This window comes from Bacillus sp. 11C, from assembly GCF_055486375.1.
In genome coordinates this window covers 53,826-167,588 of the sequence record NZ_JBUPVZ010000003.1, presented here as the reverse complement: position 1 = coordinate 167,588, position 113,763 = coordinate 53,826, and the positions used below count along the sequence as shown (strand labels likewise).

The window sequence follows — 113,763 nt, the reverse complement described above, 5'->3', positions numbered from 1 at the left end:
ATGTCGAAACGAAAAGCATTACCGGACTTACAGTCAGAAAGGATCTGACACTTTGGGTGCTTGCCGTCGGCGGAGCTATTTTTATGATCGGTGTCATTCAAGGAATGTATTGGCAGCACCGAAGAATCTGGCTGCGCTCACAGGACGGGTCAGTTATGGTGGCGGCGCATACCAATAAAAACTGGTATGGCCTGAAGAAGGATTTAGCATTTGTATTGGCTGATTCCGGACTGACTGAACCGGCGGACCAAAAAGAATGAATCAAAACACAGAAATAGGCGAAAAGGGAGTGATGACATGGCAGAGCTGAGCGGAAATTTTCTTTATGCGGCCTTTCTTGTGTATTTAATCGCTGTCCCGATTTTCGGCGGGGCCATACGAGGAAATAAAGATCAAAAGGGCAAGCCAAACCGATGGGCCAACATTGGAATCACTCTTTCTATTATCGGTTTTCTTTGCCACCTTGGATATTTCAGCACAAGGTGGGCTGCCAGCGGCCATGCGCCTGTCAGCAATATGTTTGAATTCACCACCGCGTTTGGCATGATGCTCGTTTTAGCGTTTATTATTCTTTATTTTATCTACAGATTGCCTTCATTAGGCTTGTTTACGCTGTCAATCGCTTTATTGCTGATTGCATACGCCAGCATGTTTCCGACGGATATCTCGCCATTAATTCCGTCCCTGCAGAGCAATTGGCTGTATATTCACGTAACAACGGCCGCGCTTGGGCAAGCTATACTTGCCATCAGCTTTGTCGCAGGTGTCATCTTTCTTTTGAAGCATGTAGACCAGACAAAACGCAGCAAAAAAACCTTCTGGCTTGAAGCGATTATGTTTATCCTTGTCACAACCGTCGCTTTTATTTTGATCACATCAGCATTTCGTCTTGCAGGCTATGAGGCGGAGTTCAACTGGGTGGATAAAAATAAGGAAAAAAGCGTGATGGTGTACGAAATGCCTGCGCTTGTCGGCCCGCATCAGGGAGAGCTTTTGACCGAGGAGAAAATGGAGCCGCTTGTTGAGCTTCCTGCTCTTTTCTCAGGCAGAAAGGTGAACACTGTCATTTGGTCATTTGTCGCAGGGCTGGTTTTGTACGGCGCGCTTCGTCTGATTATCAGACAAAGAATCAGTGCCCTTTTACATCCGCTTGTGAAAAACGTCAATCTTGATCTGGTGGATGAGGTTGGGTACAGGGCCGTATCAATCGGGTTTCCGATCTTTACGCTCGGCGCGCTGATCTTTGCAATGATTTGGGCTCAGCTCGCGTGGACCAGATTTTGGGGCTGGGACCCGAAGGAAGTATGGGCGCTGATCACCTTTTTGTTTTATGCCGCGTATTTGCATTTAAGACTGTCAAGAGGCTGGCACGGTGAGAAGTCAGCATGGCTGGCCGTAATCGGTTTTGCTATTATTATGTTTAATTTAATATTCGTAAATCTAGTGCTTGCCGGACTTCATTCTTATGCTTAGTCCTAAGAAAGCGACACAGTTCTCAAACTTTCTCACGATTTGAAAAATGAAAGTAACAGAAGGAAAGCAGGGGGAAAACGATGGACCAAACGAACGAAACCAAAATATTAGTAGTTGATGACGAAGCCAGAATTCGCCGCCTTTTAAGAATGTATCTGGAACGTGAAAATTATGTCATAGACGAAGCGGAAAATGGTGATGAAGCCATTGCCAAAGGACTTGAAGCCAATTATGACTTGATTTTGCTTGATCTGATGATGCCGGGGACTGATGGAATTGAAGTGTGCCGGCAACTTCGGGAAAAAAAAGCGACACCAATCATCATGCTGACCGCAAAAGGAGAAGAAACAAATCGGGTGCAGGGGTTTGAAGCGGGAACAGATGATTATATTGTCAAGCCGTTCAGCCCTAGAGAAGTCGTGCTGCGGGTAAAGGCCCTTTTGAGAAGAGCATCCCAAACCTCTTATATCAACGCCAATACACCGACGAAAAATGTGCTCGTGTTTTCACATCTGTCCATTGACCATGATGCCCACCGCGTAACGGCTGATGGAACAGAAGTAAGCCTGACGCCGAAAGAGTATGAGCTCCTACACTTCTTAGCGAAAACTCCTGACAAAGTGTATGATCGGGAAAAGCTTCTCAAAGAAGTGTGGCAATATGAGTTTTTTGGTGATCTGCGGACAGTGGACACTCATGTTAAACGCCTGAGAGAGAAGCTGAACAAGGTATCCCCGGAAGCTGCGAAAAAAATTGTCACCGTATGGGGTGTAGGCTATAAATTTGAGGTAGGCGCTGAATGAAATTTTGGAAAAGCGTAGTAGGCAAGCTGTGGTTTACGATCCTTTCACTCGTTTTGATCGTATTATTTATTTTAACGGTTCTTTTGTTGGAGTTTATTGAAAATTACCATGTGGAAGAAGCCGAGAATGATTTAACACAGCTTGCGAATAAAGTTGCTGTCATCTTAGAAAATCACGAGGACCAGGCGCTGGCAAGATCAATCACTTGGGAGCTCGCTGATAACTTAACAAGCATTGCAATCATTCAAGATGAGAAACAGTATTGGTATTCTCCGAATGATAAAAATCGCCTGTCGTCTATTACGGTTGAGCAAATACAGCATGACAATGACTTAAATGAAGCTCTCCAAGATCATAAAAAAGTAAGCAAACGAACGGGGCTGAGCGACACAGACACGGATAATGAGCGTCTGATTGTAGGTGTCCCGTATGAAAAAGACGGAAAGAAAGGCATGGTCTTTTTATCCCAGTCTTTGCTTGCCGTTAAAGATACAACAAAACACACGACCCGCTATATTTTTCTGGCCGCGGGGATTGCGATTGTACTGACCACGTTTTTTGCTTTCTTCTTATCAAGCAGGGTCACGTATCCGCTTCGAAAAATGAGAGAGGGCGCACAGGACTTGGCAAAGGGCAAGTTCGATACAAAAATCCCAATTTTAACTCAGGATGAAATCGGTGAACTGGCAACTGCTTTTAATCAAATGGGGCGGCAGCTTAACTTTCATATTAATGCGCTCAATCAAGAAAAAGAACAGCTTTCTAATATTTTGAGCAGTATGGCTGATGGGGTTATTACCATTAATATTGACGGTACGATTCTTGTGACAAACCCGCCGGCTGAACGTTTTCTTCAAGCTTGGTATTATGAGCAGAACATGAATATTAAAGAAGGGGATAACCTTCCGCCTGAAGCAAAAGAGCTGTTCCAAAACGCTGTCAGCACTGAAAAAGAACAAATGATAGAAATGACGCTGCAGGGCAGATCATGGGTGCTTTTGATGTCGCCGCTTTATGCGGAAGCGCATGTCAGAGGAGCGGTTGCCGTGCTGCGCGATATGACGGAAGAACGCCGCCTTGATAAACTGCGTGAGGATTTTATCGCAAATGTCAGTCATGAGTTGAGAACACCGATTTCCATGCTTCAGGGATACAGTGAAGCGATTGTCGATGACATTGCAAGCTCTGAAGAAGACCGAAAAGAAATTGCTCAAATCATTTATGACGAATCGCTGCGAATGGGCCGCTTAGTCAACGATCTGCTTGATTTAGCCCGAATGGAATCAGGCCATACAGGCTTGCATTATGAAAAAATCAATGTTAATGAATTTTTAGACAAGATCATCCGGAAATTTTCCGGCGTTGCTAAAGAAAAAAATATTGCTTTACATCAAGACGTTTCTCTCATAGAAGAGGAATTTATGTTTGATGAAGACAAGATGGAGCAGGTATTTACCAATTTGGTCGATAACGCGCTGCGGCATACTTCATCCGGCGGCAGTGTTTCTATTGAAGTCCATTCTGTGAAGGATGGATTGAAAATCGATATCAAAGACTCTGGATCCGGTATACCGGAAGAAGATCTCCCTTTTATCTTTGAGCGGTTCTATAAGGCAGATAAAGCGAGGACAAGAGGCAGAGCAGGAACCGGACTAGGGCTGGCTATTGTTAAAAATATCGTGGAGGCCCACAACGGGTCAATTACGGTGCACAGCCGAATGGATAAAGGAACGACATTTACATTTTATATTCCGACAAAACCACAAAATCGAGTCTGAATTTGCCGAAGAATCTTGTTCCATAAGAAACACCCGCTGACCTTAGCGGGTGTTTTTTTAAAAGCCAATATTAATAAAATTTAAGGATATGTTAATATAAATTCCCTTCCAAATTCCAGTTTCTCGTAATATAGTTGTAATGTAACTTTTCAAGCTATTAATACGACAAAAAAGTGAACGGAGGGGTTTCAAATGGAAGAAACCTTTCAATTGTTATATGATACTTATCATCAAGATTTGTACCAGTTTTTATTTTATATGGTAAAGGATAAAAATCAGGCTGAAGATCTTCTTCAGGAGGTTTATATCCGGGTATTACATTCTTATCATACGTTTGAAGGAAGAAGCAGTGAAAAAACATGGCTTTTGTCTGTCGCGCGCCATGTTGCGATAGACTGGTTCCGTAAACAGCAGACGATCAGACAGCGTATACTCGGCACATTTGATTGGGATACACAGGATGTCAGAGATCAGCAATTGCTTCCGGATGAACTTGCGGTTCAACATGAAAACGTCCGGGAGATTTATGCTGCGCTTGATCAATGTACGATCGATCAAAGAGCTGTGATTATCTTGCGGTTTATTCAGGGATATTCAATACAGGAAACAGCCAATGCTCTGCGCTTCTCGGAAAGCAAAGTCAAAACGACCCAACACAGAGGGCTCAAAGTACTTCGGAAACATATGGAGCTTTTGAGGGAGGAGCTAATGGATGATGAAGTCAGATTGGAACGAAGAGCAGATAAAGGAGTTGTTAAGTCAACTTCCGGCAGTTAAAGACCATCGTTCGCCCCAAGATATTTACAAGCGGCTGACGATGGCAAAAATCAAAAAAAAGCCAGCTGTTAGGTGGATTGGCCCCGCGTGTGCCACTGCAATTGCGGTTTATATCGCCTTCATTATTTCTCCTCAATTCTTTGATCAGGCACAACCTCAACAAAAAGAAGCGTCCCAAGAGAACGCTGTGACGAAAACTGAGACAGCAGACAGCCCAAAGGCTGCATCATCCCTGGATCAGACATCGTATGTTGTTTCTGAAAAGGAACAGAACAATTACATCACTGTAGCGATTGCTGATGCCGAAACATCCGCAATTATACCTCTCAGCATCAAAAAAACAAACGAAGACCAAACGATACAGGAGATGTTGTTTGAAAGCAGTGAACTGGGTATTTTGGATCATGCCATTACGATCCCATCCTTCATAGATGAAATAGAGGTAAAGGAAAAACCAAACCAGAAGGAATTAAGTATACGAGTCCATCAGCCGGTTCAGGCTTTTTCTGTAAAAGATGATACACTGTTAAAAAAATTGCTGAAAGAATCTTTAAAATGGAGTCCTTATGAAAAAATCAAATTTTTATCGGATCAAAACGATAGTGGCATCCGTATTGGCTCATATGGCACTTTTACGGAAATTTCGATTCCCAAACAGTCGAAAAGAGCCTACTACTTGTACCGAAATAAACAAGGACAAGACTTTCTCGTACCATCAGAAAAAACATTTGATACGGTAAAAGAAGCGATTAAGGAAATGGAATCGAGCAACCAACAAGAAACAACACCTCTTTTTCAAGCGGGAGCTGTCAAATCTGTAACGAAGAAAAAGAAACACTTATATATCCACTTCTCAAAAGACTCAGAAGTTGACGATTCTATTGCTGGTATCTTAATGCTTGAAGGACTTCTTTTAACAGCAAAGGAATTTGGTTTTACAAAGGTGACCTTTACGGAAACCAGAACAAAAAAAATCGGCAGGTATGACGTATCAGGTGCTATTCCGGTACCTGCTGCTCCAAACCCGATCTCTTTAAACTAAAAGTGGCCCTCAGGGTCTTTTTTAGTTGCCTTTCATATAATAGAAATTTTCAAAAAATAGTTGTGCGTGTATAATAAAACAAGGTAACGATTGAAAGGATTTGAGATGAGTGAACGTGTTAACAATCAAAGGAGTTTCCATCGGAGAAGGGATGCCGAAAATCATCATTCCGTTGATGGGAAAAACAGAAAAACAAATTTTGAACGAAGCAGAAGCTGTAAAATTACTGGATCCGGACATTGTGGAGTGGCGAGTCGACGTATTTGAAAAAGCAAACGACAGAGAAGCTGTCACACAGATGATTTCTAAGCTTCGGGAGTCTTTAGCTGACAAGCTGTTTCTATTCACCTTCAGAACCCATAAAGAAGGCGGCAGCATGGAAATGGATGAAAGCTCATATATTGCCTTGCTGGAAGCGGCAGTCAAGACAAAAGACATCGATCTTATTGACATTGAATTATTTTCAGAAGATGCAAATGTGAAAGCGTTAGTATCGCTGGCAGAAGAACATAATGTCTATGTGGTGATGTCAAATCATGATTTTGAGAAAACGCCTGCGAAAGATGAAATTCTTTCGAGACTTCGAAAAATGCAGGATTTAGGGGCGCATATTCCAAAAATGGCTGTCATGCCGAATGATACAGGAGATCTCTTAACGCTGCTTGATGCAACGTATACAATGAAAACAAAATATGCAAACGGTCCAATCATTACAATGTCCATGGCTGCAACAGGACTGATCAGCAGACTGAGCGGCGAGGTTTTTGGATCAGCTTGTACTTTTGGCGCCGGAGAAGAGGCCTCGGCACCTGGTCAAATACCTGTTTCTGAGCTGAGGAGTGTCTTAGACATTTTGCACAAAAACATACGAAAATAAAACAATAAAAAACTCAAGCTATACAGCTTGAGTTTTTTTGATTTATGGAAGATCAATGAGCTTAACAGATACAATATCGGGAACTTCTGTTAGTTCTTTCACGATTTTATCTTCCAAATGTCTGTCAAAGGAAAGCATCATGATGGCTTCTCCGCCTTTTTCTTTACGGCCAACCTGCATGGTTGCAATGTTAATATCGTTATCTCCGAGAATACGTCCTACTCGGCCGATGACACCTGTTGTATCCTGATGCTGGATATATACCAAGTGACCTGTCGGATAAAAATCGATATTAAAGCCGTTGATCTCGACAATACGTTCTCCGAAATGAGGGATATACGTAGCCGTCACAGTAAAGGTGCTGCGGTCTCCCGTTACTTTTACGCTGATGCAGTTATCGTATCCAGATTCAGAAGAGGAAATTTTTTCACTGAAGCTGATGCCGCGTTCTTTTGCGACACCGCCGGCATTGACTTCGTTAACAGTTGAGTCAACGCGCGGTTTTAAAAAGCCTGACAGAAGGCTTTTTGTAATGAACGATGTTTCAAGTTTAGCAATTGTGCCTTCATACTGAATGGCAACATCCTGTACCGGCTCTTTCATGCATTGGGATACTAGGCTGCCAATTTTTCCTGCGATTTGATGGTAAGGCTTAATCTTAGCGAATTCATCTTTTGTCATGGCTGGCAGGTTGATAGCTGACATGACAGGAAGACCTTTTGCGAACTGCAGAACTTCTTCTGACACTTGAGCCGCGACATTCAGCTGTGCTTCTTTAGTCGATGCTCCCAAGTGAGGAGTTGCAATGACTAATGGATGATCAACGAGTTTATTGTCAACAGGCGGTTCAACTTCAAAAACGTCAAGCGCCGCTCCGGCAACATGCCCGCTTTCCAAAGCTTCGAGAAGTGCAGCTTCATCGATAATACCGCCTCGCGCGCAGTTAATTAAGCGAACACCTTTTTTCGTTTTTGCAATCGTTTCTTTATTCAACAAGCCTTTTGTTTCTTTTGTTAAAGGCGTGTGAACAGTAATAATATCCGCGCTTTCAAGCACTTCTTCAAATGTACGGCTGTTTACACCGATTTTTTTCGCTCTATCTTCAGTTAAGAAAGGATCAAAAACGTGAACGGTCATACCGAACGCTCTCGCACGTTGTGCGATTTCGCTTCCAATTCGGCCTAATCCAACAATCCCAAGCGTTTTCCCGTAAAGCTCTGAACCGACATAAGCCGTGCGGTTCCACTCTCTGGATTTCACGGAGATATTAGCCTGAGGAATGTGTCTCATTAAAGAAGAGATCATCGCAAATGTATGCTCAGCTGTCGAAATGGTGTTGCCGTTTGGAGCGTTAATTACGATGACGCCGTGTTTAGTCGCCTCGTCAATATCGATATTATCTACACCGACACCGGCTCTTCCGACAATTTTTAAAGAAGTCATTTTGTTGAAAAGGTCTTCTGTTACTTTTGTTGCGCTTCGCACCAAAAGAGCATCAAAAGTATGTAACTCATCCTCTGCATCTGCTGCGTTTTTTTGAACGATTTCAATAAAGTCTGATTCAATAAGTGGCTGTAAGCCGTCGTTGCTCATTTTGTCTGAGACCAATACTCGAAACATCGTTAGATTTCCTCCTAAATTGACAAACTAAATATCTGATAATTTAACATATTCTCAATAGAGTGTCAACGTGTATTGACGCAGTAAAGGGTAAAAGGAAAGCTTGAAAATCAATGTTTTCACAGCTTTTGGGTATTATTTATAATTTGAAGCAATTCTCTATACAGGCAACAAGTTATCGTTTATAATGGAACTAAATTCATATGATCAATCTTCGGGGCAGGGTGAAATTCCCTACCGGCGGTGATGAGCCGATGGCTCTAAGCCCGCGAGCTGTTTTTTACAGCAGGATTCGGTGAGATTCCGGAGCCGACAGTACAGTCTGGATGGGAGAAGATGGAGGTTCATAAGCGTTTTGAAATTTATTTCTCAAACGTTTCTTTGCCTAGCCTAATTTTCGAAACCCCGCTTTTTTTAGATGAAGCGGTTTTTTGATTGGCTGGAAAAGAACCTTTCCGTTTTCGAGTAAGATGTGATCGAAAAGGAGAGAGTGAAGTGAAAGTGAAAAAATTAGTTGTGATCAGTATGCTGAGCAGCATTGCATTTGTTTTGATGCTGTTAAATTTCCCGTTTCCGGGACTTCCGGATTATTTGAAAATTGATTTTAGCGACGTGCCCGCTATTATTGCCATTCTGATTTACGGTCCTTTGGCGGGAATTGCCGTCGAAGCGATAAAAAACGTTCTTCAATATATCATTCAGGGAAGCATGGCCGGAGTTCCTGTCGGGCAGACTGCGAATTTTATCGCAGGAACACTCTTTATCTTGCCGACTGCTTTCTTATTTAAAAAGCTGAGCTCAGCAAAGGGGATTGCTGTCAGTCTGCTTCTGGGAACTGCAGCGATGACCGTTTTGATGAGTATTTTAAATTATGTACTGTTTCTTCCGGCTTACACGTGGTTTTTACATTCGCCGGCATTATCCGACAGCGCGCTGAAAACAGCGGTCGTCGCTGGTATTCTGCCGTTTAACATCATAAAAGGCATTGTGATTACGATTGTTTTCTCACTTATTTTCGTCAAGTTGAAGCCATGGATTGAACAGCAGCGAAGCGCTCATATCCATTAAAATATAAAAAGCTCCCGCAGGGGAGCTTTTTCCATACTTCTATTCAAATTTAAGCGGGTCGCCTTCAAATGGCTCATCCGCCACTTTGATGGAATCAGTAGGACATCCTTCAAATGCGTCAATCATATCTTCTTCCAGTACCTCAGGAACTTCAACAACGCCTTTGTTTTCATCAAGCGTTACGAACGCGATGCCTTCATCATCGTAATCGTAAATGTCTGGTGCAGCAGCTCCGCAAGCGCCGCATGCAATACATGTATCTTTGTCTACGATTGTGTACTTTGCCATGAATAAAACCTCCCAGATTGTTCTTGGTGGAACAAATGGATCAATCTTTATATTTAATCAATTTAACACCTATTCCTCTTACTTATTGTAATGATGTTGCTGCCACATTTCAACAGAAAAATGATTGAGAATGCTTATCACATAAGGGGTTATCTACATAACATCCCCCCTAACGATGACTTTAAACGTCGATTTCTGTTTAAAATCTGTTAAAATAAAAAGAGCAAATCAACGATTTTTGTCAGGAAGAATGTGGGTGGATAGGTTGTCATTAAATTACTTCGATATTATGGTTCTCGATTGCCTTTGCAAAATAAACGGAGAACGTTCGGGAAGCGCTGTTTTTCACCTATTCAAAGGCAAAAGATCGTCACAAACCATTCAAGACGCCGGCTTGTTTCAGACTGCAAAATATTTTGGAATGGCGCCGAAATGTTCGAGAAGCGATATTTTAGCGTCAATCACCAAGCTCGAACAGCATTCATATCTCGAACCAATGGCTGAAACAGATACATATAAAGTGACAGCCAGCGGCGCAGCGGCATTGAGTTATGCTCTCAATGAATGGCCTTGGCCTGTTCATTGCCACGGCGCTTATTACCAGCAGGCTGCCGGTGTGCTTTGGAAAAGGCTTTCCCTGCTTGTGCAGGTCTTATCTAATAAACTGCAAGGGAGCAGGCGGTATATCCCTGTCACAAAGGATTATAAGACGCTTCACTGGGTAAAGAAATACCTTTCCCGCCATACGGATCATATAGAGATGGCACGCAGCTTTTTTGCCATGCTGGAGGAGCATTTGTATAAGATTGATGACAAAGAAGCGAAAATTTTTGTCTACTCTTTAACCTCGCACGATAGGATCGGCTATACGAGCAGACAGCTTGCTGACACGCTGAAAGAAGATGAATGGTATGTTTATATCATGTTTTGGGCTTCCGTACATTATTTTATACATTCTCTTCCGGAATGTGAACATTCTCTGTTAAAGGACCTCCTCTCTGATGTGCATGTTGAGAATGCCCTGACAGAGTCAACGAGAAAAACATGGCAGATGGTCAAACAAGGGATCCCGATACAGCGAATTGCAGAAATCAGAAAGCTGAAAACAGCGACGATCGAAGACCATATTGTCGAGATTTCTCTCCACGAGCCTGCGTTTAAGATAGATGACTATGTATCAGCGGAAGACCAGCTCAAAATTGCAGAGTTTGCCAAACGGATGAGAACGAACAAAATCAAACAAATTCGCGACGGGATGGAACAGCGGTTCAGCTATTTTCAAATCAGATTGGCATTGACAAAGCAGGTGCAGCAATATGACTAAATTACAGCAAACGTTATATCAGTTTTTTGGTTTTACTTCCTTTAAAAAAGGGCAGGAGGACATTATTAGAAGCATACTTAGCGGGAAGGATACCATTGCGATGCTCCCGACTGGGGGAGGAAAATCGCTTTGCTACCAGCTGCCTGGCTATATGCATGACGGCATGGTATTAATCGTTTCTCCATTGCTTTCCTTAATGGAGGATCAGGTACAGCAGCTGAAGGCGCGGGGCGAAAAGCGTGCGGCAGCTTTGAACAGCATGCTAAGCATGCAGCAGAGACAATTCGTTTTAGATCATATTCATCGCTATAAATTTTTATACTTGTCTCCTGAGGCTTTGCAGTCCCCATATGTATTGGAGAAATTGAAAAGCGTCTCGATCAGCCTATTTGTTATTGATGAGGCGCATTGTATATCTGAATGGGGGCATGACTTCAGGCCTGACTATTCAAAGCTAGGACAGCTGAGAAAAAAACTTGGGCACCCGCCGGTTCTGGCATTGACCGCTACAGCTACAAAGGCTACGCTGCAAGATGTCACGGACCTGCTTGAGCTGCAGCATGCCGAACGGCATCTCAACTCAGTCAATCGTCCAAATATCGCGCTCAGGGTTGAACATGCGGCTGATACTGTCGGAAAAATAGATAGGGTCATTCAGCTGGTTGAAAACCTGCAAGGTCCGGGAATTGTTTATTGTCCGACAAGGAAATGGGCTGAGGAATTAGCGGGTGAAATTAAAAGCAAAACGAGCAGCAGAGCCGACTTTTACCATGGCGGTATGGAATCTGGCGACAGGATTTTAATTCAGCAGCAGTTTATTCATAACCAGCTTGATGTGATATGTTGTACGAATGCGTTTGGAATGGGTGTCGATAAACCTGATATTAGATATGTGATCCATTTTCACCTCCCGCAAACGGCTGAAGCTTTTATGCAGGAAATCGGCAGAGCGGGACGCGATGGAAAACCGAGTGTCAGCATTTTGCTGCGGGCGCCAGGGGATTTTGAACTTCAGGAGCAGATTATCCAAATGGAGAGTGTTACAGCTGAAGAAATCGCCAATGTGATCCGTGTGCTTGAGGAGACGGAGGAGCGGGATGAGAGAAGGTTGCGTGACTTATTAATGCAATATGATATCGGAGAGACCCAAGGCCGTATGATGATACATCTCTTTATGCAGGGCAAAACATCAATTGAACTGGTGAAGCGGGAGATTTCTTATCGCATGGAACTTAAGCTGGAAAAAGTTCGCCGTGTATCTTTGCTGCTTCAGCGTGATGGCTGTATAAGACAATCGCTGTTAACCTATTTTGATGAATCATACGATCCTGAGGACGGAAACCTCCCGTGCTGTTCTCATTGCGGTTTCGATCTATCCTTGTATGAACAAAAAGAAGAACGGAATAAAAAGGCTTCATTAGACAGCTGGAGTTCGGAATTGCACCGAATATTCAGCTTGCAGACTGTAGGTGAACTGGACTGAAACAGCAAAAGGATTTCATTCAGCAAATGTCAGACCGTGATATGCTGAAGCAGTTATATTTGACGCAGCTTCTGATCCTCATCGCCGCAGCTGCAGCAGGATTGTTCTTTTTTAAGGATGTCAGAGACGTACTAAAACTCTGGGATATTAGCGATATGCGAATCATATGGTACGGTGTTTCTATTGCTGTTATTGTGATTTTAGCCGATATGGCAGTGATGAAATGGTGCCCGCCCCATCTATATGATGACGGGGGAATCAATAAAAAAATATTCAGTAAGAGGTCAATCCCTCATATTATATTTTTAACGCTTCTGATTGCTTTCGCGGAAGAAATGTTATTCAGAGGAGTGCTGCAGACTCATATCGGTTTATGGGCGGCCAGCCTTGTATTTGCCGTTCTTCATTTTCGGTATTTGTCAAAATGGCTGTTATTTATCATGGTGACAGCAATCAGCTTTTTGCTCGGACTGATGTATGAATGGACCGGTAACTTATTTGTTCCGATGACGGCGCATTTTATCATTGATGCCGTGTTTGCCTGTCAGATTCGTTTTGAACATGTGAGGAGGGATAAACATGACGAACATGTCGAGAGTAGAGCGAAGAAAAAACCAGAATCTTTATGAAGATCAAAACGCCGCCTTGGCGGACGAATATTTCGATGATGATGGAGAAAGCCTTCGGACAAGACAATCTGTAAAAAATCAAAGAGAACAGAAAAAAAAGCAAGGTAAAACAAAAACGCCATTATTCACTGTGCTCGCTGTATTATTTGTATTTGTGCCGGTTATCGTTTTAGTCAGTTTATTTTATCTAAAAAACCACCCGGATCACCGTGACGATTATGAAGATGTTTTTATCGACAGCAGCCAAAGCAAATATGAGGTTGTACCGAAATCAGAGGGTAAAAAAGACACCAAAGAAGACACCAAAGAGACTGCACTGCAGCAAGCGTCCAAAAAAAAGTCTGAGGATACAAAGGCGAAAGAGCCGGCAAAAACAACAACTGATAAAAAACAGCCTGCTTTAGCGGAAACAGAAGACTCAGAAAATAAGGAGGAAGCAACCGCCGCGGCTGCTTCCTCTTCCCAACAAACAGCAGCCCAAAAAGAACAGCAGCCGGCAGAACCAGTTCAATCTAAGGCGAAACGAGTAGTTAAGCACACCGTCCAAAAGAAAGAAACGTTGTACCGCATTTCCATGAAATATTATAAAAGCCGGTCGGGAGAAGAAAAAATCCGTGCGTATAATCATTTGAATGGAAATGAAGTATACACCGGACAAGTTTTGGACATCCCCCTTGATGGATGAATAGGGCATTTTTTTTAATTCACGCTCATATATTGTAGCAATGAAAATGGACAAGGTGTGAAGCGTATGGAATCCTTATGGAATCAGCTCGATCAGTTTACAGATGCGCCGACCAAACAGATGCTCCAAGCGCTGGTGAAACGAAAACAAAAATTTGAAAATTATGCAGCGCAATGCCGCAGATGGCGATGGGCTTCACTCATTTGCTTGGGTTTATTATGTCTTATGATCATGATCAAAAGCCCGGCGCCTCAGCTCGTTCTTCAAGAAATGCTAAGCCGTACCTTTTATTTATTTTGGATGATGGCCACCGCTTTTGCATACTGCACTTCATTTTATTTTAAGAAAAAGGAAGATAAAGCTGAGGGCGATTTCCATAAACTGAGATGCGAAATTATTCAGAAAAGCACTGATCTTTGGCCGCAGCCGGATAAATGGAAGGCGAGAGAGTCTGTTTTTCAAATGATGAAGCACAAATATGATATTAATCTATATTTTGAAAGTAAATAAAATGGGGCGTTTTCTCAAACGATAGAAACGTCTTTTTTTTATTGTCCGTCTTATTGGTAAGTTCTAAAAAGAATGGAGAGTTTTTATGAAGCTATCAGTGAAAATTGCCGGTGTGCTAACTGTTGCCGCAGCGGCTATGACGGCAAAAATGTATTCAACAGCAAAAGGCAACCATTTGAAAACACATACGTTTCTTTTATCAAAAATGAAGGGCAAATTGCCTCTTACAATCTTTTTTATTTCGGACATTCATAAACGTTCCATCGATCAAGACCTTTTACAAAAAGCGCGTAGTCATGCCCCTCACCTGGTTATTATCGGCGGTGATTTAGCCGAGGGCGGGGTGCCCAGTACGAGAATCGAGGAAAACATCAAACGGCTCTCAAATATTGGGGTCCCTGTCGTGTTTGTGTGGGGAAATAATGATTATGAAGTCAGACAGCATCAGCTGTATTCCATATTCAAAGCGTACGGTGTCATCAGCCTGAGGAATGAATCAATTTCGTTTTCGCACAATGGGCATACGATTGCGATTGCGGGAGTTGATGATATCAAGATGGAGATGGATCATTATGAGGAAGCCATTAAAGAGCTCGACAAAAGCCAGCTGAATATTCTGGTTTGCCATAACCCGGAAATCCACGAACAAATCAATGAAACCGACGGTATTGATGCGATATTCAGCGGACATACCCATGGCGGTCAGATCAGGTTTGGGAAATTCGGCCCATATGAGCTTGGAAAAACAGGTATTGTTAAACATGCGGCGTATCTGATCAGCAACGGATATGGCACGACAAAAGTGCCTCTTCGTTTAGGTGCTGAGCCGGAAACACATATTGTAACTCTTTGCGCGCCAGAATAACTTCTCAAAAGCAAAAATCAATAAGGCAATAAAAACTGCATTGTGCTTGTCTTACTAGTGAACTCAGTGTAAACTGATAACAATTAAGAACCTATGACTCATCATCTCATATAATGTGTTATATGATTTGTGTGCAAGTAGAGGCAGGAGGGAACGTTATGCGGCTTGAGCGTCTGAATTATAATAAGATTAAAATCTTTTTAACCCTCGATGATTTGACAGACCGGGGATTGACAAAAGAAGACCTCTGGAAGGACTCATTTAAAGTCCACCAGTTATTTAAAGATATGATGAATGAAGCTAATACAGAGCTCGGCTTTGAAGCGAATGGACCGATTGCAGTGGAAGTGTATTCTCTCCAAGCACAAGGGATGGTTGTGATCGTAACAAAGAACCAAGAAGCAGATTCCGAAGACGATGAGTATGATGATGATTACATCGAAATGCAAGTCAAGCTTGATGAAAGCGCGGATATCATTTATCAATTCCATTCCTTTGAAGATATCATTCAGCTTTCAGAAAGCTTACAGCGAATCGGTATCACAGGGGGGACTGTCTACCACTATGAGGGACAGTACTTTTTAAGCCTTGAAGACCTGGGGTCACATACGGCTGAGGGAGTTGTGTCGGTTCTGGCTGAATACGGCAATCCGACAACTTTAACGATTTATCGCTTGCAAGAGTATGGTAAGCTTATTATGGACGATAATGCTGTTGAGACGATACAGACTCATTTTTTATAAAAATGCAACGGAAAACTGCTGATTTCACAGCAGTTTTTTTTGAGTTAAAAAACATGGAAAAACATAACGTTTATTCTATGCATAGATCATATGAAGGTGTATACTATTCTCTGAAAGGGAGCATGTGAGAAACAGAAGATTCTAGGAGGTTAACTCAAATGGCAGCCGATCGAAACACCGGTCATACAGAAGAGGACAAACTTGATGTATTAAAATCAACCCAAACCGTAATACATAAGGCTCTGGAAAAATTAGGATATCCCGAAGAAGTCTACGAACTGTTAAAGGAGCCGATGAGATTATTAACGGTAAAAATACCTGTTCGTATGGACGACGGTTCAGTACAGATTTTCACAGGTTATCGTGCGCAGCACAATGACTCTGTCGGTCCGACGAAGGGCGGGATACGTTTTCACCCGAACGTAACAGAAAAAGAGGTGAAGGCGCTTTCTATTTGGATGAGTTTAAAATGCGGCATAATTGATCTTCCATATGGCGGTGGTAAAGGCGGAATTGTTTGTGATCCAAGGGATATGTCGTTTAGAGAGCTGGAGCGTCTGAGCAGAGGGTATGTCAGAGCAATCAGCCAAATTGTCGGCCCGACAAAAGACGTGCCGGCACCGGATGTATTTACAAACTCACAAATCATGGCTTGGATGATGGATGAGTATTCAAGAATTGATGAATTTAATTCGCCTGGATTTATTACGGGCAAGCCGCTTGTGCTTGGCGGATCTCACGGGAGAGAATCTGCGACAGCAAAAGGCGTAACGATCTGTATTAAAGAAGCGGCAAAGAAAAAAGGCATTGATATTAATGGTGCGCGTGTCGTTGTTCAAGGCTTCGGAAACGCGGGAAGCTATTTAGCTAAATTTATGCATGATGCGGGAGCAAAGGTTGTCGGCATCTCAGATGCGTATGGCGGACTTTATGATCCGGAAGGCCTCGATATCGATTACTTACTCGACCGCCGCGACAGCTTCGGTACCGTAACAAAGCTTTTCAACGATACTATTACGAACCAGGAGCTGCTGGAGCTGGATTGTGATATCCTTGTTCCTGCCGCAATTGAAAATCAAATTACAGAAGAAAATGCCCATAATATCCGGGCTGGAATTGTCGTTGAAGCGGCAAACGGGCCAACAACGCTTGAAGGAACAAAAATTCTTTCAGACCGGGACATTCTGCTTGTGCCAGACGTACTGGCAAGCGCCGGTGGCGTAACGGTTTCATATTTTGAATGGGTTCAGAATAACCAAGGCTTCTACTGGAGTGAAGAAGAGGTAGAAGAAAAATTAGAAAAAATGATGATCAAATCATTTAACAATATTTATGAAATGGCTAAAAACCGAAGAATTGACATGAGGCTCGCTGCTTATATGGTCGGTGTTCGCAAAATGGCTGAAGCTTCGCGCTTTAGAGGCTGGATATAAGTTGATAATTTGCATAAAAATAAAAAATCTCCTATGATAAAATAGGAGATTTTTTTATTCGGAAATATAAAAATATGAAGTGAAATGCCAATCGCAGGAGTTGACGGAAATGATTCAAGAAAAAGCAATAATTATTGGCGGAGGACCTTGTGGACTATCTGCTGCCATTCACCTAAAACAAATTGGCATTGATGCCCTCGTCATCGAAAAAGGCAATGTCGTTAACAGCATTTACAATTATCCGACGCATCAAACCTTCTTCAGCTCAAGTGAAAAGCTTGAAATTGGAGACGTGGCATTTATTACGGAAAACAGAAAACCTGTCAGAATTCAGGCTTTGTCGTATTACCGGGAAGTTGTCAAACGGAAAAACATCCGTGTCAATGCGTTTGAAATGGTGCATAGAGTCACGAAAGCGGAAAACAATTCTTTTGTTATAGAGACGTCAAAAGGGACTTACACGACACCGTATTGTATTATTGCAACAGGCTATTATGATCACCCAAACTATATGAACGTACCCGGTGAGGATTTGCCAAAAGTATTCCATTATTTTAAAGAAGGCCATCCGTACTTTGATAAAGATGTCGTCGTCATAGGCGGCAAAAATTCAAGCGTAGACGCTGCGCTTGAACTCGTGAAATCTGGAGCGCGTGTCACAGTCTTATACAGGGGCAATGAGTATTCGCCAAGCATTAAGCCGTGGATCCTGCCTGAATTTGAGTCGCTCGTCAGAAACGGAACCATCCGCATGGAATTTGGGGCTTGTGTCGAAAAAATCACCGAGGATGAAGTGGTATTCCGCTCCGGCGAGAAGGAACTCATTACCATTAAAAATGATTTTGTATTTGCCATGACAGGCTATCATCCCGATCATCAATTTCTTGAAAAAATGGGTGTTAAAATTGATCAAGAAACAGGACGTCCATTTTTTAATGAAGAAACGATGGAAACAAACGTTGAAGGCATTTTTATTGCCGGGGTCATTGTTGCCGGGAACAATGCAAATGAAATATTTATTGAAAACGGCAGATTTCACGGGGGACATATCGCAGCGGAAATCGCCAAAAGAGAAAATTATTAAAGAAGGGGAGCATATGAAGAATTCGTATGCTCTTTTTGTTTTTTTTAAGTTCAGACAGATGTAAAATCATAAACAACATGGTAGGATAGACTTAGGAATATAAAGGAAAGAGGTTGCCTGATGTTTGCAATCATCTCTGCAGGAATCGCTCCCGGCATCGCGCTGTTAAGTTATTTTTATTTAAAAGATCAGTATGATAATGAACCTGTACATATGGTGCTTCGTTCGTTTTTTCTGGGAGTTGTTCTTGTATTTCCCACAATGTTTATCCAGTACGTGCTTGAAAAAGAAAATGTGGGAGGCGGAAGCTTTTTCGTTTCTTTTTTGACTTCGGGGTTTTTGGAGGAATCACTGAAATGGTTTATTCTGATGGTCAGTGTATACCCGCACGCCCACTTTGATGAGCATTATGACGGGATTGTGTACGGGGCCAGTGTATCGCTCGGTTTTGCAACTCTCGAAAATATTCTTTACTTAATCGGCCACGGTGTGGAGCATGCGTTTGTTAGGGCGCTGCTGCCAGTTTCATGCCATGCCTTGATAGGTGTTATTATGGGATTTTACCTTGGGAAAGCCCGTTTTTCCGCTCATAAGGCGCGTGTGAAGTGGCTTATTCTTTCTTTAGCTGTTCCGTCACTTTTGCATGGATCGTATGATTTTATTCTGACAGCACTCAGCAATTGGATTTATTATATGTTTCCATTTATGTTGTTTTTATGGTGGTTTGGTTTGCGTAAAGCGAAAAAAGCCCGTTCCGTCAATATGATGCAAGTATAGAAGCCGCACAGAACCGTGCGGCTTTTTGTGTGCCGATTTATCAAATGAGATTTATGTTCTGAGGGATAACAAGGAAAGAGTGTATAAAAATAACCTCGTTACAGAAAATACGATTACACTCAAAAATTTGCTGTAGGAGGCTTGAAAAGATGAAGTCCAAAGGAACGATTATGGCATGTCTCATCCTTTTTTCCTTTACAATAACGACGTTTATCAATACTGAAACCATCTCTGCCTTTTCCAATCAGGTCATTCAAAGAGGGGCTACAGGAGACGATGTGATCGAACTCCAAGCGCGCCTTCAATATAATGGATACTATAACGGAAAAATTGACGGGGTTTATGGATGGGGAACGTACTGGGCAGTTCGAAATTTTCAGGATCAATTCGGGTTAAAAGAGGTTGACGGCCTTGTAGGGGCTAAAACAAAGCAAACCTTAATATCTAAATCTAAATACTATCGTGAATACGTCATGGAACAGCTTCAAAAAGGGAATACGTTCACGCATTACGGAAAAATTCCGCTGAAGTATCAGACGAAACCGTCAAAAGCAGCAACACAAAAAGCAAGACAGCAAGCAGAAGCGCGGCAGAAACAGCCTGCGGAAAAAACAACGCAGCAGCCTAAAGCGGATAAACAGCAAAACAACACACCTGCAAAAACAAGAAAACAGGACGCGGTCGCAGCTAACATGCCTGGCGGATTTTCCAACAATGATATTCGGCTGCTTTCTCAAGCGGTTTACGGGGAAGCACGGGGAGAACCGTACGAGGGTCAGGTTGCCGTCGCGGCAGTTATTTTGAACCGTTTGAACAGTCCGTTATTTCCCAATTCAGTAGCTGGTATTATTTTTGAACCGCTTGCGTTTACAGCGGTGGCTGACGGGCAAATTTATATGCAGCCGAATGAAACGGCAAGAGAAGCAGTGCTGGATGCCATTAATGGCTGGGATCCAACCGAGGAAGCACTGTACTACTTTAATCCGGATACAGCGACCAGCGCATGGATTTGGGGACGCCCGCAGATCAAGAGAATCGGAAAACACGTTTTCTGTGAGTAGCAGGACATAAGAAAGCATAAAAATGAGGTGTGATAAATGATCAGAGGTATTTTAATCGCGTTGCTCGGTATTGCAATTGTCGGTACAAGCTACTGGGGATACAAAGAACACCAGGAAAAAGACGCAGTTCTTCTTCATGCTGAAAATAACTACCAGCGGGCGTTCCATGAACTTACCTATCAGATGGATCAGCTTCACGATAAAATCGGAACAACACTCGCCATGAATAGCCAAAAATCACTGTCACCTGCATTGGTAGATGTGTGGAGGATTACATCTGAAGCCCATAACAGTGTCAGTCAGCTGCCGCTTACATTAATGCCGTTTAACAAAACAGAAGAGTTATTATCAAAGATCGGCGATTTCAGTTATAAAACGTCAGTCAGAGATTTGGAGCAAAAGCCGCTAGATAAAAAAGAGTATACATCACTAAATAAGCTATATCAGCAATCCGAAGATATACAAAATGAATTGCGTCATGTTCAGCACCTTGTTATGAGCAAAAACCTTCGCTGGATGGACGTAGAGATGGCACTGGCTTCTGACGAAAAACAAAGCGATAATACGATTATCAACAGCTTTAAAACCGTCGAAAAAAATGTCGGTGCATTCTCCACCGGAACAGACCTTGGCCCAAGTTTCACCAGCACCAAAAAAGAAGAGAAGGGCTTCAGCCATCTTAAAGGAAAACAAATTTCCGAACAGGAAGCAAAACAAATTGCTGAGCGTTTTGCTCCGGATGACAATTATTCAATTAAAGTGGTGAAAAGCGGAAAAAAAACAAACCGTGACGTATATAGCGTCAGCATGAAAGACCCAGACCATAAAGCAGCGATTTATATGGATATTACGAGAAAGGGCGGGCATCCGGTATATTTGATCCAAAACAGAAAAGTGAAGAATCAGAAATTCAGTTTGAATGACGGGTCGAACCGCGCGCTCGCCTTTTTAAAGAAAAACGGATTTGAAACAGATGATTTGGAAATTGATGAAAGTGCCCAATATGATAAAATCGGCGTATTTTCATATGTTCCTGTTGAAAATAAAATCCGGATGTACCCGGAAGCAATTCGCATGAAAGTGGCTTTGGATGACGGTGAGGTTGTCGGCTTTTCAGCAAGGGACTTCCTAACATCCCACAGAAAAAGAAATATACCTAAGCCGGCCATTACTGAGGCAGAAGCGAAATCGAAATTAAATAAAAATGTACAAGTAAGAGAAACAAGACTTGCTTTGATTACAAATGAACTTGGCCAAGAAGTGTTATGCTATGAAATGCTGGGGACAATTGAAAATGACACATTCAGAATGTATATAAATGCCAGTGATGGTTCGGAAGAAAAGGTTGAAAAATTAAAAAATGCCGAACCTATATATAAAGACCTATAAAAAACAGGAGGAAAGGACTAAATGTCTTTTCCTTTTTTTCATAACGTGCTTTAATAAAAATGTGAGCATATTGAATACGAAAGAGTGAAGTTAATGATCGGGATTGGGGAAAATGTACATTTAGAATATATAGAAGAAAATGAATTGAAAAAAGCGAAGAGTAAAGCTGTAAGCACCGAAAACAATGAGCTTTTGATCGCGTACCCGGTGGATGTAGCTACAGGGCGAACTGTAATTTTGCATAACGATATGGAAGTAACGGTAGAGTTTGTGGGCAAAGACGAAGTTCCTTACCGCTTTACAAGCCGTATAAAAGGTAAAGTGAAGGACAAACTTCAAATGATCTGTCTTGAAGTGCCTCCCCGTGAAAAGGTGAAACGGATCCAGCGCCGCCAGTATGTGAGAACTGATGCGGTATTGGATGTGCGAATGCAGCCCGCAGCTGAGGAAGAGTTCAGCACACTTTCCTATAATATCAGCGCGGGCGGCATCGCCTTAATTTTAGCGGATGGCCATTCCTTTCAATCCGGGGAATCATTGCGCCTGATTATCAGTCTTTCTGAAAATGAAAACATACGTCAAATAGAAACAGAAGCCGTTGTCAGACGAGTCTTTGACGATCCGAAAACAGGGAAGCATAAAATGACCCTTGAGTATACGGGAATCTCATCGAGTGACCAGCAGTTTCTGCTTCAATATTGCATCCGGCGCCAGTTAAATAAGAGAAGAAAGGCACGGATGGAATAAACATCGGCAAACACTTCCATACTATTTGTTGATGGAGGTGCTCCGATGAAAACATTTGAACGGCTGCTAATCAAATTATTGTTTATTCAGGCCATCATTTTACTTGGTGTCCAGATTCTTTTTCACTATGAGCATATTGAACCTTATGTATCAAAAGTGATTCAATATGAAGGGGTGGATAAAATGGAGGAGAACAATAGGATTGAAACCTTCAAACGTTAATTATTCATCAATTTTCCACCCTTTTTCATAAAGTTCGTGATACAATCCATAGAGGAGAAAAGAGCAAGGAGAGGAATTATGGAAAAGAAATTATCGATTGCAATTGACGGCCCGGCAGCTGCGGGGAAAAGCACCGTTGCCAAAATTGTGGCTGAGAAGAAATCGTACATATATATTGATACAGGAGCGATGTATCGGGCGATAACGTACACGGCTTTGCAAGAAAACATTGATCTGGCAAATGAAGAAAAACTGGCTGAGCTGCTAAAGCGGACAAACATTGAACTGATGACAACAGAAGTAGGACAAAAAGTGCTCGTTAACGGCACCGATGTAACTGAGGCGATCCGAACAGACGAAGTCAGCAACCAAGTTTCAATAGCAGCAAAGCACAGAAGCGTCAGGGGAGAAATGGTGAAACGCCAGCAGCAGCTTGGGGAAAAAGGCGGCGTCGTCATGGATGGACGTGATATCGGGACTCACGTGCTGCCGAATGCTGAAGTGAAAATCTTTCTTTTGGCTTCTGTTGAGGAAAGAGCGAAACGCCGTTATGAAGAAAACGTGAAAAAAGGCTACGATGTCAACTATGAGACATTGATTGAGGAAATTGCAAGAAGAGACAAGCTTGATTCAGAGCGCGAAGTATCACCGTTGCGCAAAGCAGAAGACGCTCTTGAAATCGATACGACATCTCTTTCCATTCAAGAGGTAGCTGATAAAATCCTCAAGGCAGTGGAGCAAAAGTCCCGCTGATTATAGCGAATGCCACTTTTTTGGATTTTTTCAGCCAAGAAAGAATGTTATTGCTTGACAAACCTGTCCTTTTATTAGAAGTTAATACTAATAAAACTTTTTATTGATCATTCAAAAAACTTTTTTGGATGATTCTTTAATACATATTCGGCTAAAAGCGGGCATGTTATATGTCCAGCTTTTAAACCGTTTTAATTAAGCTGTGTAGGTTTGGACCAAGGAGGTTATTCAAATGACAGAGGAAATGAATCAAATTGATGTTCAAGTGCCAGAGGTTGGAGATGTAGTTAAAGGGATTGTGACAAAGGTAGAAGATAAGCATGTGGATGTTGAAATTTTCAATGTCAAACAGTCCGGCATTATTCCAATCAGTGAATTATCAAGTCTTCATGTAGAGAAAGCATCGGATGTTGTAAAAGTAGACGACGAGCTTGACCTGAAAGTAACAAAAGTGGAAGACGATGCTTTGATTTTATCTAAACGTGCTGTTGATGCAGACCGCGCTTGGGAAGACCTTGAGAAAAAATTTGAAACAAAAGAAGTGTTTGAAGCTGAAGTTAAAGATGTCGTGAAAGGCGGACTTGTCGTTGATATCGGCGTTCGCGGTTTTATTCCGGCATCACTTGTTGAAGCGCATTTCGTTGAAGATTTTACTGATTATAAAGGAAAAACACTGTCTCTGCTCGTTGTAGAGCTTGACCGTGATAAAAACCGCGTGATCCTTTCACACCGTGCCGTTGTTGAAAGTGAGCAAGTAAATAAAAAACAAGAACTTCTTCAGTCTCTCGAAGTTGGAAGTGTACTTGATGGCAAAGTGCAGCGCCTGACTGATTTTGGTGCGTTTGTTGATATCGGCGGTATCGATGGACTTGTACACATTTCGCAGCTTTCCCACTCCCATGTGGAGAAGCCGTCTGACGTTGTTGAAGAAGGACAAGAAGTAAAAGTGAAAGTATTATCGGTTGACCGTGATAATGAACGTATTTCTTTATCTATCAAAGACACACTGCCTGGACCGTGGAGCCAAATCGGCGAGAAAGTGAAACCAGGCGATGTGCTTGAAGGAACTGTGCAACGTCTTGTAAGCTTCGGAGCCTTTGTTGAAATTTTTCCGGGTGTTGAAGGTCTCGTTCATATTTCTCAAATTTCCAACAAACACATCGGCACGCCGCATGAAGTCCTTGAAGAAGGACAGACTGTAAAAGTGAAGGTTCTTGATGTGAATGAAAATGAGGAGCGCATTTCATTAAGTATGCGTGAACTTGAAGAAGCGCCTAAAGCCGATCAGGAAGATTACCGTCAATATCAGGCGAAGGAAGAAACAAGCACTGGCTTCCAGCTTGGTGATCTGATCGGAGATAAGCTGAATAAACTAAAATAATTGGTGATAAACGTGACTCGAGCAGAACGGAAAAAACAACACATCAATCATGCCCTGTCCACTGGACAAAAGCGGGACACGGGTCTTGATGATATTACGTTTGTTCATGCCAGTCTGCCCGATCTTGCATTAGAACAAGTAGATATTTCCACAAAAATCGGCGAACTTTCAAGCAGTTCGCCGATTTTTATCAATGCAATGACTGGCGGCGGCGGACAACTTACATATGATATTAATCAATCACTTGCACGAGTGGCTCGTCAGACCGGTATACCTCTTGCTGTCGGATCCCAAATGTCAGCATTAAAAGATCCCTCAGAGCGTTTTTCGTATGAAATCGTTCGAAAAGAAAACCCAAACGGACTGATTTTTGCCAACTTGGGAAGCGAGGCGACAGCTGATCAGGCAAAGGAAGCAGTGGAAATGATTGGAGCAGACGCGCTGCAGATTCACTTGAATGTGATTCAGGAAATTGTGATGCCTGAAGGAGACAGAAGCTTCAGCGGAGCTCTGGACCGTATTGAACAAATTTGCAGTCAGGTCAGTGTGCCGGTCATTGTGAAAGAGGTCGGCTTCGGTATGAGCAAAGAATCAGCAGGGAAGCTTTATGAAGCTGGTGCTGCAGCTGTTGATATCGGCGGTTACGGGGGCACGAATTTCTCGAAAATCGAAAATCTCCGAAGACATCGGCAAATCACCTTTTTTAACTCGTGGGGCATTTCGACAGCAGCAAGTTTGGCGGAAATCCGCTCTGCGTTTCCCGCAAGCACAATGATGGCGTCCGGAGGCCTGCAGGATGCGCTTGATGTGGCAAAGGCAATAGCGCTGGGGGCCTCTTGCACCGGAATGGCAGGACACTTTTTAAAAGCGCTGACTGAAAGCGGAGAGGCAGGACTGCTTGAGGAGGTTCAGCTGATCCTTGACGAATTAAAAATGATTATGACCGTACTGGGCGCCAGAACGATTACTGATTTGCAAAAGACACCTCTTGTGATCAAAGGTGAAACCCATCACTGGCTCACAGAGAGAGGGATTGATACGTCCAGCTATAGTGTGCGATGAATGATAAAAAGCCCAAAACCTTATGAGTTTTGGGCTTTTGCATTATGATTTTCGTTTTTTGAATTTTCCATTTTGTTCAAGGCTTGTTGCTCCGTCATAGTGAATGGACTGGTCGCGATCTGATTCGACTCTGCCAGAAGCTTTGAGTTTTTTTTCCTGTCTGTCTTTTCCCATGATCATACTCCTTATTGTGAGGTGGATTGTTTAAAAAAAGCGCTCGGGCTCCATACTGGGAGTATGGAGGAAGCAAAATGGAACAATTTTATTACCATTGGTCAATGTGGTTTCTATGGGTCCTGACGACCTTTATTTTTGAAAAGACGAAAAGGCGATTTGCCGTCTCTGTCTTTATTTTGACTAATATGATTCTAAGCATACATGACATCACTTTATATTTTTCCCTAAATACTGCTTATATGATGTTTTTTTTCTGCGGGTGTGTCTATGCAGGGTATTTGAGAATGTATCGTTTTCGTTATCTCATGGTCTATCTGATGCTTATTGCCGGGTATGCGTTTGTTTATCTTTTTGCATTATATGATCCAGTTTGGTTTATCATAAAACCTGAGTGGGCTGCCGTAATATTACTAGTGCTTTTGACAGCTTCGGTTGAAAGGGAGTTCCCGAAACAGCTTACATTATTTGTGCTAGGGATGTGCCAAGGCGAACTGGTGTATTCGTTTGTGATTCAGAAGCTGGCCGGGGCTTTGGCTGTCGGTGGCTTTCAATGGCTGAATACGTGTTCCGCGGGTATTATATTGCTGTTTGGCATATCGAAATACGAACAGCTGGCAAGCCAGATTGGTCAAAAGAGCAAAAGATCAAACAAAGGAGCTACCAAAATGTCATGAGTGATTACATTTATCCAATTATTGCTGGGGTCATTGCCGGGGTCGCGACACGGCTTTATATGCTGAAAACGGATTACCGCCAGTATCCGACCTATGTTCATGGGAAAGTCATTCACATTGCGCTAGGGCTGATTGCGGCTGGTTTAGGGGCCATTATTATGCCGGCGCTTTTGCAGGAGGAATTTACGGCTATCACGTTTTTAACATTGGCAGCGACGCAATTTAGAGATGTTCGAAACATGGAGCGTAACACACTGACGCAAATGGATTCGTATGAACTTGTCTCAAGGGGAAGCACATATATTGAGGGAATTGCGATTGCGTTTGAAAGCAGAAATTATATCGTGATCTTTACAGCTCTTTTGACAACCTCTGCGTATGTGCTTTTATCCATTTGGGCTGCGGTCATAGCGGCTATTGTTTGTTTCTTGCTGGCAATGAAATTTATGTCGGGCAGTGTGTTGAAGGATATTGTAGATATCGAGTACATAAAGCCGTACTTTGACGGTCCGGGACTGTTTGTTGATAATATTTATATGATGAATATTGGGCTTCCGGAAAAACAGGAGCTGATTTTAAAGCACGGCATGGGATTTATTTTAACGCCAAAAAACTTTAATTCAGCAGCGACGATTGCCAACTTAGGGCAGCGCCAGGCCATTTTATTTGATGTTTCGAATGTACTCGGGGTTTATCGGGATTCGGGCGAGCCGTCTCTCACTCCAATTGCAAAACGCGATTTAAATGACGGGAGAGTGGCAGTTTTTGTTCTTCCGCAAATTAACCACCCCGAAACAGCTGTTCAGATTATCAGCAATGTTCCAACTTTGGAAAACGCGATCAGAATGCCGACGGAATTTATCAAGAACCAGAATAAGGTGATAGAATGAGCGAATCTCTTACGAAAATGATTTTGTCTGTGATTACGACGAACCGAAACCGGGCTGCGGGGGGAGCTCCTGTCTTTTTTTGCAATGACAAAAAGGAGATGGAGCTTTTCGCTAAAAATCTTGAGGCGATCCTTGATGGAATAGCGCACAGAATTGGAGATGACGTGTATTTGATCGTAAAACATTTTTAAGAATAGTTGTGATCCCAGTAAAAACTGATATAATAAATGAGTTAAGCCCTTCCTCTGAAGGGTTTCTTTTCATAAAAGTGAATGAATTGATTTTAATAACCGGTTGAAAATTTATGTAAAAATGAAAGCGGCTGGATCGAAAGGAAGGGTACTATGGGTAAACCTGTCGTAGCCATTGTCGGGAGACCAAATGTAGGAAAATCCACAATCTTTAACCGGATTGCGGGAGAAAGAATTTCAATAGTAGAAGATACCCCTGGTGTGACAAGGGATCGGATATACAGCTCGGCTGAGTGGCTGAATTATGATTTTAATTTAATTGATACTGGCGGTATTGATATCGGTGATGAGCCGTTCTTAGCGCAGATTCGCCAGCAGGCTGAAATCGCCATGGATGAAGCGGATGTCATTATCTTTATGGTGAACGGCCGTGAAGGCGTGACTGCTGCTGATGAAGAAGTAGCGAAAATTTTGTACCGCACGAAAAAGCCAGTTGTTTTGGCAGTTAATAAACTGGATAACACAGAAATGAGAGCGGATATTTACGATTTTTATTCGCTTGGCTTTGGCGAGCCGTATCCAATTTCGGGAACACACGGACTCGGATTAGGTGATTTGCTGGATGCCGTTGCAGAGCATTTTAAAAACATTCCTGAAACGAAATACGATGAAGAAGTGGTTCAATTCTGCCTGATCGGACGCCCGAACGTCGGAAAGTCCTCGCTAGTGAACGCGATGCTCGGCGAAGAGCGCGTCATTGTGAGCAACGTGGCAGGAACGACACGAGATGCTGTTGATACGGCATTTACGTACAACCAGCAGGAGTTTGTCATTGTTGATACTGCCGGCATGCGAAAAAAAGGAAAAGTCTATGAAACGACTGAAAAGTACAGTGTACTGCGGGCGCTGAAAGCAATCGACCGCTCAGAAGTCGTTGCGGTTGTGCTGGACGGCGAAGAAGGCATTATTGAACAGGATAAGCGCATCGCCGGTTATGCACACGAAGCGGGCAAAGCTGTCGTGATCGTCGTAAACAAATGGGATGCTGTTGACAAAGATGAAAGCACGATGAAAGAATTTGAAGAAAATATCCGTGACCATTTTCAATTTCTTAATTATGCGCCAATCTTATTCATGTCAGCCTTAACGAAAAAACGGATTCATACGCTGATGCCTGCGATTATCAAAGCGAGTGAAAATCATTCACTGCGGGTTCAAACGAATGTCTTAAATGATGTCATCATGGACGCTGTGGCAATGAACCCGACGCCGACTCATAACGGTTCTCGTTTGAAGATTTATTATGCGACTCAAGTGGCGGTAAAACCGCCGAGTTTCGTTGTGTTTGTAAACGATCCGGAATTAATGCATTTCTCGTACGAACGCTTTTTAGAAAACCGAATCAGAGACGCGTTCGATTTTGAAGGGACACCAATCAAAATATTTGCGAGAGCTAGAAAATAAAAAGGTGTGAAGCAAATATGAAAAAAGTCACTATGCTCGGAGCGGGAAGCTGGGGGACGGCACTGGCTTTAGTGTTAGCCGATAATCATCACAATGTAACCATGTGGGGGCACCGTGCAGATCTGATTGATCAAATCAATGATCAGCATGAAAATAAGGATTATTTGCCGAACGTCAAGTTGCCGGAATCAATAGAGGCTACAACGGATATCGAGAAAGCTGTTTCGAACGCAGATTTCATTATTGTTGCGATTCCGACAAAAGCGATTCGGGAAGTGCTGAGACAGGCTGTGCCTTTTATCACGAAAAAGGCAGTCTTTGTTCATGTCAGCAAGGGAATAGAGCCTGATTCGCTCCTTCGCATTTCTGAGATTATGGAAGACGAGCTCCCAAGCGATGTCAGAAAAGATGTTGTTGTCCTTTCCGGCCCGAGCCATGCGGAAGAAGTGGGGCTGCGCCATCCGACGACCGTTACTTCATCTTCAAAAAGCATGCGGGCAGCAGAAGAGGTGCAGGATTTATTTATTAATCACAATTTCCGGGTGTACACAAACCCTGACATTATCGGAGTTGAAATCGGCGGGGCATTAAAAAATATCATTGCACTTGCCGCAGGAATTACAGACGGTTTAGGGTATGGCGACAATGCCAAAGCTGCTTTGATTACACGCGGACTTGCCGAAATCGCGAGACTCGGAACGAAAATGGGCGGGAATCCCCTGACGTTTTCTGGATTGACAGGAGTGGGCGATCTGATTGTGACATGCACAAGTGTTCATTCTAGAAACTGGCGTGCCGGCAATTTGCTCGGAAAAGGGTATAAGCTGAAAGACGTGCTTGAAGAGATGGGAATGGTAGTCGAAGGCGTCCGTACGACAAAAGCGGCTTACCAGCTTTCGGAGAAATATGATGTGAAAATGCCGATTACAGAAGCACTCCATCAAGTTCTATTTAACGGACAAAAAGTGGAAACTGCTGTTGAATCTTTAATGGCGAGAGGGAAAACCCACGAGATGGAGGATCTGGTAAATACGTTTGAAAATCAAGTGAAGTAAAAGTGTCAATTGTATTGACGGCCGCATATCTTAATTGAACGAAAGCCCGAAAAACAGTAGAACACCCAAGTCTTGGGATCTCCTGAAACATTTTGCTGATTTAGGCAATAGAGGATGCATCTGTATGCCAAGTCGCATACTATAGCATCGAAGTCCAAGAGAGTGTTTCTTAAACGTGCAGGTGAATATAGTCAATTTGACTGAAGCGAAGGTCCCCCTCTTTGCTTCAGTTTTTTATTCTATCAAAGGATGGAAAATCTGGTTGATCTTTACCGGCGCTGTATATTAAAATGAAATATAACGCTTACATCATACATATTAGGGAGGCGCAGGTCATTGAGTCTGGCATTGATGAAAATGTGGTTTGCACTGGGGTCCATGGGTCTGATGTTTCTGGCTGTAGCGTCCATCTATTTAAGCCGGTTTAAGTTTCGGAATCGTTTTCTGAAGATTGCGGTTTCATCGTTTGCTTACATGTGTATGCTCATATCGGGAATTATTGTGTTTGTCGTGGTATTCAGCGGTCCTGTCAATGAATAAAGCTGTAAAAGGAAGTGCTGTATGGGTAAACTGAAGTGCGCTATGATTTTTGCGGCAGTCGTGTTTTTATCAGGCTGTTTATATCCAAATGAGCGGAAAAGCAGTGTACATGCCATTCCTTATCAGGACCAGTTAGAGCAGGTCCAGTCTGCTGTTGATGAATTCCAAAAGGCAAATGGAGGACTGCTTCCCATTCAAACAAAAGATATGTCGACACCGCTGTATCAAAAATATCCGATAGACTTTAACCGTTTAGCGCCGAGGTATATGGCCGAACCTCCAAGCACGGCATATGAAAGCGGAGGAGACTATCAATACGTGCTTGTTGACGTAGAGAACGATCCGACTGTTAAATTGATTGATCTAAAGATGGCTGAAAAAATCCGCGATGTGAAATTGCGTGTCCAAATGTACCGCCAGGAGCATCAATATCCGCCTTATCAGGATGTGCTGTCACGTGATTTATTTACTCTCGATGAGAAGAAGCTGGGGGTTGGAAGCTCTCTTACAGTGACAAGCCCAATCTCAGGGAATTCCTTGCCGCTTATGATTGACGGAGACGGAGAAATATATGCCGATTACCGGACTGAGTTGGCTTCTTGGCTCAAAAAAAGCAAAAAAACGTTTAAGCCCGGATCTGAAATTCAGGATATGATTTGGCAAGAAACGCCTTTCGTCCCGGCGTTTTCTGTGAAATATACGGTAAATGACAAACAGGAACCTGTTTTTTTAGAAAATGATATGAAAAAGGAATGAACCTTTCTCCCTTGCATACAAATAGGGAGAAAGGTTTTTTTATACTTTAATAGATTGAGGATGGGAAATTTTCTAAAGATGTCATATTGAAATAGGACAACGTCATACACATATAGTGTCCTGTGTTTGATTGAAAGAGCTTAATAAAATTGATAAGGATAGGAAGTCCGGGAGGGATTCACTTGGAAAAGGTCGATATTTTCAAGGATATCGCTGAACGAACAGGAGGCGATATATACTTAGGAGTCGTAGGTGCTGTCCGTACAGGAAAATCCACGTTCATTAAAAAATTCATGGAGCTTGTGGTGCTCCCGAATATCGGTAACGAAGCAGACCGGGCCCGTGCGCAGGATGAGTTGCCGCAGAGCGCGGCCGGCAAAACGATTATGACTACAGAGCCTAAATTTGTTCCGAATCAGGCGATGTCTGTTCACGTGTCAGACGGACTCGATGTCAATATAAGATTAGTAGATTGTGTAGGCTACACAGTACCCGGCGCTAAAGGATATGAAGATGAAAACGGGCCGCGGATGATTAACACGCCTTGGTACGAAGAACCGATCCCATTTCATGAGGCTGCTGAAATTGGCACGCGAAAAGTCATTCAAGAACACTCGACCATCGGAGTTGTCATTACAACAGACGGCACCATTGGTGATATCGCCAGAAGTGACTATATAGAGGCTGAAGAAAGAGTCATTGAAGAGCTGAAAGAGGTTGGCAAACCCTTTATTATGGTCATCAACTCAGTCAGGCCGTATCATCCGGAAACAGAAGCCATGCGCCAGGATTTAAGCGAAAAATATGATATCCCGGTTTTGGCAATGAGCGTGGAAAGCATGCGGGAATCAGATGTACTGAGTGTGCTCAGAGAAGCCCTCTACGAGTTTCCGGTGCTTGAGGTAAATGTCAACCTCCCAAGCTGGGTAATGGTGCTAAAAGAAAACCATTGGCTGCGTGAAAGCTACCAGGAATCCGTGAAGGAAACTGTTAAGGATATTAAGCGGCTTCGGGACGTAGACAGGGTTGTCGGCCAATTCAGCGAGTTTGAATTTATTGAAAGTGCCGGATTAGCCGGAATTGAGCTGGGTCAAGGGGTCGCAGAAATCGATTTGTACGCGCCGGACCACTTATATGATCAAATCTTGAAAGAAGTGGTGGGTGTTGAAATCAGAGGAAGAGACCATCTGCTTGAACTCATGCAAGACTTTGCCCATGCGAAAACAGAATATGATCAAGTGTCTGATGCCTTAAAAATGGTCAAACAGACGGGATACGGCATTGCAGCGCCTGCTTTAACTGATATGAGTCTCGATGAGCCGGAAATTATAAGGCAGGGCTCACGATTCGGTGTGAGGCTAAAAGCTGTCGCACCATCGATCCATATGATCAAAGTAGACGTCGAAAGCGAATTCGCGCCGATTATCGGAACGGAAAAACAAAGCGAAGAGCTTGTACGCTATTTAATGCAGGACTTTGAGGATGATCCGCTCTCCATCTGGAACTCCGATATCTTCGGAAGATCACTGAGCTCAATTGTGAGAGAAGGGATTCAGGCAAAGCTGTCATTAATGCCTGAAAACGCGCGGTATAAATTAAAAGAAACGTTAGAAAGAATTATAAACGAAGGCTCTGGCGGCTTAATCGCCATCATCCTGTAATACCGGAAGACCTCTTTATAGAATGGGAGGTCTTTTTTCTTTGCTCTTAATAATGGAAAAGGATCAAAGAATAGGATGAAAAAAGCAAAAAAAGGAATATTTGTTCGGTAAATCACGTTAAATCCTTGACGAGCAAGGGATTGACGCTTTAAAATGCTTGATATGGCTTTTTATATGTGTTACTCTACATACAGAAATTCTTCACTTTGTTGGACAAACATTCCTCAGAGTGCAGTTTTTCTTAAAAAGCCGTTTAATTGTCTTTCTCTTGCCTGCTCTGATTTTTTTCTGGGCCAGGTTTAGAATCAGACTGAACTGTGAAGAAATGATAATAAACGAACTGAATGTATTCCTTTTGGGAGGAGGTGAAAGGCATGAACAAAACAGAACTTATCAATGCGGTTGCAGAAGCAAGCGAATTGTCTAAAAAAGACGCTACAAAAGCAGTTGACTCTGTTTTTGATACGATCTTAGATGCACTTAAAAACGGTGATAAAATTCAACTGATCGGTTTTGGTAACTTCGAGGTGCGTGAACGTTCTGCACGTAAAGGACGCAACCCTCAAACAGGTGAAGAAATCGAAATTCCAGCGAGCAAAGTACCTGCTTTCAAACCAGGTAAAGCGCTTAAAGACGCAGTTGCCGGAAAATAATTGTGAATATAGATCGTGTATGCATCTAGCTTACATACACTTTATTTCTTCACAGAAAAGCCCCTTTCCAAGGGGCTTTTCATATTTCAAGGGCATGGGTTTCCTGACAGGGCATTCACTTTGCTTTTAGCGGGGCATGTGTGCTAGAATCGAAATTAAATGTATTCATTGGTGGAGGACATAGAACATGAAAGAAGTTAATAAAGAGCAAATCGAACAAGCTGTTCGTCAAATTTTAGAAGCGATCGGAGAAGACCCGAACAGAGAAGGACTTCTTGATACTCCGAAAAGAGTCGCAAAGATGTACGCCGAAGTATTCTCCGGCTTGAATGAAGACCCAAAAGAACATTTCCAGACTATCTTCGGTGAAAACCATGAGGAGCTTGTTCTTGTAAAAGATATCGCGTTTCATTCTATGTGTGAGCATCACCTTGTTCCCTTTTATGGAAAAGCACACGTTGCATATATACCGCGAGGCGGAAAGGTCACAGGGCTCAGTAAATTGGCGCGTGCCGTTGAAGCCGTTGCAAAGCGTCCGCAGCTTCAGGAGCGCATCACATCTACAATTGCGGAAAGCATCGTAGAAACGCTTGACCCGTACGGCGTCATGGTAGTGGTTGAAGCAGAACACATGTGCATGACGATGCGCGGTGTGAGAAAACCGGGTGCAAAAACCGTCACTTCAGCAGTCAGAGGCATTTTCAAAGATGATGCAGCTGCCCGTGCCGAAGTATTGGAACATATAAAACGCCAGGACTAATAAAGATAGAGGGTGCTAGAAATGAACGAAAAGCATTCAAGTGATTTTGTCATCATTAAAGCGGTTGAAGACGGAGTGAATGTGATCGGCCTGACAAGAGGAACCGATACAAAGTTTCACCATTCCGAAAAACTCGACAAGGGAGAAGTAATCATCGCTCAGTTTACAGAGCATACTTCGGCCATTAAAATCAGAGGAGAGGCACTCATTCAAACCGCATACGGAGAAATGAAAAGCGAAAAAAAATAAGCTGGCTGTCCCCGCTGTTAAAAGCAAATGCTCGCAAACAGCGGGAGGATACAGCCAATTTCTTTTTTTTATGCTATAATGATACATGCGTAAGTGAATGAAAAGATAAAACTCATACATAGATTAAGAAATAAATGTGAATTTGGGGACAAGGGTGATATTTTTGCAAGACATCTACGGAACTTTAGCCAATCTGAACACAAAATTAAAACAAAAGCTGTCTCATCCTTATTTAGCGAAGCATATTTCTGCGCCGAAAATTGATGAGGATAAGCTTCTTCTTTTTCATGCTTTATTTGAAGAAGCCGACATAAAAAACAATGACAGAGAAAATTATATTGTAACAGCGATGCTTGTACAAAGCGCCCTTGATACCCATGATGAAGTGACGACAGCCAGAGTCATAAAACGAGACGAAAACAAAAACCGCCAATTGACTGTTCTCGCAGGCGATTATTTCAGCGGGCTGTACTACTCTTTACTATCTGAAATGAAGGATATCTACATGATTCGGACGCTTGCTACAGCTATCAAAGAAATCAATGAACACAAAATTCGGCTATATGACCGTTCTTTCAAGGATGAACACGATTTTTTCGAAAGTGTCGGCATCGTTGAGTCGGCTTTATTCCAGCGGGTGGCGGAACACTTCAACCTCCCGCGCTGGAAAAAGCTGTCGAGTGATTTTTTTGTATTTAAGCGGCTTATGAACGGGAATGATACATTTCTGGATGTGATCGGCAGTTTTATACAGCTGGGAAAAACAAAAGAAGAGATATTAGAAGATTGTTTTAAAAAAGCGAAAAACAGCATTGAGTCACTTCTGCCTCTAAATTCACCTATTCAGCATATTTTATTAAACCGCCTGAAGACAATCAGCCAAGATCAAACCTATCATCAGAAAGTGGAAGAAGGGTAAACCATTATGCAGGACTCAAAAGAACAGCGCGTACACGGAGTATTTGAAAAAATATATAAAAACTACGATCAAATGAACTCTGTCATCAGTTTTCAGCAGCATAAAAAATGGCGCGACAAAACGATGCGCATCATGAATGTAAAAGAAGGCGCCAAGGCACTTGATGTCTGCTGCGGAACGGCTGACTGGACGATTGCTCTTGCAAAAGCAGCCGGTAAAAGCGGTGAGATCAAGGGCTTGGACTTCAGTGAAAATATGCTGAGTGTCGGCCAGCAGAAAGTAAAAGAAGGCGGATTCAGCCAAATTGAACTGCTGCACGGAAATGCGATGGAGCTTCCCTTTGATGATGATACATTTGATTATGTGACCATTGGCTTCGGACTGCGCAATGTCCCTGATTACTTGACCGTACTGAAAGAGATGAGACGTGTGGTGAAGCCGGGCGGCCAGGTGGTATGTCTGGAAACGTCCCAGCCGGAAACGTTCGGATTCAGACAGGCTTACTTTATGTACTTTAAGTATATTATGCCGTTTTTCGGGAAATTGTTTGCGAAGAGCTATAAAGAATATTCTTGGCTTCAAGAATCAGCCAGAGAATTCCCTGGAATGAAAGAACTGGCGGGCCTGTTTGAAGAGGCGGGCTTGAAAAATGTCAAATATCATTCGTTTACTGGCGGAGTCGCTGCCACGCATATCGGATGGAAATGAAAACACAGATGTTTGGGTGAATGATATGAAATTTAAAATGGCCTACTCTTTTTTAAATGACGATATTGATGTAATTGAAAGAGAACTTGAACAAACCGTACGTTCCGATTACCCGCTTTTAAGCGAGGCGGGTCTTCATCTGCTGCAGGCGGGAGGGAAGCGTATTCGCCCTGTTTTCGTGCTGCTTTCCGGCATGTTTGGCGATTATGACATTAATAAGATTAAATATGTCGCCGTCACTTTGGAAATGATTCACATGGCATCTTTGGTTCATGATGATGTCATTGACGATGCGGAGCTTCGCAGAGGGAAGCCGACAATCAAAGCAAAGTGGGACAATCGCATTGCGATGTACACAGGTGATTATATGCTTGCGGGATCTCTTGAAATGATGACGAGAATTAACGAACCGAAAGCCCATAGGATTTTGTCGCAGACGATTGTTGAAGTTTGTCTTGGGGAAATCGAGCAGATCAAAGACAAATACAACATGGAACAAAACCTCAGAACATATCTCCGCCGAATCAAAAGAAAAACGGCGCTCCTTATCGCGGTCAGCTGCCAGCTCGGTGCCATTGCGTCCGGCGCTGATGAAAAGATTCATAAGGCGCTGTACTGGTTTGGGTATTACGTCGGCATGTCTTATCAAATCATTGATGATATTCTTGATTTTACTTCAACGGAAGAAGAGCTGGGCAAACCTGTTGGAGGAGATTTACTTCAAGGAAATGTTACATTGCCAGTGCTGTATGCCCTGAAAAATCCAGCATTAAAAAATCAGCTTAAATTGATTAACACCGAGACAACGCAGGAACAGCTCGAGCCGATCATTGAAGAAATGAAAAAAACAGATGCGATTGAAACATCTATGGCAGTAAGCGAAATGTATCTGCAGAAAGCTTTCCAGAAATTAAACACGCTTCCGAGAGGGCGTGCACGTTCGTCTCTTGCGGCCATCGCAAAATATATCGGAAAAAGAAAATTTTAATTTTGTAGATATTGAGAAATTTCTCCGCCCCGGATTGATTAATTGTCAGAAAGATGTTACGATTTCGGTGTGCAGTGTGAAAGCCTATACATACATAATGATGGGGTGGAGAATGTGATGGAAAAGACTTTTATTATGGTGAAACCAGACGGTGTCCAACGTCAGCTCATTGGTGATATTTTGTCGAGATTCGAACGTAAGGGCTTACAATTATCTGGTGCCAAGTTAATGAGAGTGACTGAACAAATAGCTGAGAAACACTACGCCGAACATCAAGGGAAGCCTTTCTTCGGAGAGCTCGTTGAGTTTATTACTTCAGGACCTGTATTCGCAATGGTTTGGGAAGGCGAAAATGTCATTGAAGTGACACGACAGCTGATCGGAAAGACAAATCCTAAAGAAGCTTTGCCTGGCACAATTCGTGGAGATTATGGCATGTTTGTCGGAAAAAACATCATCCACGGCTCTGATTCTCTCGAAAGTGCTGAACGCGAGATTAACATTTTCTTTAAGAATGAAGAATTAGTATCATATCAACAGCTCATGGCAGGCTGGATCTATTAATCATTATGAAAATAAGTAGCAGGGCCGGCACTATGTAATGACGCCGGTTTTCGTTTTCTTTTGTAAAGGTTTACATTAAGTAAATAATGGGTTAATGGCAATGTTTATCAGATTCCTGCCTTCCCAATGACCTAAAATCAGCTGAAAAGCTGATTTTTTTATTGAAACAATACAATTTTCTGAGAAAACAAGCTATACTAGGACAAAAAGACAGCGAGACTGGGAGAGTAGAGATGGATACATACAGCTTATTTATAACAAAATGGAAACAATTAACCGGTGTTGATTTAACTTTATATAAAGAAGCACAAATGAAGAGAAGGCTGACGTCGCTTTATGAGAAAAAGGGGTTTCAAAGCTTTAAGGATTTTGCGGCGGCCTTGGAAAAGGATCAAGCGCTCTTAAATGAAACACTGGACAGAATGACGATTAATGTTTCAGAATTTTATCGTAATTATAAAAGATGGGAAGTGCTTGAGACTGCTATTCTGCCGTTAATCAAGCATTCTAAGCCTTTAAAGATATGGAGTGCCGCCTGCTCAACGGGTGAGGAGCCTTATACGCTTGCCATGCTTTTGAATCAGCAAAAAGGTCTTCCCGGCTTTCAGATTCTGGCGACTGATATTGATGAAAAAGCATTGGAGAAAGCGAAAAAAGGCGTGTATCAGGAGCGGTCTTTACAGGAAGTGCCGACATCTGTGAAGGATCGTTATTTTACTCAGCATGCAAATAGAAGTTATGAAGTAAAACCGGAAATCAAAAACAATATTACATTCAAAAAGCACAATCTGCTGGCGGACCGCTATGAACAAGAATTTGACTTAATCGTGTGCCGCAATGTATTGATTTATTTTACAGAAAGCGCAAAGGAAGAGCTTTATTCAAAAATGGCACAGAGCCTGAAAAAGAATGGGATTCTTTTTGTCGGCAGCACCGAGCAAATCTTCAATCCTGAGAAATTCGGCCTAGTTTCAGCTGATACATTCTTTTATCAAAAAAGATAGACTGACTTTTTGCTGAAAAATATGTTATAGTAGTTTTACTTAAAAGCGTTAATGCGATGAAGGGAGAAGAAGTCATGAGATATTTAACAGCCGGAGAATCACACGGCCCCCAACTGACGACCATTATTGAAGGTGTGCCTGCCGGGCTTTACATAACGGAGGAAGATATCAATTTTGAGCTTGCCAGACGCCAAAAAGGCCACGGCCGCGGCCGCCGCATGCAGATTGAAAAAGACCAGGCCAAAATTATGAGCGGGGTGCGCCATGCCCGCACGCTCGGTTCACCAATTGCTCTCGCAGTAGAAAACAACGACTGGAAACATTGGACTAAAATCATGGGTCCGGAGCCGATTACAGAGGATGAAGAAAAGGAAATGAAGCGTCAAATTTCCAGACCGAGACCGGGTCACGCTGACTTAAACGGTGCGATTAAATATAATCATCGCGATATGAGAAATGTGCTGGAGCGCTCTTCAGCAAGGGAAACAACTGTCAGAGTGGCGGCAGGAGCTGTCGCTAAAAAGATTCTTTCTGAGCTGGGCATTAAGGTGGCGGGCCATGTATTGCAAATTGGCGCAGTTAAAGCTGAGAAAACAGAATATACGTCAATTGATGACCTGCAGCGTGTCACGGAGGAGTCTCCGGTCAGATGCTACGATGAAGAAGCAGGCAACAAAATGATGGCTGCCATTGATGAAGCGAAGGCAAACGGCGATTCCATCGGCGGAATTGTAGAAGTCATTGTCGAGGGAATGCCAGTAGGCGTGGGCAGCTATGTCCATTATGACCGCAAGCTGGACAGCAAGCTTGCTGCTGCTGTACTGTCAATTAACGCATTTAAAGGGGTTGAATTCGGCATCGGATTTGAGGCGGCCGGCAGAAATGGAAGCGAAGTTCATGATGAGATCATTTGGGACGAGGAAAAGGGATATACTCGCGCTACAAACAGACTTGGAGGACTGGAAGGCGGCATGACAACAGGAATGCCGATTGTTGTCCGCGGGGTCATGAAGCCGATTCCGACTTTGTATAAACCGCTGAAAAGCGTGGATATCGAAACAAAAGAACCATTTTCCGCCAGCATTGAACGTTCAGACAGCTGTGCAGTGCCTGCGGCAAGTGTAGTAGCTGAAGCCGCTGTCGCATGGGAAATTGCGAACGCAGTCGTTGAACAATTCGGCTTAGATCAAATAGACCGCATTAGAGAAAATGTGGAGAATATGAGAAAACTGTCGAGGGAATTTTAATGAGAACACTGCATGTTCAAACCGCTTCCTCGTCGTATCCTGTTTTTATCGGACAAGGCATCAGAAAAGAGGTTTGTGAACTATTAACCTCTTTAAACAGGCCTTTAACACGGATTATGCTTGTCACTGATGAAGAGGTGGATCGCCTGTATGGTGATGAAATGCTTCATTTGCTGGAAGAAAAATGGCCTGTGAAAAAAGTGACGGTGCCGAGCGGAGAGCAGGCGAAATCTATGGACATGTACACAAAACTGCAAAGTGAAGCGATTCGTTTTCATATGGATCGCTCCTCATGCATCATCGCATTCGGTGGCGGTGTTGTAGGAGATCTTGCCGGTTTTGTGGCCGCTACTTTTATGCGCGGCATTGATTTCATTCAAATGCCTACGACGCTTTTAGCGCATGACAGCGCCGTCGGAGGAAAAGTGGCCGTGAATCATTCGCTCGGAAAAAATCTAATCGGTGCGTTTTATCAGCCGAAAGCCGTGCTCTACGATACAGACTTCCTTCGTTCTCTGTCCGAAAAGGAGCTTCGATCTGGGATGGCAGAAGTGATTAAACACGCTTTTATCTATGACAAAGCGTTTCTGGAAGAGCTGCTGAATATCCATTCATTGCACGATATTACAAGTGATCAGCTGAATGATATGATTTTTAAAGGCATTTCAATTAAAGCGTCTGTTGTTCAGCAGGATGAAAAAGAAGAGGGGATAAGAGCTTACTTAAACTTCGGACATACGCTCGGCCATGCCGTTGAGGCGGAATATGGCTACGGGCAGATCACTCACGGTGATGCCGTAGCCCTCGGGATGCAGTTTGCTTTATATTTAAGCGAAAAGACAGCGGGCTGTGAAATGGACAGAAAACGTTTGGTCAGCTGGCTAAAAAGCTTGGGGTATCCAAGTCGAATCAAAAAAGAGGCGGAATCTTCAGTTCTTTTAGATCGTATGATGAATGATAAGAAAACCCGCGGCGGGATGATTCAGTTTATCGTGCTCAACGAATTAGGAAAAGTTGCTGATCGCACATTTTCCAAAAATGAACTAGAGAGCTGGCTGAACAAATGGCGATTGGAGGTAACATCATGATGATTCGCGGAATTCGCGGAGCAACTACAGTTGGACGGGATACTGAAGAAGAAATTTTACAAAAAACAAAACAGCTGTTAGAGAAAATCATAGAAGAAAACAAAACAAAGCCCGAAGATGTTGTTCAAATGCTTCTTTCGGCGACACCTGATTTGCACTCCGTTTTTCCGGCAAAAGCTGTTCGTGAGCTTTCAGGCTGGCAGTATGTGCCGGTAACATGTATGCAGGAAATGGATGTGGCCGGCGGTCTGAAAAAGTGCATAAGAGTCATGATGACCGTCCAGACAGATGTTCCTCAGGATCAGATCAGACATGTATATTTAGAAAAAGCCGTCGTATTAAGACCCGATTTATCATTGACAAAAAATACTGAATTGTAATACGATAGGAACAGCTTAGAAATACACAAGAGCGTGTATAAAGCGATTAAATGAGTTGAGTCAGAGAATAGGGTAGCAGAGAATGAGTTTAGTTGAGCTGAGACATGTATGTTTATTCTACCCAAAAGAAGCCTTTCTTTTGGGTTTATTTGTTATATCGTTTTATCCCCTCATGCCATCTTCTCATTCTCCTTGCCAAAAGGAGTGAGAGTAATGAATTTCCAATCAAACATATCTGCATTTTTAGAGGACAGCTTGTCCTGCCACACCATACCGATTGTGGAGACCTTCACAGTCGATACGCTGACACCCATTCAAATGATAGAGAAGCTCGACAGGGAGATTACATATCTTCTTGAAAGCAAAGATGAAACATCCAATTGGTCAAGATATTCGTTTATCGGCCTGAATCCATTTCTCACGCTAAAAGAAGAGCAGAGCCGTTTTACAGCTGTTGCTCAGGACGGCAGATCTCTGTACACAGGAAACGAACTAAAAGAAGTGCTGAACTGGATGAATACCACCTACAAAATCAAAACGCCGGAGCTGGGTATTCCTTTTGTAGGCGGAGCTGTCGGATACCTAAGCTATGATATGATCCCGCTGATTGAGCCTTCTGTTTCTCCGCACACAAAGGAAACGGGATTGGAAAAGTGTATGCTCTTTGTTTGCCGGACCATAATTGCGTATGATCATGAAACCAAAAATGTCCACTTTATCCAATATGCGAGACTCAATGGGCAAGAAACAGAAAACGAAAAAATCGATGTGTTTCATCAACATCATCAGGAGCTCCAAGATCTCATTGAAAAAATGATGAATCAAAAAAACATAAAAGAGCTGTTTCTATCTGCTGATTCATATCAGACACCCAGCTTTGAAACCGTGTCTTCTAATTATGAAAAATCGGCTTTTATGGCTGATGTAGAGAAAATCAAAGAATATATAAAAGCGGGCGATATCTTCCAAGGCGTTTTGTCACAGAAATTTGAGATTCCGATAAAAGCAGAGGCCTTTGAATTATACCGAGTGCTTAGGATCGTCAATCCTTCTCCGTATATGTATTATATGAAACTCCAAGACAGAGAAATAGTCGGCAGCTCTCCAGAACGGTTAATCCACGTTCAGGACGGGCACTTGGAAATCCATCCGATTGCCGGAACGAGAAAACGAGGCGCAGACAAAGAGGAAGATGAAAAACTCAAAGCTGAGCTGATGAAGGATGATAAAGAAAAAGCGGAGCACTACATGCTCGTTGATCTTGCCCGAAACGATGTCGGCAGAGTAGCAGAATACGGATCTGTTTCTGTGCCGGAGTTCACCAAAATTGTCTCCTTTTCGCATGTTATGCACATTATCTCAGTTGTTACAGGCCGCTTGAAAGAAGGTGTTCATCCTGTCGATGCACTGATGTCCGCTTTCCCGGCGGGAACTTTAACAGGCGCTCCAAAAATCCGTGCCATGCAGCTTTTGCAAGAGCTTGAGCCCACGCCGAGAGAGACATACGGCGGCTGTATCGCCTACATCGGATTTGACGGGAATATCGATTCTTGTATTACGATTCGCACGATGAGTGTAAAGAACGGTGTTGCATCGATACAGGCAGGAGCTGGTATTGTTGCGGATTCTGTTCCGGAATCCGAATATGAAGAAAGCTGCAATAAAGCGGGTGCGCTGCTGAAAACGATTCATATTGCAGAAGACATGTTCCATAGCAAGGAGGATAAAGCTCATGAACAAATTTCTACAATTGTGCGTTGACGGAAAAACACTTACTGTCGGTGAGGCTGAAGCACTGATGAATATGATGATGACAGCGGAAATGGCTCCTTCTGAAATGGGCGGTATATTGTCTATTCTTGCCCATCGGGGAGAAACGCCAGCAGAGCTTACAGGTTTTGTGAATGCGATGCGGGCGCGCGCTCTTACAGTCGATGGACTTCCTGATGTAGTTGATACATGCGGTACCGGAGGAGATGGTGTTTCCACTTTTAATATCTCAACAGCATCGGCAATTGTTGCCTCTGCAGCCGGTGCGAAAATTGCTAAGCACGGCAATCGCTCTGTCTCTTCTAAAAGCGGAAGCGCTGATGTACTAGAGGAGTTAGAGGTTCCGATTCAAACTACTCCCGAGAAGGTTAAAAGCAGCATTGAAACGAACAATATGGGTTTTCTCTTTGCCCCGCTTTATCATTCGTCTATGAAACATGTAGCCGGTACAAGAAAAGAACTAGGTTTTAGAACGGTATTTAATCTGCTCGGACCGCTCAGCAATCCTTTACAGGCGAAGCGTCAGGTGATCGGAGTCTATTCCGCTGAAAAAGCGGGACTAATGGCAAGCGCGCTGGAGCCGTTTCAGCCGAAGCACGTCCTGTTCGTAGCAAGCCGTGACGGTTTAGATGAGCTTTCCATTACAGCACCGACTGATGTAATTGAATTAAAGGACGGGGAGCGCCGGGAATATACCGTATCACCCGAAGAATTCGGTTTCACAAATGGCAGACTTGAAGATTTACAGGTGCAGTCACCGAAAGAGAGTGCCTGTCTCATTCAGAATATTTTTGAAAATAAAAGCAGCAGTTCCGCTGTATCTATTACTGCTTTTAATGCAGGGGCTGCGATATACACGGCGGGGATTACCGCCTCATTGAAGGAAGGAACCGAGCTAGCGTTAGAGACGATTACAAGCGGAGGCGCAGCCGCGCAGCTCGAACGACTAAAGCAGAAAGAGGAAGAGATCTATGCTTGAAAACATCATCAAACAAAAGAAAGAAGAAGTAAAAACACTGGTCCTGCCGGAAGAGCAGCCTTTCGAAAAACGTTCATTTAAAGAGGCGCTGGCAAGCCCGAATCGGTTTATCGGGTTGATTGCCGAAGTGAAGAAAGCTTCGCCGTCTAAGGGGCTTATTAAAAAGGATTTTGTCCCTGAGCGGATTGCAAAAGACTATCAAACTGCGATGGCAGATGCGCTTTCCGTTTTAACTGACACCCCGTTTTTTCAAGGGGAAAACATCTATTTATCAGACGTGAAGCGTGCTGTTTCAATACCTGTACTTAGAAAAGATTTTATTATTGATTCTCTACAAGTGGAGGAATCAAAAAGAATCGGAGCGGATGCCATATTGTTAATCGGTGAGGTGCTTGATCCTTTCCAACTTCACGAACTGTATCTGGAAGCAGGTGAAAAGCAGCTGGACGTGTTAGTGGAGGTTCATGATGCATCAACGCTTGAACAAATATTGAAAGTGTTCACACCTGATATTCTCGGCATCAACAATCGAAACTTAAAAACATTTGAAACCTCTATAAAACAGACAGAACAAATCGCATCTCTAGTTCCGAAAGAATCACTGCTAGTCAGCGAAAGCGGGATCGGTTCTTTAGAACACTTAACATTCGTCAAAGAACAAGGGGCACGAGCTGTGCTTATCGGTGAATCATTGATGAGACAAACATCACAGCAAAAAGCAATCTATGCTTTGTTTGGGGAGTGAGGATGTGAAGAAGCCGGCATTAAAATATTGCGGCATACGGTCATTGCAGGATTTGCAGTTTGCAGCGGACTCACAGGCTGATTATCTGGGCTTTATTTTTGCTGAAAGCAAACGAAAAGTATCTCCGCAAGATGTGAAAAAGTGGCTGAGTCAAGTTCGTGTCGAAAAACAGGTTGCAGGGGTTTTTGTTAATGAATCGATAGAGATGATGTCACGCATTGCCGAAGACTTGAATCTCGACGTCATTCAGCTTCACGGTGATGAGGAACCTGAGGATGCCGAGGCGCTTCGCATGCTGACAGATTGTGAAATATGGAAGGCGCTTCACCATCATGAGAACACAACTCAAGAAATAGCCCGCTTTAAAGGTGATGTGGACGGCTTTGTGATTGATTCATCTGTCAAAGGGGCAAGAGGCGGCACTGGTGTTGCTTTTTCGTGGGATTGTGTGCCGGAATACCAGCAGGCGGATATAGGCAAACGCTGTTTTATCGCAGGCGGCGTGAATCCTGATACCATCACAGACCTATTGAAATATCATCCGGCAGGAATTGACCTAGCCAGCGGAATCGAAAAAAACGGGCAAAAAGATCAGAATCTGATGAGGCTTTTAGAAGAAAGGATGAATCAATATGTATCCATATCCAAATGAAATAGGCAGATACGGCGATTTTGGCGGAAAGTTTGTTCCGGAAACACTGATGCAGCCGTTAAAAGAAATTGAAACCGCATTTAAAGAAATCAAGGATGATCCTGTTTTTCAAAATGAATATTACAAGCTGTTAAATGACTATTCCGGTAGGCCGACTGCGCTCACATTCGCTGATCGAGTTACTGAGTATTTAGGCGGTGCGAAAATTTATTTGAAACGAGAAGATTTGAACCATACAGGGTCTCATAAAATCAATAATGCGTTAGGTCAAGCGCTGCTCGCTAAGAAAATGGGAAAAACGAAAATCATTGCAGAAACCGGCGCTGGTCAACACGGTGTTGCCGCAGCGACAGTCGCAGCTAAATTCGGCTTTTCCTGCACTGTGTTTATGGGCGAGGAGGATGTTGCCCGCCAGTCTCTGAACGTTTTCCGCATGAAGCTGCTTGGAGCGGAAGTTGTGCCTGTAACAAGCGGAAACGGCACATTGAAGGATGCCACAAATGAGGCGATTCGGTACTGGGTTCAACATTGCGAGGATCATTTTTACATGATTGGATCAGTTGTCGGACCGCACCCTTATCCGCAAGTGGTTCGTGAATTTCAAAAAATGATCGGAGAAGAAGCGAAGGATCAGCTGAAACGCATTGAAGGCGCTCTGCCTGATAAAGTAGTGGCGTGTGTAGGCGGAGGAAGCAATGCGATGGGCATGTTTCAGTCGTTTTTAGATGAAGACGTTGAACTGATCGGTGCTGAAGCAGCCGGAAAAGGAATTGATACTCCTCTTCATGCCGCTACTATCTCGAAAGGAACCGTAGGCGTTATTCACGGTTCATTGACTTATCTCATTCAAGATGAGTTCGGGCAAATTATTGAGCCTTACTCCATTTCAGCAGGACTCGACTACCCTGGAATCGGTCCGGAGCACGCTTATTTGCATAAGAGCGGCCGTGTCACTTATGGCAGTATCACAGACGAAGAAGCGGTGGATGCATTAAAACTCTTATCAGAAAAAGAAGGAATTTTGCCGGCGATTGAATCTGCCCATGCGTTAGCGAAAGCATTCAAACTCGCCAAAGAAATGGATCGCAATCAAATCATTCTTGTCTGTTTATCAGGACGGGGAGATAAGGATGTCAACACATTAATGAATATATTGGAAGAAGAGGTGAGAGCGCATGTTTAAATTAAACCTTCAAGCGCCAGAAAAATTGTTTATCCCGTTTATTACAGCGGGTGATCCATTGCCTGAGGTTTCGATTGAACTGGCGAAGTCTCTCCAAAAAGCAGGTGCCACGGCATTGGAGCTTGGTGTTCCATACTCAGACCCGCTTGCAGACGGTCCGGTGATCCAGAGAGCTTCAAAGCGGGCGCTTGATCATGGAATGAATATCGTAAAGGCAATCGAATTAGGCGGAAAAATGAAAAAAAACGGAGTGAATATTCCGATTATCCTCTTTACGTATTATAATCCTGTGTTACAATTGAACAAAGAATACTTTTTCGCTTTACTGCGGGAAAATCATATTGACGGTCTGCTTGTTCCGGATCTGCCATTAGAAGAAAGCGCCAGCCTCCAAGCGGAATGCAAAAATCATGAGGTGACGTATATTTCTTTGGTTGCGCCGACAAGCGAAAGCCGTTTGAAAACCATTATTGAACAAGCCGAGGGCTTCGTCTACTGTGTATCTTCTCTAGGTGTGACCGGTGTCCGCAATGAGTTCAATTCATCCGTCTATCCGTTCATCCGGGCAGTGAAGGATCTCAGTACTGTTCCGGTTGCTGTAGGATTCGGTATTTCAAACCGCGAACAGGTTATAAAGATGAATAAAATTTGTGACGGTGTCGTAGTGGGAAGTGCGCTCGTCAGAAAAATAGAAGAACTAAAGGACCGGCTCATCAGCGCTGAAACGAGAGATCAAGCGCTGCAGGAGTTTGAAGATTACGCAACGGCGTTTGGCGGCTTGTACAGTTTAAAGAGGTGACTGGATTTGCGTATCAAAGAACATTTAAAACAGCTGAAGCCTTATCAGCCTGGTAAGCCGATTGAAGCAGTGAAATCAGAATATGGCTTGGATAAAGTCGTGAAGCTAGCTTCAAACGAGAACCCTTACGGCTGTTCAGAAGCGGCAAAAGAGGCGCTTCATCATGAGATTCAACAGCTTGCCCTTTACCCCGATGGGTATAGCGCCGCTTTGCGGACAAGGCTCAGTGAGCACCTCAATGTCAGCGAAACATCGCTTATTTTCGGCAACGGTTCAGATGAAATCATTCAGATCATCTGCCGGGCATTTTTAAACGAGAAAACCAACACGATAACTGCTGCACCGACTTTTCCGCAATATAAACACAATGCGGTCATTGAAGGTGCTGAAGTTCGTGAAATCGCACTTCGTCCTGACGGCTCACATGATGTAGACGCCATGCTTGAAGCGATTGACGAACAGACACAAGTGGTTTGGATATGCAGCCCGAATAACCCGACTGGCACTTATACATCAGAAGGGGAATTACTCGCATTTCTGGAGCGCGTGCCTTCTCGTGTCCTCGTTGTGCTTGACGAAGCATATTATGAATATGTAACAGCAGAGGATTACCCGGAAACCGTGCCGCTCTTAAGCAACTATTCCAATCTAATGATATTGCGCACATTTTCAAAGGCTTACGGCCTGGCAGCGCTCAGAGTCGGATACGGAATTGCTGACGAGAATTTGATTCGCCAGATTGAGCCGGCAAGAGAGCCTTTTAACACGAGCCGTCTAGGTCAGGCTGCGGCGATCGCAGCGCTTGATGACCAAGCGTTTATTGCGTCCTGTGTCGAGCAAAATAAAGCAGGCCTTCAGCAATATTATGATTTTGCTCAGACTCATGGTTTAAAGTGCTACCCTTCAGAAACAAATTTTGTGTTAATAGACTTTAACCGTCCTTCCGATGAACTGTTTCAGGCTCTCCTGGAAAAAGGCTATATTGTCCGGTCAGGAAATGCATTAGGTTTCCCGACATCACTCCGGATAACGATCGGAACAAAAGAGCAAAATGAAGAAATCCTTGCAATTTTAGCTGAAATTTTATAAGAGGTGATTAAATATCACCTCTTTAGTCTATAAACCAGGTGATGACGTATGAATCGAATGAAAGACACAATATTGCTCGCCGGTCTCGGGCTGATAGGCGGTTCGATTGCGTTAGCGATCAAAAAAAAGCATCCCGGCAAACGGATTATCGGGATCGACATTTCTGATGAACAGGCGGTAGCCGCTTTAAAATTAGGTGTGATTGACGAGCGTGCTGATTCGTTTATTAGCGGTGCGAAAGAGGCAGCTACAGTGATCATTGCAACACCTGTCGCGCAAACGCTGCTTATGCTTGATGAGCTGGCTCATTCAGGAATTGAACACCAGCTTTTGATTACCGACGTAGGAAGCACAAAGCAAAAAGTGGTTCATTATGCTGATCAAGTGCTGCCTAGCCGCTATCAATTTGTCGGAGGGCATCCGATGGCGGGGTCACACAAATCAGGAGTGGCTGCTGCGAAGGAGTTCCTGTTTGAAAATGCATTTTATATTTTAACGCCAGGGCATAAAACGGAAAGACAAGCGGTAGAACAGTTAAAAAACCTGCTGAACGGGACGAATGCCCATTTTGTGGAAATGTCACCGGAAGAGCATGATGGCGTGACAAGCGTGATCAGTCATTTTCCGCATATTGTCGCAGCAAGCCTTGTTCACCAAACCCATCATTCGGAAGAGCTTTATCCGCTTGTTAAGCGTTTTGCTGCCGGCGGGTTCAGGGATATTACGAGGATTGCATCGAGCAGCCCGGCAATGTGGCGGGATATTCTATTACATAATAAAGATAAAATCTTGGATCGTTTTGATGAGTGGATTCGAGAAATCGAGACGATCCGGACATATGTAGAACAAGAAGATGCGGAAAATCTATTTCGTTATTTTAAAAACGCTAAGGATTATCGCGACGGGCTGCCGCTTCGGCAGAAGGGTGCGATCCCTGCATTTTATGATTTATATGTGGATGTTCCCGACCATCCGGGTGTGATTTCCGAGATAACGGCTATATTAGCTGCGGAGCGCATCAGTATTACGAATATCCGCATTATTGAAACACGAGAAGATATTAACGGGATTTTAAGGATCAGTTTTCAGTCTGATGACGACCGCAAACGGGCTGAACATTGCATTGAAGCCCGGGCGGAATATGAAACTTTTTATGCTGATTGAGGTGGAAAATAATGAAAAGAGAAAAGGTACAGGCTTTAAACGGAGAAATACAGATTCCCGGTGATAAATCCATTTCTCACCGCTCCGTCATGTTTGGGGCGCTGGCGAAAGGCACAACAACTGTTAAAAACTTTCTGCCGGGAGCGGATTGTCTGAGCACGATCGATTGCTTTAGAAAAATGGGTGTTCAAATCGAGCAAAACGGCAGCGATGTAGTGATTTACGGAAAAGGAATCGATTCCCTGAGCGAGCCAGAAAGCTTTTTAGACGTCGGAAATTCAGGCACAACGATTCGCCTGATGCTCGGAATTTTGGCGGGCCGTCCATTTTACAGTGCGGTAGCTGGAGATGAGAGCATTGCAAAGCGCCCTATGAAACGTGTAACTGAGCCTTTGAAACAAATGGGGGCTAAAATCGACGGCAGATCCGGCGGAGAATTTACACCCCTGTCAGTGAGCGGCGCTTCATTAAAAGGAATTGATTTTGTCTCACCTGTTGCAAGCGCGCAAATTAAATCGGCTGTTTTGCTGGCCGGACTGCAAGCTGAGGGCACAACAACGGTCACAGAGCCTCATAAATCTCGTGACCACACTGAGCGGATGCTTTCTGCTTTTGGGGTTAAACTTTCTGAAGATCAAACGAGCGTTTCTATTGCAGGAGGCCAGAAACTGACAGCTACAGATATTTTTGTTCCTGGGGACATTTCTTCAGCGGCGTTTTTCCTTGCTGCGGGTGCAATGGTTCCAAACAGCAGCATTATACTGAAAAACGTAGGTTTAAATCCGACTCGGACAGGTATCATTGACGTCCTTCAAAACATGGGGGCAAAACTTGACATCAAACCGTCTGCTGACAGCAGTGCGGAGCCTTACGGAGATTTGGTCATAGAAACGTCATCTCTAAAAGCGGTTGAAATCGGAGGAAATATTATTCCGCGTTTAATTGATGAAATCCCTATCATTGCGCTTCTTGCGACTCAGGCGGAAGGAACCACCGTTATTAAGGATGCGACAGAGCTTAAAGTAAAAGAAACAAACCGCATTGACACTGTGGTTTCCGAGCTTCGTAAGCTTGGTGCTGAGATTGAACCGACAGCAGATGGAATGAAGATTTATGGCAAACAAACACTAAAAGGCGGCGCAACAGTATCCAGTCATGGAGATCATCGGATCGGAATGATGCTTGGCATCGCTTCCTGTATATCGGAGGAGCCGACTGAAATTGAGCAGACAGATGCCATTCATGTTTCTTATCCAACCTTCTTCGAGCATTTAAATAAGCTTTCAAACAAATCCTGAAGTTCTTGCTTCAGGATTTTTTGAGCGGATTGACTGTAAGAATCATAATTCAAGGAAAAAAACATAGCTTGTCTTATAGAGGGAAAAGAAAAACGAAAAGGGGGGATTTGCTTTACTTACAAGCCGGCAGGTCAGAGAGCTGCTTTACTGTACAGAGGGCGATCTTCCTTTTTCATTTTCTATCTCAAGATCTTTTGGTAAACTAAAAAGACTCAATAATTCCCTGCCGTACAGCAAGCATCTTATTTGCCGGGGGCAATCGTCTGAATTATGATAAGATTAACCTCAACAAATAAAGTTTTTTGTATGGTTGATGTTGTATAGGAAAAGAAAGGACCGGTCCGATTTGAATACATTGATTCAAGAAGCCATAAAATTAGTTGAAGCAGGTGAAACAGAAAAAGGCCTCAATACTCTGTCAAAAGCCGAAAAACAGCTCCATGATGAAGATAAAGCCATCGCAGCCCAGCTGTATTACGAGTGGGGCAATGTAGAAAAAGCGATTTCACTGATCAGTGACTTACATGATTTATATCCGAATGAAACAGAACTGACGAATTTTTATGCTGAACTTTTAATAGATATTGACGAAGAAGAAAAAGCCCTCGCTGTGCTGGAAACCATTCCGGAAACAGATCCATCATATCCGGAAAGTTTGCTGCTTATGGCGGATCTTTATCAGATGCAGGGGTTATTCGAAGTCAGTGAACAAAAGCTTTTACAAGCAAAGTCCATTTTGGCCAATGAACCCATTATTGATTTCGCACTGGGTGAACTTTACTTTACTCAGGGAGCCTATGCAAAAGCGGTTCAATATTTTAAAACAACGGCTGAGGAGCAGAGTGAGATCGGTGGCGTTAATGTTCATCAAAGACTGGCAGAATCGTTAAGTGCCTCAGGTGAATTTGAGGGTGCCATTCCGTGGTACGAGAAAGCTGCTGATGAGAATCCTGATCCTAATACGATTTTCGGCTATGGGTTTACAGCCTTACAGGCGGGGTTTGTTAAAACAGCGATTAAGCAGCTGTCTGATTTAAAGGGGCTTGATCCGTCTTATTCTTCACTTTATATGCCGCTTTCGAAAAGCTATGAAGCTGAAGGAATGTATGAAGAGGCATTACAAACGGCAAAAGAGGGTATCAGTTATGATGAATATAACAAAGAACTTTTCTTCTATGCTGCAAAAATGGCCTTGAAAATCGGGAAGTCAGAAGATGGGAAAAAGCTGCTCCAGGAGGCGCTTGCGCTTGATCCGGGCTTCGTCGAAGCACTTCATACACTGCTTGCCGTATATCATAAAGAAGAGGATTATGAACTGATCATTGATCTTATTCAAGAGGTGCGCGGCTACGGAGAAGAAGATCCGAAATACAACTGGTATCTTGCAAGCGCATATACCGAATTGGAGCATTACGAGAAAGCAAAACAATCCTTTGAGGCTGCCTTTCTTCACTACCGGGATGACAGAGATTTCTTATATGAATACGGAAGCTTCCTGTTAGAAGAAGGCCTTCAAAAAGAAGCGCTGCCGCTTTTGAAAAAGGTTCTTGAAATTGACGGAACCAATGAAGAGCTGGAAGAAACGATTTTGCGAATCGAAGATGAATTTTCTAGATAAGCAGGAATGATCACCATTCATGTGGAACATATAAGTATATAGATTATACGAACGATAGAGGAGGGAATTACATGCAGACCCCTGTTTCTGTCAATGAGAAAAAGGATTTTATCCGTTGGTTTTTAAACCATTATCAGTTAAAGCGCCGAGAGTGCGTTTGGATCTTGAACTACTTAATGAGCCATGATTCTCTCATGGAAAAGGTTCATTTTGTAGAGCAGGCAGAATTTTGTCCGAGAGGCATCATCATGTCAACACATTGTGTTGAAGAAGTTCCGTTTCGGTTCTATAAAGAGAATGTCATGACAACCGACGCGGAAAAATCTTTTCATGATATTAGATTAAATAAACAGCAGGATTTGTTTATCCAGCTTAATTTCCGTTCAGCTTACAGCTCACCTGAGTATGCGGCGGTGCTGGAGTCCAATCCGCATATTCCAAAGGATCTGTTTGAGAACAAAAAAGATCAGGGGTTGGCTGAACAAATTTTGGAGCACGCTATTTCTACATTCCAAAAAGAAAAATTATTAAAAGATATTGACGACGCGCTAGATCGTCATGATAAAGACGCATTTGAACAATTATCGCGCCAATTGAATCAGCTCACATAATAAGACCAGCCTTGCAGCGTATTGCAAGGCTTGTTGTCGTAAAGGGGGAGAACGATGAGGTGGAGAATCACTGATGCCAAGGACTATTTACAAGCAAAAGATTACATTGATACCGCTGTCATTCCACTAATTAACATTAAAGTAGGGGGCCATTTCAAAATGGCGGCCGAGAAAGGCGAATTCACACAGCTTCTGTCAGAAGAACTGGAAAGGCAGCTAAAGGGACGGGTATATTTACTGCCCCCTTATACATATGTTGATAGAAATGAAAAAACCATTCATGGACTACAAGATTTGCGGGAAGAGCTCATATCAGAATTTCCGCATGTTGTGCTGCTCACATCTGAAGAAAATTGGAAAAACGAGCATGCATTAGGCGAAATCATTGTGACACCGTCTGTTCCGTTAGAGCATTTGAATGACTCTTTAAAAAGAAAAATATTAGATGAACGCACTGCTGAAATTTTGAACGTTTTGTTACAGTTGTGGAGCGCTTCATAAAAACACTTACATTTCCTGATGAACAATAATTTGGCTATATTGACCTTGTTGAGAGATTCATATATTATGAGGGTGTCTAGTGTTATTGCAATATTTTCTATTTTAGTCAGTTTGCAGGGGTGACCTAGAGGGGGGAGAAAAGATGGGCGGAAAACATGATATATCCAGACGTCAATTTTTAAATTATACGCTTACAGGCGTAGGGGGTTTTATGGCGGCTAGTATGCTCATGCCTATGGTTCGCTTTGCACTCGACCCGGTATTAAAATCGACAGGAAAGCAGGACATGGTTCAGGTTGTCAGCGTAGATGAGCTGACAAAAGAACCGCAGCGCTTTGATTTCAAAATTAATCAAGTCGATGCCTGGTATGAGTCAGAAGAGTCAAGATCAGCTTGGGTCTTCAAAAACGGGGATGAAATTGTAGCGCTTTCGCCAATTTGCAAACATTTAGGATGTACGGTGAACTGGAATAGTGATCCTAAAAATCCGAATAAATTCTTTTGTCCATGCCATTACGGACTCTATGAAAAGGACGGCACCAATGTCCCGGGCACGCCGCCGCTAGCGCCTCTTGATCATTATGAGCAAGAAGTAAAAGACGGCTTCCTGTATCTTGGAAAAGCAAAGCCTAAGGGGGAAGGGTGACATGCTGAACAAAATTTATGACTGGGTAGATGAGCGGCTTGATATTACACCGATGTGGAGGGATATTGCCGATCACGAAGTACCGGAACATGTAAATCCCGCCCATCATTTCTCTGCGTTTGTGTATTGCTTTGGGGGACTGACGTTTTTTGTAACCGTTATCCAAGTGTTATCTGGAATGTTTTTAACGATGTACTATGTGCCTGATATTAAAAATGCCTGGGAATCGGTATATTATTTGCAAAATGAAGTGGCATTCGGCCAGATTGTCAGGGGGATGCACCACTGGGGTGCGAGCCTGGTCATTGTGATGATGTTTTTACATACGCTGAGGGTCTTTTTCCAAGGGGCGTATAAAAAGCCGCGCGAGCTGAACTGGATTGTCGGTGTGCTGATCTTTTTTGTCATGCTCGGGCTTGGCTTTACAGGTTACTTGCTGCCTTGGGACATGAAGGCTCTGTTCGCAACAAAAGTCGGGCTGCAGATCGCTGAAGCCACGCCTTTGATCGGGACGCAAGTCAAAACACTCCTTGCGGGGCACCCGGATATTGTAGGCGCCCAAACGCTGACTAGGTTTTTTGCGATCCATGTATTCTTTCTTCCTGCCGCATTGTTCGGGCTGATGGCTGCACATTTTATTATGATCCGAAAGCAGGGGATTTCAGGACCGCTTTAAACTCTTGATCTGCGAATAAAAGGGAGGGGATGACATGCACCGGGGCAAAGGGATGAAATTTGTAGGCGACTCAAGGATACCGGCTGAAAAAAAGCCGAATATACCGAAGGATTATTCGGAGTATCCCGGGAAAACAGAGGCTTTCTGGCCGAATTTCTTGTTGAAGGAATGGATGGTTGGCGCTGTCTTTCTGATCGGTTTTCTTGTTTTGACGATTGTGCATCAGCCGCCTTTGGAGCGGATGGCGGACCCGACTGATACTGGTTATATTCCGTTGCCGGATTGGTATTTTCTTTTCTTATACCAGCTGTTGAAGTATGAATACGCCGCCGGGAGCTTTACAGTAGTCGGCGCCATGATTATGCCGGGGCTCGCTTTTGGCGCCCTGCTTTTGGCACCATTTCTTGACAGAGGAACTGAAAGAAGGCCTTGGAAGCGTCCTGTTGCTGTCGGTATGATGCTTCTGGCCATTTCCGCTGCTGTATTTTTGACGTGGCAGTCAGTTGCGACTCACGACTGGGCCAAGGCAGAAGAACAGGGAAAAATCACAAAAGAAGCCGACATTGACACCAATGCGGAAGGATATAAGATTTTTAAGGAGCAGGGCTGTATTTCTTGCCATGGGGATAACCTTCAAGGGGGAGCGGCCGGGCCTTCATTAGTGGACACTGGACTGAAACCGGAAGAAATCAAAAAAATCGCTGTCGAAGGGAAAGGCCAAATGCCGGCGGGTGTGTTTAAAGGGAATGATAAGCAGCTCGAAGAACTTGCGAAATTTATTTCGAAAACAACCGCAAAATAAACATATTGTGAATGGTGTAATGGAAGGATATACTTTGAATATCAAAAGCTGACCCGGCGTCAGCTTTTTTATATGGACACCTTATTTTTTACAGACTGAGAGTTGATATGATGTGAAATGGTTTCAATATGTATTAGGACAGCGCCCGATGCTGATTCTTGTCTTAGCCATTAATTTTCTGGGAACGGTTTACGGGTACTATTGGTACTTGCCGCAGCTTCTGGAGACACCGGCCCGTTTCCTGATTTTTGTTCCGGACAGTCCGACAGCAACATTTTTCTTTCTGTTTGTGCTGCTCGCCTTTATCATGAAACGGAACGCTCCGCTCTTTGAGGCGCTTGCGCTAGTCACCCTCGTAAAGTACGGTCTATGGGCGGTCGCTATGAATTTTCTTGTGCTGGCTGTAACAGGTGACTTGCCGTGGGAGGGCTATATGCTGATTGCCTCGCATTTTGCAATGGCGGTCCAAGGCGTATTGTACAGTCCGTATTTTCGTTTTTCTTTTTGGCATCTTGCAATTGCTGCAGTCTGGACGCTGCATAACGATGTCATTGATTACTTGTTTGACATGATGCCTCAATACTCTATGCTTTCTGATTATATGACAGATATAGGGTACGGAACATTTTGGCTCAGCATCTTTTCAATCGGGCTGGCTTACTTTTTAGTGGTTTCAAAAAAGCAAACAAAGCTTGACCTGATGTAAAGACAATCTTGGTCTATCCTTGTCCCTTTCTTCATATTCTGTAAGGAGAGAGAGTGGGAGGGACCTGCATGAAACGAAAGCTGACGATCTGTTTGTTGATTGCTCTTATTTTTTATAATGGAAATGCCAAGGCTGCAGAGCGGGGAAGCCTCGAAGAATTGAATGATTTATCCGATACAGTCTTTCAAATGACCCGCCAGTCGAAATATGAAGAGGCGCTGCAAGTCTTGGATTATTTTGAAAAAACATTAAAATCCGCTGAAAAAAAACAGCAAGACCTCATGCTAACCGGAGCCCAAATCCGTCAAATCACACTGGGCTATAACGATATGGTACGGAGCTTAAAGCAGACTGATACATCAGATATACAAAAACTCAGAGCAGCCGCGCAATTCAGAATGCTGGTGGATGCGGTTGAGAATCGATCCGTTCCGCTTTGGGGCTCACTGGAAAAACCGATTATGGAAGCCTTTGCTGAACTGAAGCAGGATGTTCAAAAGAATGAAAGCACGAGCTTTCATGAAAAATGGAATGAATTTATCAGTTTATATGATTTGATTTATCCCAGTCTTACAATCGATGTATCAGAGGATCAGCTTGAAACAGTCGGAAAACATATAGAAGTCATTGAGCAAGAGGAATTTCAGCAAATGACCGAGAGCACGAAGCTTGAACGGCTATCCCTTCTTCAGCATGATCTGAAAAACGTATTTGACAGGGTGGAAGAGGATGATGCTGATCCGTCTTTGCTCTGGGTGATGATCACAACCGGCAGTATCATTATTACTGCTCTCACCTATGTCGGCTACAGAAAATACAAAGCGGAAAAAAACAAGCTGAAAAAACGGGACTACCCTAAATAAGCATGAGGGGCGGCGTGTCGGCAAACCCTCGCATTCGTTGTCAGTCCTGCGCGTTGGTGCTCGCGTAAAAAAAGATCAGCGGCTAAAAGCTAGAGCGTCCTGCTCAGACGCCGCTGTCACCGCATCCTGCGGAAGCCTGCTCCAATGCTCGTCCTTCCTAGACTTCAAAGGTTTTCAATCACGCTGAAAAGATGACAAAATCCTAAAACGAAAGTCGTTTTAGGATTTTGTCAACAATCTGAGGCGGCGGCAGCCGCCTTTTTATAATTAAATGTCAGCGGGGAAGCGGATTTTTATTTTCATCAAGCGTAAATCCTTCTCCGAGCACATCGTGGACATCGCTTACCGCCACAAAGGCATGAGGATCAACGGAGTTAATCACACTTTTCAGCATTACCAATTCGTTTTTCGGCACCACACAATAAAGGACATCTATATCCTCTTTTGTATAGGAACCCTGTCCTTTCAAAATGGTGACGCCTCGTTCCATTTCTTCAAGAATCTTTTTCTGAATCCGGTCGTTTTTCGATGAGATGATCGTAGCGCCTTTAGCAGTGTATCCGCCTTCCTGAATAAAATCAATGAGTTTTGCAGCTACAAATACAGCCACCAGGGTATACATCGCTTCTTTATAGGAGAGATAAGTAAGCAAAGACAAAATGATGACGCAGGCATCGAAAGCAAACATCGTTCTGCCCATCGGAATCCCAAAATACTTATTGACCAAACGGGCGATAATATCAACCCCGCCTGTCGTTCCGCCGAACTTAAATATAATTCCTAATCCGGCTCCGATAAACACGCCGGCAAATAAAGCAGCGAGCGCTAAATCATGCTGAAGAGGCATATGTATTTCATATCGCTGAAAGATGCTGAGGAACAAAGACAAGGCGACAGTGCCGACAAGGGTATAAACAAACATAGTCCTGCCAAGTAAACGCCAGCCGATAAAAAAGATCGGGATGTTCAAAACCAGGTTCGAGATAGAGGGGCTGATATGGAAAAGGGCATATAGCAAAAGTGTAATACCTGTAAAACCGCCCTCAGCCAGATTGTTCTGCATATTGAAATGAACCAAGCCGAATGAAAAAATTGCCGCTCCGATTAAAATGAAAAATATGTTTTTTAATCTAATTTCTCCAAGCATCACACAAAACCCCTTTTCCTTCCATTGGATAGCGTTTATATTATAGTGGATGAAAAAGAAAACAGCAAACGTGCTTAAACATTTGTCAAACGTATCTGAATTAGCTAACATGTAAGAGGATGATAGGAGGTTTCGTGCAGTGAGTGAGAAAACAATGAAAGACATACAGGCTGAGGTAGACCGTTACATTGGCCAATTTAAAGAAGGATATTTCAGCCCGCTTGCCATGATGGCGAGGCTGACCGAAGAACTGGGCGAGCTTGCCAGAGAAGTCAATCATCGTTATGGAGAAAAACCAAAAAAAGCGACTGAAGATGATAAAAGCATGGAAGAGGAAATGGGCGACGTGCTGTTTGTGTTGGTTTGTTTAGCCAACTCACTTGATATTTCATTAGAGGAAGCCCACGACCGAGTGATGCATAAATTTAATACGAGAGATAAAGATCGCTGGACTAGAATAGAAGAAGGAAAGTAGAGGAGATCATGATGTCAAACGAAACAATTAAAGTAGTCATTGCAGGGCCGCGTGGAAGAATGGGGCAGGAAGCTGTTAAATTGGCGGAACGAACACCTCAGTTTGACCTTGTTGGGGCCATAGACCATACATACGACCGGCAAAAATTATCTGATGTGATGTCTGTTGAGTCAGAGGCTCTGATTTACACAGATATCCATGCCTGCTTTACAGAGACACAGCCGGATGTCTTAATTGATTTAACAACGCCTGAAATTGGGAAAATACATACAAAAATTGCATTAGAGTACGGAGTTCGTCCTGTTGTCGGAACGACCGGTTTCTCAGAAGATGATTTAAAAGAGCTCACGTCTCTAACAGAAGAGAAGAGAATCGGAGCCATCATCGCTCCAAACTTTGCACTTGGTGCGGTGCTGATGATGAAATTTTCGAAAATGGCTGCCAACTACTTTGAGGATGTAGAAATTATTGAGCTTCACCATGACCAGAAGCTTGACGCACCGAGCGGAACTGCACTTAAAACAGCGGAAATGATTTCAGAAGTCCGTAAAGAAAAACAACAAGGACATCCCGATGAAAAAGAAATTCTCCCAGGAGCAAGAGGAGCGGAGCAAAACGGTATCCGCTTGCACAGCGTGCGTCTTCCGGGGCTGATCGCACATCAGGAAGTCATGTTCGGCATGGATGGCCAAACGCTTCAGATCCGCCACGATTCCTATAACCGCGCTTCTTTCATGTCAGGTGTTAAACTGTCAGTCGAACAAGTCATGAAGATTGACCAGCTTGTGTATGGATTAGAAAATATCATTGATTAGACAGGGGGATAAATGATGAAAATTGCTTTGATCGCGCATGACAAGAAAAAACAGGATATGATTCAATTCACGACTGCCTATCGGAATATTTTGAGGCATCACGACCTATACGCAACCGGAACAACGGGGTTGAAAATTCAAGAGGCGACAGGTCTTCAAATTGAACGTTTTCAATCCGGCCCTTTAGGGGGAGACCAGCAAATCGGCGCACTGATCGCAGCCAATGTACTCGATCTTGTCATTTTTTTGCGCGACCCGCTGACCGCGCAGCCGCATGAACCGGATGTCTCGGCATTAATCCGGTTATGTGACGTGTATTCCATTCCGCTCGCCACAAATATGGGTACCGCAGAGATTCTTGTCCGCACCCTTGATGAAGGTGTTTTCGAATTCCGCAATCTTCTTAGGGGAGAAGAGCCGAATGTATAATGCTGACGTTCTTGCTTTTGGCGCCCACAGTGATGATGTCGAGATCGGAATGGGCGGCACAATCGCAAAGTTTGTCAAACAAGGAAAAAAAGTAATGATATGCGATTTGACCGAAGCGGAACTCTCTTCAAACGGAACGGTCAGTTTACGTAAAGAAGAAGCAGCTGAAGCAGCCCGTATATTAGGCGCAGAAAAAAGAATGCAGCTGACGCTTCCAGACCGCGGCCTGATGATGAGTGATCAGGCCATTCGGGCGATTGTCAGTGTGATCAGAACCTGTCGGCCAAAAGCAGTCTTTATGCCATATAAAAAGGATCGCCATCCGGATCACGGCAATGCTGCTGCACTGGTGGAAGAAGCAATCTTTTCCGCAGGAATCCATAAATATAAAGATGAAAAGAGCCTTCCCGCGCATAAAATAAGCAAGGTTTACTACTATATGATAAATGGTTTTCATCAGCCTGATTTTGTCATTGATATATCGAATACAATAGAGGCCAAGAAACAAAGCCTTAATGCCTACAAAAGCCAGTTTATACCGTCAAAGGATTCAGTTTCAACTCCTCTGACGAATGGCTATATTGAGATCGTTGAAGCGAGAGAAAAGCTTTACGGTAAAGAAGCGGGTGTGGAGTATGCCGAGGGTTTCTTTTCCAAACGGATGCTGTTGCTCGATCATGATGTGCTTGGGGGCGAACAATGAAAAAACTAAAAATAGGGATCACATGTTATCCGAGCATCGGAGGCTCAGGTATCATTGCGACAGAACTGGGGAAGCAGCTTGCTGAAAAAGGACATGAAATCCATTTTATCACATCAAGCATCCCGTTTAGACTGAATACATATCACCCCAATATTCATTTTCATGAGGTTGAGGTTAATCAATATGCTGTTTTTAAGTATCCGCCGTATGATTTGGCATTGGCAAGCAAAATTGCTGAGGTGGCGGAACGGGAGAATTTAGACATTATACATGCTCACTACGCTCTCCCGCATGCGGTTTGCGCCTATCTAGCAAAGCAGATGCTGAAACGGAATATCGGAATTGTGACAACTTTGCACGGCACGGATATTACGGTGCTAGGCTATGACCCGTCTCTAAAAGATCTTATCCGTTTTGCCATTGAGGCATCAGACAGGGTGACCGCTGTCTCCTCAGCGCTTGCAGCTGAAACGTACGATTTAATTAAACCGGAGAAAAAAATCGAAACGATTTATAACTTTATAGATGAGCGCGTGTATCTGAAGAAAAACAATGCGGCGATTAAAGAGAAACATGGTATTTTACCAGACGAAAAAGTCGTCATCCATGTGTCCAACTTCAGAAAGGTCAAACGCGTGCAGGATGTCATCCGCGTGTTCCGGAATATCGCCGGCAAAACGAAAGCCAAGCTGCTTTTAGTCGGGGACGGCCCGGAGAAGTCGACGGCCTGTGAGCTTGTCAGAAAATATGGATTGGAAAACCAAGTCTTAATGCTTGGAAATCAAGACCGTGTTGAGGAGCTTTATTCTATTAGCGATCTGAAACTGCTGCTGTCCGAAAAAGAAAGCTTCGGACTTGTCCTGCTTGAAGCGATGGCTTGCGGAGTGCCTTGTATCGGAACAAACACTGGCGGTATCCCGGAGGTTATTAAAAACAGTGTGAGCGGATTTTTGGTGGATGTCGGCGACGTTGCAGCCGCAACAGCCTGCGCGATGCGTATTTTAGAAGATGAACAGCTAAGCAAGGGTTTTACAAAGGCGGCAATGGAAATGCTAAAAAATGAATTTTCTTCACAAAAAATTGTCAGCCAGTATGAACAGATTTATGCCGATTTAGCAGAACCGGAGTGATCATATGGAACAAGTTTTTATCAAAGCGCTCCCCGTGCTCCGCACCTTAATTGAAGCGGGCCACCAGGCTTATTTTGTGGGAGGCGCAGTTCGAGACAGCTATATGAAACGAACGATCGGAGATGTCGATATTGCGACTGATGCGGCACCGGATCAAGTAGAACGGCTGTTTCAGCGGACGGTTGATGTAGGAAAAGAGCACGGGACCATTATTGTGCTCTGGGAAGATGAAACCTATGAAGTCACGACATTCCGGACTGAATCAGAGTATGAGGATTATAGAAGACCTTCAGAAGTGAACTTTATCACATCATTAGAAGAGGATTTGAAACGCAGGGATTTGACGATTAACGCGATGGCCATGACAGCGGAAGGTCAAGTGCTTGATTATTTTGGCGGCAAGAAAGATATTGATCAGAAGCTGATTCGAACCGTCGGAAGGCCCAAGGACAGATTTCAAGAGGATGCGCTTCGCATGCTGAGAGCCGTACGTTTTATGAGCCAGCTTGGCTTTACGCTTTCACTAGAAACAGAAGAAGCGATCACGAAGGAAAAAACACTCTTATCCCATGTTTCAGTTGAACGAAAAACAATAGAGTTCGAGAAACTGCTAAAGGGAAGAGCGTCCCGCCAGGCGCTTCAAACACTCATTCAAACGGGGTTGTACGAAGAACTGCCTGGTTTTTATCATAAACGAGAGAACCTGCTTGTGGCGAGTGAGTTTTCGTTTTACTCTTTAACATCCCGTGAGGAGCTTTGGGCTGCGCTTTTAATTGATCTTGAAATAGATTTGAAAGATGCGCCGCTTTTCCTGAAAGCATGGAAGCTTCCGGGAAAAGTAATGAAGGAAGCCATTCACATTGCCTATACGTTTGGCCAGAGCCTTGACGCTATCTCAATGTACAAGGCTGGGGAAAAAGCACTTCTTTCAGCGGCCAAAATATCACAGCTTCGGCAAAACGAAAAACTAGATGAAGAAAAATTGAAGGACATCCAAAACGCTTATCAAAGCCTGCCGATTAAAAGCCTTAAGGATCTTGATATCACGGGTAAGGATTTGCTTGCGCTGCGAAACCGGCCTGCCGGACAATGGGTGTCGGAAGAATTACAGCGGATTGAGCAGGCTGTTTTGACGGGAAAGCTCTCCAATCAAAAGAAGCACATAGAGGAGTGGCTGAAGACATGCGGTCAACATTAAGAAAAGATCTTATTGAATTATTTTCTCAGGCTGGAAATGAATTTATTTCCGGCCAAAAAATCAGTGACACCCTCGGCTGTTCCAGAACTGCTGTGTGGAAGCATATTGAAGAGCTTCGGAAAGAGGGCTATGAAGTAGAAGCTGTTAGGAGAAAAGGATATCGTCTCATCAAAAAGCCCGGGAAACTCAGTGAAAGTGAAATTCGCTTCGGACTGAAAACGGAAGTGATGGGCCAGCACCTTATTTATCATGACGTTCTATCAAGCACGCAAAAAACGGCGCATGAGCTTGCAAATAATAACGCAGCAGAGGGCACTCTCGTGGTGGCTGACAAACAAACAGCCGGCAGAGGGCGAATGTCAAGGGTGTGGCATTCCCAAGAGGGAAACGGTATTTGGATGAGCCTGATTTTACGGCCTGACATTCCGCTCCAAAAAACACCGCAGCTCACATTACTTGCTGCAGTAGCTGTTGTGCAGGGAATAGAAGAGGCAGCAGGCATCCAAACGGATATAAAATGGCCTAACGATATTTTGATTAACGGAAAAAAAACAGTCGGCGTCTTAACAGAAATGCAGGCCGAGGAAGACCGGGTACGTTCGGTCATCATCGGGATCGGCATTAACGTCAATCAGCAGTCGGATGATTTTCCAGATGACCTGAAGGACATTGCGACAAGCCTCAGCCAAGCCGCCGGAGAAAAAATTGACCGGGCCGGTGTCATCCAGCATATCTTGCTTTCCTTTGAAAAACGATACCGGGATTATATGACGCACGGTTTTACGCCGATTAAGCTTTTATGGGAAAGCTACGCGCTGGGAATCGGCACTAATATGAGGGCCAGAACATTAAATGGAACATTTTACGGGAAGGCGTTAGGTATAGATGATGAAGGTGTTCTTCTTTTAGAAACGAAGGAAGACATTAAAAAAATCTATTCTGCCGATATAGAATTAGGTTAATGTGTTGGTACAAGCCCGTTGATTTTGGTATACTTCCATTGGGCAGTATCGCCTGCGAACTGCACCTATTATAAAAATAGATTGACATTGCAGCAGTCTGCCTTGATCCAAAAAAGGACTGGGACAGAGGGATGAAACTCGCCGAACTTTAGAAAGTGAAGAATCCTTCTCGTGTAACGGAAGGTTTTTTGGCTTGTATAAGAAAACGGCAGCTCATCTCCTCTAAACATGAGGAGGAGAAAACATGAAAACAAAACTCGATTTTCTAAAAATGAAGCAGACTGAAGAACCGATTGTGATGCTGACCGCTTATGATTATCCGGCAGCTAAGCTTGCTGAACAAGCGGGAGTTGACATGATTTTAGTCGGTGATTCACTCGGAATGGTCGTCCTCGGACTTGATTCAACTGTCGGCGTGACAGTTGCGGACATGATCCATCATACAAAAGCCGTTAAAAGGGGCGCGCCAAATACATTTATCGTAACGGATATGCCGTTTATGTCTTATCACCTGTCCAAGGAGGATACGCTGAAAAATGCAGCTTCTATCGTTCAGGAAAGCGGAGCTGACGCACTGAAGCTTGAAGGCGGAGAAGGCGTGTTTGAATCCATTCGCGCATTGACGCTTGGGGGCATTCCGGTAGTCAGTCACTTAGGCCTGACACCGCAGTCAGTCGGTGTATTGGGTGGATATAAAGTACAGGGCAAAGACGAACAAAGCGCCAAAAAATTAATAGAAGACAGTATAAAATGCGAAGAAGCAGGAGCTATGATGCTTGTGCTGGAATGTGTGCCTGCAGAACTCACAGCCAAAATTGCCGGGATGCTAAGCATACCGGTCATCGGAATCGGTGCCGGTGTGAAAGCGGACGGACAAGTTCTCGTTTATCATGATATTATCGGCCACGGTGTAGAGAGAACACCTAAATTTGTAAAGCAATATACGCGAATTGACGAAACAATCGAAACAGCAATCAGCGGATATGTCAAGGATGTAAGACATCGTGCTTTCCCTGAACAAAAACATTCCTTTCAAATGAATCAGACAGTGCTGGACGGCTTGTACGGAGGAAAATAAGATGAGACAGATAACAGATATTTCACAGCTGAAAGAAGCCATAAGACAATACCAGTCAGAGGGGAAGTCAATCGGATTTGTTCCGACGATGGGCTTTCTGCATGAGGGGCATTTAACCTTGGCAGACAAAGCAAGACAAGAAAATGACGCCGTCGTTATGAGTATTTTTGTGAATCCTGCGCAATTCGGTCCTAATGAAGATTTTGAGGCATATCCGCGCGATATTGAGCGGGATGCGGGCCTTGCAGATAACGCAGGAGTCGATATTCTTTTTACGCCTAGTGCCCATGATATGTATCCTGGCGAGAAGAATGTCACGATTCACGTCGAAAGACGAACGGATGTTTTATGCGGACGCTCAAGAGAAGGACATTTTGACGGTGTTGCAATTGTACTGACGAAGCTGTTCAATCTTGTGCAGCCGACCCGCGCCTATTTCGGTTTAAAGGATGCACAGCAGGTGGCGGTTGTTGATGGCTTAATCAGCGATTTCTTCATGGATATTGAACTGGTTGCTGTCGATACAGTCAGAGAGGAAGACGGCTTAGCCAAAAGTTCCCGCAATGTATACTTAACTGCTGAGGAAAGAAAAGAAGCGCCTAAGCTGTATCGGGCCCTTCAAACAAGTGCGGAGCTGATCAGAGCCGGCGAAAGAGACCCTGAAGCGGTGATAAAAGCTGCGAAAGAAATCATTGAAACGACAAGCGGCACCATTGACTATGTGGAGCTTTATTCCTATCCGAAACTCGAGCCTGCGGACAAAATGGAAGGAAAGGTCATTCTAGCTGTTGCAGTTGCTTTTTCAAAAGCGCGTTTAATAGATAATATCATTATTGATATTCGAGAAATGGAGAGAATATAATATGTATCGTACGATGATGAGCGGCAAGCTTCACAGGGCAACCGTTACGGAAGCAAACCTGAACTATGTGGGAAGCATTACAATTGATGAAGATCTTATTGATGCAGTGGGAATGCTTCCTAATGAAAAAGTGCAAATTGTGAATAATAATAATGGAGCGCGTCTGGAAACGTATATTATTCCTGGTGAACGCGGAAGCGGCGTCATCTGCTTAAACGGTGCAGCCGCACGCCTTGTGCAGGTAGGAGATAAGGTTATTATCATTTCCTACAAAATGATGTCTGATCAAGAAGCGGCAAGCCACGAGCCAAAAGTGGCTGTTCTGAATGATCAAAACAAAATTGAACAAATGCTGGGGAACGAACCAGCCCGTACAATGTTGTAGAAGAAAAGCCCCCTTTATCGGGGGTTTTCTTTTAAGATTTTGAGAGTAAAACGGTTTTGCCGCTCCATTTCCGTACAAAACGTGTTACACTTTTGTCGTATGCAAGAATTGAGGTGTCCATTTTAATGAATAAGCAACGGTTCGTTGTTATAGATGTAGAAACAACAGGGAATTCGCCGAAGAAAGGCGATAAAATCATACAAATCGCAGCGGTTGTAATTGAAAATGGACAAATTACTGAGCGGTTTTCAAAATACATTAATCCAAATAAATCCATTCCTGCTTTCATTGAGCAGCTTACAGGAATCTCCAATCAAATGGTAGAGCATGAACAGCCGTTTGAGGCTGTCGCTGAGGAAGTGTTTCATTTGCTTGACGGCGCTTATTTTGTCGCCCACAATATCCATTTCGACCTTGGATTTGTCAAGTATGAGTTACATAAGGCGGGCTTTCAGCTCCCAGATTGTGAAGTGCTGGATACTGTCGAACTCTCCCGTATTGTTTTTCCGGGGTTTGAAGGGTATAAGCTGACCGAATTAAGCGAGGAGCTTCAACTACGGCATGATCAGCCGCACCGGGCTGACAGCGACGCTGAAGTGACAGGGCTTATTTTTTTGGAAATCCTTGAAAAGCTGCGGCAGCTTCCTGATCCGACATTAAAACAGTTAAGAAGACTTTCGCAGCATTTTATCAGTGATCTGACGCATTTGTTGGATATGTTCATTTATGAAAACAAACATACCGAAATACCCGGCTATGCGCGCTTTTCTTCCTTTTCTGTCAGAGAACCTGAATCGATCGATGAACGTGTCAATGAAGACGGGAACTTCTCATTTGAGATGGAAAATTGGGAAGCGGGCAATGAAAAAGCGCTGTCTGCGTTAATGCCCGGTTATGAAAAAAGAGATGGCCAAATGATGATGATGAAAGAGGTGGCTGAAGCGTTTGCCAATCGTGAGCACGCGCTGATTGAAGCTCCTCCGGGAATCGGAAAAACGATTGGCTACCTCATTCCGGCTGCGCTTTTTGCCAAGAAATCAAAAAAACCGGTCATTATCAGCACGTATTCAACGCTTTTACAGCAGCAGATTTTGACAAAGGATTTGCCGATTGTCCAAGATCTGTTTCCATTTCCGGTAACAGCGGCGATTTTAAAAGGACAATCGCATTATTTATGCCTGTATAAATTCGAGCAGGTGCTTCATGAAGAAGATGATAATTATGATGCCGTATTGACAAAGGCACAGCTCCTCGTTTGGCTGACTGAGACAAACACAGGAGATGTAGCTGAACTGAATCTGCCTTCAGGCGGAAAATTGCTGTGGGACAGATTGGCTTATGACGATGGCTCCTATAAAAGAAGCCGCCATGAAAGTGTGACCGGCTTTTATGAGCGTGCCAAGGAGATTGCCATGCGTTCCGATTTGGTGATTACCAACCATTCCCTTTTGCTGACCGATGAAGGCAGCCAGAAAAAAAGACTCCCTGAAAGCGGCACATTTATTATCGATGAAGCCCATCATTTTGAACGTGCGGCGAGCGAACATTTAGGAAAAAGAGCCACGTATATAGAATTGCATTCTAAATTGAACAGAATCGGCACTCTGAAGGAACAGGGGCTTCTAAAAAAGATGAGACAGCTATTTCAGCGAAACAGTCTGCCCGTTGATTCTTTTTTCGAATTGGAAGAGTGGATTCAGCACATCCAAGCAGAAAGTGATGCTTTCTTCAGCTCTGTGCATTCTTTTGTCAAACGAAGAAAACCTAAAGAAGACTTAAACCGTCTAGTCTATAAGGTGAACAAAGAAAGCCAAGATAAAAGCTGGCCTATTTTAACGGATGGAGCAGAGAGGCTTTGTTCCATGCTGACACATTTGCAGCAGCTTTTTGAGGCACAGTCGGCTCTGATGGAAAAACATCTGACGAGTATGAAGAGCAAAACCGCTTTTTTAGCCGATGAATATCAAAGAATTATGAAAGGATTGCAGCTTTACTGTCTAACGTTGCAGAAGCTGTTCTTTGAGTCTGATGATGATGAAGCGGTTTGGGTTGAAATAGACGCAAAGGGAGCAAAAAACGCAGTAGCCATTTACGCACAGCCGCTTGAACCTGGTGAACTCCTCGCTGATCAGTTTTTCGCGCGCAAAAACAGTGTGGTGCTGACATCTGCAACCCTTACTGTCGAAGATTCATTTCAATTTATGATTGAACGTCTGGGACTGGATGACTTTTTCCCGCGAACAATGAGAATTGAGTCGCCTTTTTCTTACGATGAGCGCATGCGGGTGATGATTCCAAAAGAAATGAAATCAATCCAAGATACAGGGCAAACTGAATTTATACAGGATACGGCCCGTTATATTGAACTGATGGCAAAGGAAAAACAGCCCAAAATCCTTGTGCTGTTTACGTCTCATGATATGCTGAAAAAGGTTCATCAGGAGCTGAAGCAAGCGATGAGTACTTCCGGCATTCAGCTCTTGGCGCAAGGAATTTCAGGCGGAAGTCCAGGCAAACTGATGAAAACTTTTAAAACATCCAATCAGGCGATCTTGCTTGGTACAAATCACTTTTGGGAAGGCGTTGATTTTCCTGGTGATGAGCTGACAACGGTAATGATCGCAAGGCTTCCATTCCGGTCCCCTGATCATCCGCTTCATGCTGCGAAATGTGAGCTTGCCCGAAAACAAGGGCGGAATCCGTTTCAAACAGTATCACTTCCGGAAGCTGTGCTGACCTTCAGGCAAGGAATCGGCCGCTTGCTGCGGACAGCGGGAGACAAAGGGACGATTGTCATATTGGACAGACGGATTAAAACGGCAGGTTATGGCCGGCTGTTTCTTGATGCCCTGCCGACAACTTACGTATCCGAAATGACTGACAGCGAGCTTGAGGCTTACGTTGCAGGGGAAAATGAATAAAAGCCGCATAAAGCGGCTTTTGCGGTGTGGGAGTAGGATGGTGTTTTATTTAAAAGCGGTTTTGCCGCTCTGTGATACTAGTATGGCGTGTCCTGAAATGGAGTATGACTAACAATATTTGTTCAAACTGGAGGATGGAAAAATGGAAAGCAAAATCGAGATTCTTTCAACAATTAATGTAGAGCATTCTGATGACCTTTATAAAATTGTAGACACACTGAATCGGACACTGAAAAGAGATAATCTGATGTTCGGCCTTGCGCTGGATGAAGAAAACAAAAACCAAGCCGTTTTTACCATTTATCGTACGTAGGTGAGAAGATGAGAAAAAAAGCATTAATATTTACCGCCATTTTTGGTATTATTTTTTTAGCAGTACTTCTTGTCTCGGCAAGCATTTATAAATCAGCCATGGCACAAAAGGAAGAGGGGCACGAAGCAGCAGCTGCTGAAGCTAAAAAAGAAACCGATCTCGCCAACGTTGATCAAGTCGAAACATTTGTCGGAAAAGAAAAATATTATGTTGTAAAGGGAACGGACAAAAAAGGAAGCAAATTATATGTCTGGGTTCCTGCCGATAAAAAAGCAAAAATTCTCTCAAAAGAAGCAAAAGAGGGAATCTCCGAAGACAAAGCGGCGAAAATCATACATGATGAAGGGCTGGTTTCAAAGCAAAAAGAGGTTCATCTGGCAAGAGAGGGAAATGTCCTGCTTTGGGAAGTAACGTACTTAGACAAAGAAGGTCAATACAGTTTAAGTTATGTGGACTTTACAACTGGAAAGATTCTCAAAAATATGACGCCTTAAGACGAATTAGGGGGAGTTCAAGTTGAAACTGGCAAAAAGAGTATCCGCATTAACACCGTCTACCACACTGGCAATCACAGCAAAAGCGAAAGAACTGAAAGCGGCAGGCCATGATGTTATCGGCCTAGGGGCAGGCGAACCTGACTTTAATACACCGCAGCACATCATTGATGCCGCTGTACGTTCTATGAACGAAGGCCATACGAAGTACACGCCTTCAGGTGGTCTGGCTGAACTCAAAAACAGCATTGCAGAGAAATTTAAACGTGACCAGAATATTGAATACAAACCGTCTCAAATGATTGTCTGCACAGGTGCCAAACATGCTCTGTACACCCTTTTCCAAGTGATTTTGGATGAAGGAGATGAAGTCATTATTCCAACACCTTACTGGGTGAGCTATCCGGAGCAGGTGAAACTCGCTGGCGGAAAGCCTGTTTATGTAGAAGGGCTTGAGGAAAATCATTTCAAAATTTCTCCTGAACAGCTGAAATATGCGATCACGGAAAAAACAAAAGCGATCGTCATCAATTCTCCAAGCAACCCGACTGGCGTTATGTATACGGAAGACGAACTGGCGGCGCTCGGTGAAGTGTGCCTTGAACATGACATCCTGATTGTGTCTGACGAAATTTATGAAAAACTTACATACAGCGGAAAGAAACACGTTTCCATTGCACAGCTGTCTAACAGTCTGAAAGAGCAAACGGTTATTATTAACGGCGTGTCGAAGTCACACAGCATGACGGGCTGGAGAATCGGTTATGCGGCGGGGGCTGAAGACATTATTAAAGCAATGACTAACCTTGCAAGCCACAGCACGTCAAACCCGACATCAATCGCACAGTACGGAGCGATTGCTGCTTATAACGGGCCTTCTGAGCCGCTGGAAGAAATGAGAGAAGCGTTTGAACATAGATTAAACACGATCTATGCAAAGCTTTTAGAGATCCCCGGGTTTAGCTGTGTGAAGCCGGAAGGTGCTTTTTACTTGTTCCCGAATGCAAAAGAAGCAGCTCAAAATTGCGGTTTCAAAGATGTAGACGAATTTGTTAAAGCGCTTCTTGAGGAGGAAAAAGTTGCGATTGTTCCTGGCTCCGGGTTTGGTTCTCCTGATAATGTACGCCTTTCTTACGCAACATCTTTAGAACTTCTTGAAAAAGCGGTTGAGAGAATCAAACGTTTTGTAGAAAAACATAGCTAACAGATCAAAAGCGGCTGACAGAAAAGCCGCTTTTTATCTGCATTGACCCGGCTGGTTAAGAGCGGGTATAATAAAGTGATGATAAAAGAGTTCGCGGGGCAATGGGCTTCCGAATGTCTTTCTTGTTTTGGAGGGAAATATGTTGAAAACAACAATCAACCAAGTGTACAAACACGTAGGTGAGGAAGTAACGATCGGAGCTTGGGTCGCTAATAAGCGTTCAAGCGGGAAAATCGCGTTTTTGCAGCTGCGGGACGGTACCGGCTTTATTCAAGGTGTCGTAGTCAAAGCGGAAGTGGAAGAAAGCATTTTCCAAACAGCTAAATCAGTGACGCAGGAAACGTCACTCTATATAAAAGGGATTGTCAAAGAGGACGAGCGTTCTCCGCTCGGTTATGAGCTAGCTGTGACAGGTATTGAAGTCATTCACGAAGCGACTGATTATCCAATTACGCCAAAAGAACACGGCACAGAATTCTTGATGGATCACAGACATTTATGGCTTCGTTCAAAACGCCAGCATGCCACCATGAAAATTCGTAATGAAATCATTCGCGCGACTTATGAATTTTTTAATAACGAAGGCTTCGTAAAAGTGGATCCGCCCATTCTGACTGGAAGCGCGCCTGAAGGAACAACAGAGCTCTTTGCGACAAAGTACTTTGAGGAAGATGCTTACCTGTCTCAAAGTGGCCAGCTCTACATGGAAGCTGCGGCAATGGCTTTAGGAAAAGTATTTTCCTTCGGGCCGACATTCAGAGCGGAAAAATCTAAAACAAAACGCCACTTGATCGAATTCTGGATGATCGAACCGGAAATGGCGTTTGTACAATTTGAAGAAAACCTTCAAGTGCAGGAAAATTACGTTTCTTTCATTGTGCAATCCGTGCTTAAGAATTGCAAAATTGAATTAAACACATTAGGAAGAGACACATCAAAACTTGAGCAAATCAAAGCTCCGTTCCCAAGAATCACGTATGATGAAGCGCTTGATTTTCTAAAAGAAAAAGGCTTTGACGATATCGAGTGGGGAGACGACTTCGGGGCGCCTCATGAAACAGCGATTGCGGAACACTATGACAAACCGGTTTTCATCACTCGCTACCCGACGTCCTTAAAACCATTCTATATGCAGCCGGCTTCTGACCGCGAGGATGTCGTGCTCTGCGCTGACCTGATTGCGCCGGAAGGATATGGAGAAATCATCGGCGGATCTGAACGGATTCACGATATGGAGCTTTTGGAAGCGCGTCTTAAAGAACATGGACTGGATTCTGACGCATATAAATGGTATGCTGAACTTAGAAAATATGGATCAGTTCCTCATTCAGGCTTCGGCCTTGGATTAGAGCGGACAGTAGCTTGGATCAGCGGAGCGCCTCACGTTCGTGAAACCATTCCGTTCCCAAGACTGTTAAACCGTCTATATCCATAATACATTCAAATGAAACAAGAAAAAGAGTCTCCTGCAAGGGAGACTTTTTACAGTAAAGGGGAAAACATGATCCTTTACAGTAAGAGGTGTGACGATGAAAAAACAGCAATTTATTGATATGCATGAACAGGGAACGTCAACAATCCCTAATCTTCTGCTTACGCATTATAAACAGCTCGGGCTTAACGAAACAGAACTTATTCTGCTCTTAAAAATTAAAATGCATTTAGAAAAAGGATCTTATTTTCCTACACCGAATCAGCTGCAAGAAGGGATGTCAATTTCTGTTGAAGAATGCACAAACAGATTGAGGATGTTTATTCAAAAAGGTTTTCTGTTTATTGAAGAATGTGAAGACCAAAACGGTATCAAATTTGAGAAATATTCTCTTCAGCCTTTATGGGGCAAGCTGTACGAGTATATACAGCTTGCACAGAATCAAACGCAGGAAAGAAAAGCAGAAGGGGAACAAAAAAGCCTTTATACCATTTTTGAGGAAGAGTTCGCAAGGCCGTTATCACCTTTGGAGTGTGAAACACTGGCCATTTGGCAGGATCAAGATCAGCATGACGCACAGCTGATCAAACACGCCTTAAAAGAGGCGGTACTGTCAGGGAAACTCAGTTTCCGCTACATTGACCGGATTTTGTTTGAGTGGAAGAAAAACGGGCTGAAAACTGTGGAGCAGGCAAAAATCCACAGCCAGAAATTCCGGCGGGTACAAACCAAGCAGACTGAACCACAAAAAGAGTATAAAAGGCAAGTTCCTTTTTACAATTGGCTTGAACAATAAAGTGAAAAGGTGACAATCGTGTTAAATCTAAAACAAATTGAATTCTGTTTGGACAAGATAGGCGACATGTTTCCCCACGCAGAGTGTGAACTGGTTCATTCCAATCCTTTTGAATTAGTGGTGGCAGTCGCTTTATCTGCGCAATGTACAGATGCACTTGTAAACAGGGTGACCAAAACATTATTTCAAAAATATAAACAGCCGGAAGACTATCTGGCTGTTTCGCTGGAAGAACTTCAGCAGGATATTAAATCAATCGGTTTGTATCGTAATAAGGCAAAAAACATTCAAAAATTGAGTAAAATGATTATTGAAGATTACGGCGGAGAAGTGCCGAGAGACCGCGATGAGCTTGTCAAACTGCCTGGTGTCGGAAGAAAGACCGCCAACGTCGTAGTATCTGTTGCCTTTGGCGTGCCGGCCATTGCTGTAGACACCCATGTGGAGAGAGTCAGCAAACGTTTGGGAATCTGTCGGTGGAAAGACTCGGTGCTGGAAGTGGAAAAGACGCTGATGCGCAAGGTTCCAAAAGAAGACTGGTCTGTTACCCATCACCGGCTTATTTTCTTCGGCAGATATCACTGTAAGGCCCAGTCTCCGCGCTGTGCGGAATGTCCGCTGCTGTCTTTGTGCAGAGAAGGGCAGAAGAGAGATAAAAAAGGACTGGTGAAACGATGACGCAAGCGAAAGACGTGTTGGCTTCCTATGAGCAGTACTTAAGCAGTCTTGGCCAGATGAACTCCCTGGATATATCAGAAGCCTTGCGAATCAACCCTGTGTATGTTGACCTCTGTTTGGAATCTCAAGGTGTTTTGCCATGGGAAGACAGCGGCAAGTACGTTCCGCTTTTATTTGAAGTGTGGGAAGACATTAAAGAATCACTTCTCCCAGTCTTTCAAACACGAAAATCGAGATGTGACCAAAATGACATGCTGAAGGGCATTGTATGTTTGCTGGCCTCGTTCCACTGGACAGCGGGTGAGCGGGTAAAATCGCTCGATTGGCCAGAACTGACGGAAAAATCATTTCCCGTGAAGCCAATCAATTGGCCTGAACGAGTAGAATTTATTCTTCTAAAGCCGACTCAATACCATTGCTTTATTCAGCTTGATGAGCTATTTGCTGAAATGAAAAAGCATTTTTATAAATACCATGCGATGAATCGCTAAACCTCCCCTTAAAAGGGGAGGTTTTTTATGATGAAGAAAAAGCCATCACCCAATAGAGTGACGGCTTTTTGTTTAATTTGCTTTTTCAGTTGATGATGAATTCGTTTGTGTTTTGTCAGATGTGTTTGTTTTGTTTTTATTTGTATCAGAGCCTGATGAATCATTTGTATCTGAGTTCGAATCACCATCCGACGTACCCTGATTGTTGCTGTTGTTATTGTTGCTGTTATCGTTGGTTTGGTCTTGATTGCTGTTGTCGGACGGATTGGTGTTCGTGTTGTCTTGTTTTTTGTCTTGATCGTTCGTTGAATCATCTGTCTGATCTTGATCTGTCTGACTGTCATCTGTTTGCGAATCATCAGTCTGTGTATCATCCTGAGATTTATCTTCATCTTGCTTTTCATCATCGGTTTTCTCTTCGTCGTCTTTATCTTCTTCATCCTCAGCCTTCGGCACTTCATACGAAGTGGCGGCTGTATCGCTGCGGACATCGTCGCTGATGGCTGTTACTTGGAATTTATACACAGATCCAGGCTGCACACCGGATATGACGGCTTCTTTTGCAGAACTGTTCTGAATCTCAGAGTAGCTGCCGCCATCGACAGACTGCTTCACTTCAAAGGTGGCATCACCGTCATATTTCCAGCTTAATGTCAGAGATTGATTGTCTTTATCATATTTCACGTTTAAGCCAGTCGGTTTATCTGTTTCTTCTTTTTCATACGTTTTAGAAACAGTGGAAGGTGCAGTGCCTTTAACAAAGTACTCCGTGAGTTTTTTATCGCTTGGCGTATTCGGCCCTGCCAGTTTTGCCGGGTTAGAGCCTTTTTCTACAGTGGCTTCAACTACGCTGTTAGGCTTCTCAAACGATCCGCTTCCGTCATCGACATCGGCAATGAGCTGGGCGAAGATTCGTTTTGCGATTTTTTGCTCTTCAGCAGAAAGTGATTTCTTTCCAGCATCGTTTTCTTCCATACCCGTCCAGACGGCTGCTGTATATTGCGGTGTGTAACCGACGAACCAAGAATCTCGGGCACCGCCGCTTGCGATATTGTACTTTTGGACTTCACTTTCATCAAAGTTTGTAGTCCCAGTTTTTCCGGCTACTTCTACTCCAGGGACTTGAGCGAGCTGCCCAGTACCTGTCCTAACAGCTGTTTTCAGCATATCTGTAATCATAAACGCAGTATAATCGCTCATTGCTGATTTTGTTTTCGGTGTTAAGTCAAGCTTTGTGCCATCGTTGAATTCAATGGACTTCACAAAATGCGGGTCGTTATACGTTCCGTTATTTCCAAACGCGCTGTATGCGCCTGCCATAGTTAGAGGAGAAACACCATCGTCTCCACCAAAACCGCCAATTGAGTAGGCCTCAGATACATTATCCTTTGTTAATCCCAGTCCAAGACCATTTGCAAAGTCTACTGCAGCATCTTTACCAGCTGCCTGGAAGGCTTTTAAAGCAGGAATGTTACGAGACTGTGCCAATGCTTGGCGCATAGACATTAGTTCTTTATATTTGCGGTCAAAGTTACGGATCGGTGTTCCATCAGAATACGTATAAGCTGAGTCATCAATTTGTTCATACGTAGACCATTTTTTGTTTTCAATAACTGGACCGTAGTCTAAAACCGGCTTTATGGTCGAACCAGGCTGTGCCTTAGTTTGAGTTGCATAGTTAAAGCCTCCGACAGGCTGATTGCGCCCAGCACCAATCGCGCGGACTTCTCCGTTTTTTGTATCGAGAAGGGTAACGCCGCCCTGCATGCCTTCAGTAAATCCGACGGTGTCTCCGTCCATTAATTCATCTAGTTTGTCTTGTGCTTTTGTATCTAATGTCGTATAAATTTTTAATCCGTCAGTTCCTGGATTGACATCAGATTTTTCTTCAATTTCTTTCATGACTTCTTCAACAAACGCGCTGTATTTGTTTGAATTGTTTTTTTCATATTCCTTTTGTGACACAACGCCTTCGTCTTTCATCGCCACATTTTTGGTTTTATTATATTCAGAATCAGAAATAAATCCTTGCTTTTTCATCAGACTGAGTACGATGTTCCGTCTTTTTTCCGCTTTATCAGGGTTTTTAACGGGATTGTACGCTGTTGGGCTTTGCGGCATGCCCGCAAGTGTCGCCGCTTGTTCGACAGTCAATTTACTTAAATCTGTGACGCCGAAAAATTCCTCCGCCGCTTTTCCGATTCCATATGCTCTAGGAGAAAAATAAATCCGGTTTAAATACATTTCTAAAATTTCGTCTTTAGAGTAATTGCGCTCCAGCTGAATCGAAAGCCACACTTCCTGCACCTTCCGTTTCAGCGTCTTCTGATGAGAAAGAAGGGAGTTCTTGACGACCTGCTGGGTGATCGTACTTCCGCCTTCAGCTCCGAAACCGTCTGTAAAGTTGGCGACTAAGGCGCCTCCGATACGGACAGGGTCAATCCCGTGGTGTTCATAAAAACGGGCGTCCTCTGTCGCAATAAAAGCTTCTTTTACAGTATCAGGAATTTCATCTATTGAGACGTAGGTCCGCTTTTCGGAGCCGTATTCAGCGATCTCTTCTCCATTTCTATCATATATTGTCGAAGAATAAGGCGTCTTTAATTTGTTTTCGTCAAGTTTTGGCGCATCGGAAACCATGACAGCAAATGTGACGGCACCGCCGACTACACCTAAAACAAACAGAATGAGTAAAGTAAAAAGGGTCTTTTTAAACCATCCGCCTTTTTTTCGTTTCTTGCCTTTTTTCGGTGAAGGACTCGATTTGCTGTTCGCTTTTCGTCGAGCTTCACGGCTGTTAAATTGATCTGACATAACATCTCAACCTTTCGTTAATCAACCTTTCGCACTAGATGACGGCGAAAAATAAAGCTGTTCAATAATACTAATATAATCAATTCTAGGTGCGTATCCAAGAGAAATCGGATACGCCGCTTCCTCTAATTCATCTTTTCGAATTGATTTTCTGCCGTTTTTTTCTTTTCTGTCCCAGAAATCCAACAGTTTATCGGCTTCCAAAAAATAAACCTGGTCGAAAGCGGATATAATAACAAAACAAATGCCGTCTTGAGCCATTACCTGCTTCATATGCTCGATTTGATGGTCATGAAAATTCTGCAGGGGGAAAGAGGTCTTGTTTTTCGTTTCTTTCGCCTCAAAATCAATATACCGCCCTTTGTAAATCCCGTTATAATCTGTTGTCGATGATTGTTTAAAGTAAGCTTCTTTAATCACTGCGGCGCTTCTTTTTGGATAATGGACATTTACAATTTGAACAGGTGTCGGCTTTTTGTGTATGACGGCAATTTGGTTTGTCAGATAATACTTATTCGTTTCGTTTAAGTCATCTTCGAGGGTCATTCCGCGATTACTGTAGGACGGGGCCCTTTTCTGACTGTTTTGGGATGAAACCGAATGTTTCGGCTGAAACGTTTTTCCGTTAGGATACCGAATCACTTTCTCATCCTCCTTACTAAACTATTCGTGACGGAAGTGAATGTACGTGCAAGAACAACAGGCCATCAGAAAGCTTCTTAGCCGGATTGAACGGCAAACAAAAGCAAAAAACGCAGATAACATTTCAAGAACGAACGCATATAAAGCATTTTATGATTGTCATCCGGAAATCAAATGGTCGCTCTTAGCATCTTTTGTTTCTCGCAATGCCGGCTGGTCAATGACTGACTTAAAAGGCAGTCTGTTTCAGCTTGGACTCCGTGAGAGACAGCAAAAGTGGTTCTTTTTAGCCTATGAAAGAGCGAACTGGCTTATTTTTTCGGATGCCTATCCGCAGCTTCTTTTGTACCACTGGTCAAAAAAAATCGGGAAACCGCTGTTCCATCATCTCCATGTGTTTGGCGTCTCGCAATTTATGACGGAAGAATGGGCCCGTTTTTGGCATGAGCGAAACACGGAGCGGTTGATGTATGCCCTCATTGTAAATGAACAAAACACTATCCAAACACCTATTATACAAAATCCTTCGTTTAAAAAGAACGTTTTTGACACGATTCCTTTTTATTTAAGTGACTGGTTTCATTTTAACACCGTTATTTTTCCCTCTTCAGACGGGTCTCTTTACGGCATTTCAGTGAAACGCTTTTCAAAGACAGAGGAAAGGATAAGGCTGGGAAAGCAGCTGTCTCAATTGCTGTTCAGCCCTGAATTATTCTCCTCTTTTTATCACTTTTTGCACACAGTGCCGCACACAGGCTCCCGTTTTGATATGGAAAAAATGATCGGGATCACAAAAAGAACATCTCCTATGTTAAGGACATGTTACCCTGAGTTCATCCACTCATTAGACGGAAAGAAAACGGATTGGTTTCATGGAAAGATCAAGAAAGCGTTCTTTAGACGTGAGGAATTGCCCAAGCAGATTGAATTGACAGACTGGTATCTGCATAAAAAACGCCAGCTTCATGCGCTTTTTGCGGTCGAGCATTGGCTGAAAAAATAAAGAAGCAAGGAATTTCCTTGCTTCTTACGTAGAAGGGCGGTTCGGGCCGCCTAATTTTTTATCTAAAGAATCGATCGCTTTTGATTCAGTCTTTTTTTGCTGGCCGGCTTTTTTCGGTCTGGTTTTCATACGGCACCTCCTCACAAGTATCGTTTGCATTAAGGGGGAGGATCATACAATTTTTGCGGTTGTTTTTGTCGAAAACTTCAGCTTTCCGTGGAAAACCTGTTTGTTTGGCGATTTGCTTCTAGTTTTGTCATGAGGAAGGAAAGAGACTGAAGAGCAAAGAATCTTAACCGGGAGAGACGAGGAAAGGGAGGTACACGAATGTCCGGTTACGTAAGCAAGACAGATATTCTCCATATGCTTTCTGATATAGAAGATGAATTAACCCGAGCCGACCAAAGCCTGAACCATTCCTTAAACGCATGGGAGGCTGAGATGCGGGAAAAGGAAAACGATCTCCTGAGTGTGCTGGAAGAAGAAATCATGGACCTTCATATTTGTATAAATGAGCTGCATCAATCACCTGAACACAGGTATGCATTTGAAAAGGTATACCGCATCGGCTGAATTTGCGGGCGAAATTTGGTACGATATTCATTGAGGTGAAGGATGTTGCAATCACAAACATTGCTGGAAATGACCGAGCAAATGATTGAAGCTGCTGAAAATGGCGCTTATCGATACCAGGAAGGAAAAGACAAGAATCTTTCATATGATTTTTTTGAGACGATAAAGCCTGCAGTTGAAGAGAATGATGATCTGGCGGCTCGCTGGGCGCAAGGGGCGCTTGAATTGGTAAAAGCCCGCCGTCCGAAATATGTGCATAGAGAGCAAATTGAGACCGTAAAGGACAATTTCCTGGAACTGGTCCTTCAATCATATGTTCATCATATTCATAAAAAACGATTCAAGGACATCACTGAGTCAGTCCTTTATACATTGCACGCGGTAAAGGATGAAATTGCAAGAAAAGACAGCCGGTAAAGGCTGTCTTCTTTTAAGTTTGTTATAGGGGGCCGGACGTTAATTCAACTCATATGCCGGGCTTTCTGCTCCATTTGCTTCGAGAACCTTCATACTGTTACGAAACTCAGTTGTGCTGAGATGTCCTTGAATATAGAGGAACTTGGCAAAGTCCATCAGTTTATTCATACAGTCTGTTTCATATTTCTTCATTTCTGCAAAACGTTTGCTTAAGTATGATACGTTCATTATGGTGCATCCCCTCTCATCTGTATTGAAAATATGGTACCATAATGATTCGACTTTTTTCTGTTTTTAAAAAATTTAAACTTTCGACACAATTTGACAAACACGAATCAGAACCTGTGACACAACCAATAGACTTCATTCATACATATATAGAAGAGAAACATGTTGAGTTTAGGGGGAATCGCAATGAACAGGAGTTCTCAAAGCTATCCTCGGCAAATGGACTATTATTATCCTCAGCAAATGCAAGGATATTATCAGCAGGCAGCACATGGACAATACTGGCCGCAGCAGCAATATGAACAGCAGGATTTTTATCAGCCGCATTCTCCGCTCCAGCCGATGCCTATGCAGCCTCCAGTATTCTCCAACCCTTATCCAATCCCAAGGCCTAACCAGCAGCAACCCTCACAATTTCAAAGTATCATGTCGCAGTTCAAAAAAGCCAACGGGCAGTTTGATTTTAATAAAATGATGGATACGACAGGTCAAGTGATGAGTGCAATGAATCAGGTCGGATCTTTAATAAAGGGATTTACCAGCTTTTTTAAATGATAGAAGCATGAATGAATCACTCATTCATGCTTATTTTTTGGGAAGAAAAGTGTCATTGTCTGCTCGTTCCAAGATGTTTCCATATCTTCTTGGTGTACTTCATAAGGCAGCTGAACCGTTCTGGTCATGCTTGTAAAAGTGGCCTCATTTAGCTGTTTTTGTTTCTCTTGGAGAGTTACATGCAGATACCTCGATTTAATATCAACGACGATCTCGCCATCTCGAAACGTCTCCGGAATCGTGATATCGACATACAGCCCGGTATCTCTTTCTCTGACACGTATGGTCGTCTGTACATCCTTTAAACTCGAGTTGATCAAGTTTTGAAATCCGTTTAATAGGTTGCCGAATGCTGAGGATTGAAAAAGATGGTCCATTGCCTCCGCGATGATTTCTTCTTTCTTTTGCAGTTCGTTCTTTTTGTCATCATAGAGTTCCAAATTTGCCACCGCCTTTTTTAACCAGATTATGCGCCTGTGCCAGATGTTGTTATAAATTGAAGCAAAATTGAAAGTGTGGTTAAATAGTGGTGATTGAAGGGATAATGGTTGAGGCGAATGAGAAGGGAGAAAACACATTGCTGAAAAAATTATTCGGAATGGGCAAAACTCAGGAAAAAGTGGCAGAAGAGGTTATTTATTCTCCGGCAGATGGTACGGTAATGGACCTGACTGATGTGCCGGACCCTGTTTTTTCACAGAAAATGATGGGGGAAGGAATAGCGGTGGAACCATCAAACGGTGAAATCGTTTCACCTGTTGAAGGTGAAGTGATTCAGATTTTCCACACCAAACACGCCGTGGGCATTCGGACTCGATCGGGAATTGAACTTTTAATTCATGTCGGGCTGGAAACAGTCAATATGAACGGAGAAGGGTTTACTGCCCACATGAAAGAAGGGGATAAAGTGAAGATCGGTGATCCGTTGATTACGTGTGACTTGGAATTAATTAAAGAAAAAGCGAGCAGCACGGTCATTCCGATCGTTATCATGAATGGTGAGGCTGTAGGATCAATTGTGCCGGCAGGCGAAAACGCTGCCCTCAAAGGAGAAACAAAGCTTCTCACAATAAAAGCGAAATAAGCAGGGCGCATGCCTTGCTTTTTTTATTCGATTGTATAAAATTTGCACCTAGCCATGCAAACAAATATTCGGTAAACTGTATTTGACAAAGAGGTGTAAAGAATGAAAAGGAAATCACTGACTGAGCTCATTTCTGAGTTAAAAGGAAATGAAAACGTTGTGAATTGGCATGAAATTGAGCCTCGTGAAGCAAGAACAAGGCCGGTGCCTGAAAGTATAGACGAAAGAATAAAAGCAGCCCTTTCGAAAAGGGGCATTAATGAACTATATACCCACCAATATTCCGCTTTTCAATATGTGCAAAAAGGAGAAAGCATCGTTACCGTAACGCCAACCGCATCAGGAAAAACATTATGCTATAACCTCCCAGTGTTGCAGTCCATCGCCCGCGACGAAACAAATCGGGCGCTATATTTATTTCCGACTAAAGCGCTGGCTCAAGACCAAAAGAGCGAGCTAAATGAAATCATTGATGAAATGGGCATTGATATTAAAAGCTTTACATATGACGGGGATACGTCTCCGGCAATCAGGCAAAAGGTGAGAAAAGCAGGCCATATTGTCATTACAAACCCCGATATGCTTCATTCTGCCATTCTTCCGCATCATACGAAATGGGTCAGTTTGTTTGAAAACCTTAAGTATATCGTCATCGATGAGCTTCATACGTATCGCGGTGTGTTCGGGAGCCATGTGGCGAATGTGATCCGGCGGCTGAAGCGAATCTGCCGGTTTTACGGAAGTGATCCGGTTTTTATTTGTACTTCCGCAACGATTGCCAACCCGAAGGAATTGGGGGAGCAGCTGACGGGAAAACCGATGCGGCTGGTTGATGACAACGGAGCCCCGAGCGGACGGAAGCACTTTGTGTTTTATAATCCGCCAATTGTGAACAAACCGCTGAATATTAGAAAAAGCGCAACAGCAGAAGTGAATGAACTGGCGAAAGAGTTCCTGAAAAACAAAGTGCAGACCATTGTTTTTGCCAGAAGCAGAGTCCGGGTGGAAATTATTTTAAGCCATATTCAGGAGCTTGTGAAAAAAGAGATTGGGACAAAGTCAATCAGAGGCTATCGGGGAGGCTATCTTCCAAAAGAGCGGAGAGAAATCGAAAGAGGTCTGAGAGAAGGCGAGATTTTAGGAGTGGTCAGTACGAATGCCTTAGAGCTTGGTGTTGATATCGGCCAGCTGCAAGTGTGTGTGATGACGGGTTATCCTGGAAGTGTGGCAAGTGCATGGCAGCAGGCGGGACGAGCCGGCAGAAGGCACGGTGAGTCTTTGATTATCATGGTCGCCAATTCAGCGCCGATTGACCAATATATTGTGCGGCATCCCGAATACTTCTTTAACCGTTCGCCGGAATCTGCAAGAATCAATCCGGAGAATTTGATTATTTTAGTAGACCATTTAAAGTGTGCGGCTTATGAGCTTCCTTTTAGAGCTGATGAAGAGTTTGGGCCGATGGATGTAAGTGATATTCTTGAGTATCTTCAGGAAGAGGCCGTTCTTCACCGCAACGGCGAACGGTATCATTGGGCAAGTGAATCGTTCCCCGCATCAAATATCAGTTTACGTTCCGCTTCACAAGAAAATGTCGTCATTGTTGATCAGTCAGATATTGCAAATGTGCGGATTATCGGTGAAATGGATCGTTTTAGCGCAATAACGCTTTTGCATGATGAAGCGATTTATTTGCATGAAGGGGTGCAATATCAAGTAGAGAAGCTTGATTGGGACCATAAAAAGGCTTATGTCAGAAACGTCGATGTCGAGTATTACACGGATGCCAACCTGGCAGTTCAGCTGAAAGTATTAGAAGTTGATAAAACGAACGAAAAAAGCAGTATGTCATTGCACTATGGTGACGTCACTGTCAATGCCCTGCCGACCATTTTTAAAAAAATTAAAATGACCACCTTTGAAAATATTGGCTCAGGCCCTATTCATTTGCCGGAAGAAGAACTGCATACAAGTGCAGCTTGGCTCGAAATCAAAACAGCAGACGAAGATATCGGGGAAAAGACGCTGGAACAGCTCCTTCTTGGCATCTCGAATGTGCTGCAGCATATTGTCCCTGTGTATATCATGTGTGATCGAAACGATGTGCATGTCGTTTCTCAAATTAAAGCGGCCCATACCGGATTGCCGACCATCTTTTTGTACGATCATTATCCGGGCGGTATCGGTTTGGCGGAGGAAGTCTACAAACGTTTTTTAGACATAAACGAAGCGGCGAAACAGCTTATTAAACAATGTCCTTGTCATGACGGCTGTCCGTCTTGTATAGGTACCGAAATAGAAGGGATAAAAGCAAAGGAAAGAATTTTGCAGCTGTTGGATCAAATGTCGTAAAGGAAGGAGGTCGAGTATGTCATTAAAAGGGAAAATCCAGCGAATGAAAAAGCATATGGTGCTTGATGAAGGGGAACATAAAATAGAAAAAGGCGAACAAGAAAACAAACTCGTTGAGAACCATGCTGAAATTCCATTTTTAGAAGAGTGGGAGGCTTTTGGCATGAAGCCTTTTTTCTTCGAAGATGAGTACTGCCTCATTAGAGAAGTAGAATATCCGCTTTCTCACCGGCATGGCTTATACCGTTTTTCTGAACTTGATGAAGTGATTGCATTGTGGAATCAAAGCTGCCTGTCGCATACTTTGTCAGCAAAAGGGTATAACAAAAACAGTCTCTTTTTCTTTGATACGGAAACAACCGGTCTTGGAGGCGGCGCCGGAAATACCATTTTTTTGCTTGGGCATGCGAGAGTATATAAAGACCGAGTGACAGTCAAACAGCATCTTTTGCCCAAGCCGGGGAATGAAGTCGCCTTGTATCAAAGCTTTTTAAGCGAGGTTGACATTACATCACTCGTGACCTACAACGGTAAAGCCTTTGATTGGCCACAGGTGAAAACAAGGCACACATTGATCCGCGACAGACTTCCGAATCTCCCGGAGTTCGGCCACTTTGACCTGCTGCACGGAGCAAGACGCTTGTGGAAACACAAAATGGACCGCGTATCGCTTGGCACGGTTGAAAAAGAGGAGCTCGGCATCCGCAGGCAAGAAGATACACCGGGCTACTTGGCGCCAATGCTTTACTTTCATTTTATCAAGGCGCAAGAGCCGGATCTTCTAAAAGGTGTTCTGCATCATAATGAAATGGATGTGCTATCGCTTATTTCATTGTACATTCATATGTCTAAAAAAATTCTCTCTGAATCACATGCGCCAAAAGAGCACAGTGAAGCTTATGCGATGGCGAAATGGTTTATGGCCCATAAAGAAACGGATCAAGCGGTCAAACAGCTGGAAAGGCTTAAAGAAAAGCCGTTTGAGGGTCAGGATAGGGCCCGGCTGGATTTATCGCTCCTATACAAAAAACAAAACCGGTTGGAGGAGGCAGTGCCGCTTTGGGAAAAGCTGTCCCGTTCCCAAAATCAGAAGTGCAGATACACCGCTGTGATAGAGCTTGCGAAATTTTTTGAGCATAAGAAAAAAGAGTTCGAAAAAGCCCTGCGTATGGCAGAACAATTACTTAGCGATGAGGCGTTTTTATCAGAAAAAGAAGTTGAAAATCTGCATGTAAGAATTGCGCGGCTGAAGAGGAAATATTCCTCTTAAATATTCCCCGGGAAAGCGCAAAAGACGACTTCTTTCGCCAAGAATTTTTTTGCTGGATTCACATCGATTTTGTTGTAGAATACCGGCGAATCCTGTAAAATGACGTTAGTTATTTTTAAAGGGAGAGTTGGTATGTATAAGGGTGTTTTTTATTTGTTTTTTGTCGTTGTTTTTTTGATTGCTTTCGTATTTTCAAACTTTAAAGACAGCTTAATTGCACACTTTTAAAATAGGTCATTGCATCAGAACATGTACCCTCTATTTTTCATAACTTAGTATTGTAATAAAGTTTATGGAAAGGGGATTTAATCATGCATCACTGCAGACCGCACATGATGGCGCCGATTGTCCATCCTACTCATTGCTGTGAAAACCATACGTTTTCAAATACTATCGTGCCGCATATTCACCCACAGCACACAACAAACGTAAATCACCAGCATTTTCAGCACGTTCACTACTTTCCACACACTTTCTCAAATGTTGATACGGCTACGCATCAACATTTTCAAGCGAGAAGACCTTTCTTCGACTAGTATGGAAACGTGCAGCTTGATGGTGGAAACAACAGCACATCAAAATGGGGCCCAATGGGGAGCCCCATTTTTTAAAGCAGGTGAAATAATGAAAGTATTGGCAGTAACAGGATACAAGCCATTTGAACTCGGGATTTTTAAACAGGATGACAAAGCGTTGTATTACATAAAAAAAGCCATTAAGAACCGGCTAATTGCTTTTTTAGATGAAGGACTGGAATGGATTTTAATTTCGGGCCAGCTCGGAGCCGAACTCTGGGCGGCTGAAGCTGCCTATGATCTGCAGGAGGAATACCCTGATTTAAAGGTAGCTGTGATTACCCCTTTTTACGATCAGGAAAAGAACTGGAAAGAACCTAATAAAGAGCTTTATGAAGCTGTTCTGGCACAGGCTGACTATGAAGAAAGCCTGACTCACAGGCCATATGAAAGCCCGCTTCAGTTTAAACAAAAAAATCAGTTCTTCATTCAGAAATCAGATGCGCTTATGCTTTTATATGATTCGGAAATGGAAGGGTCTCCAAAGTATATGCTTGAGACAGCGGAAAAGCGACGCGAACAGGACGGCTACCCCATTTACTTTATTACAATGGATGACTTGAGAGTGACAGTAGAGGAAGACAGCTACTCATAACAAAGAAAGAGAAATTTGACAACCGTACAGATTTCTGAAAAAATATAGTTGATGATTCACGATACGAGGTGAAAAAGATGCTTGCTGATAAAGTAAAGCTTTCTGCGAAAGAAATTTTGGAAAAAGAATTTAAAACAGGCGTTAGAGGCTACAAGCAAGAAGACGTTGACAAATTTTTAGATATGATTATTAAGGATTATGAAACCTTCCATCAAGAAATTGAAGAACTGCAGCAGGAAAATCTGCAGCTGAAAAAACAGCTTGAAGAAGCCAGCAAAAAACAGCCAGTGCAATCTAACACAACGAACTTTGATATTTTAAAACGGCTGTCTAACTTAGAAAAACACGTTTTTGGCAGCAAACTTTATGATTGATCGTGCTTGAAAAAAATGCCACTTGTAAATTGCAATCAGTTGTTATATAATAATTCATGTTCTTAACGTTCGGGTAATCGCTGCAGATCTTGAATCTGTAGAGGAAAGTCCATGCTCGCACGGTGCTGAGATGCCCGTAGTGTTCGTGCCTAGCGAAGTCATAAGCTAGGGCAGCCTTGATAGGCTGACGGCAGGAAAAAAGCCTACGTCCTCTGGATATGGCTGAGTATCCTTGAAAGTGCCACAGTGACGAAGTCTCACTAGAAATGGTGAGAGTGGAACGCGGTAAACCCCTCGAGCGAGAAACCCAAATTTTGGTAGGGGAACCTTCTTAACGGAATTCAACGGAGAGAAGGACAGAATACTTTCTGTAGATAGATGATTGCCGCCTGAGTACGAGGTGATGAGCCGCTTGCAGTACGACGGAACAAAACATGGCTTACAGAACGTTAGACCACTTACATTTAAAATGATGAAAACAAGCTCTCCCGTATAAGGAGAGCTTTTATCTTGAAAAGAGAAAAGTTTTAAAAGACAGGGTGATACGATGAAGAAGTATACACTAATTGCAACGGCGCCGATGGGCATTGAAGCTGTTGTCGCAAAGGAAGTACGGGACTTAGGATACGAATGCAAGGTTGATAACGGAAAAATTATTTTTGAAGGTGATGCGCTTGCCATTTGCCGTGCAAACCTTTGGCTTAGAACAGCCGACCGCATAAAGGTTCAGGTTGCTTCTTTTAAAGCGAAAACATTTGATGAACTGTTTGAAAAAACGAAAGCGATTAACTGGCGCTCATTTATACCTGAAAACGGGAAATTCCCTGTCATTGGAAAATCAGTGAAATCAACACTTGCAAGCGTTCCTGACTGTCAGCGGATCGTCAAAAAAGCAATTGTCGAAAAGCTCAAGGTTCAGTCCGGCAAAGCCAATGATTGGATTGAAGAAACAGGTGCCGAGTATAAGGTTGAAATTTCTTTATTAAAAGATCAGGCGGTTATAACGCTCGATTCCTCAGGGACAGGCCTCCACAAACGAGGATACCGTGTCGATCAGGGCGGCGCGCCGATTAAAGAAACACTTGCTGCCGCTTTAGTTCAACTAACAAATTGGACCCCGGACCGACCGTTTGTTGATCCTTTCTGCGGTTCTGGGACGATTGCGATCGAAGCCGCGTTAATCGGCCAAAACATCGCCCCGGGTTTTAACCGCGATTTTGCCTCGGAGGATTGGGAATGGATCGGTAAAGAGCAGTGGGACAAAGCGCGCCTTGAAGTCGAAGAAAAAGCGAACTATGACCAGCCGCTTACGATTTTCGGAAGCGACATAGACCACCGCATGGTGCAAATCGCAAAAGAAAATGCAGAGGAAGCAGGCTTGGGAGATTTAATCGAATTTAAGCAGATGCAGGTCAAAGACTTCACGACAAATCTGGAGTTTGGGGTAATTGTCGGAAACCCGCCATACGGAGAGCGTCTCGGCGAGAAAAAAGCTGTTGAGCAGATGTACAAAGAAATGGGACAGGCATTCGAACCGCTTGATAGCTGGTCTGTGTATATGCTGACGTCAAATGAGAATTTTGAGGAAGCATACGGCAGAAAAGCGACGAAGAAACGAAAGCTGTTTAACGGATTTATTAAAACGGATTATTATCAGTATTGGGCTAAAAAGAAAAAAACAATTTCAAAAATATAGTCCCTTTTATAGGATTTTAAAAACAGACTATAAATGGTACTTTAAGGGAATAGCCGGAAAACAGGGACTTGAGTTCCTGTTTTCCGGCTATTTAGTATAAATTTCAAAAAAATATCTTTGGGTATTGTTAGGGAATAAAGTTTTTACGAACCATTTATTATACATATGTAAATTAACTTATTAAAATTTCTCATAATAAAGGCAAATTCTTAACGGATGTGCCTTTTAGATTGTAAGTTGCTATAGTTTAATAATTTCTTAAAATTTACCTAATAGTCTTGATATATATATAATGCCAATTTATAATATTTTATGTAAAAATATGAAGGAGTTGGAACTAGTGAAAAAAACATCGAAAATCTTGATGAGTGCTTCTGCATTACTGATAGCAGGCTCTACCTTTATTTGCAGTCCTAAAGCAGAAGCAGCAATGAGTTCATGGGAAACAGTTCAAGGAATTAAAGGTTGTGAAGCTAGGGTTTGGACTGATGCAACAACATATACAAGAAAAGCTACTTCTATTGATGTATATGCTCAGACAAATGGAAAATGTGGGACATTGAACTATCGAATGGGTGTTGTCACCTTAGATGGGGAATATAACCTCGGTAATTATTTCCATAAGGGTTCATTCTCGAATAAAACACCTGTTAAAAAGTTTTATTTCAGTAAACTACTAAAACCTACATTTAAAGAGAGATGGCAGGTTAATGTTGAGTTATACAAAGGCGGGAAAATGAAAGACGCAGTTCAATCCAAAACTATTTATGTAGAGAAAAGAAAATAAACAGAAAATTTTATATAGATATAATTTTTACAGGCTGTCGATATTCGACAGCCTGTAAGCGTCTTTACATTTTATTCTGCCATTACCAACGGTGCGCTTTCGCGTTGCTTCTCAATATAATGTTGGTTTGGGACATTTCAGTGTGACCGTTTACTTGAGACTTAGAACGTTTAGGCCGCGTCCAATTGTGGTGAAACAGCTCAGAATGCTGATCTAATCGGTTTCTATAACTCATGCCAACATCACTCCCTGATAGAATATTGTTGATAAGACGGATAATCCGGGTGCCGGAATATCAATTGTAGTTTGCGCATGTTTCGGTGATAACATGCGGGAAGCATGTATATAAAATGAAAAGTTCGCATACAATGATGATTATTTCTATCAGAGGTGATCTCATGCTGAACAGCGAACATTTTCATCTGATTCAAAGGGCGCTTGACGCAACAGCAAGCGAGCTGAAAGGGCCCGGGACTGATTTGTCTCCGTCCTTGATTTCCCATGCGCAAAATGATTTAGAAAAAGCGGTGGAACATATTTATTCAACAGACCATCCCTTTTTATCGTCGCATGTGATTAATCGAAAGTAAGCTGCAAAAAAACTTGGCGATGCCAAGTTTTTTTATTGTATTCATCAGTGGGAAATGATATTATTGGTGGTCTGAATGTCGAATAGTTGGGGGTTGGAACTAGGTGACAACATCACGTTTGCCTTTTTCTTTAACGAAAACAAAGAATTTTTATGAAGAATTGAACAATTGGATTGGTGACGTGTTTTACGATATCCTTCCCGAAAAAGGGTTTGATCTTCGGGATGAGCAAGTATTTATGGCTTTTCAGCTGGAGCGGGCGTTTAAAGAGAAAAAAGTCATGTTTGCCGAAGCTGGAGTGGGAACGGGGAAAACACTGGTTTATCTTCTTTTTGCGATCAGCTATGCAAGATATGTCGGTAAACCCGCCATTATCGCTTGTGCTGATGAAACATTAATCGAACAGTTAGTGAAAAAAGAAGGCGATATTTCGAAGCTGGCTGAGCATTTGGATCTGAAAATTGATACAAGACTGTCGAAATCACATGAGCAATATTTATGCTTAAAGAAGCTTGAGAAAACAATGCAGCGCTCCGATGATGATAAATGGCTGGATCTTTATGAGTCGTTACCGTCATTTGTCCATGAATCACAGGCGATGCAGCGCTTTTATCCGTATGGCGATCGTAAGCAGTATGCCAATCTGTCAAATGAAGAATGGTCTGAAGTAAGCTATGACTCGTTTCAGGATTGTCTGACTTGTGATATGAGACACAGATGCGGTTTGACGCTTTCCAGAGATCACTACCGCAAGTCAACAGACTTGATCATTTGTTCCCATGATTTTTATATGGAGCATGTGTGGACGGAAGAATCCCGCAAACGAGAGGGCCAGCTGCCGCTCTTGCCTGATCATAGTGCGGTTGTATTTGATGAAGGGCATCTGTTAGAGTTTGCCGCACAAAAAGCGTTAACCTACAGAGTAAAGCAGTCTACTCTTGAATTGTTTTTAGAACGTTTGCTTCAAAATGACATCAGAGAAGAGTTTGCTGAACTGATTGAAGATGCCCTTGCTGCGAACGACGAATTTTTCTATGTTCTTTCTGAAGAATCAAAAGAAGTAGCCGGTTCACACCGTTTAGAAATAAAAAATGACCAGCGTGTCAAAAAGGCGGCGGACGAGCTTTGCCTTTTGCTTGATAAAATCGGTGAGGCTCTCGTGTTTGAGTCTGAGATGTACACAATTGATCAATACGAGCTGTCAGTTGTGGAAGAATATGTAGAACAAATGGCGTATTCATTATCCCTATATCAAAAGGATGCGATCAGCTGGCTGGAGAAAAAAGAAGAAGAGTCAACTTTTGTTGTCATGCCGAGAACGGTAGCAGAAGTGCTGGGTGAAAAAGTGTTTTCCAAGAAAATTCCTCATATCTTTTCTTCTGCTACGCTGTCAGAAGGCGGATCGTTTGATTATATTGCCGACAGCCTCGGGATTCATGATTATTTGTCGTTAACTGTTGATTCTCCATATGATTATGACGAGAAAATGACCGTTAATCTATATGCGAAAACAGATATGACAGCCGAACAAAAAACGGCTGAAACGATTGAAACGATCAAGCGTTATAAAGGCAGAACGCTGATGCTTTTCCCTTCTTTTGAGGAATTAAACGAGTTTAAGCAGCTGTCAGCGGCTTGGGAGCTGCCGTATCCGATTTACTTTGAAGGCGATGAGGAAATCAGCGGCTTAGTGGAGAAATTCCAAGAGAAAGAGGAAACCGTACTATGTTCGGTTCACTTATGGGAAGGACTCGATATTCCCGGTGACGCATTAAAGAATGTGACCATTTGGTCATTGCCATTCCCGCCTCATGATCCTGTATTTACAGCGAAACGCAACGGGGCAAAAAAAGATCCGTTCGAAGAAGTTGATCTGCCATATATGTTATTACGCGTGCGGCAGGGCATCGGGCGTCTGATCCGTTCAAATCAAGACAGCGGCTCGATCCACATTTACGCTGGCGGAGAAAATGAACGCATCATTGATGAAGTCAAAAAGGTCTTGCCTGTTGAACCGAAAATGATGTAATTGAAAAAAGCTGACGATCGTATTCGTCAGCTTTTTTATTTTGTCAGCGGGCCAGCCAGCCGCCGTCAACGGCTAAAATATGCCCAGTTACATAATCTGAAGCGCGTGATGCCAGAAAGACTGCTGTCCCGCCGATATCATCCGATTTGCCCCAGCGGCCGGCGGGGATTCTCTTTAAAATGTCCTCATTTCGTTTTTCATCATCGCGTATAGGCTGTGTATTGGCGGTAGAAATATAACCAGGGGCGATAGCGTTAACCTGAACGCCGGACGCTGCCCACTCATTTGCAAATGATTTAGTTAAACCGGCAACCGCGTGTTTGCTCGCCGTATATGCAGGAACGAGAATACCGCCTTGAAAAGACAGAAGGGAGGCGATGTTAATAACCTTTCCATAGCCTCTTTTCAGCATGTGTCTGCCTGCCAGCTGTGTCAGAATAAACAAGCTGTTTAGATTGACATTCAGTACGTGATGCCAGTTCTCTTCTGCGAAATGTTCCGCTTTTTCCCGGTGAATAATGCCGGCATTATTGATAAGGATGTCGATTTGGCGGCTTTCAAACAGCTCAGCTGCAGAATCCTTTATCGCTTCCGGCTTGCTCATGTCCAATGTAAAAGATGTAAAGGTACGGCCTTCCTGTTCCACAAGCTGTTGTGTTTCAGTCAGGCTGCTTTTATGTGATGTGCCGATAATATCGGCGCCAGCCCCCGCCAGCGCTTTGGCAATTCCTTGACCGATCCCTGTTCCTGGGCCTGTCACCAGCGCTGTTTTTCCTTCTAATGAAAAGGTATCATGTAGATAACTCATCTTATTTCAGCCCATCCATCGGGACGGCATCCATGTCCGTAAATGTGTAATTTTCTCCAGCCATCGCCCACACAAAGCTGTAGTTCGAAGTTCCTGCGCCAGAGTGAATAGACCAGGCAGGAGAAAGGACAGCCTGTTCATTTCCGACAACAAGATGGCGCGTTTCATCCGGCTGGCCCATGAAGTGAAACACCTTCGAATCTTTCTCAAGATCAAGGTAAAGGTAAGCCTCCATCCGGCGGTCATGGACGTGGGCCGGCATGGTATTCCAGTTGTTGTTTGGTTCAAGCATCGTAATTCCCATCATAAGCTGACAGCTTTTAATGCCATCTTGATGAATGACTTTGTACAGACTTCTGACATTAGAGGCTGCCTCATCGCCAAGGCGGTCCGGTGTCAGTTCGGAAAGAGCGGCTTTTTGTGTCGGATAGCTTTGATGAGCACAAGCGGAGACGAAGTAAAACTTAGCTTTGCCTCCGTTCAGGCTAGTAAACGTTACATCCTGATTGCCCATTCCGATATAAAGAAAATCCTTTGTTTGAAGCACATATTCATCATCACCAACCCTGACAGCGCCAGGCTGGCCAACATTAATAATCCCGATTTCACGCCGTTCCAAAAAGAAGTCTGTTTTAAGGAAATCTCCGGCATCAAGCTTCAGTTCACTTTGCCCCGGAGCTGCTCCGCCGATGACAACCCGGTCTTCATGTGAGTAATACATCGTAAGTTTGTTTTCCGTAAACAAAGTATCCATTAAGAAATGACTGCGAAGCTCCTCTGTTGTAAAGCGTTTGACTTGTTCAGGGTGTACAGAATAACGATTTTCCATTGTGTTTCCCCCTTGATTAAAATTTCAGCATCACTTGAATGAAAATATTTTTGGTAACGGTTTCAAAGAAAATTTTAGGATAAATAGTGAAAGGAGTCAATGTTAAAATTGTTAATCGGCACATTTTTGAAAAAACTCTTTCCGAATTTTAAAAATATGGTATTCTTGTGTTGTAACGGTTTTGGGATCGGTTTCAAATATAAGATGATACAGGAGCACTTGAATGAAAAAGAAAACAATAGGCCATACGACTATCAAAGATGTAGCTGAATGTGCAGGAGTTTCGAAATCGACAGTTTCCCGCTATATCAACGGAAAAATTGATGCGATTTCTCCTGAAAAAGTGAAAAACATTAAAAAGGCAATCGCAGAATTGAATTATCGGCCAAGTAAAATGGCACAGGGTTTAAAAATAAAAAAAAGCAAATTAATCGGATTTGTTGTAGCTGACATTACAAATCCTTTTTCAGTCGCGGCTTTCAGGGGAGTCGAAGAGGTTTGTGATCAATATGGCTACAGCATTATGGTGTGCAACACAGATAACAGTCCTGAAAAAGAGCGGGAAATGCTCCTAAAGCTTGAAGCCCATTCGGTTGAAGGGCTGATTTTAAACGCAACGGGAGAAAACAAGGATGTACTGCACACCTTTGCAGAGCAGCAAATTCCCACGATATTAATTGACCGGAAACTTCCGGATCTAAAACTGGATACGGTAACAACTGACAACAGAAGGATCACAAAAGAGATACTTCAGAAGATTTACAGCAAAGGATACACTGATGTCGCACTGTTTAGCGAACCGATTTCATCTATCAGCCCTCGTGCAGAAAGAGCAGCTGTGTACCAGGAAATGGCTTCGGCTCAAAATGTGAACGGGCTTGTAAGAATGTATGAAATTGACGTAAAAAACAAGGAGCAGCTTAAGACGGCGCTTCGTTCTTTTCACAAGGAGATGCCGGAGCAAAAAAAAGCGATTCTGGCTTTGAACGGCCTAATTATGCTGAAAATCATCAGCTGTATGGAAGAGCTCGGCCTGCTCATCCCTCAAGATATAGGGATTGCAGGGTTCGATGATACTGAATGGTATAAACTGATCGGTCCGGGCATTACAACGATCGCCCAGCCGTCACATGATATGGGCAGGACGGCGATGGAACGTGTATTAAAAAGGATTGAAGGTGACAAGGGAGCCCCTCAAACCATTGAATTAGAGGCGGAAGTCATCATGAGACAGTCACTTAAATCCTAGATGCCCTCAACTGAAGAGGAGGTTGGGAAGAGATGAAGCTTGATGCGGTGACATTTGGGGAATCGATGGCCATGTTTTATGCAAATGAGTACGGAGGCCTTCATGAAGTATCCACTTTTTCTAAAGGGCTGGCCGGAGCAGAAAGCAATGTCGCTTGCGGCCTGGCCAGACTTGGATTTCAGGTGGGATGGATGAGCAAGGTCGGCAATGATCAGCTCGGAACATTTATTTTACAGGAGCTTAAAAAAGAGGGAGTGGATGTGTCCCGCGTAATCCGCTCGCAGGACGGAAATCCCACCGGCCTGCTGCTGAAGTCAAAAGTGAAAGAAGGCGATCCGCAAGTTTCCTATTACAGGAAACACTCAGCTGCAAGCACACTAACGTCTGCTGAATATCCGAGAGATTATTTTCAATGCGCGGGCCATTTGCATGTGACAGGTATTCCCCCAGCCTTATCCGCTGAAATGAAAGACTTTTCCTACCACGTGATGAAGGATTTGAAACATGCTGGGAAAACGGTATCCTTAGATCCTAATTTAAGGCCTTCGCTTTGGTCTGATCAAGCAACGATGGCCCAAACGATCAATGATCTGGCGGGGCTTGCAGATTGGTTTTTCCCGGGAATCGCAGAGGGGGAGCTGTTGACCGGAGAAAAAACACCTGAAGGTATTGCTGATTATTATCTGAAAAAAGGTGTCAGCTTTGTTGCTATTAAACTCGGAAAAGAAGGCGCTTACTTTAAAACATGGGAAAGTGAAGGATTTGCAGAAGGCTTCCGGGTTGAACAGGTGGTTGATACGGTCGGTGCCGGAGACGGATTTGCAGTCGGTGTGATCAGCGGCATCCTTGACGGTTTGTCGTACAAGGATGCGGTTCAAAGAGGAAATGCGATTGGCGCTTTGCAAGTGCAGGCACCGGGGGATATGGACGGCCTGCCGACCAGGGAGAAATTAGCTGCGTTTTTATCTGCTCAAAGAACGGTTTACCAAAAGAAAGGGGATTATTAATATGGAGTCCAAAAACGTTGAAAACCGTCTGAATGAAGCAAGGCTGATTGCAGTCATTCGATCCAAGGATAAACAGGAGGCCTGTCAGCAGATTGAGAGCTTACTAGATAAAGGGGTTCGTGCAGTTGAAGTGACTTATACGACGCCCGGGGCATCGAGTATTATCAAATCATTCCGTGACAGAGAAGATATCTTAATCGGCGCGGGCACAGTCATCACTGCGCAGCAAGCGGGAGAAGCTGCCGAGGCTGGTGCGCAATTTATTGTCAGTCCGGGTTTTTCACCCGACCTCGCTGAACATCTTTCGTTTTGGAAGACACATTATATCCCCGGTGTATTGACACCAAGCGAAATTATGGAAGCGCTGACATCCGGTTATACTACATTAAAGCTGTTCCCAAGCGGTGTGTTTGGCATCCCGTTTATGAAAAATTTAGCAGGCCCTTTCCCGCAGGTGACCTTTATTCCAACAGGCGGGATACATCCGTCTGAAGTGCCGGATTGGCTCAAGGCCGGAGCAGGCGCCGTTGGTGTCGGCAGCCAGCTGGACAGCTGTTCAAAAGAGGATTTGCAGGCTGTTTTCCAAGTGTAAGGGTATTGTTTTTTCATAACCGGAGATGGGAGAATCCACATATGAAAATCAAAGCGACAATTGAACGGGTACCTGGAGGAATGATGATTATTCCGCTGTTTCTGGGAGCGGCGCTCAATACGTTTGCGCCTGGAACAGCGGAGTTCTTTGGAGGGTTTACGGGTGCTTTGATTACCGGAACGCTGCCGATACTGGGTGTTTTTATCTTTTGTGTAGGGGCGACGATTGATTTTCGTTCTTCAGGCTATATTGCAAGGAAAGGAATCACATTATTATTGGGGAAGATCGGATTTGCGGCGCTTCTCGGCGTGATCGCAGCACAATTTATTCCTGATAATGGCATACAATCCGGTTTTTTTGCAGGGCTTTCTGTTTTAGCAATTGTTGCGGTGATGAATGAAACGAACGGCGGCCTGTATTTGGCGCTCATGAACCATTTGGGAAGAAAAGAGGATGCGGGGGCTTTCGCGTTTATCAGTACAGAATCAGGGCCTTTTATGACCATGGTGACGTTTGGTGTAACGGGGCTTGCGGCATTCCCGTGGGAAACGCTGGCAGCGACGGTCATCCCGTTTTTGCTCGGCTGTATACTTGGAAATCTTGATCATGAGCTCAGAGATTTATTCAGCAAGGTTGTGCCGGCGATCATCCCGTTTTTTGCCTTTTCGCTCGGCAATACTTTGAATTTTGGAATGCTGATCCAATCAGGGCTGCTTGGGATTTTTATTGGTGTTTCTGTCGTCATTTTATCGGGCAGCTCCTTGTTTTTGCTTGATCGTTTTGTCGCGCGGGGAGACGGTGTCGCCGGCGTGGCTGCTTCTTCTACGGCGGGTGCGGCTGTAGCCGTGCCGTACGCATTAGCGGAAGCGAATGCTTCGTTTGCGCCAGTTGCCGAATCAGCAACTGCTATCATAGCGACAAGCGTGATTGTCACCTCGTTGCTAACCCCGCTGGCAACAGTGTGGGTGGATAAAAAAATTAATAAAAAAAAGCGGAAAACACCCCCGCCAAAAAATCAAATAACGATCAACTAAACATAGAAGGCTGCCGCCATAAATACCGGCAGCCTCTTATATAAACAATTTGACTTTCATACACCCTTCCATTAGCCTGTAATGGAACGGCTAGAATAGGGAGGGAATGGTTATGGAGATACATACATATGAAAAGGAATTTTTTGATCTTTTAAAAAGGATCGCCCAGTATAGCGAAGCAGTTGCGTTAATGCACTGGGACTCCAGAACAGGTGCGCCAAAAAACGGCTCAGAGGATCGTGCCGAAAGTATCGGCCAGCTTTCAACAGATATATTTAATATCCAAACATCAGATCGGATGAAGGAGCTTATCGATGCCCTGTATGAACGATTTGATGACTTAGCTGTAGATACGAAAAAGGCAGTGGAGCTGGCGAAAAAAGAGTATGAAGAAAATAAAAAAATCCCTGAGGCTGAATACAAGGAATACGTGATTCTATGTTCAAAGGCAGAAACCGCGTGGGAAGAAGCGAAAGGAAAATCTGATTTTAGCTTGTTTTCTCCTTATTTAGGGCAGCTGATTGAATTCAATAAACGTTTTATTACATATTGGGGTTATCAAGAGCATCCTTATGATGCACTGCTTGATTTGTTTGAACCGGGTGTCACGGTAAAGGTGCTTGATCAGCTGTTTGCTGAGCTCAAAGAAGCGATTATTCCACTTGTTAAACAAGTGACAGCTTCCGGAAATAAACCGGATACAAGCTTTATTTCAAAAGCGTTCCCTAAAGAAAAACAAAAAGAACTCAGCTTGTATTTTTTGCAGGAGCTTGGCTACGATTTTGATGGGGGACGGCTTGATGAAACGGTTCATCCGTTTGCGACCACGATGAATCGCGGAGACGTCCGGGTTACGACGAGATATGATGAAAAAGATTTCCGTACGGCGATTTTTGGCACCATTCATGAGTGCGGTCACGCCATATACGAGCAAAATATTGACGAAGCACTGAGCGGCACGAACTTGTCAGATGGCGCATCAATGGGAATCCATGAATCACAATCATTATTTTACGAGAATTTTATCGGCCGTAACAAGCATTTTTGGACACCGTACTATAAGAAGATTCAAGAAGCATCACCTGAACAGTTCAAGGACATTTCTCTGGATGATTTTGTCCGGGCAATCAACGAATCAAAGCCTTCATTCATCAGGGTTGAAGCGGATGAATTGACGTATCCTCTTCATATTATCATCCGTTATGAAATTGAAAAAGCGATTTTCAGCAATGAAGTGTCTGTGGAAGAACTGCCATCGCTTTGGAATCAAAAATACCAAGATTATTTAGGGATTACACCGCAGACGGACGCAAAGGGGATTTTACAGGATGTCCATTGGGCAGGAGGAGATTTTGGCTACTTCCCATCCTATGCGCTCGGCTACATGTATGCGGCCCAGCTGAAACAAAAAATGCTTGAGGATCTTCCTGAATTTGACACCCTCTTGGAAAGAGGGGAATTCCATCCGATTAAACAATGGCTGACGGAAAAGGTGCACATTCACGGAAAACGGAAAAAGCCGTTAGAGATTATTAAAGATGCAACTGGGGAAGAATTGAATGTACGCTATTTGATTGAATATTTGTCAAACAAATATTCAAATCTCTATCTGTCGTAATCAAAAGCCTGGCGGCGCGGCCGTCAGGCTTTTTACGATCAAAAAACTTAAAAGACGAATGATTAAATAGAAAATAAAAATAAAGTTCGGGAATTTCGCTTTTTTGTCTATGCAAGAGATTAGAATCTTGGTATAATTTATTATAATATCATAGGAACACTCATATAATCGCGTGGATATGGCACGCAAGTTTCTACCGGGCACCATAAATGTCCGACTATGAGTGAGCAATGAGACCGCATGTGTACGGTTTTTTGTTATATCAGCATTGCTTGCTCTTTTTTTGAGCGGGCAATGCTTTTTTTATTCTCATAACGGAGGTAAGACAGAATGGAAGCACTGAAACGGAAAATAGAGGAAGAAGGCGTTGTATTATCTGATCAGGTATTGAAAGTGGATTCTTTTTTGAATCACCAAATCGACCCGCTGCTTATGCAGAAAATCGGTGACGAATTTGCAGCGAGATTTGCAAAAGACGGTATTACTAAAATTGTGACAATCGAATCATCCGGAATCGCTCCCGCTGTGATGACGGGCTTGCAGCTGGGTGTGCCGGTTGTCTTCGCCAGAAAGCATCAATCTTTAACACTCACTGATAACTTGCTGACAGCGTCTGTTTATTCCTTTACGAAGCAAACAGAAAGCCAAATCGCAGTGTCAGGAACCCACCTGTCGGATCAGGATCATGTGCTGATTATCGATGATTTTCTGGCAAATGGACAAGCGGCGCACGGGCTCGTGTCGATTGTGAAGCAGGCGGGAGCTTCTATTGGGGGGCTTGGCATTGTCATTGAAAAGTCATTTCAACAAGGGAGAGTAGAACTAGTGAACCTTGGCTACAGAGTGGAATCTTTGGCAAGAATTCAATCTTTAGAAGAAGGAAAAGTGTGCTTCGTACAGGAGGTTCATTCATGAAAAACGGATTCGGCAAAACGCTGTCTTTAGGAATACAGCATGTGCTCGCCATGTATGCCGGTGCCATTGTTGTTCCGCTGATTGTCGGAAAAGCAATGGGGCTGACTGTCGAACAGTTGACCTACTTAGTATCGATTGATATTTTTATGTGCGGTGTGGCTACACTTTTGCAAGTGTGGAGCAACCGATTTTTCGGAATCGGGCTTCCGGTTGTGCTTGGCTGTACATTTACGGCTGTATCGCCGATGATTGCGATTGGATCTGAATACGGGGTTTCCGCGGTTTACGGAAGTATTATCGCTTCAGGTATTCTTGTCATTCTGATTTCATTTTTCTTTGGAAAGCTGGTATCGTTTTTTCCGCCGGTCGTGACAGGCTCAGTTGTTACGATTATCGGTATTACCCTTATGCCGGTAGCCATGAATAACATGGCCGGGGGAGAAGGAAGTGCAGATTTCGGAGATCTTTCCAATCTTGCACTCGCCTTTATCGTTTTGGGTGTCATTGTGCTTTTATACCGTTTTACGAAAGGCTTTATCAAATCCATCTCGATTTTGATCGGTATTTTGATCGGGACTTTCATCGCTTATTTTATGGGGAAAGTTCAATTTGATAACGTATCGGACGCGGCAGTTGTTCAAATGATTCAGCCGTTTTACTTCGGAGCGCCGTCTTTTCACACAGCGCCTATCATTACGATGACCATCGTGGCGATTGTCAGTCTTGTAGAATCAACTGGTGTTTACTTTGCTTTAGGTGATTTAACGAACCGCAGTCTGACAGAGAAAGATTTGTCTAAAGGCTATCGCGCTGAAGGACTGGCTGTGCTGCTGGGCGGTATTTTTAACGCTTTTCCTTACACGGCATTCTCTCAAAATGTCGGACTTGTGCAGCTTACAGGAATCAAGAAAAATGCCGTAATTGTTGTCACGGGTGTGATCTTAATGGCATTTGGGCTGTTTCCGAAGATCGCTGCTTTCACGACCATCATTCCATCTGCTGTTCTGGGCGGGGCAATGGTGGCGATGTTTGGAATGGTGATCGCTTACGGAATCAAAATGCTCAGCCGCATTGATTTTGCAAAACAAGAAAATCTGCTGATTGTTGCCTGCTCAGTGGGTCTGGGTCTTGGTGTGACAGTTGTGCCGGATATTTTTAAGCAGCTTCCGAGTGCCTTAACGCTTCTTACAACAAACGGCATTGTCGCCGGCAGCTTTACTGCAGTAGTCTTGAATATTATATATAACGTATTTTCTAAAGCCAAAAAAACAGAACAAAAAGCTGATATCACTGAGCAAAAAACAGCAGTCTAAACTCCGCCGCGGCGGAGTTTTTTGCATATAAAAAAGATGGTTGCGGCACAATGTATGCAAAGAGGTGATCACATGGCGTTTATTTTATCCGTCGGAACAAGTCTTCCTGCGTACGATGTAAACCAAGAGAAAGCGGCTGAGTTCGCCCGCTACATGTTTCAGCATTCCTTTAAAGATATTGACCGGCTGTTAACCTCCTTTAAAAACGGGCAAATTCAATCGAGACAATTTGTCAAGACGATTGAATGGTATAAAGAAGGCCACAGCTTCGAAGAAAAAAATCAAATATACATAGAAGAAACACTTAAACACAGCAGAGAAGCGGTGAGAGAGTGCCTCTCTCATCCTGCGTTTTTTCAAGGCGCCATTCCTTATGAGAAGGTGGATGCTGTTTTTTTCGTCTCCAGCACGGGTCTTTCCACACCGAGCATCGAGGCGCGGCTCATGAATGAACTTCCGTTTTCTCCATATACGAAGCGAATTCCGCTCTGGGGTCTCGGCTGTGCAGGAGGAGCCAGCGGACTAGCGCGCGCAGCCGAATACTGCAAAGCATACCCTGAGGCTTTTGTGCTTGTCATTGCTGCTGAGCTGTGCAGCCTGACATTCCAGCCAGAAGATAAAACGAAAAGCAATCTGATCGGCACCTCACTTTTTGGGGACGGCATTGCGGCAGCATTATTATGCGGAGAGAATGCGGACCGCACGATGTCGAAACTAAAACTTGTGCCGAGGATAACGGATTCCCAATCCGTTTTAATGAAACAATCAGAAGATGTCATGGGCTGGGACTTTACTGATCAAGGTTTCAAAGTCATTTTCTCAAGAGATATTCCGACTTTGGTGGAAAAATGGCTCAAAACAAATGTACAGATTTTTTTGGACAAACATCAGCTGTTATTCAGTGATATCAGTGTTTTTTTAGCACATCCTGGCGGAAAAAAGGTGATTGATGCATACATCGAAAGTCTTGAACTGTCAGCAGAAAAGCTTTTATCTGCACAAAGCGTATTGCAAAAGCACGGAAATATGTCTTCAGCCACAATATTGTATGTGATCAAAGAGCATCTGCTGAACGGGCATAAAAACGAAGCAGAACGGGGATTGATTGGCGCATTAGGGCCGGGATTTTCGTCAGAGCTGCTGTTATTCAGCTGGGAAAAGGGGGCTTGACTCATGTTTTGGTTGTTGATCGCTATTCTCATTGCTCAAAGAGCAGCTGAAATGGCAGTAGCCAGACAAAATGAACAAAAGGTAAAGAAACAAGGGGCGATCGAATTCGGTGAGAGCCACTATCCGTATATCATCATCATGCATATCCTCTTTTTCCTGTCTTTAACTGCAGAAGTGCTGCTGATGAACAAACAGCCGTCAAGCTGGTGGATCGGTATCGCTGTGGCTATTTTAAGCGTGCAGGCAGTACGGTATTGGGCACTTTGTTCCTTAGGAGCATATTGGAATACGAAAATCCTTGTCGTTCCAGGTGCTGAGCTTGTAAAAAAAGGCCCTTACAAATGGATGAAGCATCCAAACTATACCGTTGTTATACTAGAAATTTTATTGATTCCGCTGCTGTATCAAGCGTACGTCACCATGTGTCTGTTTTCCATTGTCAATGCCGTGTTGTTAACCGTCAGAATTCGTGCAGAAGACAAAGCATTAGAGGAATTCAGTATAAAATAGAGATTGAAAATCATTCTCACCCGTGTTAAAATGAATTTGAAAAAGATTCTCAATCAGGATGGTGAAGCAAATGACAATGCTGTTTTTGCTTGGGGCGGTTTGTACATATAGTGTATTAATTGGTTTTGTATTAAAAGGAATCTCTAATAGATCTGTTTAATGAATCTGGAACTTGTCAAAGTTGCAGATTTTCTTTTATAGAAGCTGCCGTAATGGCGGCTTTTTTTCTATTCTCTTAAAGAAATTTGGCTCATTTTTGTGTAAAATGAAAGGGAATGTATTCAGATCTTTCGAAAGATTCACAAGTGAAACGGCACAAAGGGGTTCAGGATTATGACAGAATATAACAGAAAAGAGCTTTTGCACAAAACTGGGGAACTTTATAAGCAATTTATCGAGAATCAAGATGAACAAAGAGCTGCTAAACTGGCTGCGGTCATGAACAAAGCGGCTGATGAAGAGGTTTATATCGCGTTTACCGGGCACTATTCGGCAGGTAAATCCTCACTGCTGAACTGCTTGTTAATGGAGAATATATTGCCCACAAGCCCGATTCCGACAAGCGCTAACCTTGTTGTGATCAGAAACGGGGAAAAGCGTGTTCGGCTTCATACAACAGATGGAGCATGTGCTGAGCTGGAGGGGGCTTATCGGAAAGACAAGGTGCAGCAATATTGCAAAGATGGGGAGCAGATTGAAAGCGTTGAAATTTTTGATCGATATACTGACATCGATGCCGGGGTTGCGTACATTGATACCCCTGGGATTGACTCAACAGATGATGCGCATTTTCTGTCGGCGGCGTCTATTCTCCATCAGGCGGATGCGCTGTTTTACGTCGTTCACTATAATCACGTGCACGCTGAGGAAAATGTAAAGTTTCTCAGGTCGATAAGAGAAAGCATTCCCGATGTGTATTTTATCGTTAATCAAATTGACCGCCATGATGAGGCGGAAACGCGTTTTGAAGATTATAAAGCGCAGGTAGAGGAGATGCTTTGCAATGAAGGCATTTCAAAGGACGCGCTCTATTTTACGTCAGTGACAGAACCAAACCATCCGTTCAATCAGATTGGGGCTCTGAGAGAAGAATTAAAAAGAATAGAACAGCAATCAAAAAGCAACCTCCAGCCTTTAACAGAACAAAAAGTCCGCAATCTGCTTAACGAACATATGGAGATGCTTTTAAAAGACGAAACAGATGGTCCCAGCTTTACTGAACAGCTTAACACACAAGCTGAACTGGTCCAATCGCTGCGTGATCAATTGGATGAGACGGCAAAGCAAGCGACCGAGGCAGAAAACAGGATGCTGGAAGAAGTCAATCGCATTTTAAAGAACGCCAACCTGACGCCTTTTGAAATGCGTGAACTGGCAGCTGCATTTTTAGAATCGCGAGAGCCTTCCTTTAAAACCGGTTTTTTCTTTTCGAAAGCAAAAACTGCACAGGAAAGAGATAGAAGAAGAAATGCTTTTTTCTCTGATGTGTCAAAACGAACAGAGGCCGAAGCGGATTGGCACATAATAGACACGTTCCATCAACTCGCCAAGGCATTTCATGTTCATACAGCTGAAAGTGAAAAGCTGATACAAGCTTATCGTACTCCGCTTAAAGTTGACATCATAGAACGCGCGGTTAAGCATGGCGCAGCTTTTTCTTCTGAATATGTATTGCAATATACAAAAGATTTGGCAGAGCTCATCCGCAAAGAGGCGAAAAGAGAAGCGGCAGACATCATAAAGGCGCTTACTGCGATGGTGAAAGAGAGTGTTTCCAAAGACTTGGAAACGATCAATGACCGGCTCATTCATGAATCAGAAAAACTTGCCATTCTTCAAGAACAGGACCGTTTAGAGAATAATGCCCGCGAGAAAGCCAATCGCATGCGGGCCATTTGGGAAGAGGAATCCGCATGTCCAATGCACATAAACACCGACTGGTTTAAAACGAAGAAAAAAACAGTGGCGGCTCCGGAACAGAAACGAAACCAAAGTCAACAGACACGGCAGCGAAATGTAAAACCAGAAATAATGGAGCAAGAACTGCCGCTTCATGATCAGATCAAACGCTTTCACATATTGTCTGACCTTTTAGGCGAAATTAGCATGCTGTCAAAGCAAATCTCAGCCTTTCGGGAAAGGATTAAAAGGCTTGAGGAACAGAAATTTACACTTGCGCTTTTTGGAGGATTCAGCTCTGGGAAATCATCATTTGCAAATGCGCTTGTCGGCGAAAGGGTGCTTCCGTCCTCACCAACGCCAACCACAGCCACAATTAACAAAATCACAAAACCAACCAATGGCAACATCAATAAAACAGCGGATGTGGTCTTTAAGACGGAGGCTGACATAACGTCAGACATTTTGCAGCTTACCGGAATACAAAAAGAGCCAACAGGCAGTTCTTTTACAGAGAAGTGGGAAAAGGCAGCCAAAAAAAGCCGGCTGCAGGAAGAACACATCAAATTGATCAATAACTTCTTGCTTGCATACGAAAAGCATCAGCCTTATATACAGGAACAAAAGAAGTTAACGATTCCGCTGTCTGAATTAAAGCCGTATGTGGCAGAGGAGACAACGGCCTGCGCTGTGAAAGAGGTAACGGTTTATTATACGTGCCCGCTCACTGAAAAAGGGATTACAATCGTTGATACGCCCGGCGCAAGCAGCATGAATAAACGGCATACAGAGCTGGCGTTCCAATATATTAAAGATGCCGATGCATTTTTTTATATGACCTATTATCAGCACTCCTTCTCGAAAGGGGACCGTTCATTTTTGCGAAAGCTTGGTCTGGTAAAAGAATCGCTCAGTATGGATAAAATGTTTTTCATTATTAATGCAGCAGACCTTGCGAAAGATAAAACAGAGCTCGAAACAGTGACCGATTATGTCAGCGCAGAGCTTGTAAAAGAAGGAATTCATGATTCTCAGCTCTTTACCGTATCAAGCAAGGAGGAACTGCTCGGAAAGCCGGAATCATTTTATAACCAGTTCCCGAACGTCAGAAAACATTTAGACTGGTTTATCGAAGTGGATGTGAAAAAAACGTCAGCTGCACAGCTCAGTTCGGAAGCAGAGAAATTATGCGAAACTGTTTTCCAGCTTCACCAGTCCCAGCATCAATCCAAGGAAGAAAAGGAAGCGCAGAAACAGCGCCTTATGCTGTCATTTGAGCGGACTGCAGCTGAGATCGAGAAACGGAGGAACTCGGAAACCATCATTGAGAAAGTAAAAAAAGACACCAAAGAGCAGCTTTATCACATTACACAGCGATTATCCTTTTTTGCCAATGATCTATTAAAATCGGCATTTCATCCCGGGCTTCAGAATGGAGATTGGAAAAAGAACGTCGCTAAGGCGATGAAAACCGCCTTACATGAATATCAGTTTGAATATGTTCAGGAAATTAAAACGCTTGATGTTCGCATGAGCGGTTTCATCGAGCGGCATATTGCCGAAGAATGGCTGGAAAGCTTTCAAAAAACATTAAATGAAGACGGTTATTTTTCCATGTATGCGGGTGATCAGCATTTCAACGGTATACAGCTGAAGGAGGTTGAACCGGATTTAGATGAACGCGCCTTCGAGCAGGAACAAAAAGAAGTCAAATCACCGAAGCAGTTTTTTGAACAGAAAGGAAAAGCGGCCTTCATCGAAGCTGTACGGATGAAACTCACGAAAATCACAGAGGCTTGGGTGAGAAATGAAGAAGAAAGCCTTATCACTCATTACACAGATCATCTCAGTCGCTTACAGGAAGAGATGGCTGTAAAAGCAATGGAACAAATAAAGGATCAAAAAGATACGTATGTAGAAGGATATGCGGAAGGGGAACATGCGAAAGAGATTGAAAAGGCATACCAAGCGTGCATCTCTTGGCAAAGATCAGACCATACAATAAAAATGTAAAATTCAGTTGGATTGTATTTCAAGTCATGATAGACTAAATAGAAAAAAGCGAGATGAAGGATTCATGTCAGAGGTACATAAAGCAATTTCAAAACATTCATCAAAACAGCACGAGCATATCAAAACATTTATGCGTCTTGAAAACATGCGTGAAATGGCCATTGAAGAAGCGGTTTCAAAATGCAAAAACGATGAGCCTTTTACTACAGACGCGATTAATGAAGTTACCGAGCAAATGAATCAGCTTGCCAAACAGGGCATCGTGCCGACAAGACGCCTTGTATCAAAAGAAATGGTCAGAGAATACGTAAGCCGTATGTAAGCTGGATGATCCTGTCGCGAGTGTATCCCATGTAAAAGCATATACTATATGTATCCGACGTAAGGGGGGGATTCATGTTGGGCAGAACAAAGCTGGGAAACAGAAACGCACAGGCGAATAACAATGCCAAAAAGAAAAATGGATTTCAAACCCATTTTGACTCTTACGCAGGACGCGAAGCTGAAAAGCTGATCGCCAGCAACAAAAGACACAACGACTGATGATACACAAAACAGTATCTCTAATAAAAGAGATGCTGTTTTTTATTTACACTGCTTTATGGTAAAATAGAAGGAATGAAAGAAAAGGGAGTTATCTTATGAATCATAATAAACTATTGCTTGTTGACGGCATGGCTCTGTTATTTCGGGCGTTTTTTGCCACGGCCGTGCACCGCAACTTTATGATAAATGACAGCGGGGTGCCGACGAACGGTGTCAACGGATTTTTAAAGCACTTGATTACAGCGGTGGAAACATTCCAGCCGACACACGTCGTCTGCTGTTGGGACATGGGAAGCAAAACGTACCGAAATGACTTGTTCCAAGATTATAAGGCGAACCGCAGCGCACCGCCTGTGGAGCTGATCCCGCAGTTTGATTTGGCAAAGGAAGCGGCCGCTGAGCTTGGTATCATGAATATTGGCTTTGCCGGGTATGAAGCGGATGATTGTATCGGAACACTTGCCGCTTTGTATTCGAATGAAGCTGACATTACGATCGTAACAGGAGACAGAGATTTACTTCAGCTGTTAACGGATGAAGTGAGTGTGGCCCTGCTCCAAAAAGGAATCGGAAATTATAAAGTTTATACAAAAGAGACTTTTTATGAAGAAACAGGCGTTCTTCCGAAAGCTTTGATTGATATTAAAGCGCTTATGGGTGATTCGAGTGATAACTATCCCGGCGTTAAAGGGATTGGAGAAAAAACAGCTTATAAACTGATTCGTGAATACGAAACGATTGACCGTTTATTAGAAAATCTTTCTCTTCTTCCCAAGGGGCAGCAGGGGAAAATTCAGCAAGGTTTGAGCGATTTGGAGATGTCGAGGAAGCTTGCTGAAATTCATTGCTCGGTGCCGCTGGCCTGCACGCTGAAAGACGCTCTATTTACACTGCAAATGGAGCAGGCGGCTGACATGCTTCGCCGCCACCAAATCAAAGGAATTGAACGTATGCTTGAAAAGCTGAACGCTAGAGAGATCGTGTAGATCTTCTCTAGCGTTTTGTATTGCTTTTTTTGGCTCTTTCCTCAAGCTCTGTTTTAGGGTCAGTATGTGTATTGCCTTCCAGGTCGCCTTGAGGAGTTACACCGCCGGTCAGCCGGCCTTTATCTTTCTTTTTCATGTTTGTTCACCTCGACATTAGGATGAACAAATGATCGAGTTTTAATTCTTATCATTCAGCCGAATCGCTTCTTTTGCCAGCTGATCGGCTTTTTGGTTTTGCTTTCCCGGTATCCATTTGATGAAAAAAAGAGAGAAGGCCGCTTTTAATCGGATGATTTCTTCCACATACGGGTGAAACGTTTTATTTTTAACCATTTCAAGCTCAGCGGCTCGTTCCACAATATCTGAATCGGTGCGAAAGGAAACAGATTGATACCCGCGCTTTGCACAAAGCTTCATCCCTTCAATTAAAGCAAGAAATTCCGCTTCCTGATTTGTATGCATTCCGATTGGAATAGAGAAAAACTCTGCTTGTCCTTCATGTTTGATAAAAATGCCGATGCCGGATGGCCCGGGATTACCGGCGCTTGCACCGTCTACATATATTTCGGTAGGCATTACGAACTCCTCTCATCATTCGGTACCATTCTTTTTGCTGCATAAGCATAAGGCAGTGAAATCAAAGATACCGCAAACTTAATTAAATATGTGGAAATAAAAATATGAAGCCAAATTCCTGCCGGATAAATGCCGAAAAAAGCGACACCAGTAAATATCAATGTATCAAACAGCTGGCTGACTGCTGTACTGCCGCCATTTCTGAGCCATAAAAGCCGATCAGAAGGAAATATCCTTCTAATTGACGAATATACATAAACATCCAGCGTTTGGCTGAAGATAAAGGCAAGCAGACTTCCTAACGCGACTCGCGGAAGGAATCCGAAAATCGTTTCCAGCGCTGTTTGCGATATGTCGCTGGAAGCCGGTTCGAAAAGCAGCACGCCCTGCATGACAAATGTCAGCGTCAGGAGCGTTGAGAACCCGAGCCATACCGCTTTTCTGGCTTCCGCCGGACCGTATTTCTCATTCAGCACATCTGTCGCAAAAAAGATTGTGCCGTACATCACATTCCCGAGCGTTGCTGTTAAGCCAAACAGTTCGACTGTTTTGACGACTTGAAGGTTGGCACAAACTGTCGCAAAACCAATCCAAACAAACAGTCCCATTTTGCCAAATCCTTTATAAAATAAAAGAACAATGATAAAATGAATGATCGCAAAAATGATCCAAAATGAATTGTTAAACAAAATGAAAAAGCTTCCTTTCCGGGATAAGATTGGTTTGATTATAGCACATGCCCGGCAACTAATGAATGGTAAGGTGATCATAATGAAGCTCAGACCGCATATGAAGATAGAAGCGAAAGGGACGGGATCCGTCTCATTTTTAGGCGAAGACTGGCTGACTGCTCAGCAGGCACGTATGCTCGCCAGAGAACTAGGCCGTTTTCCATATATGAAAGAGCTCGAGTTCGAAGACGAGAAAGGCGGCAGCTGGACGCTGAAGGAATTGGAAAAGCTGACAGAGGAGCTTGCTCAAGAGCCTGATGACATTACTGTTTATTTTGACGGCAGTTTCGATAAGGAAAGCGAACTGGCCGGACTCGGAATTGTCATTTATTATTCATTGGGAGGAAGCCGGCATCGCTTGAGAAAAAATAAAAGCTTCCGGCTGAAAACCAATAATGAAGCTGAGTACGCGGCGCTTTATGAAGCAATAAGAGAAGTAAGAGAGATTGGGGCTAGCAGAAATTCAATTACAATCAAAGGGGACTCGCTTGTTGTGCTGAATCAGCTTGACGGCAGCTGGCCTTGCTATGATCCGTCTCATAATGAATGGCTGGACAAAATAGAAGCACTCCTTGAATCGCTGAAGCTCACTCCAACTTACGAAACCATACAGCGGAAAGACAACCAGGAAGCTGACGGCCTCGCTAAAAAAATTCTATCCCATCAATTCGTAGAAAGCCATACGAAATTAGACCGTAACGGAGATGACGATATTGGATAAGAAAATGATCTTTAAAGAACTGACAGAACTGCAAGATGAATATTGCAAGGACTGTTTTATTAAGAAACAGTTTCGTAAAGATTTTGGCAAAACTTATGCACATTCATTTTGTATTAATAAATGTACAGTAGGTGAAAAGCTGAAAGCATACGGCGATGTCTTAACCAATCACTAAAGAATAAAAACCGCAGAAGCTGCGGTTTTTATTCTTTGAATTCATCCAGCTGATGCTGGCTATCATCCAGCAGCTGCTGTTGCTGCTCTACAAATTCAGGATCATCGAGAGCTGCCAGTTCTTCAGATTGTGATAGTTCTCTTGCATCCTCAATGGCTTGGTATGCGGAATCGACTAATGTTTTACTTTGGCCTCTCGTCGCAGCTCCTGTCGTTTTCTGAGCAGTTTCCACCGCTAGTTCCAGCTGCCGCTTATCCGTAAAGCCAGTTTGCTCCTCTTCATGAAATTCTGATGTCATAAAAAACACCTCCGCAATTATTTTGCAGAGGTTTTTTGAAATTTATGTACCAAAATAGAAAATAAAATGAAAAATAAGCCGATATAACTATTGAACCAGAATAAATAGGACTGTTTTACTATTTGAGGTATCTTGGCAGAGAAGGGGAACGAAGCTATGGATGATAAAGACTTGAGGTCGATCCTTCACAAAACATTTATAGAAATATACAGTGATTTAGAAGAACTCGCGGATATCGCGAAAAAAGGGAAGCCGTCAATGGAAAAACATGTCGAAGAGATTGAACAGAGGTGCAAACAAAATATTTTGGCCATTGAAATTCAGATGAAAATCAAATAGGAGAGGCATTTGCCTCTCCTCTATTTGTCATCATGTATTGAGTTTAGAGTTTTACAACATTAGAAGCTTGAGGTCCACGATTACCTTCGACAATTTCAAAAGAAACTTCTTGTCCTTCTTCTAATGATTTGTATCCGTCTCCTTCGATAGCTGTGAAGTGAACAAATACATCGTCTCCGCCTTCAACTTCAATGAAGCCGAATCCTTTTTCGTTGTTGAACCATTTTACTTTACCGTTTTGCATATTGCTTAATTCCTCCTAGTACTGTAGCACCCGTGTGCTAAAAAAAATTTTGTCACCATTTAACTTTGATTCATTGTTAAATGATGGTTCAACTATACACCATCTGGGAGCACCCGTCAAGTTCCGAAACTGCTTATTTTTAAAAAGAAGGGAAAGTTTCACAAAAAAATGTAACCGCTCTTATAAATAGGTGAATAAAATAAAAGAGCACGCGATTTTCGCGTGCTCTTTATGAACATCATTACGATAGCGCTTTGGCTCTTTGTTTAGCTGTCATCATCATTTCTGATTCCTTCAGGATATCCTCTAAAATCACTTCAGAGGAGTTTGCTAAATGAAGGTCCTTAATGTTTTTCTTCATGCGCTGTAAGGTATCTTCATCTGCGAGAAGGGAAGTGACTGACTCGAGAATCTCTTCGTGACGGTTCACGACGATGGCAGCTCCGCGATCTTCAAAGTAGTTCGCATTTTCTTTTTCCTGGCCGGGTACGGGTTTGTACAGAATGACAGGCACACCGATGGCAGTTGCTTCTGTCAAAGTAATGCCGCCAGGTTTTGTAATCATGCAATCTGTGATCCGGAACAGCTCATCAATGCGCTCCACATAGCCAAGAACTTTTAATTTGTCACCGTTTTCTGCTTCAAGCGTACTTAAAGATTCTTTTAAAGCCGTATTTTTCCCGCACACGACAACCACTTGCACATGGTCATCTTTGACAAGGTTTTCGCACAGCTCTTTTACGTTTTTTAATACACCGTGTGCGCCTGCCATGATCAGAAGCACTTTTTTGTTTGGTGAAAGATTGTACTTTTGATATAACGGCTCCGCCGGCAGAGATTCTTCAAATTGCGGTCTGATTGGAATTCCGGTGATTTTTACGTTGCTTGGATGAGTGCCGATCTCCAGCAGTTTTTCCTTCACATAATCTGTCGCCACATAATATTTATCCACGTTTTCGTGAACCCAAATTTTATGAAGGCAAAAATCAGTCATAACGTTGAAGGTAGGAATGACTCTTCCGGTTCGGCGTCTGTATTCCGGCACGACGATCATCGGAAATGTATTAATAATAATATCGGGCTGATGTTCATTGACAAGTTCGCCCAATCGTTTATTTCCCATTTTAAAGTAAATATTAAATTTACGTT

The 113,763-nt window shown here is 43.3% G+C and carries 130 protein-coding genes, 1 other RNA gene and 2 riboswitches (2 of these 133 running past the window's edge); of the genes, 112 read left to right on the top strand and 19 right to left on the bottom strand.

Going from position 1 to position 113,763, the window contains the following annotated elements; all coding sequences use genetic code 11:
• From resB to aroD, 7 genes are all read left to right on the top strand, one after another.
• On the top strand, positions 1-260 hold the end of the coding sequence (gene resB, locus ACY3LV_RS05785) for a cytochrome c biogenesis protein ResB (protein ID WP_464863516.1). 1,351 nt of this gene lie to the left of the window's left edge; only the last 260 of its 1,611 coding nucleotides appear in the window; its start codon lies off the left edge, out of view; its stop codon occupies positions 258-260.
• Between the two features lie 37 nt (positions 261-297).
• The gene (gene resC, locus ACY3LV_RS05780) at positions 298-1,473 is read left to right on the top strand and encodes a cytochrome c biogenesis protein ResC (RefSeq protein ID WP_464863515.1); all 1,176 of its coding nucleotides are present in this window, start codon (positions 298-300) and stop codon (positions 1,471-1,473) included.
• A gap of 80 nt (positions 1,474-1,553) precedes the next feature.
• On the top strand, positions 1,554-2,276 hold the full coding sequence (resD, locus tag ACY3LV_RS05775) for a DNA-binding response regulator ResD (RefSeq protein ID WP_148961451.1): 723 nt from the start codon (positions 1,554-1,556) through the stop codon (positions 2,274-2,276).
• A complete protein-coding gene (gene resE, locus ACY3LV_RS05770) occupies positions 2,273-4,054 on the top strand; it encodes a sensor histidine kinase ResE (RefSeq protein WP_333516941.1) in 1,782 nt (593 codons plus the stop codon). The genes resD and resE overlap by 4 nt, the downstream gene beginning before the upstream one ends.
• 192 nt (positions 4,055-4,246) lie before the next feature.
• Entirely contained in the window at positions 4,247-4,831 is a 585-nt protein-coding gene (gene sigX / locus ACY3LV_RS05765; protein ID WP_148961453.1) for an RNA polymerase sigma factor SigX, read from the top strand.
• Positions 4,767-5,873 (top strand): sigma-X negative effector, encoded by a 1,107-nt coding sequence (locus ACY3LV_RS05760; protein ID WP_333561895.1) that lies wholly within the window; start codon positions 4,767-4,769, stop codon positions 5,871-5,873. Before sigX ends, ACY3LV_RS05760 begins: the two co-directional genes overlap by 65 nt.
• A gap of 109 nt (positions 5,874-5,982) precedes the next feature.
• Positions 5,983-6,750: a type I 3-dehydroquinate dehydratase gene (gene aroD / locus ACY3LV_RS05755; protein ID WP_464863514.1), complete on the top strand. Its 768-nt coding sequence runs from the start codon at positions 5,983-5,985 to the stop codon at positions 6,748-6,750.
• Positions 6,751-6,792: 42 nt separating this feature from the next.
• On the opposite strand, the gene serA is transcribed toward aroD, so the two are convergent.
• A complete protein-coding gene (serA, locus tag ACY3LV_RS05750) occupies positions 6,793-8,370 on the bottom strand; it encodes a phosphoglycerate dehydrogenase (protein WP_148961456.1) in 1,578 nt (525 codons plus the stop codon).
• Positions 8,371-8,576: 206 nt separating this feature from the next.
• Positions 8,577-8,712, top strand: a riboswitch (FMN riboswitch).
• A gap of 153 nt (positions 8,713-8,865) precedes the next feature.
• Between serA and fmnP the strand changes: the two genes are divergently transcribed.
• On the top strand, positions 8,866-9,438 hold the full coding sequence (fmnP, locus tag ACY3LV_RS05745; RefSeq protein ID WP_464863513.1) for a riboflavin transporter FmnP: 573 nt from the start codon (positions 8,866-8,868) through the stop codon (positions 9,436-9,438).
• Positions 9,439-9,477: 39 nt separating this feature from the next.
• On the opposite strand, the gene ACY3LV_RS05740 is transcribed toward fmnP, so the two are convergent.
• A complete protein-coding gene (locus ACY3LV_RS05740) occupies positions 9,478-9,726 on the bottom strand; it encodes a ferredoxin (protein WP_003225461.1) in 249 nt (82 codons plus the stop codon).
• Between the two features lie 265 nt (positions 9,727-9,991).
• Here ACY3LV_RS05740 and ACY3LV_RS05735 point away from each other — a divergent pair, with 265 nt between their 5' ends.
• From ACY3LV_RS05735 to fni, 17 genes are all read left to right on the top strand, one after another.
• A complete protein-coding gene (locus ACY3LV_RS05735; RefSeq protein WP_464863582.1) occupies positions 9,992-11,050 on the top strand; it encodes a YpbB family protein in 1,059 nt (352 codons plus the stop codon).
• On the top strand, positions 11,043-12,533 hold the full coding sequence (locus tag ACY3LV_RS05730; protein WP_464863512.1) for a RecQ family ATP-dependent DNA helicase: 1,491 nt from the start codon (positions 11,043-11,045) through the stop codon (positions 12,531-12,533). The genes ACY3LV_RS05735 and ACY3LV_RS05730 overlap by 8 nt, the downstream gene beginning before the upstream one ends.
• A gap of 26 nt (positions 12,534-12,559) precedes the next feature.
• Positions 12,560-13,162: a CPBP family intramembrane glutamic endopeptidase gene (locus tag ACY3LV_RS05725; protein WP_176365270.1), complete on the top strand. Its 603-nt coding sequence runs from the start codon at positions 12,560-12,562 to the stop codon at positions 13,160-13,162.
• Entirely contained in the window at positions 13,113-13,847 is a 735-nt protein-coding gene (locus tag ACY3LV_RS05720; protein ID WP_464863511.1) for a LysM peptidoglycan-binding domain-containing protein, read from the top strand. The genes ACY3LV_RS05725 and ACY3LV_RS05720 overlap by 50 nt, the downstream gene beginning before the upstream one ends.
• 66 nt (positions 13,848-13,913) lie before the next feature.
• Complete coding sequence (locus ACY3LV_RS05715; RefSeq protein WP_087990566.1) at positions 13,914-14,357, top strand: YpbF family protein; 444 nt, start codon at positions 13,914-13,916, stop codon at positions 14,355-14,357.
• Positions 14,358-14,442: 85 nt separating this feature from the next.
• Positions 14,443-15,222, top strand: coding sequence for a metallophosphoesterase (locus ACY3LV_RS05710; protein ID WP_464863510.1), 780 nt, complete (start codon positions 14,443-14,445; stop codon positions 15,220-15,222).
• Between the two features lie 158 nt (positions 15,223-15,380).
• Positions 15,381-15,965: a genetic competence negative regulator gene (locus ACY3LV_RS05705; protein ID WP_148961461.1), complete on the top strand. Its 585-nt coding sequence runs from the start codon at positions 15,381-15,383 to the stop codon at positions 15,963-15,965.
• Positions 15,966-16,123: 158 nt separating this feature from the next.
• The gene (gudB, locus tag ACY3LV_RS05700) at positions 16,124-17,398 is read left to right on the top strand and encodes an NAD-specific glutamate dehydrogenase (protein ID WP_087990563.1); all 1,275 of its coding nucleotides are present in this window, start codon (positions 16,124-16,126) and stop codon (positions 17,396-17,398) included.
• Positions 17,399-17,507: 109 nt separating this feature from the next.
• Positions 17,508-18,482 (top strand): YpdA family putative bacillithiol disulfide reductase, encoded by a 975-nt coding sequence (locus ACY3LV_RS05695; protein WP_333561901.1) that lies wholly within the window; start codon positions 17,508-17,510, stop codon positions 18,480-18,482.
• Positions 18,483-18,602: 120 nt separating this feature from the next.
• Positions 18,603-19,259 carry a glutamic-type intramembrane protease PrsW gene (gene prsW / locus ACY3LV_RS05690; protein ID WP_087990561.1) on the top strand — a complete coding sequence of 219 codons (657 nt, stop codon included), beginning with the start codon at positions 18,603-18,605 and terminating at the stop codon, positions 19,257-19,259.
• A gap of 149 nt (positions 19,260-19,408) precedes the next feature.
• Complete coding sequence (gene sleB / locus ACY3LV_RS05685; protein ID WP_464863509.1) at positions 19,409-20,320, top strand: spore cortex-lytic enzyme; 912 nt, start codon at positions 19,409-19,411, stop codon at positions 20,318-20,320.
• 36 nt (positions 20,321-20,356) lie between these two features.
• A complete protein-coding gene (gene ypeB / locus ACY3LV_RS05680; protein ID WP_087990559.1) occupies positions 20,357-21,709 on the top strand; it encodes a germination protein YpeB in 1,353 nt (450 codons plus the stop codon).
• 93 nt (positions 21,710-21,802) lie between these two features.
• The gene (locus ACY3LV_RS05675) at positions 21,803-22,456 is read left to right on the top strand and encodes a flagellar brake protein (protein WP_464863508.1); all 654 of its coding nucleotides are present in this window, start codon (positions 21,803-21,805) and stop codon (positions 22,454-22,456) included.
• Positions 22,457-22,501: 45 nt separating this feature from the next.
• Positions 22,502-22,678 carry a YpfB family protein gene (locus ACY3LV_RS05670; protein ID WP_333516930.1) on the top strand — a complete coding sequence of 59 codons (177 nt, stop codon included), beginning with the start codon at positions 22,502-22,504 and terminating at the stop codon, positions 22,676-22,678.
• Between the two features lie 78 nt (positions 22,679-22,756).
• Positions 22,757-23,431: a (d)CMP kinase gene (cmk, locus tag ACY3LV_RS05665; RefSeq protein ID WP_148961465.1), complete on the top strand. Its 675-nt coding sequence runs from the start codon at positions 22,757-22,759 to the stop codon at positions 23,429-23,431.
• Positions 23,432-23,663: 232 nt separating this feature from the next.
• A complete protein-coding gene (rpsA, locus tag ACY3LV_RS05660) occupies positions 23,664-24,812 on the top strand; it encodes a 30S ribosomal protein S1 (RefSeq protein WP_464863507.1) in 1,149 nt (382 codons plus the stop codon).
• Between the two features lie 12 nt (positions 24,813-24,824).
• Positions 24,825-25,874: a type 2 isopentenyl-diphosphate Delta-isomerase gene (gene fni, locus ACY3LV_RS05655; RefSeq protein ID WP_148961466.1), complete on the top strand. Its 1,050-nt coding sequence runs from the start codon at positions 24,825-24,827 to the stop codon at positions 25,872-25,874.
• Positions 25,875-25,916: 42 nt separating this feature from the next.
• Here the strand turns inward: fni and ACY3LV_RS05650 are convergent, their stop codons facing one another.
• Positions 25,917-26,048: a YpzI family protein gene (locus ACY3LV_RS05650; protein WP_010334754.1), complete on the bottom strand. Its 132-nt coding sequence runs from the start codon at positions 26,046-26,048 to the stop codon at positions 25,917-25,919.
• A 77-nt stretch (positions 26,049-26,125) separates the two neighbouring features.
• Here ACY3LV_RS05650 and ACY3LV_RS05645 point away from each other — a divergent pair, with 77 nt between their 5' ends.
• The 36 genes from ACY3LV_RS05645 to ypjB all read left to right on the top strand — a co-directional run bounded on the left by ACY3LV_RS05645 (position 26,126) and on the right by ypjB (position 57,944).
• Positions 26,126-26,725 carry a YphA family membrane protein gene (locus ACY3LV_RS05645; protein ID WP_464863506.1) on the top strand — a complete coding sequence of 200 codons (600 nt, stop codon included), beginning with the start codon at positions 26,126-26,128 and terminating at the stop codon, positions 26,723-26,725.
• Complete coding sequence (locus tag ACY3LV_RS05640; RefSeq protein WP_148961469.1) at positions 26,722-27,615, top strand: YIEGIA family protein; 894 nt, start codon at positions 26,722-26,724, stop codon at positions 27,613-27,615. The genes ACY3LV_RS05645 and ACY3LV_RS05640 overlap by 4 nt, the downstream gene beginning before the upstream one ends.
• Positions 27,612-27,806, top strand: coding sequence for a capping complex subunit for YIEGIA (locus tag ACY3LV_RS05635; RefSeq protein ID WP_087990551.1), 195 nt, complete (start codon positions 27,612-27,614; stop codon positions 27,804-27,806). The genes ACY3LV_RS05640 and ACY3LV_RS05635 overlap by 4 nt, the downstream gene beginning before the upstream one ends.
• 153 nt (positions 27,807-27,959) lie before the next feature.
• Complete coding sequence (gene der, locus ACY3LV_RS05630; RefSeq protein ID WP_148961470.1) at positions 27,960-29,270, top strand: ribosome biogenesis GTPase Der; 1,311 nt, start codon at positions 27,960-27,962, stop codon at positions 29,268-29,270.
• Positions 29,271-29,287: 17 nt separating this feature from the next.
• The gene (locus ACY3LV_RS05625) at positions 29,288-30,325 is read left to right on the top strand and encodes an NAD(P)H-dependent glycerol-3-phosphate dehydrogenase (RefSeq protein ID WP_464863505.1); all 1,038 of its coding nucleotides are present in this window, start codon (positions 29,288-29,290) and stop codon (positions 30,323-30,325) included.
• 336 nt (positions 30,326-30,661) lie between these two features.
• A complete protein-coding gene (locus tag ACY3LV_RS05620; protein ID WP_087990548.1) occupies positions 30,662-30,865 on the top strand; it encodes a DUF2768 domain-containing protein in 204 nt (67 codons plus the stop codon).
• Positions 30,866-30,886: 21 nt separating this feature from the next.
• Positions 30,887-31,621 (top strand): hypothetical protein, encoded by a 735-nt coding sequence (locus ACY3LV_RS05615; RefSeq protein ID WP_087990547.1) that lies wholly within the window; start codon positions 30,887-30,889, stop codon positions 31,619-31,621.
• A gap of 182 nt (positions 31,622-31,803) precedes the next feature.
• The gene (gene spoIVA / locus ACY3LV_RS05610) at positions 31,804-33,282 is read left to right on the top strand and encodes a stage IV sporulation protein A (protein WP_087990546.1); all 1,479 of its coding nucleotides are present in this window, start codon (positions 31,804-31,806) and stop codon (positions 33,280-33,282) included.
• Between the two features lie 374 nt (positions 33,283-33,656).
• Complete coding sequence (hbs, locus tag ACY3LV_RS05605; RefSeq protein WP_003153447.1) at positions 33,657-33,935, top strand: non-specific DNA-binding protein Hbs; 279 nt, start codon at positions 33,657-33,659, stop codon at positions 33,933-33,935.
• A gap of 187 nt (positions 33,936-34,122) precedes the next feature.
• On the top strand, positions 34,123-34,695 hold the full coding sequence (gene folE / locus ACY3LV_RS05600) for a GTP cyclohydrolase I FolE (RefSeq protein ID WP_087990545.1): 573 nt from the start codon (positions 34,123-34,125) through the stop codon (positions 34,693-34,695).
• 21 nt (positions 34,696-34,716) lie between these two features.
• Entirely contained in the window at positions 34,717-34,944 is a 228-nt protein-coding gene (gene mtrB / locus ACY3LV_RS05595) for a trp RNA-binding attenuation protein MtrB (RefSeq protein ID WP_087990544.1), read from the top strand.
• Between the two features lie 163 nt (positions 34,945-35,107).
• Positions 35,108-35,863, top strand: coding sequence for a heptaprenyl diphosphate synthase component 1 (hepS, locus tag ACY3LV_RS05590; RefSeq protein ID WP_148961473.1), 756 nt, complete (start codon positions 35,108-35,110; stop codon positions 35,861-35,863).
• Positions 35,864-35,869: 6 nt separating this feature from the next.
• Positions 35,870-36,571, top strand: coding sequence for a demethylmenaquinone methyltransferase (menG, locus tag ACY3LV_RS05585; protein ID WP_148961474.1), 702 nt, complete (start codon positions 35,870-35,872; stop codon positions 36,569-36,571).
• 25 nt (positions 36,572-36,596) lie between these two features.
• Positions 36,597-37,559: a heptaprenyl diphosphate synthase component II gene (gene hepT, locus ACY3LV_RS05580; RefSeq protein WP_464863581.1), complete on the top strand. Its 963-nt coding sequence runs from the start codon at positions 36,597-36,599 to the stop codon at positions 37,557-37,559.
• 114 nt (positions 37,560-37,673) lie between these two features.
• Positions 37,674-38,123, top strand: coding sequence for a nucleoside-diphosphate kinase (gene ndk / locus ACY3LV_RS05575; protein WP_087990540.1), 450 nt, complete (start codon positions 37,674-37,676; stop codon positions 38,121-38,123).
• Between the two features lie 233 nt (positions 38,124-38,356).
• Complete coding sequence (locus tag ACY3LV_RS05570; protein WP_333516922.1) at positions 38,357-39,127, top strand: protein-glutamate O-methyltransferase; 771 nt, start codon at positions 38,357-38,359, stop codon at positions 39,125-39,127.
• Positions 39,128-39,201: 74 nt separating this feature from the next.
• Complete coding sequence (aroC, locus tag ACY3LV_RS05565; protein WP_148961477.1) at positions 39,202-40,374, top strand: chorismate synthase; 1,173 nt, start codon at positions 39,202-39,204, stop codon at positions 40,372-40,374.
• Entirely contained in the window at positions 40,374-41,462 is a 1,089-nt protein-coding gene (aroB, locus tag ACY3LV_RS05560) for a 3-dehydroquinate synthase (RefSeq protein ID WP_333561908.1), read from the top strand. The genes aroC and aroB overlap by 1 nt, the downstream gene beginning before the upstream one ends.
• Positions 41,459-41,842, top strand: coding sequence for a chorismate mutase (aroH, locus tag ACY3LV_RS05555; protein ID WP_087990536.1), 384 nt, complete (start codon positions 41,459-41,461; stop codon positions 41,840-41,842). The genes aroB and aroH overlap by 4 nt, the downstream gene beginning before the upstream one ends.
• 213 nt (positions 41,843-42,055) lie before the next feature.
• On the top strand, positions 42,056-43,603 hold the full coding sequence (trpE, locus tag ACY3LV_RS05550) for an anthranilate synthase component I (protein ID WP_333561909.1): 1,548 nt from the start codon (positions 42,056-42,058) through the stop codon (positions 43,601-43,603).
• Positions 43,575-44,591: an anthranilate phosphoribosyltransferase gene (gene trpD, locus ACY3LV_RS05545; RefSeq protein ID WP_464863504.1), complete on the top strand. Its 1,017-nt coding sequence runs from the start codon at positions 43,575-43,577 to the stop codon at positions 44,589-44,591. The genes trpE and trpD overlap by 29 nt, the downstream gene beginning before the upstream one ends.
• Positions 44,584-45,336, top strand: coding sequence for an indole-3-glycerol phosphate synthase TrpC (gene trpC, locus ACY3LV_RS05540; protein ID WP_464863503.1), 753 nt, complete (start codon positions 44,584-44,586; stop codon positions 45,334-45,336). The genes trpD and trpC overlap by 8 nt, the downstream gene beginning before the upstream one ends.
• Before the next feature lie 4 nt (positions 45,337-45,340).
• Positions 45,341-45,988, top strand: a complete 648-nt coding sequence (locus ACY3LV_RS05535) for a phosphoribosylanthranilate isomerase (protein WP_464863502.1) — start codon at positions 45,341-45,343, stop codon at positions 45,986-45,988.
• Complete coding sequence (gene trpB / locus ACY3LV_RS05530; protein WP_333561913.1) at positions 45,969-47,171, top strand: tryptophan synthase subunit beta; 1,203 nt, start codon at positions 45,969-45,971, stop codon at positions 47,169-47,171. The genes ACY3LV_RS05535 and trpB overlap by 20 nt, the downstream gene beginning before the upstream one ends.
• The gene (gene trpA / locus ACY3LV_RS05525) at positions 47,164-47,970 is read left to right on the top strand and encodes a tryptophan synthase subunit alpha (RefSeq protein ID WP_333516915.1); all 807 of its coding nucleotides are present in this window, start codon (positions 47,164-47,166) and stop codon (positions 47,968-47,970) included. The genes trpB and trpA overlap by 8 nt, the downstream gene beginning before the upstream one ends.
• Positions 47,971-47,976: 6 nt before the next feature.
• Positions 47,977-49,059, top strand: coding sequence for a histidinol-phosphate transaminase (hisC, locus tag ACY3LV_RS05520; RefSeq protein ID WP_148961485.1), 1,083 nt, complete (start codon positions 47,977-47,979; stop codon positions 49,057-49,059).
• A gap of 48 nt (positions 49,060-49,107) precedes the next feature.
• Positions 49,108-50,223: a prephenate dehydrogenase gene (locus ACY3LV_RS05515; RefSeq protein ID WP_148961486.1), complete on the top strand. Its 1,116-nt coding sequence runs from the start codon at positions 49,108-49,110 to the stop codon at positions 50,221-50,223.
• Positions 50,224-50,234: 11 nt separating this feature from the next.
• Positions 50,235-51,521 carry a 3-phosphoshikimate 1-carboxyvinyltransferase gene (aroA, locus tag ACY3LV_RS05510; protein WP_464863501.1) on the top strand — a complete coding sequence of 429 codons (1,287 nt, stop codon included), beginning with the start codon at positions 50,235-50,237 and terminating at the stop codon, positions 51,519-51,521.
• A gap of 346 nt (positions 51,522-51,867) precedes the next feature.
• A complete protein-coding gene (locus ACY3LV_RS05505; RefSeq protein ID WP_464863500.1) occupies positions 51,868-53,139 on the top strand; it encodes a tetratricopeptide repeat protein in 1,272 nt (423 codons plus the stop codon).
• Positions 53,140-53,210: 71 nt separating this feature from the next.
• The gene (locus ACY3LV_RS05500) at positions 53,211-53,750 is read left to right on the top strand and encodes a ReoY family proteolytic degradation factor (protein WP_087990525.1); all 540 of its coding nucleotides are present in this window, start codon (positions 53,211-53,213) and stop codon (positions 53,748-53,750) included.
• A gap of 54 nt (positions 53,751-53,804) precedes the next feature.
• Positions 53,805-54,251, top strand: a complete 447-nt coding sequence (locus tag ACY3LV_RS05495) for a YpiF family protein (RefSeq protein ID WP_333561916.1) — start codon at positions 53,805-53,807, stop codon at positions 54,249-54,251.
• A gap of 142 nt (positions 54,252-54,393) precedes the next feature.
• The gene (locus ACY3LV_RS05490; protein ID WP_003230627.1) at positions 54,394-54,897 is read left to right on the top strand and encodes a ubiquinol-cytochrome c reductase iron-sulfur subunit; all 504 of its coding nucleotides are present in this window, start codon (positions 54,394-54,396) and stop codon (positions 54,895-54,897) included.
• Between the two features lies 1 nt (position 54,898).
• A complete protein-coding gene (gene qcrB, locus ACY3LV_RS05485; RefSeq protein WP_003225560.1) occupies positions 54,899-55,573 on the top strand; it encodes a menaquinol-cytochrome c reductase cytochrome b subunit in 675 nt (224 codons plus the stop codon).
• Positions 55,574-55,607: 34 nt separating this feature from the next.
• Positions 55,608-56,375 (top strand): c-type cytochrome, encoded by a 768-nt coding sequence (locus ACY3LV_RS05480; RefSeq protein ID WP_464863499.1) that lies wholly within the window; start codon positions 55,608-55,610, stop codon positions 56,373-56,375.
• 112 nt (positions 56,376-56,487) lie between these two features.
• Positions 56,488-57,081 carry a lipoprotein heptaprenylglyceryl N-acetyltransferase LhaT gene (gene lhaT, locus ACY3LV_RS05475; RefSeq protein ID WP_176365269.1) on the top strand — a complete coding sequence of 198 codons (594 nt, stop codon included), beginning with the start codon at positions 56,488-56,490 and terminating at the stop codon, positions 57,079-57,081.
• Positions 57,082-57,149: 68 nt separating this feature from the next.
• On the top strand, positions 57,150-57,944 hold the full coding sequence (gene ypjB, locus ACY3LV_RS05470; RefSeq protein WP_087990522.1) for a sporulation protein YpjB: 795 nt from the start codon (positions 57,150-57,152) through the stop codon (positions 57,942-57,944).
• A gap of 274 nt (positions 57,945-58,218) precedes the next feature.
• Here ypjB and ACY3LV_RS05465 read toward each other — a convergent pair whose 3' ends face one another.
• Entirely contained in the window at positions 58,219-59,091 is an 873-nt protein-coding gene (locus ACY3LV_RS05465) for a YitT family protein (protein ID WP_087990521.1), read from the bottom strand.
• Positions 59,092-59,230: 139 nt separating this feature from the next.
• On the opposite strand from ACY3LV_RS05465, the gene ACY3LV_RS05460 reads away from it, so the two are divergent.
• From ACY3LV_RS05460 to ACY3LV_RS05375, 18 genes are all read left to right on the top strand, one after another.
• Positions 59,231-59,566 carry a nucleotide pyrophosphohydrolase gene (locus ACY3LV_RS05460; protein ID WP_010330530.1) on the top strand — a complete coding sequence of 112 codons (336 nt, stop codon included), beginning with the start codon at positions 59,231-59,233 and terminating at the stop codon, positions 59,564-59,566.
• An 11-nt stretch (positions 59,567-59,577) separates the two neighbouring features.
• Positions 59,578-60,381, top strand: a complete 804-nt coding sequence (dapB, locus tag ACY3LV_RS05455; protein ID WP_464863498.1) for a 4-hydroxy-tetrahydrodipicolinate reductase — start codon at positions 59,578-59,580, stop codon at positions 60,379-60,381.
• Between the two features lie 15 nt (positions 60,382-60,396).
• On the top strand, positions 60,397-60,810 hold the full coding sequence (gene mgsA, locus ACY3LV_RS05450; protein ID WP_414956798.1) for a methylglyoxal synthase: 414 nt from the start codon (positions 60,397-60,399) through the stop codon (positions 60,808-60,810).
• Positions 60,803-61,513 carry a bacillithiol biosynthesis deacetylase BshB1 gene (gene bshB1, locus ACY3LV_RS05445; protein WP_087990518.1) on the top strand — a complete coding sequence of 237 codons (711 nt, stop codon included), beginning with the start codon at positions 60,803-60,805 and terminating at the stop codon, positions 61,511-61,513. The genes mgsA and bshB1 overlap by 8 nt, the downstream gene beginning before the upstream one ends.
• Positions 61,510-62,643 carry an N-acetyl-alpha-D-glucosaminyl L-malate synthase BshA gene (gene bshA / locus ACY3LV_RS05440; RefSeq protein WP_333561920.1) on the top strand — a complete coding sequence of 378 codons (1,134 nt, stop codon included), beginning with the start codon at positions 61,510-61,512 and terminating at the stop codon, positions 62,641-62,643. The genes bshB1 and bshA overlap by 4 nt, the downstream gene beginning before the upstream one ends.
• 4 nt (positions 62,644-62,647) lie before the next feature.
• Positions 62,648-63,841 (top strand): CCA tRNA nucleotidyltransferase, encoded by a 1,194-nt coding sequence (locus tag ACY3LV_RS05435; RefSeq protein WP_148961495.1) that lies wholly within the window; start codon positions 62,648-62,650, stop codon positions 63,839-63,841.
• A complete protein-coding gene (locus ACY3LV_RS05430; RefSeq protein ID WP_333561921.1) occupies positions 63,826-64,803 on the top strand; it encodes a biotin--[acetyl-CoA-carboxylase] ligase in 978 nt (325 codons plus the stop codon). The genes ACY3LV_RS05435 and ACY3LV_RS05430 overlap by 16 nt, the downstream gene beginning before the upstream one ends.
• 244 nt (positions 64,804-65,047) lie before the next feature.
• Positions 65,048-65,881, top strand: coding sequence for a 3-methyl-2-oxobutanoate hydroxymethyltransferase (gene panB / locus ACY3LV_RS05425; RefSeq protein ID WP_333561922.1), 834 nt, complete (start codon positions 65,048-65,050; stop codon positions 65,879-65,881).
• Position 65,882: 1 nt separating this feature from the next.
• A complete protein-coding gene (gene panC, locus ACY3LV_RS05420; RefSeq protein WP_333561923.1) occupies positions 65,883-66,743 on the top strand; it encodes a pantoate--beta-alanine ligase in 861 nt (286 codons plus the stop codon).
• 1 nt (position 66,744) lies between these two features.
• A complete protein-coding gene (panD, locus tag ACY3LV_RS05415; protein ID WP_148961499.1) occupies positions 66,745-67,128 on the top strand; it encodes an aspartate 1-decarboxylase in 384 nt (127 codons plus the stop codon).
• Positions 67,129-67,253: 125 nt separating this feature from the next.
• Positions 67,254-70,049 carry an ATP-dependent DNA helicase DinG gene (gene dinG, locus ACY3LV_RS05410; RefSeq protein WP_464863497.1) on the top strand — a complete coding sequence of 932 codons (2,796 nt, stop codon included), beginning with the start codon at positions 67,254-67,256 and terminating at the stop codon, positions 70,047-70,049.
• Positions 70,050-70,191: 142 nt separating this feature from the next.
• Positions 70,192-70,362 carry a YpmA family protein gene (locus tag ACY3LV_RS05405; RefSeq protein WP_003225588.1) on the top strand — a complete coding sequence of 57 codons (171 nt, stop codon included), beginning with the start codon at positions 70,192-70,194 and terminating at the stop codon, positions 70,360-70,362.
• An 8-nt stretch (positions 70,363-70,370) separates the two neighbouring features.
• Positions 70,371-70,856, top strand: a complete 486-nt coding sequence (gene tseB, locus ACY3LV_RS05400; RefSeq protein WP_333561925.1) for a cell wall elongation/penicillin-binding protein regulator TseB — start codon at positions 70,371-70,373, stop codon at positions 70,854-70,856.
• Between the two features lie 22 nt (positions 70,857-70,878).
• Complete coding sequence (gene aspB, locus ACY3LV_RS05395; protein ID WP_333561926.1) at positions 70,879-72,060, top strand: aspartate transaminase AspB; 1,182 nt, start codon at positions 70,879-70,881, stop codon at positions 72,058-72,060.
• Between the two features lie 142 nt (positions 72,061-72,202).
• Positions 72,203-73,495, top strand: coding sequence for an asparagine--tRNA ligase (gene asnS / locus ACY3LV_RS05390; protein ID WP_148961503.1), 1,293 nt, complete (start codon positions 72,203-72,205; stop codon positions 73,493-73,495).
• A gap of 94 nt (positions 73,496-73,589) precedes the next feature.
• Positions 73,590-74,288 carry a DNA replication protein DnaD gene (dnaD, locus tag ACY3LV_RS05385; RefSeq protein ID WP_333561927.1) on the top strand — a complete coding sequence of 233 codons (699 nt, stop codon included), beginning with the start codon at positions 73,590-73,592 and terminating at the stop codon, positions 74,286-74,288.
• Between the two features lie 18 nt (positions 74,289-74,306).
• Entirely contained in the window at positions 74,307-74,966 is a 660-nt protein-coding gene (gene nth / locus ACY3LV_RS05380) for an endonuclease III (protein WP_268276150.1), read from the top strand.
• Complete coding sequence (locus tag ACY3LV_RS05375; RefSeq protein ID WP_087990506.1) at positions 74,963-75,457, top strand: YpoC family protein; 495 nt, start codon at positions 74,963-74,965, stop codon at positions 75,455-75,457. The genes nth and ACY3LV_RS05375 overlap by 4 nt, the downstream gene beginning before the upstream one ends.
• Before the next feature lie 72 nt (positions 75,458-75,529).
• Here ACY3LV_RS05375 and ACY3LV_RS05370 read toward each other — a convergent pair whose 3' ends face one another.
• Positions 75,530-78,271: a transglycosylase domain-containing protein gene (locus tag ACY3LV_RS05370; protein WP_464863496.1), complete on the bottom strand. Its 2,742-nt coding sequence runs from the start codon at positions 78,269-78,271 to the stop codon at positions 75,530-75,532.
• Between the two features lie 21 nt (positions 78,272-78,292).
• Positions 78,293-78,913: a Holliday junction resolvase RecU gene (recU, locus tag ACY3LV_RS05365; RefSeq protein WP_087990504.1), complete on the bottom strand. Its 621-nt coding sequence runs from the start codon at positions 78,911-78,913 to the stop codon at positions 78,293-78,295.
• 40 nt (positions 78,914-78,953) lie between these two features.
• Between recU and ACY3LV_RS05360 the strand changes: the two genes are divergently transcribed.
• Entirely contained in the window at positions 78,954-79,916 is a 963-nt protein-coding gene (locus ACY3LV_RS05360) for a DUF2515 domain-containing protein (protein WP_333561929.1), read from the top strand.
• Between the two features lie 24 nt (positions 79,917-79,940).
• On the opposite strand, the gene sspM is transcribed toward ACY3LV_RS05360, so the two are convergent.
• Positions 79,941-80,045, bottom strand: coding sequence for an acid-soluble spore protein SspM (sspM, locus tag ACY3LV_RS05355; protein WP_003225606.1), 105 nt, complete (start codon positions 80,043-80,045; stop codon positions 79,941-79,943).
• Between the two features lie 198 nt (positions 80,046-80,243).
• Between sspM and ACY3LV_RS05350 the strand changes: the two genes are divergently transcribed.
• Positions 80,244-80,489, top strand: coding sequence for a YppD family protein (locus ACY3LV_RS05350; protein ID WP_333561930.1), 246 nt, complete (start codon positions 80,244-80,246; stop codon positions 80,487-80,489).
• A 45-nt stretch (positions 80,490-80,534) separates the two neighbouring features.
• Positions 80,535-80,906: a YppE family protein gene (locus ACY3LV_RS05345; RefSeq protein ID WP_333561931.1), complete on the top strand. Its 372-nt coding sequence runs from the start codon at positions 80,535-80,537 to the stop codon at positions 80,904-80,906.
• Positions 80,907-80,945: 39 nt separating this feature from the next.
• Here ACY3LV_RS05345 and ACY3LV_RS05340 read toward each other — a convergent pair whose 3' ends face one another.
• Positions 80,946-81,134 carry a YppF family protein gene (locus ACY3LV_RS05340; protein WP_003225611.1) on the bottom strand — a complete coding sequence of 63 codons (189 nt, stop codon included), beginning with the start codon at positions 81,132-81,134 and terminating at the stop codon, positions 80,946-80,948.
• A 186-nt stretch (positions 81,135-81,320) separates the two neighbouring features.
• Between ACY3LV_RS05340 and ACY3LV_RS05335 the strand changes: the two genes are divergently transcribed.
• Positions 81,321-81,689 (top strand): YppG family protein, encoded by a 369-nt coding sequence (locus tag ACY3LV_RS05335; RefSeq protein WP_333560113.1) that lies wholly within the window; start codon positions 81,321-81,323, stop codon positions 81,687-81,689.
• A 20-nt stretch (positions 81,690-81,709) separates the two neighbouring features.
• Here the strand turns inward: ACY3LV_RS05335 and ACY3LV_RS05330 are convergent, their stop codons facing one another.
• A complete protein-coding gene (locus ACY3LV_RS05330; protein WP_333560114.1) occupies positions 81,710-82,129 on the bottom strand; it encodes an Hsp20/alpha crystallin family protein in 420 nt (139 codons plus the stop codon).
• Positions 82,130-82,266: 137 nt separating this feature from the next.
• Here ACY3LV_RS05330 and ACY3LV_RS05325 point away from each other — a divergent pair, with 137 nt between their 5' ends.
• From ACY3LV_RS05325 to ACY3LV_RS05280, 10 genes are all read left to right on the top strand, one after another.
• Positions 82,267-82,773 (top strand): PTS sugar transporter subunit IIA, encoded by a 507-nt coding sequence (locus ACY3LV_RS05325; RefSeq protein WP_333516893.1) that lies wholly within the window; start codon positions 82,267-82,269, stop codon positions 82,771-82,773.
• Between the two features lie 102 nt (positions 82,774-82,875).
• Positions 82,876-85,125: an ATP-dependent helicase MrfA gene (mrfA, locus tag ACY3LV_RS05320; protein ID WP_464863495.1), complete on the top strand. Its 2,250-nt coding sequence runs from the start codon at positions 82,876-82,878 to the stop codon at positions 85,123-85,125.
• A 16-nt stretch (positions 85,126-85,141) separates the two neighbouring features.
• A complete protein-coding gene (locus ACY3LV_RS05315; RefSeq protein WP_333560116.1) occupies positions 85,142-86,395 on the top strand; it encodes a ribonuclease H-like domain-containing protein in 1,254 nt (417 codons plus the stop codon).
• A gap of 99 nt (positions 86,396-86,494) precedes the next feature.
• Positions 86,495-86,623, top strand: a complete 129-nt coding sequence (locus ACY3LV_RS05310) for a hypothetical protein (RefSeq protein WP_003230707.1) — start codon at positions 86,495-86,497, stop codon at positions 86,621-86,623.
• An 83-nt stretch (positions 86,624-86,706) separates the two neighbouring features.
• Positions 86,707-86,931 carry a spore coat protein CotD gene (gene cotD, locus ACY3LV_RS05305; RefSeq protein WP_087990497.1) on the top strand — a complete coding sequence of 75 codons (225 nt, stop codon included), beginning with the start codon at positions 86,707-86,709 and terminating at the stop codon, positions 86,929-86,931.
• 88 nt (positions 86,932-87,019) lie between these two features.
• On the top strand, positions 87,020-87,565 hold the full coding sequence (locus ACY3LV_RS05300; RefSeq protein WP_333560117.1) for a DUF1273 domain-containing protein: 546 nt from the start codon (positions 87,020-87,022) through the stop codon (positions 87,563-87,565).
• A 77-nt stretch (positions 87,566-87,642) separates the two neighbouring features.
• Entirely contained in the window at positions 87,643-87,939 is a 297-nt protein-coding gene (gene gpsB / locus ACY3LV_RS05295; protein WP_003225629.1) for a cell division regulator GpsB, read from the top strand.
• A gap of 65 nt (positions 87,940-88,004) precedes the next feature.
• An RNA gene (rnpB, locus tag ACY3LV_RS05290) (RNase P RNA component class B) lies at positions 88,005-88,386 on the top strand.
• 100 nt (positions 88,387-88,486) lie between these two features.
• Positions 88,487-89,635 carry a class I SAM-dependent RNA methyltransferase gene (locus ACY3LV_RS05285; RefSeq protein ID WP_333560118.1) on the top strand — a complete coding sequence of 383 codons (1,149 nt, stop codon included), beginning with the start codon at positions 88,487-88,489 and terminating at the stop codon, positions 89,633-89,635.
• Between the two features lie 340 nt (positions 89,636-89,975).
• Positions 89,976-90,422 carry a hypothetical protein gene (locus ACY3LV_RS05280; protein WP_333560119.1) on the top strand — a complete coding sequence of 149 codons (447 nt, stop codon included), beginning with the start codon at positions 89,976-89,978 and terminating at the stop codon, positions 90,420-90,422.
• An 82-nt stretch (positions 90,423-90,504) separates the two neighbouring features.
• On the opposite strand, the gene ACY3LV_RS05275 is transcribed toward ACY3LV_RS05280, so the two are convergent.
• Complete coding sequence (locus ACY3LV_RS05275) at positions 90,505-90,657, bottom strand: YpzG family protein (RefSeq protein ID WP_010327933.1); 153 nt, start codon at positions 90,655-90,657, stop codon at positions 90,505-90,507.
• Between the two features lie 163 nt (positions 90,658-90,820).
• On the opposite strand from ACY3LV_RS05275, the gene ACY3LV_RS05270 reads away from it, so the two are divergent.
• Both ACY3LV_RS05270 and ACY3LV_RS05265 read left to right on the top strand, forming a co-directional pair.
• Positions 90,821-91,012, top strand: coding sequence for a hypothetical protein (locus ACY3LV_RS05270; protein WP_333560676.1), 192 nt, complete (start codon positions 90,821-90,823; stop codon positions 91,010-91,012).
• 103 nt (positions 91,013-91,115) lie between these two features.
• A complete protein-coding gene (locus tag ACY3LV_RS05265; RefSeq protein ID WP_333560120.1) occupies positions 91,116-93,041 on the top strand; it encodes an ATP-dependent DNA helicase in 1,926 nt (641 codons plus the stop codon).
• Positions 93,042-93,084: 43 nt separating this feature from the next.
• On the opposite strand, the gene kduD is transcribed toward ACY3LV_RS05265, so the two are convergent.
• Positions 93,085-93,849 carry a 2-dehydro-3-deoxy-D-gluconate 5-dehydrogenase KduD gene (gene kduD, locus ACY3LV_RS05260; RefSeq protein ID WP_333560121.1) on the bottom strand — a complete coding sequence of 255 codons (765 nt, stop codon included), beginning with the start codon at positions 93,847-93,849 and terminating at the stop codon, positions 93,085-93,087.
• Position 93,850: 1 nt separating this feature from the next.
• Positions 93,851-94,678 carry a 5-dehydro-4-deoxy-D-glucuronate isomerase gene (gene kduI / locus ACY3LV_RS05255; protein ID WP_148961517.1) on the bottom strand — a complete coding sequence of 276 codons (828 nt, stop codon included), beginning with the start codon at positions 94,676-94,678 and terminating at the stop codon, positions 93,851-93,853.
• A 223-nt stretch (positions 94,679-94,901) separates the two neighbouring features.
• Between kduI and kdgR the strand changes: the two genes are divergently transcribed.
• The 14 genes from kdgR to exnP all read left to right on the top strand — a co-directional run bounded on the left by kdgR (position 94,902) and on the right by exnP (position 109,530).
• On the top strand, positions 94,902-95,927 hold the full coding sequence (gene kdgR / locus ACY3LV_RS05250) for a pectin utilization transcriptional regulator KdgR (RefSeq protein ID WP_333560122.1): 1,026 nt from the start codon (positions 94,902-94,904) through the stop codon (positions 95,925-95,927).
• Positions 95,928-95,959: 32 nt separating this feature from the next.
• Positions 95,960-96,934 carry a 2-dehydro-3-deoxygluconokinase gene (gene kdgK / locus ACY3LV_RS05245; RefSeq protein ID WP_333560123.1) on the top strand — a complete coding sequence of 325 codons (975 nt, stop codon included), beginning with the start codon at positions 95,960-95,962 and terminating at the stop codon, positions 96,932-96,934.
• Position 96,935: 1 nt separating this feature from the next.
• Positions 96,936-97,526, top strand: coding sequence for a bifunctional 4-hydroxy-2-oxoglutarate aldolase/2-dehydro-3-deoxy-phosphogluconate aldolase (gene eda, locus ACY3LV_RS05240; protein WP_333560124.1), 591 nt, complete (start codon positions 96,936-96,938; stop codon positions 97,524-97,526).
• Between the two features lie 41 nt (positions 97,527-97,567).
• Positions 97,568-98,560 (top strand): 2-keto-3-deoxygluconate transporter, encoded by a 993-nt coding sequence (kdgT, locus tag ACY3LV_RS05235; protein ID WP_148961521.1) that lies wholly within the window; start codon positions 97,568-97,570, stop codon positions 98,558-98,560.
• Positions 98,561-98,672: 112 nt separating this feature from the next.
• On the top strand, positions 98,673-100,178 hold the full coding sequence (gene ypwA, locus ACY3LV_RS05230) for a carboxypeptidase (RefSeq protein WP_333560125.1): 1,506 nt from the start codon (positions 98,673-98,675) through the stop codon (positions 100,176-100,178).
• 140 nt (positions 100,179-100,318) lie between these two features.
• Positions 100,319-100,418, top strand: a riboswitch (purine riboswitch).
• 90 nt (positions 100,419-100,508) lie between these two features.
• Positions 100,509-101,093 (top strand): xanthine phosphoribosyltransferase, encoded by a 585-nt coding sequence (gene xpt / locus ACY3LV_RS05225; protein WP_148961523.1) that lies wholly within the window; start codon positions 100,509-100,511, stop codon positions 101,091-101,093.
• On the top strand, positions 101,090-102,406 hold the full coding sequence (gene pbuX / locus ACY3LV_RS05220; RefSeq protein WP_148961524.1) for a xanthine permease PbuX: 1,317 nt from the start codon (positions 101,090-101,092) through the stop codon (positions 102,404-102,406). The genes xpt and pbuX overlap by 4 nt, the downstream gene beginning before the upstream one ends.
• 72 nt (positions 102,407-102,478) lie before the next feature.
• Positions 102,479-103,576, top strand: a complete 1,098-nt coding sequence (locus ACY3LV_RS05215) for a type III polyketide synthase (protein WP_333560126.1) — start codon at positions 102,479-102,481, stop codon at positions 103,574-103,576.
• A gap of 3 nt (positions 103,577-103,579) precedes the next feature.
• Positions 103,580-104,086: an isoprenylcysteine carboxyl methyltransferase family protein gene (locus tag ACY3LV_RS05210; protein WP_148961525.1), complete on the top strand. Its 507-nt coding sequence runs from the start codon at positions 103,580-103,582 to the stop codon at positions 104,084-104,086.
• Between the two features lie 70 nt (positions 104,087-104,156).
• Positions 104,157-104,246: a Fur-regulated basic protein FbpC gene (fbpC, locus tag ACY3LV_RS05205; RefSeq protein ID WP_141113371.1), complete on the top strand. Its 90-nt coding sequence runs from the start codon at positions 104,157-104,159 to the stop codon at positions 104,244-104,246.
• A gap of 173 nt (positions 104,247-104,419) precedes the next feature.
• A complete protein-coding gene (gene dynA / locus ACY3LV_RS05200) occupies positions 104,420-107,998 on the top strand; it encodes a dynamin GTPase (protein ID WP_464863494.1) in 3,579 nt (1,192 codons plus the stop codon).
• Between the two features lie 64 nt (positions 107,999-108,062).
• Positions 108,063-108,320 carry a YpbS family protein gene (locus tag ACY3LV_RS05195; protein ID WP_464863493.1) on the top strand — a complete coding sequence of 86 codons (258 nt, stop codon included), beginning with the start codon at positions 108,063-108,065 and terminating at the stop codon, positions 108,318-108,320.
• Positions 108,321-108,394: 74 nt separating this feature from the next.
• Entirely contained in the window at positions 108,395-108,541 is a 147-nt protein-coding gene (locus ACY3LV_RS05190) for a hypothetical protein (protein WP_003230761.1), read from the top strand.
• A 98-nt stretch (positions 108,542-108,639) separates the two neighbouring features.
• Positions 108,640-109,530 carry a 5'-3' exonuclease ExnP gene (gene exnP / locus ACY3LV_RS05185; protein WP_464863492.1) on the top strand — a complete coding sequence of 297 codons (891 nt, stop codon included), beginning with the start codon at positions 108,640-108,642 and terminating at the stop codon, positions 109,528-109,530.
• A 7-nt stretch (positions 109,531-109,537) separates the two neighbouring features.
• On the opposite strand, the gene sspL is transcribed toward exnP, so the two are convergent.
• The 3 genes from sspL to ACY3LV_RS05170 are packed head-to-tail and all read right to left on the bottom strand — an operon-like array spanning position 109,538 to position 110,795.
• On the bottom strand, positions 109,538-109,666 hold the full coding sequence (gene sspL, locus ACY3LV_RS05180) for a small, acid-soluble spore protein L (protein WP_010327950.1): 129 nt from the start codon (positions 109,664-109,666) through the stop codon (positions 109,538-109,540).
• Positions 109,667-109,707: 41 nt separating this feature from the next.
• Positions 109,708-110,106, bottom strand: a complete 399-nt coding sequence (locus ACY3LV_RS05175; RefSeq protein ID WP_148961530.1) for a reverse transcriptase-like protein — start codon at positions 110,104-110,106, stop codon at positions 109,708-109,710.
• Complete coding sequence (locus ACY3LV_RS05170) at positions 110,106-110,795, bottom strand: queuosine precursor transporter (RefSeq protein ID WP_333519528.1); 690 nt, start codon at positions 110,793-110,795, stop codon at positions 110,106-110,108. Before ACY3LV_RS05170 ends, ACY3LV_RS05175 begins: the two co-directional genes overlap by 1 nt.
• An 82-nt stretch (positions 110,796-110,877) precedes the next feature.
• Here ACY3LV_RS05170 and ACY3LV_RS05165 point away from each other — a divergent pair, with 82 nt between their 5' ends.
• Together ACY3LV_RS05165 and ACY3LV_RS05160 are read left to right on the top strand one after the other, a co-directional pair.
• Entirely contained in the window at positions 110,878-111,558 is a 681-nt protein-coding gene (locus ACY3LV_RS05165) for a ribonuclease H family protein (protein WP_333516523.1), read from the top strand.
• Complete coding sequence (locus tag ACY3LV_RS05160) at positions 111,551-111,733, top strand: zinc-finger domain-containing protein (RefSeq protein WP_087990478.1); 183 nt, start codon at positions 111,551-111,553, stop codon at positions 111,731-111,733. Before ACY3LV_RS05165 ends, ACY3LV_RS05160 begins: the two co-directional genes overlap by 8 nt.
• Before the next feature lie 28 nt (positions 111,734-111,761).
• On the opposite strand, the gene ACY3LV_RS05155 is transcribed toward ACY3LV_RS05160, so the two are convergent.
• Positions 111,762-112,031, bottom strand: coding sequence for a DUF2564 family protein (locus ACY3LV_RS05155; RefSeq protein WP_087990477.1), 270 nt, complete (start codon positions 112,029-112,031; stop codon positions 111,762-111,764).
• A gap of 156 nt (positions 112,032-112,187) precedes the next feature.
• On the opposite strand from ACY3LV_RS05155, the gene degR reads away from it, so the two are divergent.
• Complete coding sequence (gene degR / locus ACY3LV_RS05150; protein ID WP_010327956.1) at positions 112,188-112,370, top strand: transcriptional regulator DegR; 183 nt, start codon at positions 112,188-112,190, stop codon at positions 112,368-112,370.
• A 43-nt stretch (positions 112,371-112,413) separates the two neighbouring features.
• On the opposite strand, the gene cspD is transcribed toward degR, so the two are convergent.
• From cspD to ACY3LV_RS05135, 3 genes are all read right to left on the bottom strand, one after another.
• Complete coding sequence (cspD, locus tag ACY3LV_RS05145) at positions 112,414-112,614, bottom strand: cold-shock protein CspD (protein ID WP_003230776.1); 201 nt, start codon at positions 112,612-112,614, stop codon at positions 112,414-112,416.
• A 15-nt stretch (positions 112,615-112,629) separates the two neighbouring features.
• Positions 112,630-112,776: a hypothetical protein gene (locus ACY3LV_RS05140; protein WP_148961533.1), complete on the bottom strand. Its 147-nt coding sequence runs from the start codon at positions 112,774-112,776 to the stop codon at positions 112,630-112,632.
• A 79-nt stretch (positions 112,777-112,855) separates the two neighbouring features.
• Positions 112,856-113,763, bottom strand: partial view of a diglucosyl diacylglycerol synthase gene (locus ACY3LV_RS05135; protein WP_148961534.1) — the 3' portion only. 244 nt of this gene lie beyond the right edge of the window; only the last 908 of its 1,152 coding nucleotides appear in the window; its start codon lies beyond the right edge, outside the window; it ends in the stop codon at positions 112,856-112,858.

Coding starts and splice junctions, on each gene's coding strand:
- resC (WP_464863515.1), top strand. CDS start 298: ATGGCAGAGCTGAGCGGAAATTTTCTTTATGCGGCCTTTCTTGTGTAT.
- resD (WP_148961451.1), top strand. CDS start 1,554: ATGGACCAAACGAACGAAACCAAAATATTAGTAGTTGATGACGAAGCC.
- resE (WP_333516941.1), top strand. CDS start 2,273: ATGAAATTTTGGAAAAGCGTAGTAGGCAAGCTGTGGTTTACGATCCTT.
- sigX (WP_148961453.1), top strand. CDS start 4,247: ATGGAAGAAACCTTTCAATTGTTATATGATACTTATCATCAAGATTTG.
- ACY3LV_RS05760 (WP_333561895.1), top strand. CDS start 4,767: ATGATGAAGTCAGATTGGAACGAAGAGCAGATAAAGGAGTTGTTAAGT.
- serA (WP_148961456.1), bottom strand. CDS start 8,370: ATGTTTCGAGTATTGGTCTCAGACAAAATGAGCAACGACGGCTTACAG.
- ACY3LV_RS05740 (WP_003225461.1), bottom strand. CDS start 9,726: ATGGCAAAGTACACAATCGTAGACAAAGATACATGTATTGCATGCGGC.
- ACY3LV_RS05730 (WP_464863512.1), top strand. CDS start 11,043: ATGACTAAATTACAGCAAACGTTATATCAGTTTTTTGGTTTTACTTCC.
- ACY3LV_RS05725 (WP_176365270.1), top strand. CDS start 12,560: ATGTCAGACCGTGATATGCTGAAGCAGTTATATTTGACGCAGCTTCTG.
- ACY3LV_RS05720 (WP_464863511.1), top strand. CDS start 13,113: ATGACGAACATGTCGAGAGTAGAGCGAAGAAAAAACCAGAATCTTTAT.
- ACY3LV_RS05715 (WP_087990566.1), top strand. CDS start 13,914: ATGGAATCCTTATGGAATCAGCTCGATCAGTTTACAGATGCGCCGACC.
- ACY3LV_RS05710 (WP_464863510.1), top strand. CDS start 14,443: ATGAAGCTATCAGTGAAAATTGCCGGTGTGCTAACTGTTGCCGCAGCG.
- ACY3LV_RS05705 (WP_148961461.1), top strand. CDS start 15,381: ATGCGGCTTGAGCGTCTGAATTATAATAAGATTAAAATCTTTTTAACC.
- gudB (WP_087990563.1), top strand. CDS start 16,124: ATGGCAGCCGATCGAAACACCGGTCATACAGAAGAGGACAAACTTGAT.
- ACY3LV_RS05695 (WP_333561901.1), top strand. CDS start 17,508: ATGATTCAAGAAAAAGCAATAATTATTGGCGGAGGACCTTGTGGACTA.
- prsW (WP_087990561.1), top strand. CDS start 18,603: ATGTTTGCAATCATCTCTGCAGGAATCGCTCCCGGCATCGCGCTGTTA.
- sleB (WP_464863509.1), top strand. CDS start 19,409: ATGAAGTCCAAAGGAACGATTATGGCATGTCTCATCCTTTTTTCCTTT.
- ypeB (WP_087990559.1), top strand. CDS start 20,357: ATGATCAGAGGTATTTTAATCGCGTTGCTCGGTATTGCAATTGTCGGT.
- ACY3LV_RS05675 (WP_464863508.1), top strand. CDS start 21,803: ATGATCGGGATTGGGGAAAATGTACATTTAGAATATATAGAAGAAAAT.
- ACY3LV_RS05670 (WP_333516930.1), top strand. CDS start 22,502: ATGAAAACATTTGAACGGCTGCTAATCAAATTATTGTTTATTCAGGCC.
- cmk (WP_148961465.1), top strand. CDS start 22,757: ATGGAAAAGAAATTATCGATTGCAATTGACGGCCCGGCAGCTGCGGGG.
- rpsA (WP_464863507.1), top strand. CDS start 23,664: ATGACAGAGGAAATGAATCAAATTGATGTTCAAGTGCCAGAGGTTGGA.
- ACY3LV_RS05650 (WP_010334754.1), bottom strand. CDS start 26,048: ATGGGAAAAGACAGACAGGAAAAAAAACTCAAAGCTTCTGGCAGAGTC.
- ACY3LV_RS05645 (WP_464863506.1), top strand. CDS start 26,126: ATGGAACAATTTTATTACCATTGGTCAATGTGGTTTCTATGGGTCCTG.
- ACY3LV_RS05640 (WP_148961469.1), top strand. CDS start 26,722: ATGAGTGATTACATTTATCCAATTATTGCTGGGGTCATTGCCGGGGTC.
- ACY3LV_RS05635 (WP_087990551.1), top strand. CDS start 27,612: ATGAGCGAATCTCTTACGAAAATGATTTTGTCTGTGATTACGACGAAC.
- der (WP_148961470.1), top strand. CDS start 27,960: ATGGGTAAACCTGTCGTAGCCATTGTCGGGAGACCAAATGTAGGAAAA.
- ACY3LV_RS05625 (WP_464863505.1), top strand. CDS start 29,288: ATGAAAAAAGTCACTATGCTCGGAGCGGGAAGCTGGGGGACGGCACTG.
- ACY3LV_RS05615 (WP_087990547.1), top strand. CDS start 30,887: ATGGGTAAACTGAAGTGCGCTATGATTTTTGCGGCAGTCGTGTTTTTA.
- hbs (WP_003153447.1), top strand. CDS start 33,657: ATGAACAAAACAGAACTTATCAATGCGGTTGCAGAAGCAAGCGAATTG.
- folE (WP_087990545.1), top strand. CDS start 34,123: ATGAAAGAAGTTAATAAAGAGCAAATCGAACAAGCTGTTCGTCAAATT.
- mtrB (WP_087990544.1), top strand. CDS start 34,717: ATGAACGAAAAGCATTCAAGTGATTTTGTCATCATTAAAGCGGTTGAA.
- menG (WP_148961474.1), top strand. CDS start 35,870: ATGCAGGACTCAAAAGAACAGCGCGTACACGGAGTATTTGAAAAAATA.
- hepT (WP_464863581.1), top strand. CDS start 36,597: ATGAAATTTAAAATGGCCTACTCTTTTTTAAATGACGATATTGATGTA.
- ACY3LV_RS05570 (WP_333516922.1), top strand. CDS start 38,357: ATGGATACATACAGCTTATTTATAACAAAATGGAAACAATTAACCGGT.
- aroC (WP_148961477.1), top strand. CDS start 39,202: ATGAGATATTTAACAGCCGGAGAATCACACGGCCCCCAACTGACGACC.
- aroB (WP_333561908.1), top strand. CDS start 40,374: ATGAGAACACTGCATGTTCAAACCGCTTCCTCGTCGTATCCTGTTTTT.
- aroH (WP_087990536.1), top strand. CDS start 41,459: ATGATGATTCGCGGAATTCGCGGAGCAACTACAGTTGGACGGGATACT.
- trpE (WP_333561909.1), top strand. CDS start 42,056: ATGAATTTCCAATCAAACATATCTGCATTTTTAGAGGACAGCTTGTCC.
- trpD (WP_464863504.1), top strand. CDS start 43,575: ATGAACAAATTTCTACAATTGTGCGTTGACGGAAAAACACTTACTGTC.
- trpC (WP_464863503.1), top strand. CDS start 44,584: ATGCTTGAAAACATCATCAAACAAAAGAAAGAAGAAGTAAAAACACTG.
- trpB (WP_333561913.1), top strand. CDS start 45,969: ATGTATCCATATCCAAATGAAATAGGCAGATACGGCGATTTTGGCGGA.
- trpA (WP_333516915.1), top strand. CDS start 47,164: ATGTTTAAATTAAACCTTCAAGCGCCAGAAAAATTGTTTATCCCGTTT.
- ACY3LV_RS05515 (WP_148961486.1), top strand. CDS start 49,108: ATGAATCGAATGAAAGACACAATATTGCTCGCCGGTCTCGGGCTGATA.
- aroA (WP_464863501.1), top strand. CDS start 50,235: ATGAAAAGAGAAAAGGTACAGGCTTTAAACGGAGAAATACAGATTCCC.
- ACY3LV_RS05500 (WP_087990525.1), top strand. CDS start 53,211: ATGCAGACCCCTGTTTCTGTCAATGAGAAAAAGGATTTTATCCGTTGG.
- ACY3LV_RS05495 (WP_333561916.1), top strand. CDS start 53,805: ATGAGGTGGAGAATCACTGATGCCAAGGACTATTTACAAGCAAAAGAT.
- ACY3LV_RS05490 (WP_003230627.1), top strand. CDS start 54,394: ATGGGCGGAAAACATGATATATCCAGACGTCAATTTTTAAATTATACG.
- qcrB (WP_003225560.1), top strand. CDS start 54,899: ATGCTGAACAAAATTTATGACTGGGTAGATGAGCGGCTTGATATTACA.
- ACY3LV_RS05480 (WP_464863499.1), top strand. CDS start 55,608: ATGCACCGGGGCAAAGGGATGAAATTTGTAGGCGACTCAAGGATACCG.
- ypjB (WP_087990522.1), top strand. CDS start 57,150: ATGAAACGAAAGCTGACGATCTGTTTGTTGATTGCTCTTATTTTTTAT.
- ACY3LV_RS05465 (WP_087990521.1), bottom strand. CDS start 59,091: ATGCTTGGAGAAATTAGATTAAAAAACATATTTTTCATTTTAATCGGA.
- dapB (WP_464863498.1), top strand. CDS start 59,578: ATGTCAAACGAAACAATTAAAGTAGTCATTGCAGGGCCGCGTGGAAGA.
- mgsA (WP_414956798.1), top strand. CDS start 60,397: ATGAAAATTGCTTTGATCGCGCATGACAAGAAAAAACAGGATATGATT.
- bshB1 (WP_087990518.1), top strand. CDS start 60,803: ATGTATAATGCTGACGTTCTTGCTTTTGGCGCCCACAGTGATGATGTC.
- bshA (WP_333561920.1), top strand. CDS start 61,510: ATGAAAAAACTAAAAATAGGGATCACATGTTATCCGAGCATCGGAGGC.
- ACY3LV_RS05435 (WP_148961495.1), top strand. CDS start 62,648: ATGGAACAAGTTTTTATCAAAGCGCTCCCCGTGCTCCGCACCTTAATT.
- ACY3LV_RS05430 (WP_333561921.1), top strand. CDS start 63,826: ATGCGGTCAACATTAAGAAAAGATCTTATTGAATTATTTTCTCAGGCT.
- panB (WP_333561922.1), top strand. CDS start 65,048: ATGAAAACAAAACTCGATTTTCTAAAAATGAAGCAGACTGAAGAACCG.
- panC (WP_333561923.1), top strand. CDS start 65,883: ATGAGACAGATAACAGATATTTCACAGCTGAAAGAAGCCATAAGACAA.
- panD (WP_148961499.1), top strand. CDS start 66,745: ATGTATCGTACGATGATGAGCGGCAAGCTTCACAGGGCAACCGTTACG.
- dinG (WP_464863497.1), top strand. CDS start 67,254: ATGAATAAGCAACGGTTCGTTGTTATAGATGTAGAAACAACAGGGAAT.
- ACY3LV_RS05405 (WP_003225588.1), top strand. CDS start 70,192: ATGGAAAGCAAAATCGAGATTCTTTCAACAATTAATGTAGAGCATTCT.
- tseB (WP_333561925.1), top strand. CDS start 70,371: ATGAGAAAAAAAGCATTAATATTTACCGCCATTTTTGGTATTATTTTT.
- dnaD (WP_333561927.1), top strand. CDS start 73,590: ATGAAAAAACAGCAATTTATTGATATGCATGAACAGGGAACGTCAACA.
- ACY3LV_RS05375 (WP_087990506.1), top strand. CDS start 74,963: ATGACGCAAGCGAAAGACGTGTTGGCTTCCTATGAGCAGTACTTAAGC.
- ACY3LV_RS05370 (WP_464863496.1), bottom strand. CDS start 78,271: ATGTCAGATCAATTTAACAGCCGTGAAGCTCGACGAAAAGCGAACAGC.
- ACY3LV_RS05360 (WP_333561929.1), top strand. CDS start 78,954: ATGTACGTGCAAGAACAACAGGCCATCAGAAAGCTTCTTAGCCGGATT.
- sspM (WP_003225606.1), bottom strand. CDS start 80,045: ATGAAAACCAGACCGAAAAAAGCCGGCCAGCAAAAAAAGACTGAATCA.
- ACY3LV_RS05350 (WP_333561930.1), top strand. CDS start 80,244: ATGTCCGGTTACGTAAGCAAGACAGATATTCTCCATATGCTTTCTGAT.
- ACY3LV_RS05340 (WP_003225611.1), bottom strand. CDS start 81,134: ATGAACGTATCATACTTAAGCAAACGTTTTGCAGAAATGAAGAAATAT.
- ACY3LV_RS05335 (WP_333560113.1), top strand. CDS start 81,321: ATGAACAGGAGTTCTCAAAGCTATCCTCGGCAAATGGACTATTATTAT.
- mrfA (WP_464863495.1), top strand. CDS start 82,876: ATGAAAAGGAAATCACTGACTGAGCTCATTTCTGAGTTAAAAGGAAAT.
- ACY3LV_RS05315 (WP_333560116.1), top strand. CDS start 85,142: ATGTCATTAAAAGGGAAAATCCAGCGAATGAAAAAGCATATGGTGCTT.
- ACY3LV_RS05310 (WP_003230707.1), top strand. CDS start 86,495: ATGACGTTAGTTATTTTTAAAGGGAGAGTTGGTATGTATAAGGGTGTT.
- cotD (WP_087990497.1), top strand. CDS start 86,707: ATGCATCACTGCAGACCGCACATGATGGCGCCGATTGTCCATCCTACT.
- ACY3LV_RS05300 (WP_333560117.1), top strand. CDS start 87,020: ATGAAAGTATTGGCAGTAACAGGATACAAGCCATTTGAACTCGGGATT.
- gpsB (WP_003225629.1), top strand. CDS start 87,643: ATGCTTGCTGATAAAGTAAAGCTTTCTGCGAAAGAAATTTTGGAAAAA.
- ACY3LV_RS05285 (WP_333560118.1), top strand. CDS start 88,487: ATGAAGAAGTATACACTAATTGCAACGGCGCCGATGGGCATTGAAGCT.
- ACY3LV_RS05275 (WP_010327933.1), bottom strand. CDS start 90,657: ATGAGTTATAGAAACCGATTAGATCAGCATTCTGAGCTGTTTCACCAC.
- ACY3LV_RS05270 (WP_333560676.1), top strand. CDS start 90,821: ATGCTGAACAGCGAACATTTTCATCTGATTCAAAGGGCGCTTGACGCA.
- kduD (WP_333560121.1), bottom strand. CDS start 93,849: ATGAGTTATCTACATGATACCTTTTCATTAGAAGGAAAAACAGCGCTG.
- kduI (WP_148961517.1), bottom strand. CDS start 94,678: ATGGAAAATCGTTATTCTGTACACCCTGAACAAGTCAAACGCTTTACA.
- kdgR (WP_333560122.1), top strand. CDS start 94,902: ATGAAAAAGAAAACAATAGGCCATACGACTATCAAAGATGTAGCTGAA.
- kdgK (WP_333560123.1), top strand. CDS start 95,960: ATGAAGCTTGATGCGGTGACATTTGGGGAATCGATGGCCATGTTTTAT.
- eda (WP_333560124.1), top strand. CDS start 96,936: ATGGAGTCCAAAAACGTTGAAAACCGTCTGAATGAAGCAAGGCTGATT.
- kdgT (WP_148961521.1), top strand. CDS start 97,568: ATGAAAATCAAAGCGACAATTGAACGGGTACCTGGAGGAATGATGATT.
- ypwA (WP_333560125.1), top strand. CDS start 98,673: ATGGAGATACATACATATGAAAAGGAATTTTTTGATCTTTTAAAAAGG.
- xpt (WP_148961523.1), top strand. CDS start 100,509: ATGGAAGCACTGAAACGGAAAATAGAGGAAGAAGGCGTTGTATTATCT.
- pbuX (WP_148961524.1), top strand. CDS start 101,090: ATGAAAAACGGATTCGGCAAAACGCTGTCTTTAGGAATACAGCATGTG.
- ACY3LV_RS05215 (WP_333560126.1), top strand. CDS start 102,479: ATGGCGTTTATTTTATCCGTCGGAACAAGTCTTCCTGCGTACGATGTA.
- ACY3LV_RS05210 (WP_148961525.1), top strand. CDS start 103,580: ATGTTTTGGTTGTTGATCGCTATTCTCATTGCTCAAAGAGCAGCTGAA.
- fbpC (WP_141113371.1), top strand. CDS start 104,157: ATGACAATGCTGTTTTTGCTTGGGGCGGTTTGTACATATAGTGTATTA.
- dynA (WP_464863494.1), top strand. CDS start 104,420: ATGACAGAATATAACAGAAAAGAGCTTTTGCACAAAACTGGGGAACTT.
- ACY3LV_RS05195 (WP_464863493.1), top strand. CDS start 108,063: ATGTCAGAGGTACATAAAGCAATTTCAAAACATTCATCAAAACAGCAC.
- ACY3LV_RS05190 (WP_003230761.1), top strand. CDS start 108,395: ATGTTGGGCAGAACAAAGCTGGGAAACAGAAACGCACAGGCGAATAAC.
- exnP (WP_464863492.1), top strand. CDS start 108,640: ATGAATCATAATAAACTATTGCTTGTTGACGGCATGGCTCTGTTATTT.
- sspL (WP_010327950.1), bottom strand. CDS start 109,666: ATGAAAAAGAAAGATAAAGGCCGGCTGACCGGCGGTGTAACTCCTCAA.
- ACY3LV_RS05175 (WP_148961530.1), bottom strand. CDS start 110,106: ATGCCTACCGAAATATATGTAGACGGTGCAAGCGCCGGTAATCCCGGG.
- ACY3LV_RS05165 (WP_333516523.1), top strand. CDS start 110,878: ATGAAGCTCAGACCGCATATGAAGATAGAAGCGAAAGGGACGGGATCC.
- ACY3LV_RS05155 (WP_087990477.1), bottom strand. CDS start 112,031: ATGACATCAGAATTTCATGAAGAGGAGCAAACTGGCTTTACGGATAAG.
- degR (WP_010327956.1), top strand. CDS start 112,188: ATGGATGATAAAGACTTGAGGTCGATCCTTCACAAAACATTTATAGAA.
- cspD (WP_003230776.1), bottom strand. CDS start 112,614: ATGCAAAACGGTAAAGTAAAATGGTTCAACAACGAAAAAGGATTCGGC.